109 protein-coding genes (2 of these 109 only partly in view) are annotated in these 110032 nt (G+C 68.7%); 44 read left to right on the top strand and 65 right to left on the bottom strand.

Going from position 1 to position 110032, the window contains the following annotated elements; translation table 11 throughout:
• Positions 1-677, bottom strand: partial view of a serine--tRNA ligase gene (gene serS, locus OX89_RS05110; protein WP_047349814.1) — the 5' portion only. The gene continues 652 nt to the left of window position 1, outside the view; 677 of the gene's 1329 nt are visible here — the first part of the coding sequence; the start codon lies at positions 675-677; the stop codon falls past the left edge of the window.
• Positions 678-809: 132 nt separating this feature from the next.
• Here serS and OX89_RS05105 point away from each other — a divergent pair, with 132 nt between their 5' ends.
• The gene (locus OX89_RS05105; RefSeq protein WP_047349813.1) at positions 810-1490 is read left to right on the top strand and encodes an HPP family protein; all 681 of its coding nucleotides are present in this window, start codon (positions 810-812) and stop codon (positions 1488-1490) included.
• Positions 1491-1493: 3 nt separating this feature from the next.
• On the opposite strand, the gene OX89_RS05100 is transcribed toward OX89_RS05105, so the two are convergent.
• The 3 genes from OX89_RS05100 to OX89_RS05090 all read right to left on the bottom strand — a co-directional run bounded on the left by OX89_RS05100 (position 1494) and on the right by OX89_RS05090 (position 4551).
• Positions 1494-2816, bottom strand: coding sequence for a hemolysin family protein (locus OX89_RS05100; RefSeq protein ID WP_047349812.1), 1323 nt, complete (start codon positions 2814-2816; stop codon positions 1494-1496).
• A 249-nt stretch (positions 2817-3065) separates the two neighbouring features.
• The gene (ispH, locus tag OX89_RS05095; RefSeq protein WP_047349811.1) at positions 3066-4061 is read right to left on the bottom strand and encodes a 4-hydroxy-3-methylbut-2-enyl diphosphate reductase; all 996 of its coding nucleotides are present in this window, start codon (positions 4059-4061) and stop codon (positions 3066-3068) included.
• A 13-nt stretch (positions 4062-4074) separates the two neighbouring features.
• The gene (locus OX89_RS05090) at positions 4075-4551 is read right to left on the bottom strand and encodes a peptidylprolyl isomerase (RefSeq protein ID WP_015914095.1); all 477 of its coding nucleotides are present in this window, start codon (positions 4549-4551) and stop codon (positions 4075-4077) included.
• An 82-nt stretch (positions 4552-4633) separates the two neighbouring features.
• Here OX89_RS05090 and radC point away from each other — a divergent pair, with 82 nt between their 5' ends.
• From radC to OX89_RS05075, 3 genes are read left to right on the top strand one after another with little or no spacing between them, the layout of a single operon-like run.
• A complete protein-coding gene (radC, locus tag OX89_RS05085) occupies positions 4634-5350 on the top strand; it encodes a DNA repair protein RadC (RefSeq protein WP_015914096.1) in 717 nt (238 codons plus the stop codon).
• Positions 5347-6561 (top strand): esterase-like activity of phytase family protein, encoded by a 1215-nt coding sequence (locus OX89_RS05080; protein WP_047349810.1) that lies wholly within the window; start codon positions 5347-5349, stop codon positions 6559-6561. Before radC ends, OX89_RS05080 begins: the two co-directional genes overlap by 4 nt.
• Positions 6558-7226 carry a Smr/MutS family protein gene (locus tag OX89_RS05075; RefSeq protein ID WP_041838884.1) on the top strand — a complete coding sequence of 223 codons (669 nt, stop codon included), beginning with the start codon at positions 6558-6560 and terminating at the stop codon, positions 7224-7226. Before OX89_RS05080 ends, OX89_RS05075 begins: the two co-directional genes overlap by 4 nt.
• Positions 7227-7360: 134 nt before the next feature.
• Here the strand turns inward: OX89_RS05075 and OX89_RS05070 are convergent, their stop codons facing one another.
• The 19 genes from OX89_RS05070 to OX89_RS04985 all read right to left on the bottom strand — a co-directional run bounded on the left by OX89_RS05070 (position 7361) and on the right by OX89_RS04985 (position 30640).
• Positions 7361-9442, bottom strand: coding sequence for a bifunctional 2',3'-cyclic-nucleotide 2'-phosphodiesterase/3'-nucleotidase (locus tag OX89_RS05070; protein ID WP_047349809.1), 2082 nt, complete (start codon positions 9440-9442; stop codon positions 7361-7363).
• A gap of 138 nt (positions 9443-9580) precedes the next feature.
• On the bottom strand, positions 9581-10006 hold the full coding sequence (locus OX89_RS05065; protein ID WP_047349808.1) for a group II truncated hemoglobin: 426 nt from the start codon (positions 10004-10006) through the stop codon (positions 9581-9583).
• Positions 10007-10048: 42 nt separating this feature from the next.
• Complete coding sequence (locus OX89_RS05060; protein WP_015914101.1) at positions 10049-10435, bottom strand: TraR/DksA family transcriptional regulator; 387 nt, start codon at positions 10433-10435, stop codon at positions 10049-10051.
• 43 nt (positions 10436-10478) lie between these two features.
• A complete protein-coding gene (locus tag OX89_RS05055) occupies positions 10479-12050 on the bottom strand; it encodes a bifunctional aminoglycoside phosphotransferase/ATP-binding protein (RefSeq protein ID WP_047349807.1) in 1572 nt (523 codons plus the stop codon).
• Between the two features lie 45 nt (positions 12051-12095).
• On the bottom strand, positions 12096-12323 hold the full coding sequence (locus tag OX89_RS05050; protein WP_015914103.1) for a hypothetical protein: 228 nt from the start codon (positions 12321-12323) through the stop codon (positions 12096-12098).
• Between the two features lie 8 nt (positions 12324-12331).
• The gene (locus tag OX89_RS05045) at positions 12332-14905 is read right to left on the bottom strand and encodes an ABC transporter permease (RefSeq protein WP_234305506.1); all 2574 of its coding nucleotides are present in this window, start codon (positions 14903-14905) and stop codon (positions 12332-12334) included.
• A 73-nt stretch (positions 14906-14978) separates the two neighbouring features.
• Positions 14979-15869 carry a formate dehydrogenase accessory sulfurtransferase FdhD gene (locus OX89_RS05040; RefSeq protein ID WP_047349806.1) on the bottom strand — a complete coding sequence of 297 codons (891 nt, stop codon included), beginning with the start codon at positions 15867-15869 and terminating at the stop codon, positions 14979-14981.
• A gap of 114 nt (positions 15870-15983) precedes the next feature.
• Entirely contained in the window at positions 15984-16376 is a 393-nt protein-coding gene (locus OX89_RS05035) for a hypothetical protein (protein WP_047349805.1), read from the bottom strand.
• Positions 16373-17578, bottom strand: coding sequence for a formate dehydrogenase subunit gamma (locus tag OX89_RS05030; protein WP_011806561.1), 1206 nt, complete (start codon positions 17576-17578; stop codon positions 16373-16375). Before OX89_RS05030 ends, OX89_RS05035 begins: the two co-directional genes overlap by 4 nt.
• Positions 17579-17591: 13 nt before the next feature.
• On the bottom strand, positions 17592-17825 hold the full coding sequence (locus OX89_RS05025; protein WP_047349804.1) for a lipoprotein: 234 nt from the start codon (positions 17823-17825) through the stop codon (positions 17592-17594).
• Positions 17822-18442, bottom strand: coding sequence for a formate dehydrogenase FDH3 subunit beta (gene fdh3B / locus OX89_RS05020; RefSeq protein WP_011806563.1), 621 nt, complete (start codon positions 18440-18442; stop codon positions 17822-17824). The genes OX89_RS05025 and fdh3B overlap by 4 nt, the downstream gene beginning before the upstream one ends.
• A gap of 10 nt (positions 18443-18452) precedes the next feature.
• Positions 18453-21425, bottom strand: a complete 2973-nt coding sequence (locus tag OX89_RS05015; RefSeq protein WP_047349803.1) for a formate dehydrogenase subunit alpha — start codon at positions 21423-21425, stop codon at positions 18453-18455.
• A 21-nt stretch (positions 21426-21446) separates the two neighbouring features.
• Complete coding sequence (locus OX89_RS18015) at positions 21447-21659, bottom strand: formate dehydrogenase (protein ID WP_084002003.1); 213 nt, start codon at positions 21657-21659, stop codon at positions 21447-21449.
• Positions 21660-21829: 170 nt separating this feature from the next.
• Positions 21830-22468 carry a molecular chaperone gene (locus OX89_RS05010; protein ID WP_047349802.1) on the bottom strand — a complete coding sequence of 213 codons (639 nt, stop codon included), beginning with the start codon at positions 22466-22468 and terminating at the stop codon, positions 21830-21832.
• Entirely contained in the window at positions 22465-24528 is a 2064-nt protein-coding gene (locus tag OX89_RS05005) for a 4Fe-4S dicluster domain-containing protein (protein WP_047349801.1), read from the bottom strand. The genes OX89_RS05010 and OX89_RS05005 overlap by 4 nt, the downstream gene beginning before the upstream one ends.
• Positions 24488-25171: a DUF3306 domain-containing protein gene (locus OX89_RS05000; protein ID WP_047349889.1), complete on the bottom strand. Its 684-nt coding sequence runs from the start codon at positions 25169-25171 to the stop codon at positions 24488-24490. Before OX89_RS05000 ends, OX89_RS05005 begins: the two co-directional genes overlap by 41 nt.
• Entirely contained in the window at positions 25164-25745 is a 582-nt protein-coding gene (locus OX89_RS04995) for a DUF3305 domain-containing protein (protein ID WP_047349800.1), read from the bottom strand. The genes OX89_RS05000 and OX89_RS04995 overlap by 8 nt, the downstream gene beginning before the upstream one ends.
• A gap of 21 nt (positions 25746-25766) precedes the next feature.
• Positions 25767-28658: a formate dehydrogenase subunit alpha gene (gene fdhF, locus OX89_RS04990; RefSeq protein WP_047349799.1), complete on the bottom strand. Its 2892-nt coding sequence runs from the start codon at positions 28656-28658 to the stop codon at positions 25767-25769.
• Positions 28655-30640 (bottom strand): NADH-ubiquinone oxidoreductase-F iron-sulfur binding region domain-containing protein, encoded by a 1986-nt coding sequence (locus OX89_RS04985; RefSeq protein ID WP_047349798.1) that lies wholly within the window; start codon positions 30638-30640, stop codon positions 28655-28657. Before OX89_RS04985 ends, fdhF begins: the two co-directional genes overlap by 4 nt.
• A 350-nt stretch (positions 30641-30990) precedes the next feature.
• On the opposite strand from OX89_RS04985, the gene pstS reads away from it, so the two are divergent.
• Positions 30991-32106, top strand: a complete 1116-nt coding sequence (gene pstS / locus OX89_RS04980; RefSeq protein ID WP_047349797.1) for a phosphate ABC transporter substrate-binding protein PstS — start codon at positions 30991-30993, stop codon at positions 32104-32106.
• 21 nt (positions 32107-32127) lie between these two features.
• Here the strand turns inward: pstS and apbC are convergent, their stop codons facing one another.
• The 3 genes from apbC to selD all read right to left on the bottom strand — a co-directional run bounded on the left by apbC (position 32128) and on the right by selD (position 35435).
• Positions 32128-33219: an iron-sulfur cluster carrier protein ApbC gene (gene apbC / locus OX89_RS04975; protein WP_011806575.1), complete on the bottom strand. Its 1092-nt coding sequence runs from the start codon at positions 33217-33219 to the stop codon at positions 32128-32130.
• 78 nt (positions 33220-33297) lie between these two features.
• Positions 33298-34368 carry a tellurite resistance/C4-dicarboxylate transporter family protein gene (locus OX89_RS04970; protein ID WP_047349796.1) on the bottom strand — a complete coding sequence of 357 codons (1071 nt, stop codon included), beginning with the start codon at positions 34366-34368 and terminating at the stop codon, positions 33298-33300.
• Positions 34365-35435: a selenide, water dikinase SelD gene (gene selD, locus OX89_RS04965; protein ID WP_047349795.1), complete on the bottom strand. Its 1071-nt coding sequence runs from the start codon at positions 35433-35435 to the stop codon at positions 34365-34367. The genes OX89_RS04970 and selD overlap by 4 nt, the downstream gene beginning before the upstream one ends.
• Before the next feature lie 128 nt (positions 35436-35563).
• On the opposite strand from selD, the gene mnmH reads away from it, so the two are divergent.
• From mnmH to OX89_RS04940, 5 genes are all read left to right on the top strand, one after another.
• A complete protein-coding gene (mnmH, locus tag OX89_RS04960) occupies positions 35564-36613 on the top strand; it encodes a tRNA 2-selenouridine(34) synthase MnmH (RefSeq protein WP_047349888.1) in 1050 nt (349 codons plus the stop codon).
• Positions 36614-36779: 166 nt separating this feature from the next.
• Positions 36780-37349 carry a restriction endonuclease gene (locus tag OX89_RS04955; protein WP_015914120.1) on the top strand — a complete coding sequence of 190 codons (570 nt, stop codon included), beginning with the start codon at positions 36780-36782 and terminating at the stop codon, positions 37347-37349.
• A 29-nt stretch (positions 37350-37378) separates the two neighbouring features.
• Positions 37379-38611 (top strand): patatin-like phospholipase family protein, encoded by a 1233-nt coding sequence (locus tag OX89_RS04950; RefSeq protein ID WP_047349794.1) that lies wholly within the window; start codon positions 37379-37381, stop codon positions 38609-38611.
• 59 nt (positions 38612-38670) lie between these two features.
• Complete coding sequence (gene metG / locus OX89_RS04945; protein WP_047349793.1) at positions 38671-40737, top strand: methionine--tRNA ligase; 2067 nt, start codon at positions 38671-38673, stop codon at positions 40735-40737.
• Between the two features lie 56 nt (positions 40738-40793).
• The gene (locus OX89_RS04940; protein WP_231403434.1) at positions 40794-41066 is read left to right on the top strand and encodes a hypothetical protein; all 273 of its coding nucleotides are present in this window, start codon (positions 40794-40796) and stop codon (positions 41064-41066) included.
• Positions 41067-41114: 48 nt separating this feature from the next.
• Here the strand turns inward: OX89_RS04940 and OX89_RS04935 are convergent, their stop codons facing one another.
• A complete protein-coding gene (locus OX89_RS04935; protein ID WP_234305505.1) occupies positions 41115-42128 on the bottom strand; it encodes an AraC family transcriptional regulator in 1014 nt (337 codons plus the stop codon).
• A 115-nt stretch (positions 42129-42243) separates the two neighbouring features.
• Here OX89_RS04935 and OX89_RS04930 point away from each other — a divergent pair, with 115 nt between their 5' ends.
• The 3 genes from OX89_RS04930 (at position 42244) to OX89_RS04920 (ending at position 46741) form a co-directional block, all read left to right on the top strand.
• Positions 42244-43857: an FAD-dependent oxidoreductase gene (locus OX89_RS04930; protein WP_047349887.1), complete on the top strand. Its 1614-nt coding sequence runs from the start codon at positions 42244-42246 to the stop codon at positions 43855-43857.
• Positions 43854-45002 carry an L-lactate dehydrogenase gene (locus OX89_RS04925; RefSeq protein WP_047349790.1) on the top strand — a complete coding sequence of 383 codons (1149 nt, stop codon included), beginning with the start codon at positions 43854-43856 and terminating at the stop codon, positions 45000-45002. Before OX89_RS04930 ends, OX89_RS04925 begins: the two co-directional genes overlap by 4 nt.
• Before the next feature lie 71 nt (positions 45003-45073).
• Positions 45074-46741, top strand: coding sequence for an acetolactate synthase large subunit (locus OX89_RS04920; protein ID WP_047349789.1), 1668 nt, complete (start codon positions 45074-45076; stop codon positions 46739-46741).
• A gap of 22 nt (positions 46742-46763) precedes the next feature.
• On the opposite strand, the gene OX89_RS04915 is transcribed toward OX89_RS04920, so the two are convergent.
• The 6 genes from OX89_RS04915 to OX89_RS04890 all read right to left on the bottom strand — a co-directional run bounded on the left by OX89_RS04915 (position 46764) and on the right by OX89_RS04890 (position 52418).
• A complete protein-coding gene (locus OX89_RS04915) occupies positions 46764-47438 on the bottom strand; it encodes a YitT family protein (RefSeq protein ID WP_047349788.1) in 675 nt (224 codons plus the stop codon).
• A gap of 140 nt (positions 47439-47578) precedes the next feature.
• The gene (locus tag OX89_RS04910; RefSeq protein WP_047349787.1) at positions 47579-48070 is read right to left on the bottom strand and encodes an outer membrane protein assembly factor BamE; all 492 of its coding nucleotides are present in this window, start codon (positions 48068-48070) and stop codon (positions 47579-47581) included.
• Positions 48071-48123: 53 nt separating this feature from the next.
• Positions 48124-49053 carry a Bug family tripartite tricarboxylate transporter substrate binding protein gene (locus OX89_RS04905; protein ID WP_369799249.1) on the bottom strand — a complete coding sequence of 310 codons (930 nt, stop codon included), beginning with the start codon at positions 49051-49053 and terminating at the stop codon, positions 48124-48126.
• A 147-nt stretch (positions 49054-49200) separates the two neighbouring features.
• Complete coding sequence (locus OX89_RS04900; RefSeq protein WP_047349785.1) at positions 49201-50184, bottom strand: tripartite tricarboxylate transporter substrate binding protein; 984 nt, start codon at positions 50182-50184, stop codon at positions 49201-49203.
• An 87-nt stretch (positions 50185-50271) separates the two neighbouring features.
• The gene (locus OX89_RS04895) at positions 50272-51204 is read right to left on the bottom strand and encodes a hydroxymethylglutaryl-CoA lyase (protein ID WP_047349784.1); all 933 of its coding nucleotides are present in this window, start codon (positions 51202-51204) and stop codon (positions 50272-50274) included.
• A 17-nt stretch (positions 51205-51221) separates the two neighbouring features.
• On the bottom strand, positions 51222-52418 hold the full coding sequence (locus OX89_RS04890) for a CaiB/BaiF CoA-transferase family protein (RefSeq protein ID WP_047349886.1): 1197 nt from the start codon (positions 52416-52418) through the stop codon (positions 51222-51224).
• A 174-nt stretch (positions 52419-52592) separates the two neighbouring features.
• Here OX89_RS04890 and prpR point away from each other — a divergent pair, with 174 nt between their 5' ends.
• From prpR to OX89_RS04835, 11 genes are all read left to right on the top strand, one after another.
• Positions 52593-54602: a propionate catabolism operon regulatory protein PrpR gene (prpR, locus tag OX89_RS04885; protein WP_047349783.1), complete on the top strand. Its 2010-nt coding sequence runs from the start codon at positions 52593-52595 to the stop codon at positions 54600-54602.
• Between the two features lie 39 nt (positions 54603-54641).
• Positions 54642-54845, top strand: coding sequence for a DUF3460 family protein (locus tag OX89_RS04880; protein ID WP_047349782.1), 204 nt, complete (start codon positions 54642-54644; stop codon positions 54843-54845).
• Positions 54846-54934: 89 nt separating this feature from the next.
• Entirely contained in the window at positions 54935-55771 is an 837-nt protein-coding gene (locus tag OX89_RS04875; protein WP_047349781.1) for a ScpA family protein, read from the top strand.
• Between the two features lie 136 nt (positions 55772-55907).
• On the top strand, positions 55908-57497 hold the full coding sequence (gene nadB, locus OX89_RS04870; RefSeq protein WP_047349780.1) for an L-aspartate oxidase: 1590 nt from the start codon (positions 55908-55910) through the stop codon (positions 57495-57497).
• Positions 57498-57548: 51 nt separating this feature from the next.
• A complete protein-coding gene (gene panD, locus OX89_RS04865) occupies positions 57549-57929 on the top strand; it encodes an aspartate 1-decarboxylase (RefSeq protein WP_047349779.1) in 381 nt (126 codons plus the stop codon).
• 319 nt (positions 57930-58248) lie between these two features.
• A complete protein-coding gene (bioA, locus tag OX89_RS04860) occupies positions 58249-59541 on the top strand; it encodes an adenosylmethionine--8-amino-7-oxononanoate transaminase (RefSeq protein WP_234305509.1) in 1293 nt (430 codons plus the stop codon).
• Entirely contained in the window at positions 59538-60218 is a 681-nt protein-coding gene (gene bioD / locus OX89_RS04855; protein WP_047349777.1) for a dethiobiotin synthase, read from the top strand. Before bioA ends, bioD begins: the two co-directional genes overlap by 4 nt.
• The gene (gene bioF / locus OX89_RS04850) at positions 60215-61417 is read left to right on the top strand and encodes an 8-amino-7-oxononanoate synthase (protein WP_047349776.1); all 1203 of its coding nucleotides are present in this window, start codon (positions 60215-60217) and stop codon (positions 61415-61417) included. Before bioD ends, bioF begins: the two co-directional genes overlap by 4 nt.
• Positions 61414-62052, top strand: coding sequence for a 7-carboxy-7-deazaguanine synthase (queE, locus tag OX89_RS04845; RefSeq protein ID WP_047349775.1), 639 nt, complete (start codon positions 61414-61416; stop codon positions 62050-62052). The genes bioF and queE overlap by 4 nt, the downstream gene beginning before the upstream one ends.
• Before the next feature lie 14 nt (positions 62053-62066).
• Positions 62067-62432: a 6-carboxytetrahydropterin synthase gene (locus OX89_RS04840; RefSeq protein ID WP_047349774.1), complete on the top strand. Its 366-nt coding sequence runs from the start codon at positions 62067-62069 to the stop codon at positions 62430-62432.
• Positions 62433-62458: 26 nt separating this feature from the next.
• Positions 62459-62818: a 5-carboxymethyl-2-hydroxymuconate Delta-isomerase gene (locus OX89_RS04835; protein ID WP_047349773.1), complete on the top strand. Its 360-nt coding sequence runs from the start codon at positions 62459-62461 to the stop codon at positions 62816-62818.
• A gap of 14 nt (positions 62819-62832) precedes the next feature.
• Here OX89_RS04835 and pabB read toward each other — a convergent pair whose 3' ends face one another.
• The 3 genes from pabB to nadC all read right to left on the bottom strand — a co-directional run bounded on the left by pabB (position 62833) and on the right by nadC (position 66720).
• The gene (pabB, locus tag OX89_RS04830; protein ID WP_047349772.1) at positions 62833-64584 is read right to left on the bottom strand and encodes an aminodeoxychorismate synthase component I; all 1752 of its coding nucleotides are present in this window, start codon (positions 64582-64584) and stop codon (positions 62833-62835) included.
• 53 nt (positions 64585-64637) lie between these two features.
• The gene (gene nadA / locus OX89_RS04825; protein ID WP_047349885.1) at positions 64638-65762 is read right to left on the bottom strand and encodes a quinolinate synthase NadA; all 1125 of its coding nucleotides are present in this window, start codon (positions 65760-65762) and stop codon (positions 64638-64640) included.
• A 79-nt stretch (positions 65763-65841) separates the two neighbouring features.
• On the bottom strand, positions 65842-66720 hold the full coding sequence (gene nadC / locus OX89_RS04820; protein WP_047349771.1) for a carboxylating nicotinate-nucleotide diphosphorylase: 879 nt from the start codon (positions 66718-66720) through the stop codon (positions 65842-65844).
• A 65-nt stretch (positions 66721-66785) separates the two neighbouring features.
• Here nadC and panB point away from each other — a divergent pair, with 65 nt between their 5' ends.
• The gene (panB, locus tag OX89_RS04815; RefSeq protein ID WP_047349770.1) at positions 66786-67667 is read left to right on the top strand and encodes a 3-methyl-2-oxobutanoate hydroxymethyltransferase; all 882 of its coding nucleotides are present in this window, start codon (positions 66786-66788) and stop codon (positions 67665-67667) included.
• 16 nt (positions 67668-67683) lie between these two features.
• The gene (gene panC / locus OX89_RS04810; RefSeq protein WP_011806598.1) at positions 67684-68553 is read left to right on the top strand and encodes a pantoate--beta-alanine ligase; all 870 of its coding nucleotides are present in this window, start codon (positions 67684-67686) and stop codon (positions 68551-68553) included.
• A gap of 310 nt (positions 68554-68863) precedes the next feature.
• Here panC and OX89_RS04805 read toward each other — a convergent pair whose 3' ends face one another.
• The 4 genes from OX89_RS04805 to OX89_RS04790 all read right to left on the bottom strand — a co-directional run bounded on the left by OX89_RS04805 (position 68864) and on the right by OX89_RS04790 (position 71198).
• Entirely contained in the window at positions 68864-69856 is a 993-nt protein-coding gene (locus tag OX89_RS04805) for an NAD(P)H-dependent glycerol-3-phosphate dehydrogenase (protein WP_047349769.1), read from the bottom strand.
• A 72-nt stretch (positions 69857-69928) separates the two neighbouring features.
• A complete protein-coding gene (gene secB / locus OX89_RS04800) occupies positions 69929-70381 on the bottom strand; it encodes a protein-export chaperone SecB (RefSeq protein ID WP_011806600.1) in 453 nt (150 codons plus the stop codon).
• A 101-nt stretch (positions 70382-70482) separates the two neighbouring features.
• Complete coding sequence (gene grxC / locus OX89_RS04795; RefSeq protein WP_011806601.1) at positions 70483-70740, bottom strand: glutaredoxin 3; 258 nt, start codon at positions 70738-70740, stop codon at positions 70483-70485.
• A 50-nt stretch (positions 70741-70790) separates the two neighbouring features.
• Positions 70791-71198, bottom strand: coding sequence for a rhodanese-like domain-containing protein (locus tag OX89_RS04790; protein WP_047349768.1), 408 nt, complete (start codon positions 71196-71198; stop codon positions 70791-70793).
• Positions 71199-71271: 73 nt separating this feature from the next.
• Between OX89_RS04790 and gpmA the strand changes: the two genes are divergently transcribed.
• From gpmA to OX89_RS04770, 4 genes are all read left to right on the top strand, one after another.
• Positions 71272-72015 carry a 2,3-diphosphoglycerate-dependent phosphoglycerate mutase gene (gene gpmA / locus OX89_RS04785; RefSeq protein ID WP_047349767.1) on the top strand — a complete coding sequence of 248 codons (744 nt, stop codon included), beginning with the start codon at positions 71272-71274 and terminating at the stop codon, positions 72013-72015.
• A 114-nt stretch (positions 72016-72129) separates the two neighbouring features.
• Complete coding sequence (locus OX89_RS04780) at positions 72130-73566, top strand: S41 family peptidase (protein WP_015914140.1); 1437 nt, start codon at positions 72130-72132, stop codon at positions 73564-73566.
• Between the two features lie 67 nt (positions 73567-73633).
• Positions 73634-74398 (top strand): molybdopterin-synthase adenylyltransferase MoeB, encoded by a 765-nt coding sequence (locus OX89_RS04775; RefSeq protein WP_047349766.1) that lies wholly within the window; start codon positions 73634-73636, stop codon positions 74396-74398.
• Positions 74399-74506: 108 nt separating this feature from the next.
• Positions 74507-74917, top strand: coding sequence for a response regulator (locus OX89_RS04770; RefSeq protein ID WP_011806606.1), 411 nt, complete (start codon positions 74507-74509; stop codon positions 74915-74917).
• A 118-nt stretch (positions 74918-75035) separates the two neighbouring features.
• On the opposite strand, the gene OX89_RS04765 is transcribed toward OX89_RS04770, so the two are convergent.
• Complete coding sequence (locus OX89_RS04765) at positions 75036-75668, bottom strand: response regulator transcription factor (protein ID WP_015914143.1); 633 nt, start codon at positions 75666-75668, stop codon at positions 75036-75038.
• A 153-nt stretch (positions 75669-75821) separates the two neighbouring features.
• Between OX89_RS04765 and OX89_RS04760 the strand changes: the two genes are divergently transcribed.
• The 6 genes from OX89_RS04760 (at position 75822) to OX89_RS04735 (ending at position 80119) form a co-directional block, all read left to right on the top strand.
• Entirely contained in the window at positions 75822-77165 is a 1344-nt protein-coding gene (locus OX89_RS04760) for a CHASE3 domain-containing protein (protein WP_015914144.1), read from the top strand.
• A gap of 167 nt (positions 77166-77332) precedes the next feature.
• On the top strand, positions 77333-77497 hold the full coding sequence (locus OX89_RS04755) for a DUF1328 domain-containing protein (protein WP_011806609.1): 165 nt from the start codon (positions 77333-77335) through the stop codon (positions 77495-77497).
• A 55-nt stretch (positions 77498-77552) separates the two neighbouring features.
• On the top strand, positions 77553-77945 hold the full coding sequence (locus OX89_RS04750; protein ID WP_011806610.1) for a hypothetical protein: 393 nt from the start codon (positions 77553-77555) through the stop codon (positions 77943-77945).
• A 22-nt stretch (positions 77946-77967) separates the two neighbouring features.
• The gene (locus tag OX89_RS04745; RefSeq protein ID WP_047349765.1) at positions 77968-78513 is read left to right on the top strand and encodes a bacterioferritin; all 546 of its coding nucleotides are present in this window, start codon (positions 77968-77970) and stop codon (positions 78511-78513) included.
• Positions 78514-78612: 99 nt separating this feature from the next.
• On the top strand, positions 78613-78927 hold the full coding sequence (locus OX89_RS04740; protein WP_011806612.1) for a BON domain-containing protein: 315 nt from the start codon (positions 78613-78615) through the stop codon (positions 78925-78927).
• A gap of 91 nt (positions 78928-79018) precedes the next feature.
• Entirely contained in the window at positions 79019-80119 is a 1101-nt protein-coding gene (locus tag OX89_RS04735; RefSeq protein WP_047349764.1) for a putative zinc-binding metallopeptidase, read from the top strand.
• Here OX89_RS04735 and coaD read toward each other — a convergent pair whose 3' ends face one another.
• The 4 genes from coaD to OX89_RS04715 form a co-directional block, all read right to left on the bottom strand.
• Positions 80120-80617: a pantetheine-phosphate adenylyltransferase gene (coaD, locus tag OX89_RS04730; RefSeq protein ID WP_011806614.1), complete on the bottom strand. Its 498-nt coding sequence runs from the start codon at positions 80615-80617 to the stop codon at positions 80120-80122.
• A 145-nt stretch (positions 80618-80762) separates the two neighbouring features.
• Positions 80763-81434, bottom strand: a complete 672-nt coding sequence (rsmD, locus tag OX89_RS04725) for a 16S rRNA (guanine(966)-N(2))-methyltransferase RsmD (protein WP_084002001.1) — start codon at positions 81432-81434, stop codon at positions 80763-80765.
• Positions 81431-82813: a pitrilysin family protein gene (locus OX89_RS04720; protein WP_047349763.1), complete on the bottom strand. Its 1383-nt coding sequence runs from the start codon at positions 82811-82813 to the stop codon at positions 81431-81433. Before OX89_RS04720 ends, rsmD begins: the two co-directional genes overlap by 4 nt.
• Before the next feature lie 15 nt (positions 82814-82828).
• Positions 82829-84283, bottom strand: coding sequence for a pitrilysin family protein (locus OX89_RS04715; RefSeq protein WP_047349762.1), 1455 nt, complete (start codon positions 84281-84283; stop codon positions 82829-82831).
• Between the two features lie 29 nt (positions 84284-84312).
• On the opposite strand from OX89_RS04715, the gene ftsY reads away from it, so the two are divergent.
• Positions 84313-85461, top strand: coding sequence for a signal recognition particle-docking protein FtsY (gene ftsY, locus OX89_RS04710; protein ID WP_047349761.1), 1149 nt, complete (start codon positions 84313-84315; stop codon positions 85459-85461).
• Between the two features lie 50 nt (positions 85462-85511).
• On the opposite strand, the gene cutA is transcribed toward ftsY, so the two are convergent.
• Positions 85512-85874, bottom strand: a complete 363-nt coding sequence (gene cutA / locus OX89_RS04705; RefSeq protein WP_047349760.1) for a divalent-cation tolerance protein CutA — start codon at positions 85872-85874, stop codon at positions 85512-85514.
• A 190-nt stretch (positions 85875-86064) separates the two neighbouring features.
• Here cutA and rpoH point away from each other — a divergent pair, with 190 nt between their 5' ends.
• The 3 genes from rpoH to OX89_RS04690 all read left to right on the top strand — a co-directional run bounded on the left by rpoH (position 86065) and on the right by OX89_RS04690 (position 89167).
• Positions 86065-87000 carry an RNA polymerase sigma factor RpoH gene (gene rpoH, locus OX89_RS04700; protein WP_047349759.1) on the top strand — a complete coding sequence of 312 codons (936 nt, stop codon included), beginning with the start codon at positions 86065-86067 and terminating at the stop codon, positions 86998-87000.
• A 126-nt stretch (positions 87001-87126) separates the two neighbouring features.
• On the top strand, positions 87127-88137 hold the full coding sequence (locus OX89_RS04695) for a tripartite tricarboxylate transporter substrate binding protein (protein WP_047349758.1): 1011 nt from the start codon (positions 87127-87129) through the stop codon (positions 88135-88137).
• A gap of 247 nt (positions 88138-88384) precedes the next feature.
• Positions 88385-89167, top strand: coding sequence for a Crp/Fnr family transcriptional regulator (locus OX89_RS04690; RefSeq protein WP_047349757.1), 783 nt, complete (start codon positions 88385-88387; stop codon positions 89165-89167).
• Positions 89168-89188: 21 nt separating this feature from the next.
• Here the strand turns inward: OX89_RS04690 and OX89_RS04685 are convergent, their stop codons facing one another.
• The 6 genes from OX89_RS04685 to OX89_RS04660 form a co-directional block, all read right to left on the bottom strand.
• Positions 89189-91012 carry a bifunctional diguanylate cyclase/phosphodiesterase gene (locus OX89_RS04685; protein ID WP_052952241.1) on the bottom strand — a complete coding sequence of 608 codons (1824 nt, stop codon included), beginning with the start codon at positions 91010-91012 and terminating at the stop codon, positions 89189-89191.
• 215 nt (positions 91013-91227) lie between these two features.
• A complete protein-coding gene (locus OX89_RS04680) occupies positions 91228-91791 on the bottom strand; it encodes an SCO family protein (protein WP_015914157.1) in 564 nt (187 codons plus the stop codon).
• Positions 91792-91848: 57 nt separating this feature from the next.
• Positions 91849-92769 (bottom strand): heme o synthase, encoded by a 921-nt coding sequence (cyoE, locus tag OX89_RS04675; protein WP_011806625.1) that lies wholly within the window; start codon positions 92767-92769, stop codon positions 91849-91851.
• On the bottom strand, positions 92766-93965 hold the full coding sequence (locus tag OX89_RS04670) for a heme A synthase (RefSeq protein WP_199856209.1): 1200 nt from the start codon (positions 93963-93965) through the stop codon (positions 92766-92768). Before OX89_RS04670 ends, cyoE begins: the two co-directional genes overlap by 4 nt.
• Positions 93962-94711: a transmembrane protein gene (locus tag OX89_RS04665; RefSeq protein ID WP_047349755.1), complete on the bottom strand. Its 750-nt coding sequence runs from the start codon at positions 94709-94711 to the stop codon at positions 93962-93964. The genes OX89_RS04670 and OX89_RS04665 overlap by 4 nt, the downstream gene beginning before the upstream one ends.
• Positions 94653-95429, bottom strand: a complete 777-nt coding sequence (locus OX89_RS04660) for an SURF1 family protein (RefSeq protein WP_047349754.1) — start codon at positions 95427-95429, stop codon at positions 94653-94655. Before OX89_RS04660 ends, OX89_RS04665 begins: the two co-directional genes overlap by 59 nt.
• A 15-nt stretch (positions 95430-95444) precedes the next feature.
• Here OX89_RS04660 and OX89_RS04655 point away from each other — a divergent pair, with 15 nt between their 5' ends.
• On the top strand, positions 95445-95669 hold the full coding sequence (locus OX89_RS04655; RefSeq protein WP_015914161.1) for a twin transmembrane helix small protein: 225 nt from the start codon (positions 95445-95447) through the stop codon (positions 95667-95669).
• A 177-nt stretch (positions 95670-95846) separates the two neighbouring features.
• Here OX89_RS04655 and OX89_RS04650 read toward each other — a convergent pair whose 3' ends face one another.
• The 7 genes from OX89_RS04650 to OX89_RS04625 form a co-directional block, all read right to left on the bottom strand.
• Positions 95847-96728 (bottom strand): cytochrome c oxidase subunit 3, encoded by an 882-nt coding sequence (locus OX89_RS04650; protein WP_047349753.1) that lies wholly within the window; start codon positions 96726-96728, stop codon positions 95847-95849.
• A 58-nt stretch (positions 96729-96786) separates the two neighbouring features.
• Positions 96787-96996 carry a DUF2970 domain-containing protein gene (locus OX89_RS04645; RefSeq protein WP_047349752.1) on the bottom strand — a complete coding sequence of 70 codons (210 nt, stop codon included), beginning with the start codon at positions 96994-96996 and terminating at the stop codon, positions 96787-96789.
• The gene (locus tag OX89_RS04640; RefSeq protein WP_011806632.1) at positions 96993-97613 is read right to left on the bottom strand and encodes a cytochrome c oxidase assembly protein; all 621 of its coding nucleotides are present in this window, start codon (positions 97611-97613) and stop codon (positions 96993-96995) included. Before OX89_RS04640 ends, OX89_RS04645 begins: the two co-directional genes overlap by 4 nt.
• 15 nt (positions 97614-97628) lie before the next feature.
• Positions 97629-97739, bottom strand: a complete 111-nt coding sequence (locus OX89_RS19010) for a cytochrome oxidase small assembly protein (protein ID WP_011806633.1) — start codon at positions 97737-97739, stop codon at positions 97629-97631.
• 17 nt (positions 97740-97756) lie between these two features.
• A complete protein-coding gene (gene ctaD, locus OX89_RS04635; RefSeq protein ID WP_047349882.1) occupies positions 97757-99391 on the bottom strand; it encodes a cytochrome c oxidase subunit I in 1635 nt (544 codons plus the stop codon).
• A gap of 32 nt (positions 99392-99423) precedes the next feature.
• Positions 99424-100593 carry a cytochrome c oxidase subunit II gene (gene coxB, locus OX89_RS04630; protein WP_015914165.1) on the bottom strand — a complete coding sequence of 390 codons (1170 nt, stop codon included), beginning with the start codon at positions 100591-100593 and terminating at the stop codon, positions 99424-99426.
• A gap of 423 nt (positions 100594-101016) precedes the next feature.
• Positions 101017-101925 (bottom strand): class I SAM-dependent methyltransferase, encoded by a 909-nt coding sequence (locus tag OX89_RS04625; protein WP_047349751.1) that lies wholly within the window; start codon positions 101923-101925, stop codon positions 101017-101019.
• Positions 101926-101960: 35 nt separating this feature from the next.
• Here OX89_RS04625 and OX89_RS04620 point away from each other — a divergent pair, with 35 nt between their 5' ends.
• Entirely contained in the window at positions 101961-102689 is a 729-nt protein-coding gene (locus OX89_RS04620; protein WP_047349750.1) for a ComF family protein, read from the top strand.
• 89 nt (positions 102690-102778) lie between these two features.
• Entirely contained in the window at positions 102779-103267 is a 489-nt protein-coding gene (locus OX89_RS04615) for a tRNA (cytidine(34)-2'-O)-methyltransferase (protein WP_015914168.1), read from the top strand.
• 31 nt (positions 103268-103298) lie between these two features.
• On the opposite strand, the gene OX89_RS04610 is transcribed toward OX89_RS04615, so the two are convergent.
• The 3 genes from OX89_RS04610 to OX89_RS04600 form a co-directional block, all read right to left on the bottom strand.
• Positions 103299-103763, bottom strand: coding sequence for a MaoC family dehydratase (locus OX89_RS04610; protein WP_011806640.1), 465 nt, complete (start codon positions 103761-103763; stop codon positions 103299-103301).
• Between the two features lie 82 nt (positions 103764-103845).
• Entirely contained in the window at positions 103846-104466 is a 621-nt protein-coding gene (locus OX89_RS04605; protein ID WP_047349749.1) for a ParA family protein, read from the bottom strand.
• 147 nt (positions 104467-104613) lie between these two features.
• Positions 104614-105252, bottom strand: a complete 639-nt coding sequence (locus OX89_RS04600; protein ID WP_015914169.1) for a LysE family transporter — start codon at positions 105250-105252, stop codon at positions 104614-104616.
• 287 nt (positions 105253-105539) lie between these two features.
• Between OX89_RS04600 and kefC the strand changes: the two genes are divergently transcribed.
• On the top strand, positions 105540-107411 hold the full coding sequence (kefC, locus tag OX89_RS04595) for a glutathione-regulated potassium-efflux system protein KefC (protein ID WP_047349748.1): 1872 nt from the start codon (positions 105540-105542) through the stop codon (positions 107409-107411).
• Positions 107412-107533: 122 nt separating this feature from the next.
• Here the strand turns inward: kefC and OX89_RS04590 are convergent, their stop codons facing one another.
• From OX89_RS04590 to pcaF, 3 genes are all read right to left on the bottom strand, one after another.
• Complete coding sequence (locus OX89_RS04590) at positions 107534-108526, bottom strand: tripartite tricarboxylate transporter substrate binding protein (RefSeq protein WP_047349747.1); 993 nt, start codon at positions 108524-108526, stop codon at positions 107534-107536.
• Positions 108527-108614: 88 nt separating this feature from the next.
• Positions 108615-109415, bottom strand: coding sequence for a 3-oxoadipate enol-lactonase (gene pcaD / locus OX89_RS04585; RefSeq protein ID WP_015914172.1), 801 nt, complete (start codon positions 109413-109415; stop codon positions 108615-108617).
• Between the two features lie 27 nt (positions 109416-109442).
• Positions 109443-110032, bottom strand: the 3' portion of a protein-coding gene (gene pcaF / locus OX89_RS04580; protein WP_047349746.1) for a 3-oxoadipyl-CoA thiolase. 622 nt of this gene lie beyond the right edge of the window; only the last 590 of its 1212 coding nucleotides appear in the window; the start codon falls outside the window, past its right edge; it ends in the stop codon at positions 109443-109445.

Here is a 110032-nt window from a genome sequence, read left to right as displayed (position 1 = left end):
AAGAGGTCGCCCTCGAACTTGGGCAATTGGCCCGTGCCCTTGAGCGAGTCTGCATTGACGACGTAGGGCACGTAGCACTCGGTGTAGCCGTGCTCCTGGGTCTGCACGTCCAGCATGAACTGCGCCAGGGCCCGGTGCAGGCGCGCGATGCCCCCCTTCATCACCGTGAAGCGCGATCCCGAGAGCTTCACGCCCATGTCGAAGTCCAGGCCCAGCGGCTCGCCCAGGTCCACATGGTCCTTGGGGGTGAAGCCCAGGCTGCGCGGCTGTGGGCCATCGGGGCTCCAGCGGCGCACCTCCACGTTGGCGCTCTCGTCCGAGCCCACGGGCACGCTCTCGTGCGGCAGATTCGGGACGGCGGCCAGCATCGTTTGCAGTTCGCCCTGGATCTGATCCAGCCGGGTGGCAGAACCGTCCAGTTCCGCCTTGATCGCGGCCACCTGGGCTTTCGCAGCCTCGGCGGCGTCCTTCTCACCCTTGCCCATGAGCATGCCGATCTGCTTGGACAGCTGGTTGCGCTGCGACTGCAACTCCTCGGTGCGCATCTGGATGGTCTTGCGCTCGGACTCCAGGGCCTGGAACGCCTCCACATTCAGGAAGGCCTGGGGCTTCTTGCGGGTTTCCAGCCGTGCGACGGCCGATGCGAGGTCTTTGCGAAGGAGGAGGATGTCTAGCATAGGCGGCGATTTTAGTGGCGCAGCCCGGCATGCTAAGAGCGTACTGGGGCGAAAGCCGCGGCGTTTTGCGCCGATAACATGGCAATGCACCATCAATACGGGTGCATTGGCCAGGGGTCAGGAGGCAAAACCATGTTTTTCGTGTTCGGCCCTTCGGGGCAAATCTACCGGGGTGGACCGGACAAGCTGGCGCAGGTGGCGCCGGTGCGGCGCGTGCACCGCCCCCAGGCCCTGCGCACGCGCGCCCTGGACAGCGACGCGGCACCTGTTGCGACCGCAGCCCCTCCCGCCACGGCGCAGACGGCGACGCCCAAGCCCCTGCGCCTGCTGGAGGCCGTATCGGCCTATGTACAGACCGAGCAGGGCCCCGCCCAGCCGCGTCAGCCGCTGTCGCGCGTGGGCGACGTGATGACCAGGGGCGCGCTCGCGGTGGCCCCCGATCAGCGGGTGAACGATGCGTGGCAGACGCTGGCCGAGCACGAAATCGCACAGGCCCCCGTGGTGAATGATCAGGGCCAAGTGGTGGGCCTGCTGCTGCGCGCCGACATGGCGCCCCTGGACCTGCTGCCCGAGCCCGGCGCGGTCAAGCAGGCCATTGAGCTCGCGCGCCGGCCGGTCTCCGAAGTGATGGTGAGTCCCGTGCCCACGGTGGCTGCGGACACGGAACTGCGCCGCGTGGCGGGCGTGCTGCTGGACACCGGCCTGCCCGGCCTGCCGGTGACGGATGAGCGCGGGTTGCTCGCGGGTTTCATCTCGCGCACCGACATCCTGCGCGCGGTGGCGGCGGACCCGCCGCTGGACCTGTGGAGTTGAGCCTCAGTCGCCGCTCGCGGGATCGGCGCTGGCCTCCTCATCGGGCAGGCGCGAGGCCAGCACCTTGTCGATGGTCTTGCCATCCATGTCCACCACCTCGAAGCGCCAGCGCTCCCATTGCACCGTGTCGGTGACCTTGGGCAGCTTGCCGGTCAGCAACATGACCATGCCGCTCAGGGTCTGGTAGCGGCCGCGGTCCTCTTCGGGAACGGTGGACAGTTGCAGGCGGTCCTTGAGTTCGGGCACGGGAATGTGGCCATCCAGCAGCCAGCTGCCGTCCTCGCGCTCCACGGCCCAAGAGGTTTCAGGGTCGCGCGGCTGGAACTCGCCCGTGATGGCCTCGATGATGTCCTGCACGGTCACGATGCCCTGCACCTCGCCGTACTCGTCAATGACGAAGGCCATCTGCACGTCCGACAGGCGAAAGTTGTCCAGCAGCTCCCGGGCGTTGATGGTCTCGGGCACGTACAGCGCCGTCTGCAGCGGCTGGGTCGTCAGGTCGCGCGCCTGGGCATCGCGCACCGTGCGCGACAGCCACTGGCGCGCGTTGAGCACGCCCAGGATGTTCTCCATGCCGCCGCGCACCACGGGAAAGCGCGCATGGTCGGACTCCTCGATGCGCCGCAGGTTCTCCTCGAAAGGCTCCTCCACATCGAGGAACACCACGTCCGCGCGCGGCACCATGAGCGAGCCGATCTGCCGATCATCCAGGCGGAACACGTTGCGCACCATCTGGTGCTCGTGCGACTCGATCACGCCGGCACTCGTGCCCTCGGCCAGCACGGCGTGGATTTCGTCCTCCGTCACGGCACTGGCGGAATACTCCTTCACCCCCAGGGCGCGCAGCAGCCCCTCGGTGGAGATCGACAGCAGGCGCACGAAGGGCTTGGTGGCGAGTGCCAGCCAGTTGATGGGGCGCGCCACGACGCGCGCCACCGTCTCGGGGTAGCTCTGGCCCAGCCGCTTGGGTACCAGCTCGCCGACGACGATCGAGAAGTAGGTGATCAGCACCACCACCAGGCCCGTGGCCAGGTAGCCGGCCAGTTGCGGCTCCACCCCCAGGCCCAGCAGCCACTCGCCCAGCGGCTTGGCCAGGGCCGACTCGCCCACGATGCCGTTGAGCACGCCGATCGAGGTGATGCCGATCTGGATGGTGGAGAGAAAGCGCGTGGGGTTCTCACCCAGCTTGGCCGCGGCGATCGCCCCGCTATCGCCCTCATCGATCAGCTTCTGCAGGCGCGTCTTGCGCGCGGAGACCAAAGCCAGCTCGGACATGGCGAACACGCCATTGAGCAGGATGAGGGCGAACAGTATTGCTATTTCCATATGCAGGGGGCCCAGCGTGCCCCCACGGTGTGAAGAAGCGGAAATTGTAAAGAGGCCCACATTCTGCGGGGGATTGGCCATCCGGTGCCACATGCCCCACCCACGCCCAGGCATTGCAATATAGATGCCAAATATGCCCTTAGCGCTTATCCATCAAGCGCGAGCAGCTATCAATAATGAAGCAAAGCTGTCGCAGACAGGGTTTGTGCAGCCCCGCGACGCCCGGCTTTAGCGGGCGAAGAAGTGCGTTCAGTGTCCGCCCGGGCCGGTTTCGGGCGGGCGCTCGGTGATCTCCAGGCCCGTCGCGGTGTCCAGCTTCAGGCCCTTGGGCAGCGGGAATTTCACGGTTTCCTTAATGCCGTCCAGCTTGCGCACGGCCACCGCGCCCAGTTCCTTGATGCGCGTGATCACGGCCTGCACCAGCACCTCGGGTGCCGACGCACCGGCCGTGAGGCCCACGCGGGAGATGCCGTCAAACCACTCGTGGCGCAGCTCGTCCACGCTGTCGATCATGTAGGCCGGCGTGCCCAGGCGCGCTGCCAGCTCGCGCAGGCGGTTGCTGTTGGAGCTGGTGGGGCTGCCCACCACGATCACCAGGTCCACCTGCGGGCTGAGCAGCTTCACCGCGTCCTGGCGGTTCTGCGTGGCGTAGCAGATGTCCTGCTGCTTGGGCTCGCGGATGGAGGGAAAGCGCGCGCGCACGGCGGCGGTGATTTCGGCCGCGTCGTCCACGCTGAGCGTGGTCTGCGTGACCACGGCCAGCTTCTCGGTCTGCGCGGGCTGCACACGGGCCACGTCGGCCACGTCTTCCACCAGGTGGATGCCATGGTCCAACTGGCCCATGGTGCCCTCTACCTCTGGGTGCCCCTTGTGGCCGATCATGATGAACTCGTAGCCTTCCTTGGCCAGCTTGGCCACCTCGACATGCACCTTGGTCACCAGCGGACAGGTGGCGTCGAAGATGGTGAAACCCCGCGCGCGCGCCTCGTCCTGAACAGCGCGGCTCACGCCGTGGGCCGAGAAGATCAGCGTGGCGCCGGGCGGCACCTCGTCCAGGTCCTCGATGAAGATCGCGCCCTTGGCCTTCAGGTCGTTCACCACGTAGGTGTTGTGCACGATCTCGTGGCGCACGTAGATGGGCGCGCCGAACTTGGCAATGGCGCGCTCGACGATCTCGATGGCCCGGTCCACCCCCGCGCAAAAGCCGCGCGGCTCGGCCAGAACGATTTCCTGGGGTTTTTGCATGGCGGCGTCCCGTTCAGAGCACGCCGATGAGCAGCACTTCGAAGGTGACGGGCACGCCCGCCAGCGGGTGGTTGAAGTCAAAGCGCACGGCGCCGTCTTCGCGCACCTCCAGCACCACGCCGGCGTACTGGCCCGTGCCGTCGGGCGTGGGGAACTGCACCACGTCGCCCACGGTGTACTCCTCGTGGGGGTCGCCCAGCTCGTTCAGCAGCTTCTTGGCCACCCATTGCTGCATGTCGGGGTTGCGCTCGCCGAAAGCCTCGCCCGCGGCCAGCTCGAACGTGGCGCGCGCACCCTCGGGCAGGTCGATCAGGCGCTGCTCCAGCGCGGGCGAAAGCTCGCCCGTGCCGACCGACAGCGTGGCGGGCTTGTCCTCGAAGGTATTGATCACGTCACCCGCTGGGCCGGCCAGGCGGTAGTGCAGCGTGAGGAACGAGCCCTGTTGCACAGTGGGCACGGAGGACGAGGATGCGAAGGCGTCTGCGGTCATGAAAGCTCTCGATAAACTGCCGGCATTGTAGAAAACCGGGCAAGCCCCCACGGCCGTATGCCGGGGCGGCGCCCACCGCGCCATGCCCCTCAAAGACCTGCCGCTGGATGCCCAGCCCCGCGAAAAGCTGCTCGCACGCGGCCCCGCAGCACTGTCCGACGCCGAACTGCTGGCCATCCTGCTGCGCACGGGCCTGGCGGGCAAGGGCGTGCTGCAGCTGGCCCAGGAGCTGCTGGATGATCCCGTGCGCGACCCCGCCACGGGCCGCAGCGCCGGCGGCGGCTTTGGCGGCATTGCCGGGCTGCTGCACGCCAGCAGCCAGGACCTGCAGCGCATCAAGGGCCTGGGCCCCGCCAAGCGCGCCGAGCTGATGGCCGTGCTGGAACTCGCCCGCCGCGCCATGGCCCAGCAGCTGCGCGAGCGCGAGGTGTTCGACTCCCCGCAGGCCGTCCAGCACTACCTGCAGCTGCACCTGGCGGGGCGCACGCACGAGGTGTTCGCCGTGCTGTTCCTGGACAGCGGCAACCGCCTGATCGCCATGGAAGAGCTGTTCCGGGGCACGCTCACGCAGACCTCGGTCTACCCCCGTGAAGTGGTGCTGCGCGCCCTGCACCACCATGCCGCCGCCGTGGTGCTGGCGCACAACCACCCCAGCGGCAGCGTGCAGCCCAGCCGCGCCGACGAGGCGCTGACCCAGACCTTGAAGGCCGCGCTGGCGCTGGTGGACGTGCGCGTGCTCGACCATGTGATCGTGGCGCCAGGCGCGGCCCTGTCCATGGCCGAGCAAGGGCTGGTGTGAGCGCACCGGGGCGCGCGCGGCGCGTACTGGCCCAGGCGCTGCTGCTGGCCATGGCGGGCTGCGCCCCGCTGGCCACGCGCCTGCCGCCCCCGCAGCCGCCGGCCCAGGCCCCGCTGCTGCGGCTCATCGGCACCGCCACCGTGCCGCCGCTCACCCGCTATGGCGGCACCACGGTGGGCGGCCTCTCCGGCATCGACTACAACGCCGCGCAAGACACCTACCTGCTCATCAGCGACGACCGCTCCAGCCATGACCCGGCGCGCATCTACACCGCCCGGCTGCGCTACGACGCCACCGCCCTCGCCCCGCCCGAATTCACCGGCGTGCATACGCTGCTGCATGCCGGCGGCCGGCCCTACGCGCCGTGGCTGAGGGCGCACCCCGGCATGGACGTGCCCGACGCGGAAGCCGTGCGCTGGCTGCCTGGCGGCGCGCAGTTCGTGTGGACCAGCGAGGGCGACTTCAGCCGCGGCTTCGGCCCGCAACTGCGCGTAAGCCGCGCCGACGGCGCGGCCGTGCGCGATGTCGCCCTGCCCGCCCGCTTCACGCCCCAGGCCGGCAGCGGACCGCGCAGCAACGGCACGCTGGAGGGCCTCGCCCTGGCGCCCGATGGCCGCACCGCATGGCTGTCCATGGAACTGCCCTGGCGCCAGGACGGCCCCCCGGCCACGCCCGCATCGGGCGGTGCGCCGGTGCGCATCACGGCCATCGACCTGGTCAGCGGCCAAGCGCTGCGCCAGATCGCCTACCCGCCCGACGCCGTGCCGCAGGCCCGCCGCCTGCCCTGGGGACCGCAGATGAACGGCGTGAGCGAGATCCTGGCCGACGGTGCGCACCACCTGCTGGTGCTGGAGCGCGCCTACAGCGCCGGCGCCGGCTTTGCCGCGCGGCTGTACCGCATCGACACGCGCGCGGGCAGCGACACGCTGGCGCTGGATGCGCTCACCCCCGCCAACCACCACAGCCCCCCCAAGACCCTGGTGGCCGACTTCGCCGCCCTGGGCCTGGATGTGGACAATCTGGAGGGCATGACCTGGGGCCCGTCCCTGCCCGGCGGTGGCGCAGGCGGCAGCACGGCGGGCAGCTGCGTGCTGGTCTTCGTGAGCGACGACAACTTCAACCCCGCGCAGGTCACGCAGTTCATTGCTGCCGAATACCTGGACCCCCAGGGCGGACATGGACGATGCGGTACAACCACCGCCAGCCCATGAACGCCGCCCTCACCGCCCGTTCCTTCGCCGACCTCAAGCCCCTGCGCCGTGCGTTGCAGGAGGCCGCGCAGCAGCGGGCCGAGCGCGAGCGCCTGCGCCGCGAGGCCGAGCGGCGCGCCCGCGCCGAGCGCCACCTGTTCGCCGATGCGGTGGGCCCCGTGCAGCCGCTCAAGCGGGGACACGAGCGGCGCTGGTCCACGCCCGAGCCGCCCGAGCCCCTGCCCGTGCAGCGCGCGCTGGACGAAGAGCGCGTGCTGCGCGAGTCGCTGAGCGACGAGTTCGACGTGACCACGCTGCTGGACGTGGACGACCAGCTCAGCTTTCGCCGCCCGGGCATCGGGCTGGACGTGACGCGCAAGCTGCGCGGAGGGCATTGGAGCATCCAGCGCCAGTTGGACCTGCACGGCCTGCGCACCGACGAGGCGCGCGAGGCGCTGGGCGAGTTCATCCGACTGGCCCATCGCACGGGCCTGCGCTGCGTGCGCGTGGTGCATGGCAAGGGGTTGGGGTCGCCCGGCCGCACACCGGTGCTCAAGGGCCGGGTGCAACGCTGGCTGGTGCAAAAGAAAGAGGTGCTGGCCTTCGTGCAGGCGCGGCCGCTGGACGGCGGCGCGGGCGCGCTGGTGGTGCTGCTGCAGCCCGGGCGGCGCAGGCCGGGCGGCTGACGACCAGCACTACAAGCCAAAACAGCCTCCAGCGCTTATCCATCAAGCGCCAGCAGCTATTGTTTTAGAAGCAAAAGGCCCACGAGGGCGTGCACCACCGTGGGCCCGCCCCCGTGCGGGGGGACGCGCAGCGCTTACTTGGACAGGTCGATCTTGTACTTGGCCATGCCCTTGCCCGAGCCGTCATCGGCCGCGAGCAGCGACACGCCGGCCAGCCCCGCGGCCTGGGCCACGGGCAGCGCGTCCGCGCCGGAGCTGAACACCACGTCGCCCGCGGTCGACACCTGGGTGAAGCGCCAGCTCTTGGCCGCGCCGTTGGCCACGCGCGTGACCTGCGGGTTCTTGCGCACGTACTCGATGACCACGTCACGGTTGGCATCCGGCGAGGCCCAGATGGTGGCCGAACCGTCCAGCTTCGGGATGAAGCTCTTGCCGCTGGTGGCGCGGTAGTTGTTGGTGGCGATCACGAACTCCTGCGCCGGATCGATGGGCTGGCCCTTGTAGGTCAGGCCCTTGATGCGGCTGCCCACGGGCTGCGTCACGTCGATCTCGTACTGCACGTCCGCGGTGGTGAACATGTCGAAGTTGTAGCCGGGGAAGGTGCTGATGAGCGCCTGCTCGCCGGCCTTGGCGGGGTCGATATGGTTGAAGCGCTTGGCGGCGGCCTCCAGCCAGTCCTTGACGTCGGCGCCGTTCACCTTCACCGCGTACACGGTGTTGGGGTACAGGTACAGGTCGGCCGCGTTGTAGATGGCCAGCGGGCCGGCCGCGACGTCGGTGAAGTCCTTGCCGCCCTGGAAGCCCGACTTGAACGGCGCGCTCACCGACAGCACGGGCAATTGCGCGTACTGCGGCAGGTTGGCCTGGATGTAGGCCGCCACGTAGGCCTGCTGCGCCTGGTTGACGATCTGGATCGCGCCGGGGTCGCCCACGTCGGCAAACAGCGTGCTCATGCGGAAGTCGGTGTTGCCGATCGGCGTCTTCACGTAGTTGATGGCGGCCTGGTGCTGGCTCTCGATCAGCGGTGCCACGGCGGGGTCGGCGGCCACGAATACGTTGGCGCCTGCGGCGTCCTTGGTCTGGATGTTGCGCAGCTCGCTCTTGCTGGCCGCCTTGTCCACGCTCCAGGCCTTGCCGTCCCACTTCAGCGCAAGCTGGATCACGCCCAACGCCTTGCCCCAGGAGCTGGCCATCACGGCAGGCACGCCATTGATGGTGCCGGCCTTGTTGTCCACGCCAGCCTGCGTGAAGGCGGGCTTGGCCGACAGGTCCGGGAACACGCTGTGCTGGTGGCCCATGACCATGGCGTCGATGCCCGGCACCTTGGACAGGTGCAGGCCCGGGTTCTCCATGGTGGGCGAATAGCTGCTGGCGTCCAGGCCGCCGTGCAGCAGCGCGACGACCAGCTGGGCACCCTTGGCACGCAGCTCAGGCACGTACTTCTGCGCGGCCTCCACGGCGCCTTCGGTGTAGACCTTGCCCTCCAGGAAGCGCTTGTCCCAGTTCATGATGCCCGGCGTGGTGAAACCGATCACGCCGATCTTGATGGGCAGCTGGACCTCCTTGCCGTCGCCGGACTTGGCCACCAGCGTGCGCTCCAGCACCGTGTAGGGCTGCACCAGGGGCTTCTTGGTCTTGCTGCTGTACACGTTGGCCAGCACGGCGGGATAGCCGTTGCCCGCACATTTCTTGGTGGCGTCCACGCCGTCCACCTCCAGGCCGCCGCCCAGCACCTGGTTCAGGAACGGCAGGCCGTAGTTGAACTCATGGTTGCCCAGCGTGCCCGCGTCAAAGCCTAAAGCGCCCATGGCCTTGTACATGGACAGCTGCTGCGTGCACGGGATGGGGCTGACCGTGGCCTCGTAGTCGGCCAGAGCCGTGCCCTGGATGGTGTCGCCGTTGTCCACCAGCAGGGTGTTGGCGAACTCCTTGCGCGCGGCGCGCACCAGCGTGGCCGTGCGCTCGAAGCCGTAGGTCTTGTCCTCAGCCAGCTTGAAGTAGTCGAAGCTGCGCACGTTGAAGTGCAGATCGGTGGTTTCCAGCACGGCCAGCGTGGCCGTGGCGGGCGTGGCGGCGGAGCTGTCGCCATCGTCGTCGTTGCCGCCGCAGGCGGCCAGCAGCGCGGCACAGGCCAGCGCGCCCAGCGCATGGCGACGGGGGAAAACAAAGGCAAGGCGCGTGGCAAATGGCTGGCCGCGCAAGAAAGTGTCCTGCATGGAAGACCCTGGTGGTGGATAAAACGCCAGAGTCTGTAGGGCGGGTTTGACAGGCATGTGACGCCGCGGGTCCACATGTCGCATCCGTCTTCACCGCCCTTGCCACCAGCGCCAATAGCTATTGAATCAATAGCTATTTCAACCGCCGCGGTTGCGCATCCAGTCGGCCGTGCCCATGAAGCTCTCGTTCAGGCGCGCGCGCAGGTCGTCGGGCACGCCCACTTCCCCCATGGCCTGGTCCATGCAGGCGACCCACTGGTCCCGCTCCAGGATGCCGATGGAAAACGGCATGTGGCGCGCGCGCAAACGCGGGTGGCCGAAGCGGCTCTGGTAGTGGTCGGGCCCGCCGAGCCAACCGCAGAGGAACCAGAACAGCTTGTCGCGCGCGTCATCCAGGGTAGTGCCGTGGCTGGCACGCAGCTCGGCGTAGCCGGGCTCCAGGTCCATGAGATCGTAGAAACGGTCCACCAGTTGGCGGATGCGCGGCTCGCCGCCGATCCGCTCGAACGGTGTGGCAGGCGTGGGGGCGGACGGCGCGGGATCAGGTGCTGACATACGCGCCATTGTAGAAAGCGGGCCGGCGCCGGCGCCGCTTCCTCAGGGCTGTCAACGCTCGCCGCGCGCCTCGGCCTTGGACTGGCAGGCAATGCAGCGCGCCGCCGCGGGCTGGGCCAGCAGGCGGGCCACGCCCACGGGCTGGCCGCAGTCGGTGCACTCGCCATAGCTGCCGTCGGCCAGGCGTGCCAGGGCCGCGCGCACCGCCACCAGCTCGTCGTGGTCGCGCGTGGCCTCGGCATCGCGCACGGTGGCTTGCGCCATGCGGTCGGCCTGGTCCTTGCGGTCGTCCAGCCGCTCGGCATCGGCGCGGTTGGTGGCCACGGCCAGCGTGTCGCGCTGGGCCTCGCCCAGTTCGGCCAGCAATTGCTGCTTGCGCTGCTCCAGCGCGCCGCGCAGCTGTTCGCGTTGGGAATCGGAGAGAGGGGTGGTGTTCATGGTTTCAGCATGCCACTGGCGATACGAGGCATGTTGACACACATCAAGCACCACCCTCCGCGCCACGGCCCGCCGCCTGCCAACGGCGCCACAGCGCGGCCGCATCCCATGCCCGGTCGGTGGCCAGGTCCAGCACCTGCGCCTGCTCGTCGGGCGCCAGTGGCTCGGCGCTGTCCTGCTGGCGCGCGAGCACGGCCAGGCCGGCCTCCGACGGGTCGGTGCCGGCCGCGCTGCGGCGCAGCACGCGCTCGCGCAGTTGCTGTGGGTCCGCATGGCAATGCAGGATGGTGAACGGAACGCTCAATTCGCTTGCCAGCGCGCGAAAGGCGTCGCGCTCGCGCCGGTGCAGGAAGGCCGCGTCCACGATCACCGGGTAGCCTGCCTGCAGCACGGCGCGGGCCTGCTGGCGCAGGTGCGCGAAGGTGCGCTGCGAGGCCTCGGGGGTATAGATGTCCACGCCCCGCGCGGCGGAGCGGTCCAGCGCCGCCAGGCCATACAGGCGCTTGCGCTCTACATCCGAGCGCAGGCGCACGGCACCTTGCTCCAGCAGCGCGGCGGCGACGGTGGACTTGCCAGACCCCGACAGTCCGTAGGTGATCAGCAGGCGGGGGGCCAGCGGCGCGGCCAGGCGTTCGGCGCAAGCCAGATAGTCCGGCCCCGATGTCCCCGCCAGACCCTGCGCAGCACGCAGGCGCGCGGCCATGGCCCGCACCAGCGCGCGGTAGACCTCGTAGGGGCGCAGCACGGCCAGGCCGGCATAGTCGCCCGTGACCGCCAGGTAGCCGTCCAGGAAGCGCCAGGCCAGGTCCGACCGGCCATGGGCATGCAGGTCCATGCTGAAGAAACCCGCGTCGGCCAGCGTGTCGATCCAGCGCAGCGGCGGGCTGAACTCGATGCAGTCGAAGGCGGTGAGCACACCCGCCAGCAGCACCACGTTGCCCAGGTGCAGGTCCCCATGGCCTTCGCGCACATGGCCCGTGGCGTGGCGCACGGCCCAGCACTGGGCCAGCGTGGGCTGGCGCGCGCTGAACCACATGCGCAGCGCCGCCAGCCGCGCGCTCTCGGCTTCGCCGAGCAGCGGCGCCAGCGTGTCCAGCACGCCGGTGATGGCCTGCTCCACCTGCACGGCCGTGCCCCAGCCGCCATCCGGCGGCGCCACCGGCGCGCCGACGTGAAAGCGCGCGAGATGCACGGCAAACGCGTCCACCTGCGCGGGCAGCAGCGCGCCGGCGCGCACCAGGGCGTCGGCCTCGCTGCCCTTGGGAAAGCGGCGCATGCGCAGCACCCAGTCGATAGCGTTGCCGGCTTCCTCCACGCTCCCCAGGCGCGGCGCCTTGGCGCTGCCCACCACCGGCAGTATGTCCCGGTAGAGCATGGGCGCCAGGCGCTGGTTCAGGCGCAGTTCCTCGCCGCAGAAATGGCGCCGCGCCTGCAGCGTGCGGAAATCGGCAAAGGGCAGGTGCAGCGGCTTCTTGAGCTTGTAGGCATGCGTAGGGGTCAGCAGCAGATGCGACAGGTGCGTCTGCACATGCTCCACCGGCCCCCCCTCGGCCACGCCCAGGGCCCGACACAGCGCGGCAGCCAGATCGGCACTCTCGTCTGCGTCAATAAGCAAATTGGCCTCCAGCGCAATACCAGCAAGCGCTGGCAGCTATCAAAATCATTGTTGACGATGGCGCAGCGAGGCGTCCCAGGCCGGGTTGGGCAGGCCCTGGCCGGCGTACTGCTGGTTGCGCGAGTTGGAGCGCCACACGCCGCCGCCCACACCCACCTGCGGCTGCGTGCGGTACCAGTACCAGCGCCCGTCTTCGTCCTGCGCCAGCCAATCCCAGCCCTCGGGCGCCTGCGACCAGTCGGGTTCCCAATGCGGCGTGTCGTGTTGCGGCATGGCCCTCCTCACTCCTGCGCTGCGCTGCGCAACGTCTGTACCACGGGGCGGCGCAGCACCTCGCGCAAACCCCACCAACCCGCCGCCAGCGCCAGCAGCGCACCCGCCAGCGCACCGGCGATCGGCACCCAGAACTGGGCCGTCCAGCTGAAGTCGAACACATAGCGCGCCAGCGCCCAGCCCACGGCCACGGCCACACAGCTGGCCAGGAAGCCCGCCAGCAGGCCCACGCCGGCCAATTCGGCACGCTGCACCTGTCGCAGCAGGCTGGCACGCGCGCCCACGGCACGCATGATGGCGAATTCGCGTGCGCGCTCCTCGCGCGTGGCGGTGACGGCCGCGAACAGCACCACCAGCCCAGCCGCCAGCGTGAAGGCAAACAGAAACTCCACCGCGCGGATCACCTGCGCCAGCACCCCTTGCACCTGGGCCAGCGTGGCGCTCATGTCCACGTTGGTGATGTTGGGGAAGGCATGCACCAGCGCGTTGTCAAAGCCCGGCTGCTGCGGTGCGCGGTAGGCGGCCAGGTAGGTGTAGGGCACGTCGGGCATCTGCGCCACCGGGTACATCACGAAGAAATTGGCACGCATGGAACTCCAGTCCACCTGACGCAGGCTGGTGATGCGCGCCTCGCTCTGCACGCCGGCGATGTCAAAGCGCAGTCGATCGCCCAGCTTGAGGCCCAGCGTCTTGGCGATACCCTCCTCCACGCTCACGGCGCCGTGCTCGTCAGGGGTCCAGCGCCCGCCCACGATGGGGTTGTGCTCCGGCGCGTCGTGGGCGTTGGAGAGGTTGAACTCACGGTCCACCAGGCGCTTGGCGCGGTCGTCCTCATAGTCGTCCATGCCCACCGGGCGGTCGTTGATGGCCACCAGCCTGCCGCGGAACATGGGGTACCAGTCGTACTGCGCCACGCCAGCCCGCTGCAGCATCTGGCGAAAGGCCTCGGCCTGGTCCGGCAGGATGTTGATCACGAAACGGTTGGGCGCCGTGGCCGGCGTGGCACGCTGCCAGCTGGCGATGAGGTCCGTGCGCAACAGCACCAGCAGCACCAGCGCCAGCAGCCCCACCGCCAGACTGCTTACCTGCACCACGGCATAGGCGGGGCGCGCGGCGATCTGGCGCGTGGCCAGCACCAGCCAGCGCGGCGCCGTGGTCTCGCGCACACTCTTGCGCAGCAGCCCCACGGCCGCCCAGGCCAGCGCGGCAAACAGCAGCGCGGCTGCGGCAAAACCACCCACGGCGATCGCGCCCAGCTTCCAGTCGCGGCTGACCACCAGCAGCAGCGCCGCAAACCCCGCCACGCCCAGGCCCAGCACAGCCAGGGACGTGGGCCGCACATTCCCCAGGTCACGCCGGATCACGCGCAGCGGCGGCACCTGCGCCAGCTGCAGCACCGGCGGCAGGCCGAAGGCGCACATCAGCGTGAGGCCCACGCCCACGCCGAAGGCCACGGGCCAGAGGCTGGCCGCAGGCAGTGCCGATTCCACCAGCCCCGCAAGCAGCAACACGAACACATGGTGCACCGCAAAGCCCAGCAGCACACCCAGCGCGCTGGCGAACAGGCCGACCAGCGCGAACTCCATCACGTAGGCGCCGGCGATCGTGCGCTGGCTCTGGCCCAGCACGCGCAGCAGCGCGGCGGCGTCCAGATGCTCGTTGGCGAAGCCGCGCGCCGCCAGCGCCACGGCCACGGCCGAGAGCAACGCCGCCAGCAACGCCACGAGGTTGAGGAACTTCTGCGCGCGGTCCAGCGTCTGGCGCATCTCAGGCCTGCCGCTGTCCAGCGACTCCACACGCACGCCGCGCATGCCCGGCTCGGCCGCCGCCGCACTGGCCCAGGCGGTGAAGCGCTTGACGGCGTCCGGTGTGCCGGCCACCGCAAAGCGGTAAGTGATGCGGCTGGCGGGCTGCACCAGCCCGGTAGCGGGCAGATCCATCGCATTGAGCATCACGCGCGGGGCAAAGTTCATGAAGCCCGCCCCGCGGTCGGGCTCCAGCGTGATGATGCGCGTGATGCGCAGTTGCGTGTCCCCCAGCAGCAGGAAGTCACCCAACTGGAGCGCCAACGACTCCAATAGCGGAGCGTCCACCCAGACCTCGCCCTGCGCCGGAATGCTGTGTGTAGGAATGCCGGGGCGCTGCGGGGCGTCCGCCACCTGCAGGCGGCCGCGCAACGGGTAGCCCGGCTCCACGCTCTTGAGCGCCACCAGCCGGCTGGCGCCGCCCTGCAGGTCGGGCGCGCGCCCCATGGTGGGAAAGCTCAGGGTGGTCACGCCCGTCAAACCCAGCGCCCGTGCCTGCTCCACAAACGCGACGGGCGTGGGGTTGTCGCTGGCCACCACTGCGTCGCCGCCCAGCAGTTGCAGTGCGTCGCGCGCCAGGCCACCCTGAATTCGATCCGCAAAGAAACCCACCGAGGTGAGCGCTGCCACGGCCAGCGTCACGGCGACCATGAGCAGGCGCAACTCGCCCGCGCGCAGATCACGCCAGAGCGTGCGCCAGCCCAGGCGAGCCCATGGCACAGCGATGCGGCCGGTTGGCGAGTCTTGCGAAGATGCGGAGGCGGGGGATGCGGGCATGGCGTGCATCATGCCACCGGGCACTATGTGTGCCTCAGTGACCGCCATTGGCCACATAGGGCCCCTTGCGCCGCTACGCAGCGGGTACAGGCGGCGCCTGTGCCAGCTCTGGCTGCAGCACCAGCCGATCCGCCCCGCTGTAGCAGAGAAAGCGCCGATTGGTCGCACGTCCGATGGCGCACAGCCCCAGCTGGCTGGCCACGGCATGCCCCATTTGCGTCATACCGCTGCGCGACACCACGATGGGCACCCCCATCTGGGCGGATTTGATGACCATCTCGCTCGTGAGGCGACCCGTGGTGTAGAACACTTTGTCGCTGCCCTGCATGGCCTCTGCAGGCTGCTGCATCCACATCCAGCCCGCAATGGTGTCAATGGCATTGTGGCGTCCCACGTCCTCCACAAAGACGAGCATCTGCGGCCCCTGGAACAGGGCGCAGCCGTGCACCGAGCCAGCGGACTTGTAGGTGGATTCCTGAAGTCGGATGGCGTTGACGATACCGTACAGCTCGGCCTGCGTCAGTTGCGCGGGAGGCAGGTGTATGCCGGCCACCTCGTCCATCAAGCCGCCGAACACGCTGCCCTGGCCACAGCCGGTGGTGACGACCTTGCGCGCGGTGCGCTCTTCGATGCGTGCGATGCCGCGGCGCGTGGCGACGGCGGCGGCGTTGACCTCCCAGTCCACGGTGATGGACTCGATCTCCTCCACGGAATCCACCAACCGCTGGTTACGCAGGTATCCCAACACCAGCAGTTCGGGGTGTGCGCCCAGCGTCATCAGCGTGACCAGCTCGCGCCGATCCACGTACACCGTGAGCGGGCGTTCGGCGGGAATGTACAGCTCTTCGCGCTCGCCTCTTTCGTTGATGGCTTGCACCGCATGGGTGAGCGGCGCAACCGCCTGCGTGAGCCGCGGCACACTGGCATGGCGAGAGAGGGTCTGTGGTTGGGACGTTGGCGTCATGGGAGCAGCGTACACGTAACGACGCCCCGGCGCGCAGAGCGCGGCGGGGCGTGCAGGACAGAGGCCACGGTCACCGGCCCACGGGCCTCCAGGCACCGCGGACTGGCGGCTCGGTCAGCTCTTGGGGGCCGACGCGGCGGCGGCCGGCACGGCCGTGTTGGGGGGGCTGGTGGCAGTGCCCGCAGGCGAGTGAGCACCCGCGGCCTCTAGCGGCTTGGCCTCCGGCGGCGTGTAGCTGAAAGGACCCGGATCAAGGCACGCGGGGGCAGAAACCGCAGGCGCGGCGTTCGGCGCGGTGCGGCGGTAGTGCGCCACCACGCGGTCCTGTGCCTGACACAGCTTATAGGCGTCCACCTTGCCGGACCATGCGGCCTTGGAGGCGGTCTCTGCCGCCTTGGCCTGTGCCTCGGGCGACAGGGGCGGCAGCTTGGCGGCTGCCACGCCGGCCAACGACGCCAGCGCCAGACCCGCTGTGCAGCGGCGCACGAGAGTTGCTGCAAAAATCATGAGGTTCCTCCTACGGCGGGGTGGGAAGGCGTGGTTTGCGCGGCGGTAGCCGCACCACTGCGCTGTGCGGGAATCTTGCCGCTGCGGACATCGTCGGCCCACAGCTCATGGTGCTCGCGCGCCCAGGCCTCGCTCACGTAACCGGTCTTCATGGCCTTGTAGGCCCCGCGCATGCCGATCGTGCCCATGTAGATGTGGCCCAGCAGCAGCGCCATCATCCAGAGGGCCAGCGTGGCATGCACCATGTGTGCGATCTGCATCTCGCCCCGCAGCAGGCCCCAGCCGGGGATCAGCTTGTCGAGCACCAGGCCCGACAGCACGACGAACACGCCAGGGATGGTGATACCCCACCAGAACATGCCCTTCTCGCCCGCATTGAAACGGTGCGACGGCACTTCCTTGTTGGTGAACATGCCACCTGCCTTGGACAACCAGACAAAGTCCGCGCGGTTGGCGATGTTGTCCTTGATGAAAGTGACGATGATCACCGTGAGCGACACGGCGAACAGCGGGCCCATGAAGTTGTGCACGTTCTTCGCCGCGTACGCCAGCCAGCCGAAGAGCTGTGCGCCCAGCACAGGCAGCAGGAAGAACTTGCCGAACGCCATCAGGATGCCCGTGATGGCCAGCGTGACGAACGCAATCGCATTGGACCAGTGCGCCGCGCGCTCGAAGGGCGTGAAGCGCTCGATCCGGCGACCGCCAGCCTCGGCATCCGCGTGGCCCAGGGTGCCCTTGGTCACAAAGAAGATGGCCAGCGCCAGCACGGTGATGCCCAGCAAGGCCGCGCCGTAGGGAATGATCCAGTTATTGCGCACCTCGCGCCACGCCTGGCCTGCCGTGGTGTAGCGCGAGCCGGGGTATTGCGCGAACGGCTGGATCAGGTTGCCGGCCTCAGGGGCCTGGCTCGCCGGCAGGCTGCTGTAGCCCGTCACCCCATCTCGCACCTGCCGCCACATGGGCGCGTTGTTGCCCGGCTGAACCTTGGCACGCTCACCGTTGGTCTGCTGGGCGTAGCCCGGCTCCTCACTGGCATCGGGCTTCACGTCGAAGATGTTCTGGCTTTTGACGGCACCAACCGCCGCCGGCACAGGGGCAGCGTCTGCCGCCGCGGGCGCTGCCGCGTCGCTGGCGGGCGCCGCCGGGGCCTGCGCCCACGCGGCACCGCTGGCAAGCAGCAATGCACACAAGAGGTGTTTCATGGCAGACCTCGCATCACCGCACGCGGTTGTATTCGTTTTGGCCGTACTGCATGCGGGTCTTGAGCTTTTGCTCCCAGCTGCCCGCATCGCCCGCCTTCCAGTCGGGAGAAGTGAAGTTGCTGCCCGTGCCCGCGTAGGGCGGTGCGTCGTACTTCACACCGCCGCCGGTCTGCGGTTTTTCGCCGCAGGCCGTCAGGGCCACGGCTGCGCCCAGGGCGCCCAGAACATGCCATGCACGCGTCTTCATGACTTTGCTCCCGCCGGCGGCTGGCCGGCCTGCTTGGAACCATAGGCCGTGCCCCAGCCCCACACCTCGGCACCCTTGCCGCGCTGGACCACGCGGGTGCGGAAGATGTCGGCGACCACGTCGCCGTCACCGGCCAGCAGCGCCTTGGTGGAGCACATTTCGGCACAGGCGGGCAGCTTGCCCTCGGCCAGACGGTTGCGTCCGTACTTCTCGAACTCGGCCTGGCTGCCGTGCTCCTCGGGACCACCGGCACAGAAGGTGCACTTGTCCATCTTGCCGCGCACACCAAAAGTGCCCTGCGAGGGGAACTGCGGCGCACCGAACGGGCATGCATAGCTGCAATAGCCACAGCCGATGCAGACATCCTTATCGTGCAGCACCACACCTTCTTCGGTGCGGTAGAAGCAGTTCACGGGGCACACCGCCATGCAAGGCGCATCGCTGCAGTGCATGCAGGCGACCGAGATGGACTTTTCACCGGGCACGCCGTCATTCAGGGTCACCACGCGGCGGCGGTTCACACCCCAGGGCACCTCGTGCTCGTTCTTGCACGCCGTCACGCAGCTGTTGCACTCGATGCAACGCTCCGCGTCGCAAATGAATTTCATCCGTGCCATCGCTGCCTCCTTATGCGCGTTCCACGTTGCAGATCGTGGTCTTGGTTTCTTGCATCATGGTCACGACGTCGTAGCCATACGTTGTCGCGGTGTTCACGGCCTCGCCACGCACCAGAGGCGCTGCCCCCTTGGGGTAATACGCCAGCATGTCGGCGCCCTGCCAGCGGCCTGAGAAGCTGTATGGCATCCAGCAGGTGTCGGGCGCTACGCGCTCGGTCACCAGGGCCTGCACATTCAGGCGCGCGCCCGTGGGGGTGCTGAGCCAAACGCGCTCACCGTTGCGGATGCCGCGATCGGCCGCCGTCTTGGGGTTGATCTCGACGAACGACTCCTGCTGCAGCTCGGCCAGCCAGGGGTTGGAGCGGGTTTCCTCGCCACCACCTTCGTACTCGACCAGACGGCCGGACGAAAGGATCAGCGGATATTTCTCATACACCTTGTCGGCCACGTTCTTCTGCTGCAGGCTCTTGTAGAGCGTGGGCAGCCGCCAGAACGCGTTCTTGTCATCGTGCGTGGGGTACTTGGCCACGAGATCCGGACGCGTGCCGTAGATGGGCTCCCGGTGCTGCGGAATGGGGTCGGGGAAGTTCCAGACCACCGCGCGCGCCTTGGCGTTGCCGAACGGGTGGCAGCCGTGCACCTTCATCGCCACGCGGATGATGCCGCCCGAGGGGTCGGTCTTCCAGTTCTTGCCCTCGGCCGCCTTCTGCTCCGCCTCGGTGAGGTCGGCCCACCAGCCCAGCTTCTTGAGCAGCACATGGTCGAATTCGGGGTAGCCGGTGGTGAGATCGGCGCCCACCGAGTGCGAGCCATCTTCGGCCAGCAGGTTGACGCCGTCGCGTTCCACGCCGAAGTTGGCGCGGAAGTTGCCGCCGCCATCCATCACATGCTTGCTGGTGTCGTACAGGTTGGGCGAGCCCGGGTGCTTCATCTCGGGCGAGCCAAAACACGGCCAGGGCAGGCCAAAGTAGTCGCCCGTAAAGTCGTAGCCGGTTTCCTTGTCCTTGCCGCCCTTGGCCTTGAGCGTCTTCACGTCGAACATGTGCATGTTCTTCATGTGCGCCTTCAGGCGCTCCGGACTCTGGCCGGTGTAGCCAATGGTCCAGACACAGCGGTTGATCTCACGCAGGATGTCCTCGGGCACGGGTTCGTCCATGCCCTTGACCTTCTGCATCTGGTAGTTCTTGACCAGTTCCTTGTCGAAGCCGAGCTTCTGCGCGAACTGGTACATGATCATGTGGTCGCTGCGGCTCTCCCAGAGCGGCTCGATGACCTTTTCGCGCCACTGCAGCGAGCGGTTGGATGCCGTGCACGAGCCACTGGTCTCGAACTGGGTGGCCGCGGGCAGCAGGTACACCGCGCGGTTGGGGTTCAAGTCCTCGGGCTTGCCGGGCATGGCCGCCATGGCGGCGGTGGCCGACGGATAGGGATCAACCACGACCAAGAGGTCGAGCTTGTCCATCGCACGCTTCATCTCCAGGCCGCGCGTCTGCGAGTTGGGGGCATGCCCCCAGAAGAACACGCCGCGCAGGTTGGAATCCTGGTCGATGAGCTCGTTCTTCTCCAACACGCCGTCGATCCAGCGCGAGACGGTGATGCCGTTCTTGGTCATCATCGCGGGCGTGGCGTAGCGGCCCTTGATCCACTCGAAGTCGACCCCCCAGGCGTTGGCAAAGTGCTTCCACGCGCCTTCGGCCAGGCCGTAGTAGCCTGGCAGGGAGTCAGGATTGGGGCCAACGTCAGTCGCGCCTTGCACGTTGTCGTGGCCACGGAAGATGTTGGTACCACCACCGCTCTTGCCCACGTTGCCCAGGGCCAACTGCAAGATGCAGGAGGCACGCACCATGGCATTGCCGATGGAATGCTGCGTCTGGCCCATGCACCACACGATGGTGCCGGGGCGGCTGTCGGCCAGCATCTTCGCAACCTTGAACATCTGTTCTTCTTTGACGCCGCAGGCCTCTTCCACCTTGTCGGGTGTCCACTTGGCCATGACCTCGTCGCGCACCTTTTCCATGCCGTAGACACGGTCATGGATGTACTTCTTGTCTTCCCAGCCGTTCTTGAAGATGTGATAGACCAGGCCGAACAGGAAAGGAATGTCGGTGCCCGAGCGGATGCGCACGTACTCGTCGGCCTTGGCAGCGGTGCGGGTGAAGCGTGGGTCTACCACGATCATCTTGCAGCCGGTTTCCTTGGCATGCAGCATGTGCAACATGCTCACGGGGTGGGCTTCAGCCGCGTTGGAGCCGATGTACAGAGCGACCTTGCTGTTTTGCATGTCGTTGTACGAATTGGTCATGGCGCCGTAGCCCCAGGTGTTGGCCACACCTGCCACCGTGGTCGAGTGGCAGATGCGCGCCTGGTGGTCACAGTTGTTGGTGCCCCAAAAGCTCACAAACTTGCGCAGCAGATACGCCTGCTCGTTGCTGTGCTTGGACGAGCCCACAAAGTAAACGCTGTCGGGGCCGCTGGCCTGGCGCAGCTCCTGCATCTTGGCGGTGATCTCGTTCAGCGCCGTATCCCAGCTGATGCGCTCGTACTTGCCGTTGACCAGCTTCATCGGGTAGCGCAGGCGGTACTCGCCGTGGCCGTGCTCGCGCACCGATGCACCCTTGGCGCAGTGCGCGCCCAGGTTGATGGGCGAATCAAACACCGGCTCCTGGCGCACCCAGACGCCGTTCTCCACCACCGCATCCACCGCGCAGCCCACCGAGCAGTGCGTGCACACGGTGCGGCGCACCTCGACCTTGGTGTCGCCGATGGCAACCTTGGCGCCCTCGGCGGCCTGCGATTTGCGCACCAGCGTGAGCTGCGAAGCGGCAAGGCCCACCCCCACACCCAGACCCGAGCGGCGCAGGAACGCACGGCGATCCATGGTGGGCAGGGCCTGCGCCAGGCCGCGGCGCAGGCTGTGCACGAAAGGCGATGAAGAAGCCTGCGCACCTTGCGGCAGGCCAGAAGATTTTTTAGTCAGCAACATGGCGAACCCCGCTGTGCCGCATCAGATGCGGGTGGTTTTGTAGTAGTGACGGACGTGTTCCGACTCGTGGTAGCCGCCGCCCCGCTCAGGGGCGGGGCGAGGTGCCTGCTCGGCCACAGACTGCCCAGAGGCAACCATGCGCGGAAGAACAGCCACCGAGGCAGCTGCGGCACCGACCGTGGCAGCACCTGCAAAAAAACGGCGGCGGGAGGAAGTGGGCTGGCGATCCTGCATTTACGCCTCCAGAAAAGATGTCAAGAAAATAAAAAAAGGCGGCTTATGCAACCGCATTCATACAGTCTAGGACATTGACCCCATTGCAGCAACGGCACTTGCTACGCTGACTCACCTTAGGGCGGGGCGCCAAGCATCTTTTGCAGATTTGCGCTATGGGGCTGTCGGACTCACTCCAGCATGTCAAAGCCCTGCGCCTCCACGGCCATGAAGGCACGCGTGAACTGCGCCAAGGCCGCATAAAAGCGTGCCCGCGGCTGCTGCGCCAGCGCGTCGCACAGCTGCAGCACCCAGGGCTGCACATGCGCCGCGAAGAAGGCGCGCTGCGACTCCAGATGACACACGCCGCCATCGTCTCCGGCGATCAGGTAGCGCATTACCTCGCACAGATAGGCAATGTGATCCTCGGTGTCGGGCATGTCTTCGCGCGCTGCCAGGCCCAGGCGATGCAGGTCGGCGCGCAGGCGGGCCAAAGGCTTTTCGTTCAGAAAACCGCTCAGGTAATGCGAGCCATACAAAAACACCTCGGGCTTGCCCACGCCGCCAAACAGCGCGTCGTACTCAGCCGCCACCGCGCTGTCCGGCATCTCGCGCACTGCGGCCACCAGCTGCTGCCAGGGCTCTTGCAAAAAGGCCCCGCTGGCAGGCGCCTCGGTCACGGCCACGCGCAGCGCATCCAGCAACGCCGGGTCGGGCGACGCGTAGTACAGCTGGGCCAGCAGGCCGTACAGCTCGGCGCGCGCAGTTTCCTCGTCCAGCGCGGAGGTGGTGGCCGGGGCGGTGAGGTGGGCTGTGGTGGGGCTGCTCACAGGTCGGTCACTTTCGCTTCGTTCTGGGCGGAGTACAGGTCAATCACGCGGCAGTCGCCGCACATCTTGAGGCGTTCCAGCGCCTCGCCCTGGAACATCGGGTGGTCGGCCAGCCTGCCCAGCATGGCCTCGATGGCCTGCAGCGTGCCGAAAGGCTTGCCGCAGCGGATGCAGCCATAGGGCTGGGTCTCGTTCAGCACGCGCGGCTGGCCGCGCTCCGGCGTGAGCAGCATGCGCGGCTGCAGCGCGATGGCGTTCTCGGGGCAAGTGCGCTCGCACAGGCCGCATTGCACGCAATTCTGCTCAGTGAAGCGCAGCTGCGGTGCCTGCGGATTGTCCTGCAGCGCGCCGGCGGGGCAGGCGCTCACGCAGCTCAGGCACAACGTACAGCGGTCCTTGTCCACGACCACCGTACCCCACGGAGATGGCCCCTGGGGTAGCGCAATGGCCTCGGGCAACTCGCGCGCGGGGGCATTGGTCACCAGGTGATCCAGCGCCAGCTCCAGCGTGGCGCGCTTGTCATTGGTCGGCGTGAAGCGGGCGGCCTGCGCCGGTACGCTGCCGCACGCGCCGCCGATCGCGCGCAGCCCCGCATCCAGATCGGTCGCGGAGCGCGCATGCACGCAATGCAGATGCGTGCCCGTATAGCCCAGGCCGTGCAACAACGCCTGCGCCACCGCCATCTGCGACTGCAGGCCTTCCACGTACTGCGGTGCCTCGTCCCCCGTGAACAGCACCGCCACCTGTGTCGCCCCCTGCGCGATGGCACTGAGCCACAGATCGATACCGACACTGGCTGTATGCCACAGCGCCACGGGGATCATGTGCGCGGGCACGCCCTGGGCCACGCCCAATTGGGCCGCGCGCCCCAGTTCATGCACGAGCTGCTGCCCGCTCTCCTGGCTGTGCAGCAGCAGGCTGGGCTGGCGGCCGCCGGCCTGGGCATAAGTGGACAGCAGGGTACGGATGCGCGTGCCCATGTCCTGCGCGGACGGGTAGGTATAGCCCATGGCGCCCGTGGGGCAGACCGTGGTGCAGGCGCCGCAGCCCACGCACAGGTGTGGATTGACCACCACCTGCTGGCGCACGGGGTCGCTGCTGATGGCCTCGGCCGAGCAGATGTCCACGCAGGCATTGCAGCCCACCCCACGGTTGCGGCTGTGGGCGCAGAGCTTCTGGCGGTAGCTGAAAAACTTGGGCTTCTCGAATTCACCCACCAGGTCGCGCAGGCGCAGCAGCGCCTGCAGGTCCTGCCCGTCCCAGCGGAAGTACCCCTGCGGCAGCGCGTGCTGCAAAAAGGTGGGCCCGGCGCCGGCAGGGCGCAGGTCCAGCACCAGATCAAAGTCCTGCGACTGCACCTCGGCCTCGCGCTCGAAGCGGATGGCACCCGCCACCGCGCAGGCCTTCACGCAATCGCGGTGGCCGGTACAGGCCGTCATGTCGATCTGGTAATCGAGCCCGATGGCGTTCTCGGGGCAGGCGGTCACGCAGGCATTGCAGCGCGTGCACAGGTCCAGGTCGATGGGGTTGTCCGCCGTCCATTGCAGCGCAAATCGCCCCAGCCAACCCTTGAGTGACACAACGCGCCCGCCCAGCACGGGAAAGCGCCGCTCTTGCCGGCCACCGGCATCACCGGGGCCTTGCGCGAACAGCGTCACGTCCAGCACGTCGGCCAGCAGCGTGGCCGCACGCTCGGCGGCATCCAGCGCACCGATGATCAGCAGACGTCCACCACTGCGAAAGCTCACGGTGGGCACAGGCTCGGGCTCTGGCAGATGGGCCGCCGCCAGCAACGCAGCGATCTTGGGGCCGGCCTGGCGCGCATCGCGGCTCCAGCCGCCGGTCTCGCGAATGTTGACGAAGCGCAGGGGCGAAGTGGCCCCTTCGGTCTGCTCGGCCAGTTCGGTGAACAGGCGTTGTTCCTGGGTGCAGGCGACAAGCACCGTCTCGCCGCTGCGCACGGCCTGCTGGAAGGCGCCGGCCTCGCGGCGGCACAGGGTGGAGTGGAGCGTCAGCTCCTCATGCAGAGCCGTTCCCAGTGCCCTGGGGTCCAGGGGCATGGTCCGGTTGCAATCGCATATCAGCGTCTTGGGCATCGGGTAGGTGGCTGGCGGGCGCGGTCTGCTGCGGTGCAGCATCCGGCGCCTGCGGGCTAGGAATGGCGTTGCATACGCCGGACTGTGCCACATCAAGGCCGCCCGCGGCCTGCGGCGCCGCGATCACCCCAGCACCCTGGCTGGCCTTTGCCGCGCTGGCGCGCTCCTGCGGCGCGTCCTCCTGCACCAGCCCCAGCACCTTGGCGCTGGCGAGCTGGCGCAGCGTGCTCAGCGGCAGCGGCGTGGGCTGGGTGTAGTCGTCGATATAGACATCCAGCCCGTCCATCACATTGAAGTGCGGGTCGCTGAACAGCTTCTTCATGGCGGCGTTGCGAACCTCCGGCGCCACGCCGCGCGTCACGAAACTGGAGAAGTCGGACTCTGGCGTGAGCGCCTGCACGTCCTGCAGCGTAGGCAACGGCCGCGCTGCGGCTGCCGGTTGCGCTGCTGGCTGTGCGGTGAGTTGCTGCACGGGTGCCACAGGTGCTTCACGCTGCGGCGGCAGATCGGGCGCCGCAGCAACCTCCACCTCGGTCTGGGAAGCGGTTTCGGGGTCTCGCGCCTCCTGCTTGCGCCGCGACCAGCGGCCCAGGAAGCCCTCAGCCATGACCGCCCTCGCCTTCTGCCGGCGCACCACCGCCACCGCCGCCTCCGCGCGTCTTGCCCGTGGAGATGGAAGCGGGGTTGCCGAACCGGTCGGTCAGTGGGCGGAAGCTCTCGGGCCGGCGGCGGCGCTTGGGCTCGGGCTGGTAGTGCTCCGTCACGAAGGCCTGAAGCCATTCGCGCACCGGGCCGGGCGCGGGCACCTGGTCCACGTTTTCCTGCGCATCCAGCCATCGGCCCGCATCGTGGTAGCTCAGGCTCACATCGACCGGACGCGCCAGCTGGTGCCCGTCCGCGCCGGGCTCCTCGTCCATGCGCCAGTGCACGAACCAACAGGGCTCGGGCGCGCTCAGATTGAGGTGGTAGCCCTCGATATCGTCGCGGAACAGCTCCACGGCGAAGCCGGGGAACAGCCAGTGCTCCTCGGCCTCGCTCTGGCGCAACAGGCGGGGCGTGGTGCCAAACACGTCTTCATGCGGCACGACCTCGCCCAGGGACCAGCGCCAGGGCTGCCAGCGGTTGTTCAGGTGCTCGCGGCGCATGACCACAGCAACGGAGATAAAGGGGCGGGAGGACATGCGCGCCACTGTACGCCGGAGTCAGCCGCCCTGCCCCTGCGGCGGCGCAATGCCCCGCACGGCCACGGCGCAATACTTGAACTCGGGAATCTTCCCGAACAGGTCCAGCGCCGCATTGGTGAGCAGGTTGGCCGCCGCTTCCACATAGGCAAACGGCATGAACACCGCACCGCGCGGCGTGCCGTCGTCGCGGCGCACACGCACCTGTACGGCACCGCGGCGCGAGCGGATCGCCGCCCAGTCGCCCGGCGCCAGCCCTAGGCGCGCCAGTTCGTCGCCGTGCAGCGAGGCCGTGGCGTGCGGCTCGATGGCATCGAGCACGGCCGATCGCCGCGTCATGCTGCCCGTGTGCCAGTGCTCCAGCTGGCGGCCCGTGATGAGCACCAGCGGGTAGTCGGCATCAGGCCGCTCGTCGGCCGGGATGATGTCGGCCGGCACCAGCGTCACACGGCCCGTGGGGGTGGGAAAGCGCTCGGTGAATACGATGGGCTGGCCCGGGTCCTCGGCCGAGAGGCAGGGGTAGGTCACGCTGGACTCGCGCTCCAGCCGGTCCCAACTGATACCCGCGATGGCGCCGGCCATGGCCTGGCGCATTTCCTCGTAGACGGCAGCCACGCCAGCTTCTTCGCCCTCGTAGTCCCAGGCCAGGCCCATGCCCTTCGCCATCTGCTGCACGATCCACAGGTCGGGCCGCGCGTCACCCGGTGGCGTGAGCGCGCGCCGGCCCAGCTGCACCATGCGGTCGGTGTTGCTCACGCTGCCGGTCTTCTCGGGCCAGGCGCTGGCGGGCAGCACCACGTCGGCCAGCCAGGCGGTTTCGGTCAGGAAGATGTCCTGCACCACGAGGTGCGACAGGCTCGCGAGCGCCTGGCGCGCATGGTTCAGGTCAGGGTCGCTCATGGCCGGGTTCTCGCCCATGATGTACATGCCGCGCACCTTGTGCGGGTCGGCCTCATCGGCCAGGGCCTTGTGCATGATCTCGACCACGGTGTAACCCGGCGCGTCGTCCAGCGGCAAGCCCCAGAACTGCTCGAACCACGCGCGCGCCTCGGCGTTGTCCACGCGCTGGTAGTTGGGGAACATCATCGGGATCAGGCCCGCGTCGCTTGCGCCCTGCACGTTGTTCTGGCCGCGCAGCGGATGCAAGCCCGTGCCGGGCCGGCCGATTTGCCCGGTGACGGTGGCGAGGGCAATCAGGCAGCGCACGTTGTCGGTGCCATGCACATGCTGGCTCACGCCCATGCCCCAGAGGACCATCGACGCCTTGGCCGTGGCGAACGCGCGCGCCACCTCGCGCAGCGTGTCCGCGGGAATGCCGCAGAGCGGCGCCATGGCCTCAGGGCTGTAGGCGCGCACGTTCTCTCGCAGGGCCTCGTAGTTGAGCGCACGGTCACGGATGAAGGCCTCGTCGGCCAGGCCCTCCTCGATCACCGTGTGGATCAGCGCGTTGAGCACGGCCACATCGGTGTCGGGCCGGAACTGCAGCACGCGCCAGGCGTGGCGCCCGATGTCGGTCACGCGCGGGTCGGCCAGCACGATCTTTGCACCCCGCCGGGCGGCATTCTTCATCCATGTGGCGGCCACGGGGTGGTTGGATGTGGGGTTGGAGCCGATCACCAGAATGACCTCGGCATGCGCCACGTCGCTCACCGGGTTGCTCACCGCGCCCGAGCCCACGCCCTCCAGCAGCGCCGCCACGCTGGAGGCATGGCACAGCCGCGTGCAGTGATCCACGTTGTTGCTGCCAAAGCCGGTGCGCACCAGCTTCTGGAACAAATAGGCCTCTTCGTTGCTGCCCTTGGCCGAGCCAAACCCCGCCAGCGCCCTGGGGCCGTGCGCATCGCGCAGCGCGCGCAGGCCGCCGGCGGCGAGTTGCAGCGCCTCGTCCCAGGTCGCCTCGCGGAAGACCTCGCGCCAGTCGTCGGGGCGCACCGCGCCCTGCCCGTCTTTGGGCACGCCCGGCTTGCGCACCAGCGGCACCGTGAGGCGCTGCGGGTGGTGCGCGTAGTCAAAGCCGAAGCGCCCCTTCACGCACAGGCGGCCCCGGTTGGCCGGGCCGTCACGGCCGTCCACGCGCACGATTTTTTCGTCCTTCACGTGGTAGGTGACGAGGCAGCCCACGCCGCAGAACGGGCAGACCGAGTCCACCGTGCGGTCCACCTTCTGCGGGCCGATGTGGGTCTTGGGACTCAGCGCGCCCGTGGGGCAGGCCTGCACGCATTCGCCGCAGGCCACACAGGTGCTGGCGCCCATGGGGTCGTCCAGGTCGAAGACGATCTTGCTGTCGGCTCCGCGCAGCGCATAGCCGATCACGTCGTTGACCTGTTCCTCGCGGCAGGCGCGCACGCAGCGGTTGCACTGGATGCACGCGTCCAGGTGCACGGCCATGGCCGGGTGGCTCAGGTCGGGCGCGGGCTGCGCGCGGCGCAGTGCGGCCAGTGCGGGGCGCACGGCCACGCCCAGCGCATCGGCCCAGGCGCTCAACTCGCCATGCTGCCCCGGGGGCGTTGGTACTTGGTCAAATTGTGCTCCAGCGCTCTCCTGGCAAGCGCTATCAGCTATTGTTTTTGAAGCGTCGTTCCACTTGTAGCCGGTCTCTGGCATGTCGGACAGCAGCAGTTCCAGCACCATCTGCTGGCTCTTGAGCGCGCGGGGGCTCTGGGCGTGCACGCGCATGCCGGGCGTGGGCGCGCGGCAGCAGCTGGGCGCCAGCGTGCGCTCGCCTTCGATCTCCACCACGCAGGCGCGGCAGTTACCGTCGGGCCGCAGGCCATCGGTGTGGCACAGGTGGGGGATCTGCACGCCGTGGCGGCGCGCGGCCTGCCACAGGGTTTCGCCCGGAAGGGCCTGCAAGAGTTCGCCGTCGAGCTCGAACGGCACGGCGCCTGCGCCGGTGTGCGGTGCGGCGCTCATGGGCGATCCTCCGGCACAGCGGCGGGCGGGATGCGCTCGGTGCGCACGCCGCCGCGCGGCAGCGGCAGGTCGCCGGGCCAGGGGCCCTCGCCCACCTCATGCGCAAAGTACTTGTGGATGCAGCGGATCGGGTTGGGTGCCGCCTGCCCCAGCCCGCAGATGGAAGCGTCGGCCATCACCTGCGCCAGGTCGTCCAGCGTGTCCTCGTCCCACAGCGGTGCCTGCATGAGCTGCGCCGCCTTGGCCGTGCCCACGCGGCACGGCGTGCACTGGCCGCAGCTCTCGTGCGCAAAAAAACGCATCATGTTCAGCGCGGCATCGCGCGCGCGGTCGTGCTGGCTGAGCACGATCACGGCCGCCGATCCGATGAAGCAGCCGTGCGGCTGCAGCGTGTCGAAGTCCAGCGGCACATCGGCCAGCCGCGCCGGCAGGATGCCGCCCGACGCGCCACCGGGCAGGTAGGCATACAGCACGTGCCCTTGGGCCATGCCGCCGCAGTATTCATCCACCAGTTCACGCAGCGTGATGCCCGCGGGTGCCAGCTTCACGCCGGGTTCCTTCACCCGCCCGCTCACGCTGAAGCTGCGCAGCCCCCTGCGCCCGTGGCGGCCGAAGCTGGCAAACCACTGGGGGCCCTTTTCCACGATGTCGCGCACCCAGTACAGCGTCTCGAAGTTGTGCTCCAGCGTGGGCCGGCCGAACAACCCCACCTGGGCGATATAGGGCGGGCGCATGCGCGGCTCGCCGCGCTTGCCTTCGATGCTCTCGATCATCGCGGACTCCTCGCCGCAGATGTAGGCGCCTGCCCCGCGGCGCAGCTCGATGCGCGGCAAGGCGCACGGCGGGTCGGCCTGCAGTTCGGCAATCGCTGTCTGCAGGAGGGCGCGGCAGCCGTGGTATTCGTCGCGCAGGTAGATGTACACCTCTGCGGTGCCCACCACCTGTGCAGCCACCAGCACACCCTCCAGGAAGCGATGCGGGTCACGCTCCAGGTAAGTGCGGTCCTTGAACGTGCCGGGCTCACCCTCGTCGATGTTCACCGCCATGAGGGCCACGCCCCCACGCTCCCCGGCTTCGCGTGGTCCGCTGCCCGCCGAGGGGGCCGTTGCCTCGCTCGGGGCGGCCTGGCGCCCGGCAAGGGCCGCCTGCTCGCGCACGATGCGCCACTTGCGCCCCGCCGGAAAACCCGCACCGCCCAGGCCGCGCAGGCCTGAGTCCTCCATGGCCGCAAGCACGCCGTCGGCCGGCACGCGCCCCTGCGCCAGGCCGGCGGCCAACGCATAGCCGCCGCGCGCCCGATAGGCGGCCAACCCCACCCACGGCGGCGCGACCGCCTCCGGCCCGCGCGTGATGGCCGTTTGCGGCAGCGCTTCAAAAACAGGAGCTGTCGGCGCTTGAGGGTGCTGGGCCCGAGCCCGATCCGGCATCAAATCGACCCGCTCCAGCACCGCCCCCAGCGTGGCACGCGGCACCGGGCACTGGTGCACCACGGCCACAGGCGCCTGCTCACAGCGGCCCACGCACGGCGCGGCCTGCACACGCACGTCGCCATGGCCCGCGGCGCTCAGCCGCCCGGGCAGTTCGGCCAGCAACGCGTCGGCCCCCGCCATGCAGCAGGACAGCCCGTTGCACACGCGCAACACCAGGCGCGGCGGCCCGTCGGCGTCGCGCAGCACCTCGAAGTGGTGGTAGAAGCTTGCCACCTCGTACACCTCGGCCATGGGCAGGTTCATCAGGCGCGCCAGCGCCACCAGGTGCCGCTCGTACAGCGCGCCGTGGCGATCATTGATCAGGTGCAGGTACTCGATAAGCCGGTCGCGCGCATAGCCCTCGGGCGGGCGCGCGCCGATCAGCGCCTGCACCTCGGCCAGGGCAGAGGCCTCGGGCTGGCGGCCCTTGAGGTGGGCCTTGCGGCGCAGGCGCTCGCGCAGATCGTCTGCCGTGGCCACGGGCACGGCGGTGAATTCGGGTCGGGAGATCATGGAATCGCGGGGAAAAGGAAGCGCAGGCAGTGTGCGCCACACCCCCCGCGGCGTCAATGCACGCCGTCCCACCGGGCAGGACTAAGGCGGGGCCCTGCTGTCCGGCACACCGTCCCGCGCTTGCCTGCGCGCACTTCGCTTGCCCTCGGCACCTTGGCTCCATACCGCTCCCGCTGCATGGCATCTCATCCAGCCGTCCTGCCTCCTTGCAAAGGCCGGTAAGATGCGCGCCCTTCAAAGCCGCGCTCCGCTCCTGGCTCCCGCCCGGCCCTGCAGCCCCCCGCCGCCGCACCCCTGGATTGCGGCACATGCGGACCCTGCCCTACCACTCTTCCCGACGCTTTCTCGCTATGCAAACGACTTTCCGATCGCGTATCGCGCTGATCGCCGCCCCCGTGCTGGTCAGCCTGGGCCTGGCCGCACCCGCACTGGCCCAAGACATCACCCTGCGTGGCGCGGGCGCTTCCTTTCCTGCCAAGGTGTATGCCCAGTGGGCCAGCCACTATGCGCAGGAGCGCGGCACCAAGGTCCAGTACGCAGCCGTCGGCTCTACCCAAGGCGTGCAGCAGATCAAGGCGCAGCAGGTCGACTTCGGCGCCACCGACATTCCCCTGTCGCAGCAGGAGCTGGCCCAGCATCACCTGATCCAGTTCCCCACGCTGGTGGGCGGTGTGGTGCCGGTCGTGAACCTGCCGGGCGTAGCCAGCGGGCGGCTGCGCCTGGACGCGCAGGTGCTGGCCGCCATCTTCGCCGCACGCATCGACCACTGGAACGACAAGGCGATTGCCGCGCTGAACCCTGAATTGAAGCTGCCCAACCTGCCGATCACGCGCGTCGTGCGGGCCGACGGCTCGGGCACCACGCAAGTGCTGCTCGCCTACCTGCGGCAGGCCGCGGCCGCGGACGACAGCGCCATCCCCCTCAAGGAAGGACGTGCGAATTGGCCCGCCGGCGGCGCGATCCAGACCGTGGAGGGTTCCAGCAAGATGGTGGCGGCGGTGCAGGCCACCGCCGGTGCCCTGGGCTACGTCTCATCGGACTATGTGGTGGGCGACGGTCCCGCCGCCGTCGCGCTGCGCAACCGGCGCGGCGAATGGGTGACCCCTTCGCTGGCGAGTTACCGCGCCGCCGTGCGCGGCGCCAACCTGTTTCGTGACGGCCTGAACGCGCCGCCGCTGGTGGACGTGGACAGCCCCATGGCCTGGCCCATCGTGTCGGCCACCTACATCGTGATCGACAGCAAGCCCGCCGCGCCCGAGCGCACGGCACGCGCGCTCAACTTCTTCTATCGCTCGTTCCTGATGGGCGACCGCGCGGTGGCCGGCACCGGCTTTGCGCCGCTGCCCGCCGAGACGCAGGCCCGCGTGGTGGCGCTGCTGAGCACGGTGCGCGCACCGGACGGCAAGCCGCTGCCCGTGATGGGCGGAGCAGAGGAAGGCGCGGGCGCGCGGCTCGCGCTGCGCTGAGCCGCAACGCGCCCTGGCAGATCAAGTGTTCTTGCTGATCGAGATGGTGGGGAACTTGCTGGAGAAGTCCTTGGCCTGCTGCGCGATCTTCACGGCCACATCGCGCGCCACTTTCTTGTAGATGGCGGCCACTTCGCCATCGGGGTCGGCCACCACGGTGGGCTTGCCGCTGTCGGCCTGCAGGCGGATGTGCATGTCCAGCGGCAGCGCGCCCAGGTAGTCCATGCCATAGTCGGCGGCCATCTTCTTGCCGCCGTCGGCGCCGAAGATGTGCTCCACATGGCCGCAGTTGCTGCACACGTGCACGGCCATGTTCTCCACGATGCCCAGGATGGGCACGCCCACCTTCTCGAACATCTTGATGCCCTTCTTGGCGTCCAGCAGCGCAATGTCCTGCGGCGTGGTGACGATCACCGCGCCGGTCATGGGCACGCGCTGGGAGAGCGTGAGCTGGATGTCGCCCGTGCCCGGCGGCATGTCGATGATGAGGTAATCCAGGTCTTTCCAGTTGGTCTGGCGCAGCAGCTGCTCCAGCGCCTGCGTGGCCATGGGGCCGCGCCAGATCATGGCCTCGTCCTGGTCCACCAGGAAGCCGATGGACATGACCTGCACGCCGTAGTTCTCGAGCGGCTCCATGGTCTTGCCGTCCTCGCTCTCCGGGCGGCGGCTGATGCCCAGCATCATGGGCTGGCTGGGGCCGTAGATGTCGGCATCCAGCACGCCCACGCGGGCGCCTTCAGCGGCCAGCGCCAGGGCCAGGTTGGCGGCCGTGGTGCTCTTGCCCACGCCGCCCTTGCCCGAGGCCACGGCGATGATGTTCTTCACCTGCGGTAGCAGCTGTACGCCCCGCTGCACCGCGTGTGCGATCACCTTGGTGTTGATGTTGACCGACACGTTCTCCACGCCCGCCACTGCCTTGGCAACGGCGATGAACTGGCGGCGCAACTCGGGCACCAGGCTCTTGGCGGGGTAGCCCAGCTCCACGTCGAAGGCGACATCGCCGCCGTTGATCTGCACATTGCGCACCGCGCGCGTGCTCACGAAGTCCTTGCCCGTGTGCGGATCCTGGACGCCGGCGATCGCCGCCAACAATGCCTGTTCTGTGAGTGCCATGGTTGTGTGGTTTGCTGAAGAGAAAGCCGGAGTCTAGCCAAGCGGCCTTGGCACTGGCGCGCCTGTGCCTTTGTTTGCCTACAGCCCACGCAGCTGGCGCGCCACGCTGCGCAGCATGCCGATGAACGCCAGCAGCCAGGCCAGCAGCGCCACGGCAAAGAACAGCCGGGGCAGCGCATCCAGAAAGCCAAAGGCCATGGCCTGGTCCATCTGCCAGGTGCAGGCCGCGTACATGCCCAGCGGAAACACTGCGCCCCAGTACAGTGGGTCGTAGCGCAGCGGAAAGCGGCGCACGCCGTGGCGCCAGATGCCCAGCAGCACCAGCATGGGAATCCACCAGGTGCCCGCGGCCCAGTAGAACACCGTGAAGCCCTTGAGGAACGGCAGCAGCGACACCAGGAACGGCGCCTGCGGCGCGTTCAGGATCAGCAGCGAGCCGGCCAGCGTGGAAATGGCCATGGCCCCCATGTTGATCCAGTACGGCGGCGACAAGTCGCCCGGTGAGAAGGGAAAGAACAGGTAGCGGTAGAAGATCAGCGCCATCATCCAGATGTAGAGCATGCCGCCCCACAGCCACATGGACAGCGCCAGCAGGTTGAGTTCCAGCCGCAGCGGCTGGCCGATGCGCGCGGCCAGCAGGGCGCTGGACACGGCCAGCGCCTGCGTGGACACCACGGCCAGCAGCCAGGCACCGCTGATGCCCCGGTCCAGCGGGGGCTTGTCCCGGCGGATGGTGAAGGCCGTGAAGATGGTGTAGGTCAACACCAGCCACAGCAGCGCCGCCAGCGCCCATAGCGCGAAGCCCAGCGGCACATGGCCCAGCAGCACGATGCACTGGCTGGCCAGGATGCCCGTGGCAGCCACCATGGTGAAGTAGCCGGTCCCGCGCGCGTGGTCCACCATGTCGCCAAAGAAACACCGGGGATAGCGCCAGGCCCGCAGTACATACAAGATCCACAGCACCACGTACTGCACGGCATTCAAGGCCAGCAACGCGCGCGCTAGCAGGGGATGGCCCAGCATGTCCGCAGCCAGTGAAACGATGCCTGTGGCCATGACCAGGCCGAAGTAGGCAGGCGACAGCTCGCGCAATCCCCCCTGCCCCGCCGGAGTAGCCAGCTGCGGCGGCGACCCCGGCGGCGTGTTCAACGCAGCTCCAGCCGTGCCGGCCCCGCCTGCACGCTGCCGATCACCGCCGCCTGCGCGAAGCCCTCGCGCGCGAACACCGCGAGCACGTCCTGCACGCTGTCCGGCGCGCAGGCCACCAGCAGGCCGCCCGAGGTCTGCGGGTCCGTCACCAGCGCCTGTGCGGTGGCTGGCAGGCCGGCGGACAGCGCCACGCCCTCGCCATAGCCGGCCCAGTTGCGGCCGCTGGCGCCGGTCACGAAGCCCGCCGCGGCCAGGTCCGCCACGCCGGGCAGCAGCGGCACGCGCGCCCAGTCGATCTGCACCGTGACGCCCGCGCCGCGCGCCACCTCCAGCGCATGGCCGGCCAGGCCGAAGCCCGTCACGTCGGTGATGGCGTGCACGCCGGGCAGCTCGGCCAGCAGCGGGCCGGGGGTGTTCAGACGCGTGGTGGCGGCAATCATCTCGCGGTAGTGGGCGTCGGCCAGTTGCTCCTTCTTCAGCGCGGCCGAATACACGCCCACGCCCAGCGGTTTGCCCAGCACCAGCACGTCGCCCGGCTGGGCGCCGGCGTTGCGGCGCACCCGGTCCGGGTGCACCAGGCCCATGGCCACCAGGCCGTAGATGGGCTCGACCGAGTCGATGGTGTGGCCGCCCGCGATCGGGATGCCCGCCGCGCGGCACACGTCCTGCCCGCCGCGCACGATGGCGCCGATCACGTCCAGCGGCAGCGTGTTCACCGGCATGGCCACCAGCGCCAGCGCCATGATGGGCTTGCCGCCCATGGCGTACACGTCGGACAGCGCGTTGGTGGCAGCGATGCGGCCGAACTCGTATGGGTCGTCCACGATGGGCATGAAGAAGTCCGTGGTAGCCACCAGCGCCTGGCTCTCGTTCAGGCGGTACACGGCCGCGTCGTCCGAGGTCTCGATGCCCACCATCAATTCGGGCGGCATGACGGCGCCCGCGCCGCTTTGCTGCAGGATCTGCGACAGCACGCCCGGCGCGATCTTGCAGCCGCAGCCGCCGCCATGCGACAGCGAGGTCAGGCGCGGATGGGAAGGGGCGGCGGTGGGGGCGGAAGCATTCATGGCAAACAGGGAAAAAGCGCGGTGACGGACAATGGCGCCTGCCCCGACGCAAAAAAGTGTGCCGCGGGCGCGCCGCGCGCATCATCCCAGATTCGCACCTGCCCGGCTTTGTTCAGCACTGCATTCCCGTGTCCCACCACCGCCCCACCCGTCCCGAAGACCGCCACCAGTTCGACGCCCTCATCGACGCGCGCTCGCCCGCCGAATACGCCGAGGACCACATCCCCGGCGCGATCAACTGCCCGGTGCTGAACGACGAGGAGCGCGCCATCGTCGGCACCATCTACGTGCAGCAAAGCGCCTTCGAGGCGCGCCGCGTGGGCGGGGCCATGGTGGCGGCCAACCTGGCGCACCACCTGCGCACGCATTTCGCCGACAAGCCCGCACACTGGCGCCCGCTGGTCTACTGCTGGCGCGGCGGCATGCGCAGCGGCTCCATGGTGCAGTGGATGCGCCTGGTGGGCTGGGACGCGCAGCAGCTCGCCGGCGGCTACAAGTCCTTTCGCCGCCATGTGATGACGCAGATCGAGACCTTGGTGCCGCAGTTGGAGCTGCGCGTGCTGGTGGGTGCCACCGGCAGCGCCAAGACGCGCGTGCTGCAGCAACTGGCCAGTATGGGCGCGCAGGTGCTGGACCTGGAGCACTGCGCCCGCCACAAGGGCTCGCTGCTCGGCGCGCTGCCGGGCGTGCCCCAGCCATCGCAGAAAAATTTCGAGACACAGATCGCCACCGCACTGGAGGCGCTGGACCTGTCCCGCCCCGTGTATGTGGAGGGTGAGAGCGCGCGCATCGGCCGCCTCACGGTACCCGTGCCGCTGGTGCAACGCCTGCGCGCCGCCGCGTGCATCGAGATCGAAGCCACGCCCGAAGAGCGCCTGGCCTACCTGCTGCGCGACTACGCCTATCTGGGCGACGACCCCGATGCACTGGCCAAGCGCCTGGGCACGCTCACCGAGCTGCAGGGCAAGGAAGTCGTGCAGCGCTGGCAGGCCTGGGCCCGGGCGGGGGAGCTGTCCGCGCTGTTCGCCGAGCTGATGCTGCTGCACTACGACCCGCACTACGGACGCTCGCAGGCGCGCAACTTCACGCACTGGGAGACACGCCAGCGCGTGGGCGCGCCGGACCTGTCGCCCGAGGGCATCGCCAGCGTGGCGCAGGCCGTGCTGGCGCTGGAATAGTTTGGAATCAAATCAGGCTGCAGCGCTTTATGGACAAGCGCAAGCAGCTATCATTTTTAAAACCCTCTCGCGCACAAGAAATCCCGGCGATTCGTACGGGAACACGCCGCCTTCGGCTAGGCTCAAACCCACCTCATTCCTCAAGGACTCCTTTGTGAAACTGAAGATGGCCCCGAACTCGGGCTTCGCAATCCTGCTGCGCTCGCCCTGGTGGGTGAGCTTTGCCATCGCCGCCGCCATCGTGCTTGTCTGCGGCGCACTGCTGCCGAGGGACATCGCCCCGTTCGCCGCCATGGGCGCGCTGCCGATCGCCGTGATCGGCTGCATCGCCGCGTGGCGCCAGTGGCGCGCCCCCAGCGCCGCGCGCGTTCAGGGTGCCCTGCAGGCCGCTGCCGCCATGCCGTGGAAGGATTTCGCCAACACGCTGGAGCGCGCATGGCGCACCGAGGGGCACGAGGTGCAGCGCCTGGCCGGCCTGCACGCGGACCTGCGCATCACGCAGGGCGACCGCGCGGTGCTGGTGGCCGCGCGCCGCTGGAAGGCCGCCACCCATGGCGTGGAACCCCTGCGTGAACTGCACGCCCAAGCGCAGCAGCAAGGCGCGCAGGCCGTGTACGTGGCGCTGACCGGCACCGTGAGCGAGACCGCACGCAGCTTTGCGCGCGAGCATGGCGTGGTGCTGCTGGAGGGCGATGCCCTAGCTGCCCTGCTGCTCAAGGCCACGCCCGCAGGTTAAAAAAAGCGCAACCCAAGCCGCGTGGCTCCATGACCCACTCCCCTGCCCCTGCGCACACCGGCCTGGTGCTGATGGGCGGCGGCGCGCGTGCCGCCTACCAGGTGGGCGTGCTGCAGGCGATTGCCGACCTGCGGCTGGCTTGCGGCGAGCGGCGTGGGCCGGGGCCATTCGGCATCCTCACCGGCACCTCGGCCGGCGCCATCAACGCGGCGGCCCTGGCCTGTGGCGCGGACCAGTTCGACCGCACGGTGCGGCGCCTGGCGCGCGTGTGGACCCAGTTCCATGCCCGACAGGTGTACCGCGCCGACTCCCTGAGCGTGATGCGCAGCGGCGCACGCTGGCTCACGCTGCTGTCGCTGGGCTGGGCCCTCACCCGCTGGAGCCGCATGCGCCCGCACTCGCTGCTGGACAACGCGCCGCTCGCGCAACTGCTGGACCAGTTGGTACCGCTGGCGCGCGTGCCGCGGCTGATCCGCGCGGGCCACCTGCGCGCCCTGGCGGTGACCGCGTCCAGCTACAGCTCGGGCCAGCACGTGGCGTTCTTTGACGCCGGAGACGCCCAGGAGCCCTGGGTACGCTCATTGCGCAAATCCGCGCGCGGCCCCATCACGCGCAACCACCTGCTGGCCTCGTCGGCCATTCCGTTCATGTTCCCGGCAGCGCCACTGGCCATCGACGGACACACCGAATACTTCGGCGACGGCTCCATGCGCCAGACCGCGCCGCTGGCGCCCGCCATCCACCTGGGTGCGCGGCGCCTGCTGGTGGTGGGCACCAGCCGCACCTATGAGCCGCCGCGCCCCTGCATGGCTGGCACGCAGCAGCCCTACCCCGCGCTGGCCCAGGTGGCGGGCCACACGCTGTCCAACATCTTTCTGGATGCGCTGTCGGTGGATATCGAGCGCGCCCAGCGCATCAACCAGACGCTGGCGCTGATTCCGCCCGAGGCGCGCAGCCACAGCCCGCTGCGGCCGCTGGAGCTGCTGGTGTTCGCCCCCTCGCGCAACCTGGACGAGATGGCGGCGCGGCATGTGTGCGACCTGCCGGGGACCATCCGCACCCTGCTCAGCGCGCTGGGCGTGCGTGCCGACCGGCCCGACGCGGGCACCGGCGCGCTGGCCAGCTACCTGCTGTTCGAGCGCGGCTACACGCAAGAGCTCATGGCACTGGGCCACGGGGACGCGATGGCGCGGCGCAGCGAGATCTGCGCCTTCTTCGGCTGGCAGGACCACGGCAATCCCGTGCGGGCGCCGCGGAACTGACACGCCCTAAAATCGAGGGTTGCGCCTCGAAACCCGAGGCGACTGGAGAGCCGCCCCCGATGACCGCACGCAAGATCTTCGTCACCACCGCCCTGCCGTATGCCAACGGCAATTTCCACATCGGCCACATCATGGAGTACATCCAGGCCGACACCTGGGTGCGCGCGCAGCGCATGCAGGGCAACGCGGTCAATTTCGTTGGCGCGGACGACGCCCATGGCGCGCCCATCATGATTGCCGCCGAGAAGGCGGGTAAGACGCCCCAGCAGTTCGTGGCCGACATCGCCGCCGGGCGCAAGCAATACCTGGATGGCTTTCACATCGCCTTCGACAACTGGAGCAACACCGACAGCCCGGAGAACCACGAGCTGTCCCAGCAGATCTACCTGGACCTGAAGGCCGCCGGCTTCATCGAGACGCGCACCATCGAGCAGTTCTTCGACCCCGAGAAGAACATGTTCCTGCCCGACCGCTTCATCAAGGGCGAGTGCCCGCGCTGCCATGCCAAGGACCAGTACGGCGACAACTGCGAGGTCTGCAGCTCGGTCTACGCGCCCACCGACCTGATCAACCCCTACTCGGCGCTGTCGGGCGCCAAGCCGGTGCTCAAGACCTCCGAGCACTTCTTCTTCAAGCTCTCCGACCCGCGCGCGGTGGAGTTCCTGACCGAGTGGACGCAGAACGGCCAGCATGTGCAGCCCGAGGTGGCCGCCAAGATCAAGGAATGGTTCGGCACGCGCACCAATCCCGACGGCACGACCAGCGAAGGTCTGGACGACTGGGACATCTCCCGCGACGCCCCCTATTTCGGCATCGAGATCCCCGATGCGCCGGGCAAGTACTTCTACGTGTGGCTGGACGCCCCCGTGGGCTACCTGGCCTCGCTCAAGAACCTCTTGAACAAGCGCGGCGAGGACTACGACGCCTACATGGCCGACCCGCAGCTGGAGCAGTATCACTTCATCGGCAAGGACATCATCACCTTCCACACGCTGTTCTGGCCCGCCATGCTGAAGTTCAGCGGCCGCAAGACGCCCACGAAGATCTGCGTGCACGGCTTCATGACCGTGAACAACGGCGAGAAGATGAGCAAGAGCCGCGGCACGGGGCTGGACCCGCTCAAGTACCTGGCCCTGGGCATGAACCCCGAGTGGCTGCGCTACTACCTGGGCGCCAAGCTCAACGGCAAGAACGAAGACATCGACTTCAACCCCGAAGACTTCATGGCCCGCGTGAATTCCGACCTGATCGGCAAGTACGTGAACATCGCCAGCCGTGCCGCGGGCTTCATCTACAAGCGCTTCGGCGGCAAGCTGGGCGAAGTCAGCGCCGATGGCCAGGCGCTGCTGGCGCAGCTGCGCGAACAGGCCGGTCCCATCGTTGCAGCCTACGAGGCGCGCGACACGGCCCGTGCCGTGCGCGAGACCATGCTGCTGTGCGACCGCGTGAACAGCTACGTGGACGCCAACAAGCCCTGGGAGCTGGCCAAGCAGGAGGGCATGGAGGCGCGCCTGCAGGACGTCTGCACCACCTGCATCGAGGCCTTCCGCATCCTGACGATCTACCTCAAGCCCATCCTGCCGCAGGTGGCGGCCGAGGTGGCCCGCTTTCTCATCGTGCCGCCCGAGCAGTTTGCCGAAGTGGCCCAGCCCCTGGGCGCCGGCCACCAGATCGGCCAGTACCAGCACCTGATGCAGCGCGTGACGCAGGAGCAACTGGACGCGCTGTTCGAGCCGCCGGCTCCCGCAGTCGAAAAGGTCATCCCTGGCGGAGAGGAAATCGCCCCGACGATCACCATCGACGACTTCGCCAAGGTGGATCTGCGCATCGCGAAAATCGTGAAATGCGAGGCCGTGGAAGGCTCCACCAAGCTGCTGCGCCTGACACTGGATGTGGGCGAAGGGCAGACACGCAACGTCTTCAGCGGCATCGCCAGCATGTACAAGCCCGAGGACCTGCAGGGCAAGCTCACGGTGATGGTGGCCAATCTGGCGCCGCGCAAGATGAAGTTCGGCCTGAGCGAGGGCATGGTGCTGGCCGCCAGCCACGCCGACGAGAAGGCGCACCCCGGCATCTTCGTACTGGAGCCCTTCCCCGGTGCGCAGCCGGGCATGCGCATCCACTGATGCCCCAGCCTCGGCGATCGCGCCAGCCCCTGCGCCTTGCGGCTGCAGGGGTTTTTTTGTGCGCCTTGCTTTCGGGGTGCACGGTGGTGGCGGTGGGTGCAGCCGCCGTCAGTGTCACGGCGACCGCCGTGGGGCTGGCGGCCGACGCCGCCGTGGGCACGGCCAAGGTCGTCGGTAAAGGCGTGGGCAAGGCCTATGACGCGATGACCGAAGACGAAGAAGACCACAGCGGCATCACCATCCGCTACCGCGAAGGCGGCGCACCGCAGCCGCTGCCGGATGCCCCGCCGCAGGAGCAGGCGGCACCCACGCCTGAGGCGCTGCCGTAGCCGCTGCGCGCGTTGCCTGGCGGCGCCCGCCACAGGACGGACGCATGGTCACGCCGAGGGCTCGCCCGGTGGCCGTGCGGCCTGCCGCCACTGCCCCGGTGTGCAGCCTGTCCAGCGGCGAAAGGCCCGGTTGAACACGCTGGGCTCCGCGAACCCCAGCGACTGGCTGATCTCGCCCAGCGGGCGGTCCGCCTGCGCCAGCGCGTGCAGTGCGGCCTGGTGCCGCGCCGCGTCCAGTACGGCGGTGTAGCTCAAGCCCAGCGCTTGCATGCGTCGCGCCAGGGTGCGCTCGCTCAGTCCCAGCGCTGCCGCGGCCTGGGCGCGCTCGGGCGCCTTGCCGTGCAGCGGCGCTTGCAATTGATCGGCCATCCACGCGCGCAGCGCCTGTGCCAGGTCGGCCGGCGCTGACAGTGCCGCCAGCCGTGTCGTCGCATGTTCGCGGTGCAGGCGCGCGAGCTGCTCGTCGGCCTGGGGCAGCGGCGCGTCCAGCAGCGCGTTGTCCAGCAGCACGCCGCTGAAGGCCTGCTCGAATTCCACGGCGCAGCCGAAGGCCTCGCGGTAACCCGCCAGCGGCCCGATGCGTGCCTGGCTGAACTGCACCTGCCGCGGACGCACCACCTGTCCCGTGACCCAGCGCGCAAACGCCACGACCGCGGCCAGCACCGCCTCGATCTGGTGCGGGCTGAATGCCAGCGCGCCCTGGCGCGGGTGGTACACCACCCAGCTGGCGGTTTCGCCCGCGATCATCTGGAAACGCCCGCCGTCGCTGATGAGGCGCTGGTACTGCTGCACCGCGGCAATGGCCGCGCGCAGGCTGGACGCGGACTGCAGCAGGTAGCTCACCACATTGAAACTGCCCGGCCCCACCTGTGCCCCCACCTTGAGGCCAAAACCCGAATCCTGCGTGCAGTGCACGGCTGCGCGCCACAGCCGCGTGATGTGGTCAATGGGCCAGCGCTCGTGCGCCAGCTCGGCCGGCACGATGCCCGCCTGCGCCAGCAGGCGCTCGCGCGCCACGCCCGCGCGCTCGGCGGCGGCCAGCACGGTGTTCACCCAACTCATCGAAACGCTGGCCTGCAAGGTCAATTTCTGTGGCCTCCAAAGTCTATGCCGCGCCATGATATGCCGCTATCTTGGCCGGCAGTGCGCCACACAGAGCGCGCAAGGAGACAGCCGCATGGCAATCCAACATTCCGACATCGTCGTCATTGGCGGCGGTCTGGCCGGCATCGTGGCCGCGCTGGAGCTGCTGCGCGCGGGCCAGCGCGTCACGCTGGTGGACCGCGACACGCCCGAACGCTTCGGCGGCCTGGCGCTGTGGGCCTTCGGCGGCATGGCCCTGGTGGGCACGCCGCTGCAGGCGAGGATGAAGATCCCCGACACGCCCGAGCGTGCGCTGGCCGACTGGCTGCGCTTTGGCGAGCTGGACGCTGACGACCACTGGCCCCGCGCCTGGGCGCGCCACTACGTGGAGCATTCGCGCGCGCAGGTGCACGACTGGCTGCTGCAGGAGGGCGTGAAGTTCATGCCCGCGGTGAACTGGGTGGAGCGTGGATTGAACGGCGAGGGCAACAGCCTGCCGCGTTACCACATCGTCTGGGGCACCTCGCGCGAACTCACGCGCTGCCTGATCGCGGCACTGCGGCGTGCGGGTGAAGGCAGCAGGCTCACACTGCTACACGGCCACCGCGCCACGGCACTGGACCACCAGGGTGGACGGATCTCCGGCGCCGTGGCGGTGAACGAAGCCACGGGCGAAGAGGTGCGGCTGCACGCCCCGGTGGTGGTGCTGGCCATGGGCGGCATCAACGGCGGGCACGAGGAGACCCGCGCCAACTGGCCCCAGGGCCGGCCGCGCCCCGCCGCCATGCTCAATGGCGCGCACCCCTTCGCCGATGGCAAATTGCACCGCCACGCCGCCCACCTGGGCGCGCAGATCACGCACGCGGGCGAGATGTGGAACTACGCGGCGGGCTTTCCACACCCGTTCCCGCATTTCGACGGGCACGGCCTGTCGGCCATTCCGTGCAAGTCGGCGCTGTGGCTGAACCACCGGGGCGAGCGCATCGGCCCCGCGCCGCTGGTCACCGGCTTCGACACGCACTGGCTGTGCCAGCGTGTGGCCGCGCAGGAAAAGCCCTGGACCTGGCACCTGCTCAACTGGCGCATCGCGGCCAAGGAGTTCGCCATCTCCGGCGCCGAGCACAACCAGCACATCCGCGACAGGCAATTCCCGCAGTTCCTTAAGGAAACGCTGCTGGGCAACCACCGCCTGGTGCGCCAGATGCAGCGGCAAAGCCCGCATTTCCTGGTGGACGACACGCTGGCCGGGCTGGCCGCGAAGATGAACGCGCTGACCGCCTCGCTCGATGTGGCGCCTGAGGTACTGCAGGCCACGGCCAACGCCTTCGACGCCAACTTTGCCCACGGCGCCAAGCTGCACAACGACGACCAGATCCGCCGCATCCTGCACGCGCGCCAGTGGGGCCCCGACCGGCTGCGCACCTGCGCACCCGCGCCGCTGCAACAACCCGGCGCGGGGCCGTTCATCGCCATCCAGATGCAGCTCATTACGCGCAAAAGCCTGGGCGGGCTGCAAACGGACCTGCACAGCCGCGTTCTCGACGGCGCAGGCCAGCCCATCGACGGCCTGTACTGCGTGGGCGAGGCGGCGGGCTTCGGCGGCGGCGGTGCGAACGGCAAGCGCTCGCTGGAAGGCACCTTTTTGCCCGGCTGCATCCTCACCGCGCGCGCAGCGGCGCGCGCCATCACCGGGAGGGCCGGCGCATGACCCACTACCCCGCATCGGTCGCCGACTGGCGCCACCGGGCCGCGCAGCGCCTGCCGCGCTTCCTGTTCGACTACATCGACGGCGGCGCCAGCGACGAGCGCACGCTGGCCGCCAACGTGCACGACCTCGCCGCCCTGCGCCTGCGCCAGCGCGTGCTGGTGGACGTGGCCCAGGTGGACACGCGCGCCACCCTGGCAGGCCAACCCTGCGCGCTGCCGCTGGCGCTGGCACCCATCGGCCTGGCGGGCATGGCCGCGCGCCGGGGCGAAGCGCAGGCCGCGCGCGCGGCACACGCGGCGGGTGTGCCATTCACGCTCTCCACCGTGGGCATCTGCCCCATCTCCGAGGTGGCGGCCGCAGCCGGCGCGCCGCCCTGGTTCCAGCTCTACATGCTGCGCGACCGCGGCGCCGTGCGCGCGCTGCTGGACGGTGCCTGGGCCGCCGGCTGCCGCACGCTGGTCTTCACCGTCGACCTACCCCTGCCCGGCATGCGGCTGCGCGACATCCGCCACGGCATGGCCGCGAGTGGCGCGCGCCCGGCGCTCATCCGCGCCGCACAGGTGCTGGCGCGCCCCGGCTGGGTGCGGGACGTGGCGCTGCGCGGCCAGCCGCTGCGCTTTGGCAACCTGACGGCGCAGGTGCCCGGCGCGCGCGACCTGGGCGCCTTCAAGGCCTGGGTGGACGCGCAGTTCGACCCCAGCGTGACGTGGCAGGACATCGACTGGCTGCGCGGCCAATGGAAGGGCCGCCTGCTGCTCAAGGGCATCTTGGACGTGCAGGACGCCCAGGCCGCCGTGCAGGTGGGCGCGGACGGCATCGTCGTCTCCAACCACGGCGGGCGCCAGCTCGACAGCGTGGCCTCCACCGCCGCCAAGCTGCCCGCCATCGCCCAGGCCGTGGGCGCGCAGACCGAGGTGCTGGTGGACGGCGGCGTGCGCAGCGGCGTGGATGTGTTCAAGGCCCTGGCCCTGGGGGCGCGCGGTGTGCTCATCGGCCGCCCCTGGGTGTGGGCGCTGGCCGCGCAGGGCGAGGCGGGCGTGCGCACCCTGCTGGCCCAGTGGCAGCGCGAGCTGCTGCTGGCGATGACGCTGGCGGGCGTGACGCGCGTGGCCGACATCGGCCCCCAGCACCTCGACACGGATTGATGACAAAAAACGGCTCCAGCGCTTACCCATCAAGCGCCAGCAGCTATCAATAGCGAAGCAAGGAGATTCCCATGAACGGCGCACAAGCCCTGCTGAAAACTCTGGCCGATGCCGGTATCGAGGTCTGCTTCACCAACCCTGGCACGAGCGAGATGCACTTCGTCGCCGCGCTGGACAGCGAGCCGCGCATGCGCGCCGTGCTGGCGCTGTTCGAGGGCGTGGCCACCGGCGCGGCCGATGGCTACGCGCGCATGGCCGGCAAGCCCGCCGCCACGCTCTTGCACCTGGGCTGCGGCCTGGGCAACGGCCTGGCCAACCTGCACAACGCACGCAAGGGCAAGGTGCCGGTGGTCAACATCGTGGGCGACCACGCCACGTACCACACGCAGTACGACGCGCAGCTGCAGTCCGACATCGAGACCGTGGCGCGCAACGTCTCGCCCGGCTTCGTGCGCACAGCGCAAAGCACTGCGGCCCTGTGCCAAGACGCGGCAGACGCCATTGCTGCCGCGCGCGGCCTGCCGGGCCAGGTGGCCACGCTGGTCCTGCCCGCCGACGTGTCGTGGGGCGAGGGCGGCCAGCCCTGCCCGCCCCCGGCGTTGCCCGCGCCCGTCGCCGCCAGCGACGAGGCGGTGCAGGCCCTGGCTCAGACCCTCATGCAGGCCATCCGCGCGGGTGAGAAGACCGTGCTGCTGCTGGGCGGCCACGCGCTGCGCGAGGGGGCGCTGCGCAGCGCCGCGCGCATTGCGGCCCACAGCGGCGTGCAGTTGCTCGCCGAGGTGTTTCCCACCCGCATGGAGCGCGGCGCGGGCCTGCCCGCCGTAGAGCGCGTGGCCTACCTGGCCGAGCTGGCCGGCGTGCAACTGGCGGGCGCGCGGCACCTGGTGCTGGTCGATGCGAAGTCGCCCGTCTCGTTCTTCGCCTACCCCGGCAAGGCCAGCGACCTGGTGCCCACGGGCTGCACGGTGCACACCCTGTGCAGCCCGGCGCAGGACGCAGCGGCGAGCCTGGACAAGCTGGCCGCCGCGCTGGGCGCCAGCGCCACGCAGCCGCCCCTGGCCCTGGCGCAGCGCCCCGGCCGCCCGCGCGGGCCGCTCACCGCGCCCAAAGTGTGCAAGGCCGTGGGCCACCTGCTGCCCGAGAACGCCATCCTCATCGACGAGGCCATCACCTCCGGCCTGATGCTGGGCGTGATGACGGCGGGCTGCCCGCGCCACGACCTGATCACACTGACCGGCGGCGCCATCGGCCAGGGCCTGCCCAATGCCGTGGGCGCGGCCATCGCCTGCCCCAACCGCCCGGTGATCGCACTGATCGGCGATGGCACGGCGATGTACACCCTCCAGGCGCTGTGGAGCATGGCGCGTGAGAACCTGCATGTGGTGTCCGTGATCTTCAACAACGCCAGCTACTCGGTGCTGAACGTGGAGCTGGAGCGCGTGGGCGCTGAGCAAGCGGGCCCCAAGGCCAAGTCGCAGCTCGACCTGAAGGGCCCGGTACTCAACTTCGCCCAGCTCGCGCAGGGCATGGGCGTGCACGCGGTGCGCGCCCGCACGGCCGAGGACTTCTGCCAGGCGCTGGAACATGCGCTGGCGCACCCGGGCCCGCATTTGATCGAGGCGCTGGTGCCCGAATCGCTCGCCGGCGCCAAGCGCAAGGTGCTGCCGTGGCTGCTCAAGTCGCTGCCCAGCCTGCCTGCGCCGGTGGCGCGCGCGCTCAAGCGCAAGATCGCGCCGTGACTCCGCCGCCCGCCATGGCGTATCAACCGCCCTGATAGCGGCCGGGGCGGTGGCTCACCGCCAGGAACACGCCCATGACCACGGCGGCCAGCACCGACCAGGCCACGCGGTCCCACGGCACGACCCACAGCGCCAGCAGCACCACCGCGCAATCGATGGCCATCTGCACCTTGCCGGCACGCAGGCCATGGCGCTCCTGCAGGTACAGCGACACGATGGTGGCCCCGCCCAGGCTGGACTTGTGGCGCGCCAGGAACAGCACGCCGGTGCCCATCAGCAGGCCGCCGGCAATGGCGGCGAAGGCCGGGTGCAGGTAGTCGATGTGGATGAGGCGCGGCCCCAGCTCGGCGATCAGCGACAGGATGCCCACGCTGACGAAGGTCTTGATGGTGAAGGCGCGCCCGATGTGCTTCCAGGCGAACCAGTAGAACGGCAGGTTGATGGCGAAATAGATGGCGCCGAACGGCCAGCCCGTGGCGTAGTGCAGCACGAAGGCCAGCCCCGCGGTGCTGCCCGTGAGCAGGCCCGCCTGGGCGTACATCATCATGGTCAGGCCCACGAACAGCGAGCCGGTGAAAAGCGCCTGGGCATCCTCGAACACGCCATGGCGCGGCGCGGCGTGCGGGGATGGGGCACCCGGCGCGGCGGCGCCAGGCAGGGAGGCGGAAGCGGACGATGGGACGGTGCGGCTGGCCATGGTGAGGTTTCTCTGCAACGCGGGCCCGGCGCGGGTAGCGCCGGCGCGCGATCATCGCATGCAAAACTTACGCCTGTTTGGCAATAGGGTTTGCCCCAGGTTTGCACCACCCTGGTGCGGGCGCCACACGTCCGGGCCCGTCAGGGCCCGTCAGGGATTTTTTCGGCGCTGCCCGAGCGGCGCACCGTGCCGTCCGGGCCGAACACCACGGTGAAGATCATGTGGCGCGGGCCGTCGCCCCAGTTCCAGTCCCACTCGGTTTCCTGCTTCAGGTCGTAGGTGATCCGCTTGGCGGGCTTGCCCAGCAGGCGGCGCACCTGCTCCTGCGCCATGCCCGGCTGCACCTTCTCGAAATGGTGCGGGGCCAGCACCTGGCGCAGCGCGCTCATCTTGCCGTCGGCGCCGATGGTGATCATGTAGTTGCGCTGCCCGGCGGGCTGGCGGTTGTATTCCAGCGTGCGCGCGCCGCCCTCCTCGGGCCAGATGCGCTCGGGCTCGCCGAAGCGCTCGCGCACCTGCGCCTCGGTGGAGACGCCCTCCTCCAGCTCCTTGATGCGCTGGTCGTCGCAGCCGACCAGCGCCAGCAAGACAGCTAGCGCCATCCCACCCCTCCGAAAACTAAAAAGCGGCATGTCGGCCTACCCACTGTGGTTGCGTAGGCTGGCACTTTAACGTGACCGACAGATCATTCGAGCCGGATCGACGCGGCCTTGACAACGTCTGCATAGCGGCCCAGATCGGCCTCGATCTCAGCGCGAAATTCCGCCGGCGTGTTGCCGGATGCGGAGATACCCAAGTTAGCGAGTCGCTCCTTGACATCCGGCGTGTGCACGACTGCGTTCAACTCACGCTGCAGGCGCTCGATGATGGGTGCTGGCGTCTTGGCAGGTGCCAGGATTCCGATCCACGAATTGACCACGAAGTCAGGCACGCCAGACTCAGCCACGGTGGGCACATTAGGCAGCGATGGCAGGCGCTGTGCGCTCGATACCGCGATAGCCTGCACTTGGCCGCGCTGGATGAAGGGATAGGCGCCGGCTACGGCCGTGTACAGCATGGGGAGTGAGCCACCCACAACGTCCGCCAGTGCCTGGCCGCCACCCTTGTAGGGCACGTGCACGAAGTCAGCGCCGGTGCGTACGCGCAGCAGTTCACCGGCCAAATGAGGGGTGCTGCCCGTGCCCGCGCTCCCGTATGACACGCCGCCGGTCACGGCCTTGGAATAGGCGACCAACTGGCTGAAGTTCTTGGCTGGCACCGAGGGATGAGTCACGATGACCAGGGCGGCGTCACCGATCTTGCTCACAGGAGAGAAATCCTTGAGCGTGTCGAACGGCACCTTGGCGAAGACATGGGGGTTGATGACCATCGTGCCGTCGAAGCCCACCACGAGGGTGTAGCCGTCGGGCGCAGCCGTAGCAGCCTGCTGGGTTCCGATGTTGCCGGACGCGCCAGGGCGGTTATCCACCACCACCTGCTGCCCCAGGCGCTGACCCAGGCGTTCAGCCACCACGCGTGCTCCGGTGTCCGTCACACCGCCGGGTGCAAAGGGCACGATCAGTCGGATCGGTTTGTTGGGATAGTCGGCTTGGGCTGGCGCGCTGGCTGCTGCCATGCACAGGGTCGCACCCAGGCCCAGGGCCAGGCGGCGGGGCAACGTGGATACGGCGGCCCGGTAAGAAATACGTGTCATGGTTTGTCTCCTGTCGTGGTTGTTCTGCTTGCCTGCTGGGGCGGCACGGTGCCGCCCCAGCACGGGGGATCACTCGGGCTGGATGCCGCCGCGCTGGGCCACCTGGGCCCACTTCTGGGTCTCGGTTTCGAGGAAGCGGCGGAACTGTGCGGGCGGGGTGAGTACGATATCGGCGCCCTGGTCGTGCATCTGCCTGGTGACGGCCGGGTCGGACGTGACCTTGCGCAGATCGGCATTGATGCGCGCGACCACGGTATCGGGCAGGCCAACGGGGCCGAACATGCCATACCAGTTGAGCGACTCCACACCCACCAGGCCCGCTTCCTTGAAGGTCATGGCGTCTGGGAAGATACCCATGCGCTGGTCGGCGGCCACGCCCAACGCGCGCAGCTTGCCCGACTGGATGTGCGGCAGCGCAGTGAGCACGCTGGTCACGCCGCCCGGCAGGTGGCCGCCGATGATGTCGACCATGATGGGCGCGCCACCCTTGTAGGGCACGCCGGTGAGCTTGAGCTTGCCCGACTGGCGGATCAGCTCGCCCGTCAGGCGGGTCTGGCCTTCGGAATAGCCCACGGCCACTTCTTCCTTGCGCGCGGCTTCCAGCAGGTCGGGCAGCTTCTTGTACGAGCCGTTGGCGGCCACCACCAGCACCATGGGCGAAGTGGCGATGTTGGTCACCGGGGTGAAAGCCTTCATGGTGTCGTAGGGGAGGCTCCTCATTAGCACGGGGTTGATGACGTGCGAGCCCACCACCATCAGCAGGGTGTAGCCGTCGGGTGCGGCCTTGGCCACGTAGCTGGAGCCGATCACCCCGTTGGCGCCGGTGCGGTTGTCCACCACCACCGACTGGCCCCACAGCTCGGACAGGCGCTGGGCCATCAGGCGGCCCACGATGTCGGTGCCGCCACCGGCCGAGTACGGCACGACGATGGTCACGGGCTTGGTCGGGAAGGGCTTGTCCTGTGCGAAGGCCAGGGGTGCGGCACCCCAGGCGGCGAGGGCCGCCAGGGCCGAACGGCGGCCGGGCGAATGCAGGGTGGAGTAGTCGGACATGGTGTGTCTCCTGATGTGAAAGGCAAAAACGGGTTTCGGGCCGGGCTGCGATGGTCCGGCGGCGTGGGGGCGGGTCGGCGGGCGTGCTCAGGCGGGTTGCAGCTCGGCGGCGAGCCGCTTGTCACGCTGGCGCCGCAGCCAGGCGCTGGAGCGACCGCCCAGCGGGCGCCGCAGTTGCTGCTCAGCGAAGTCCACGGCGTCCAGTAGCGCGTCCAGCGACAGGCCGGTGGTGAAACCGCTGGTCTCGGCCATCAGCACCAGGTCTTCGGTGGCCAGGTTGCCGGCCGCGCCGGGCGCGAACGGGCAGCCGCCGATGCCGCCCACGCTGGCATCGAAACGGCGCACACCGGCCTCCAGCGCCGCCCAGGCGTTGGCGGCTCCCAGGCCGCGCGTGTCGTGCAGGTGCACGGCCAGGCGGTCCATGGGTACTACGTCGCGCAGCGCGGCGAACAGAGCGCGCACCTTCTGCGGCGAGGCAGCGCCGATGGTGTCGGCGATGACGATCTCGCCCGCGCCAGTGGCATGCATGCGCGTGGCCAGGCGCACCACCTCGGCCAGCGGGGTCTTGCCCTCGAAAGGGCATTCGAACGCCACGGCCACGTAGGCGCGCGTGCGCAGGCCCTTGTCATGCGCGGCCAGCACGGTCTGTGCGCTCACCTCGGTGGCTTCGTCCAGGCCCATGTTGATGTTCTTGCGGTTCATGGTCTCGGTGGCCGAGAGCACGACCGCGACCTCCTGCGCCCCGGCGGCATGCGCGCGCTCCAGCCCCTTGAGGTTGGGCACCAGCACCGAAGTGCGCAGTTGCGGGAAGCGTGCGCTGATGCGCGGAACCAGCTCGCCCGCGTCGGCCATCTGCGGCACAGCCTTGGGTGTGACGAAGCTGGTCGCCTCGACGCTGTTCACGCCGGCGGCCACCAGGCGCGCGATCAGTTCCAGCTTGTCTTCAGTGGATAGGTGGACGGTCTGGTTCTGCAGGCCGTCGCGCGGCGATACGTCGGTGATGGAGATGGTTTCGGCCATGGCGGCGCCCTTCCCGATCAGGCCACCGCGCCGTCGCGGCGCAGGGCTTCGAGGCGTTCGTCCGAATAGCCCAGCCAGCCGCCCAGCACCGCGGCGGTCTGCTCGCCCAGGCGCGGCGGCGGCGTGTAGCCGCGCGCGGCGGCGGCCGACAGCTTGACCGGGTTGCCGGGCATGCGCAGGCGTTCGCCGTCGGCCAGGGGCACTTCGACCACCATGTCGCGCGCCAGCACCTGCGGGTCGCTCAGCGCCCGGGCGAAGTTGTTCACCGGGCCGCAGGGGATGCGCGCGGCACGCAGCTGCTCCAGCCAGTATTCGGTCGGCTGCTTGCGCAGCACCTCGGCCACCAGGGCATCGATCTCGGCCTTGGCGGCGAAGCGCACGGGCTGCTGCTTGTACTCGGGCTTGCGCAGCGCGGGCAGGTCGATGCATTCGACGAAACGCTCGAAGAACGCGTCGCCGATGCAGGCGATGATGATGTGGCCGTCGGCCGTGGGGTAGCTGTTGTAGGGCACGTGCACGAAGTGGCCATTGCCGATGCCGGCCGGCACCTCGCCCGACATGAAGTACATGGTAGCCATGTAGTTCAGCAGCGAGATCTGCGCGTCCAGCATGGAGATGTCCACGTGCTGGCCGCGGCCGGTGTGGTCGCGCTCGACGAGCGCGGCCAGCACGCCCATGGCGCCGAACATACCGCCGCCCAGGTCGCCGATGGGAATGCCGCTGCGCATGGGGCCAGTCTCGGGCGTGCCGGTGATCGACATGCCGCCGCCCATGGCCTGCACCACCTGGTCGAAGGCGGGGCGCTGGGTCTGCGGGCCGGTCTGGCCGAAGCCGGTGACCGAGCAGGTAACGATGCGCGGGTTGACCTGCGACAGCGCGGCGTAGTCGACGCCCAGGCGCTGGGTCACGCCCACGCTGAAGTTGTCGAACACCACGTCGGCCTGGCGCACCAGGTCCAGGAAGACTTCACGGCCCGCAGAACTCTTGAGGTCGACGCAGACGCTTTCCTTGTTGCGGTTGAGCGTGAGGTAGTACGCGCCCATGCCGTTGCGCGAATAGGCGGGGTCGTTCTCCAGCAGGCGGCGCGTGCCTTCGCCGGCGCCCGGGGGTTCGACCTTGATGGTGCGCGCGCCGAGGTCGGCGAGCAGCATGGTGCCATAAGGGCCGGACAGCATGTGGGTGAGATCCAGCACGGTGATGTGTTCGAGCGCCAAGACAATGTCTCCTTTGTTGCGTAGCTTGCCCCGGTATTGCATAGGGCGTGCCAGCCCGCCAGGCGCGTACAAGTCATTGATTCGTAATGGTTCGGTGCCAACGACGTTGCACAAAAACGTTTCATGGAACATCAGCAAGGCGTATCATTCGTTGCACGCAACTGTTGCACCACCATGCTGAACGCCCCCACCAACTACCCGCCCGGCCTGCCGCGGCTGTGCTTCCTGAGCTACCGGCAGATCCGCGAGTTCGCCGTGCCCGTGGTGGCCGAATACGCGGGACGCGCCATCGTCGAGGTGGTGGACGGCACCTTCAGCGGCGCGCTCACCATCGCGCAGGACCGGCTGGAGCGCGGCGTGGTGGACGTGTTCGTGAGTGCGGGCTCCAACGCCAGCATCCTGCGCGCTGGGCTGCATGCGCCGGTGGCGACCATCCAGCTCACGGGCTTCGACCTGCTGCAGGCGCTGATCAAGGCGCGGCGCGTCGCCGACCGCGTGGGCGTGGTGATGTACGGCCACACCATTCCCGAGCTGGACGCGGTGAAGGACCTGCTGAACATCGAGATCAGCCAGCACGCCTACCAGACGCCCGACGACGCGCGCCAGCGCTTCGAGGCGCTGCGGCGCGCGGGCTACCAGGTGATCGTGGGGTCCAGCCTGGTGGTGGAACTGGCGCAGGAGGCCGGCCTGCATGGCCTGCTGGCCTATTCGCTGGCCAGCATCCGCAAGGGCTTCGACGACGCGCTGGAACTGGCGCGCCTGGCACGCCTGGAGGCGGGGCGCTACGAGCAGTTGCAGAGCGTGCTGCACAACCTGCAGGAGGCCGTGGTAGCGGTGGACCAGCGCGGCCGCATCATCGCTGTCAATCCGCCCATGCAGCAGTTGCTGGGAGCGGCCGGCCGGCGGCTGGAAGGCCAGACGCTGGAGGCGCTGGAGCCTGCGCTGTCGCTGCGCGCCACGCTGGAGACTGGGCAGGAAGATCGCGCCGTGGCCACGCGCCTGGCACAGCGCGACTGGGTGGCACACCGCACGGCGATCCGCGAGCACGGCGAGATCGTGGGCGCCGCCCTCACCCTGTACGACGCGCGCACCATCGAAGCGGCCGACACCAGCCTGCGCATGCTGCAGCGCCGCCAGCAGCACGCGGCGCGCCACAACTTCGCCAGCCTGCAGGGCGACAGCCCGGCGCTGCACGAGGCCGTAGCCAGCGCGCGGCGGTTTGCGCGCACCGACCTGAACGTGCTGGTCACGGGCGAGAGCGGCGTGGGCAAGGAGGTGTTTGCCCAGGCCATGCACAACGAGAGCCCGCGCGCGGGCCGGCCCTTCGTGGCGGTGAACTGCGCGTCCTTCCCCGAATCTCTGCTGGAGAGCGAGCTGTTCGGCTACGACGAGGGCGCATTCACCGGCTCGCGCCGCGGCGGCAAGCGCGGCCTGTTCGAGGCGGCGCACACCGGCACCCTGTTCCTGGACGAGATCGGAGACATGCCGCTGCCGCTGCAAACGCGCCTGCTGCGCGTGCTGCAGGAGCGCGAAATCATGCGCCTGGGCGGCACCGCACCTATCCCCATCGACATCCGCGTGATAGCCGCTACGCACCAGCCGCTGCCCGAGCTGATCGCGCAGCAGCGCTTTCGCCAGGACCTGTACTACCGACTGAACACCCTGCGCCTAGCGCTGCCACCGCTGCGTGCGCGGCCCGAAGATATTCCCGCCCTGGCAACGCCTCTTGTCGAGCGCTGCCTGTCACGCCTGGGATCGCAAATCGACGCCTCCCAAGCACTGGCCCCGCTGCTGCCGCGCCTGACGGCCTACAGCTGGCCTGGCAACGTGCGTGAACTGGAGAACCTCGCCGAACGCATCGCCGTCTTCCTGTCCCAATACGACGCCCACCACGGCATCCCCTATCAATTGCTGCGGCGTGACTGCCCAGAGCTGTATGCGCACGACTCCACGCCGGCGGCGGCGAACGTGCCCGTTGCCGCCCTCGCCCTGCCCCACGCTTCGGCCGCCCGCCCTCCACCCCTGGCGCCCCGCAGCACGCCGGCTGAGCGCGTGCGCGAGGCGCTGCGGCGATCGAACGGCCGCCGCGCCGAAGCCGCGCTCCTTCTGGGAGTCAGCCGCGCCACCCTGTGGCGCTGGCTGCGCGCCATGCAGGAAGCGGAGGATTTCACGCCCGGCGGCTAAAATACCCGGTTGCCATAAGAACACCCGCCCACCAGAACCATGTCCTTCTTCCGCCGCCCGGACTACGAGTCCGACACCACCCAGTTCATCAAGCAGCTGAAGGCGCAAAAGCCCGAGCTGGACGCACAGCAGCAAGCCGGCCGCGCCCTGCTGTGGGACAAGCAGGTGGACCACGAAGCCTGGCAGCAATACAACGCGGCACGCGTGCCCCAGCAACCCTACGTCTATCAGACGCGGGGCTGAGCACGCGACAAACCACGTTATAGGCCAAATATGCTGCCAGCCCCGCAGAGCAAGCGCTGGCAGCTATTGATTAGATAGCAATTTTGCACATGGCAGGCGCCCGCACAGCCCCGACCGCCGAGGACGGCATGCCCCAGGTGGTGGACCAGGTGGCCTTGGCGCGCCTGTACGGCGAGCCGCTGTTTGCGCTGCCGCAAGACCTGTACATCCCGCCCGATGCGCTGGAGGTTTTCCTGGAGGCCTTCGAGGGCCCGCTGGACCTGCTGCTGTACCTGATCCGCAAGCAGAACTTCAACATCCTGGACATCCCCATGCTGGACGTCACGCGCCAGTACCTGGGCTATGTGGATGAGATCCGCAGCCGCAACCTGGAGCTGGCGGCCGAGTATTTGCTGATGGCCGCCATGCTCATCGAGATCAAGTCGCGCATGCTGCTGCCGCCGCGCAAGCAAGAAGGCAGCGCCGAGCCCGAGGACCCCCGCGCCGAGCTGGTGCGCCGCCTGCTGGAGTACGAGCAGATCAAGCTGGCCGCGCTGCAGCTGGGCCAGCTGCCGCAGTACGGGCGCGACTTTGTGCGTGCCAACGTGTACATCGAGCAAAGCCTGCAGCCGCGCTTTCCGGACGTGCACCTGGCCGACCTGCAGCAGGCCTGGCGCGACATCCTCAGACGCGCCAAGCTGGTGCAGCACCACAAGATCACGCGCGAGGAGCTGTCGGTGCGCGAATACATGAGCCATGTGCTCAAGGCGCTGCAGGGCCGGCGCTTTGCCCCGTTTGAAGACCTGTTCCAGCCCGAAAAAGGCAGCACCGTGCTGGTGGTGACCTTCATCGCCCTGCTGGAGCTGGCCAAGGAAACCCTGATCGAAATCACCCAGGCCGAGGCGTTCGCACCGATTTACGTGCGCCTGGCCTATACACCCGTATGACACCCCCTGAGCGGCTGCGCCGCTTCCCCCTCTCTCGCTGCGCGGGAGGGGGACGCCACCGGCGGCCTGGCGAAGCCAGTTCCACGGTGGCCCTGGCATGGCGCAGCGCCCGTCTCAACGGCAACTGATACCTTCTATGGCATCCCATGACTTCGACGTTCTCATCGTAGGCAGCGGCCTGGCGGGCCTGTCTGCCGCGCTGCACCTGGCGCCCACGCACCGCGTGGCCGTGATCACCAAGCGCCAGCTGCAAGACGGCTCCAGCGGCTGGGCCCAGGGCGGCATTGCCGCCGTGCTGGCCGACGACGACAGCTTTGCCGCGCACATCGAAGACACCCTGGAAGCCGGCGCCGGCCTGTGCGACCTGGCCACCACGCGCTTCGTGGTGGAAAGCGCGCCCGCCGCCATTCGCTGGCTGCAGGGCCTGGGCGTGCCTTTTTCGCAGGAAGGCGGCGCGCTGCACCTGACGCGCGAAGGCGGCCACAGCGCGCGGCGCATCGTGCACGCCACCGACGCCACGGGCGCCGCCGTGCAAAAAACGCTGATCGACGTGGTACGCGCCACGCCCGGCATCACGGTATTTGAGCACCACACGCTGGTGGACCTGATCACCAGCGCCAAGCTAGGCCTGCCTGGCCAGACGCGCTGCCTGGGGTTGTACGCGCTGGACGAGGCCACCGACCAGGTGCTGACCTTTTGCGCGCCGCACACCATTTTGGCCACCGGCGGCGCGGGCAAGGTGTACCTGTACACCACCAACCCCGACACCGCCACGGGCGACGGCATTGCCGCGGCATGGCGCGCGGGCTGCCGGGTGGGCAACATGGAGTTCATCCAGTTCCACCCCACGGGGCTGTACCACCCGCACGAAAAGTCCTTCCTGATCAGCGAGGCCGTGCGCGGCGAGGGCGGGCGGCTGCTGCTGCCGCCATCGGCCGGGGGCACGCGCTTCATGCCCCAGCACGATGCGCGCGCCGAGCTGGCCCCGCGCGACGTGGTGGCGCGCGCCATCGACTTCGAGATGAAAAAGCACGGCCTGGACTGTGTGCACCTGGACATCTCGCACCAAAGCCCGGCCTTTTTGCACGAGCACTTCCCCAACATCCTGGCGCATTGCGCCCGCCTGGGCATCGACATCACGCGCCAGCCCATTCCCGTGGTGCCCACGGCGCACTTCACCTGCGGCGGCGTGCTGACCGACCTGTCCGGCCGCACCGACCTGCCCGGCCTGCACGCCGTGGGCGAGGTGGCCTGCACCGGCCTGCACGGCGCCAACCGCCTGGCCAGCAACTCGCTGCTCGAATGCATGGTGTTTGCCCGCGCGGCGGCGCAGGCCATCGCGGCCGCACCCCGCGCGCAGATTCCGGCGCTGCCGCGCTGGGACGACAGCCGCGTGCAGGACGCCGATGAGTCGGTGGTCATCTCCCACAACTGGGACGAACTGCGCCGCTTCATGTGGGACTACGTGGGCATCGTGCGCACCAACAAACGCCTGGAGCGCGCGGCGCACCGCATTGCGCTGCTGCAGGATGAGATTCACGAGTTTTATGCGCACTTCCACATCTCGCGCGACCTGCTGGAGCTGCGCAACCTGGTGCAGGTGGCCGACCTGATCGTGCGCAGCGCGCAAATGCGCCATGAAAGCCGCGGCCTGCACTTCAGCCGCGACTGGCCGGGCATGGCCGCCCCGGCCGCCCCCACCATCCTGGTGCCGCCGGTGCGATAGAACGCCGCGCCACCGCCCCCACGTTTTTCACGTTCAAGGAGATTTGCCCCCATGTTCCGCACCCTGCTCAAGTCCAAGATCCACCGCGTGGCCGCCACCCATTGCGAGCTGCACTACGAAGGCTCCTGCGCCATCGACGAAGACCTGCTCGACGCGGCCAACATCGCCGAGAACGAGCAGATCCACATCTGGAACATCGACAACGGCGAGCGCTTCGTCACCTACGCCATCAAGGGCCAGCGCGGCAGCGGCATGATCTCGGTGAACGGCTCGGCCGCGCGCCGCGCCGCCGTGGGCGACCTGCTCATCATTGCCGCGTTTGCCCAGGTGCACGAAGACCATGTCGCCGCGCATCAGCCGCAACTGGTGTTTGTCGATGACAAAAACCGCCAGACCGAGCTGCGCCACCACGTCCCCACGCAGGCGCTCTGACCCTAGAAACGGCAGTTGACCGCTTGCCACCATCAGGAAAGCCGCATGTGTATTGACTTTTGCCGCTTCGGCACGACTCACCTGCGTGGTGAGCGCGCTACGCACTCGCCAGCACCGCGCTCGCCGCGCCATGCGGCGTTGCTCCTTCTTGCGGGCATGAGCCCGCCGCGTCGTCGCGCCTTGCCTGCCACGTCGATCACGGCGCTGGCAAGCGCGCCCAACTGCCGTTTCTAGGGTTACCGCCGTGCAGGCCACCACCCAAACCACCGACACCCTCGCCGCGCGCAGCCTGGCCAGCGTCTGGCACCCCTGCACGCAGATGAAGCGCCACGAGGCCGAGCCGCCCGTGCCCATCGCGCGCGCCCAGGGGCCTTGGCTGTATGGCAGCGACGGCCGGCGCTATCTGGACGGCATCAGCTCCTGGTGGGTCAATCTGTTCGGCCACGGCCACCCGCACATCCAGGCGGCACTGGCCGACCAGCTGGCGCGGCTTGACCATGTGATGCTGGCAGGCTTCACGCACGCGCCGGTGGTGGAGCTGTCCGAGCGCCTGGCCGCCCTCACGGGCCTGGGCCATGCGTTTTATGGCAGCGACGGCGCCAGCGCCACCGAGATCGCCCTCAAGATGAGCGCGCACTACTGGCGCAACCAGGGCCGCCCGGACAAGAGCCGCTTCGTGGGGCTGGCCGGCGGCTACCACGGCGAAACCGTGGGCGCGCTGGCCGTGACCGACATTGCCCTGTTCCGCACGGCCTACGCGCCGCTGGTGCGCCTGGCCGCCACCGCGCCCAGCCCCGATGCGCGGGCCGCGCAGCCTGGCGAATCGGCGCGTGAAGTAGCCCTACGCGCCGCCGCCGCGCTCGAGGCCTGGCTGGCCGAGCACCACGCCACCACCGCCGCGCTGATCCTGGAGCCGCTGGTGCAGTGCGCGGCCGGCATGGCCATGCACGACGCCGAATACCTGCGCCAGGCGCGCGCGCTGTGCGACCGCTACGAGGTGCACCTGGTGGCCGACGAGATCGCCGTGGGCTTTGGCCGCACGGGCAGCATGTTTGCGCACCAGCAGGCGGGCATACGGCCGGACTTCATTTGTCTGTCCAAAGGGCTGACGGGTGGCACGCTGGCGCTGTCGGCGGTGCTGACCACGCATGACATCTACGCCGCCTTCTACGACGACGACGTGGCGCGCGGCTTTTTGCACTCGCACTCGTACACCGGCAACCCGCTGGCCTGCCGCGCTGCGCTGGCCACGCTGGAGCTGTTCGAGCAGACCGATGCGCTGGCGCGCAACGTGCATCTGGCGCGAGCCATCGACGCGGCCTGCGTGCCGCTGGCGCAGCACCCGCGCGTGCGCCATGCGCGCCGCCAGGGAATGATCTGGGCCTGGGACGTGCACACCACCCTGCCCGACTTCGCCCGCCGCTACCACCGCCACGCCATGGCGCGCGGCCTGCTGCTGCGGCCCATTGGCACCACGCTGTATGCCATGCCGCCCTACGTGCTGGACGACGAGGCCGTGCAGCACCTGGCCGTCAACGCACTGGCCGCGCTGAACGCCACGCTGGCCGAGGAAACCGGGGCCAGCACCCCGGCCCAGGAGCATCTGCCATGACTTGGGGTTTATTCGTCACCGGCACCGACACAGGCGTGGGCAAAAGCCTGGCGTCTGCCGCGCTGCTGCACGCGCTGGCGCGCCATCACCCACGCGTGGTGGGCATGAAGCCCGTGGCCGCGGGCGCCGATCTGCACGGCGGCCAGCTGGCCAACGAAGACGCCATCGCCCTGCGCGCCGCCTCCACCGTGGCCGTGCCGCCCGCGCTGGACAACCCCGTGCTGCTGCCCGACCCGCTGTCGCCGCACATCGCGGCCGCGCGCGCCGGGGTGCGCATCAGCATCCCGGGCATCATGCACAGCTACCAGCAACTGACCGGGCTGGCCGACGCCGTGGTGGTCGAGGGCGCGGGCGGCTTTCTCGTGCCGCTGTCCGACACCGAGACCGGCGCCGACCTGGCCCAGGCCCTGGGCCTGCCCGTGGTGCTGGTGGTGGGCCTGCGCCTGGGCTGCCTGAACCATGCCGCGCTCACCGCCGAAGCGATTCGCGCGCGCGGCCTGACGCTGGCGGGCTGGGTTGCCAACCGGGTGGATCCGCACATGCTGGCGCCCGACGACAACATCGCCTGGCTGCGCCAGTACCTGGGCGCGCCGCTGCTGGCCGAGCTGCCGCACCAGCCCCAGCCCGACGCACGCGCCCTTGCCGCGCTCTACCACTTGCCCCCTGACTGGACATGACCTCCTGGATCGATGAGTTCCCCGCACGCATCGCAGCGCTGGACGCCGCCCACCTGCGTCGGCGCCGCCGCGCCGTGGTGCCCGCGCAAGGCGCCCACCTGCTGGTGGACGGCGCCCCCATGCTGGCGTTTTGCAGCAACGACTACCTGGGCCTGGCCAGCCACCGGGCGCTGGCCGAGGCCGCCTGCGCGGCCACGCGCGAGTTTGGCGTGGGCTCGGGCGGCTCGCCGCTGGTCAGCGGCCACAGCCAGGCCAATGCCGCGCTTGAAGAAGACCTGGCGCGCTTCGTGCAACTGCCGCGCGCGCTGTACTTCTACGCGGGGTTTGCGGCCAATGTGGGCATCGTGCCCGCGCTGGTGGGCGCGGGCGACGCGCTGTTTTCTGACGAGCTCAACCACGCCTGCCTGATCGACGGCGCCCGCCTGTCGCGTGCCACGGTGCACCGCTACCCGCATGCCGACCTGGCCGCGCTGGGCCGCCTGCTGGCGGCCAGCCCCGCGCGGCGCAAGCTGGTGATCACCGACGCCGTATTCAGCATGGACGGCGACGTGGCCGACGTGCGCGCGCTGCTGGCGCTGTGCGAGCGGCACGATGCGCTGCTGCTGATCGACGACGCCCACGGCTTCGGCGTGCTGGGCCCCGAAGGGCGCGGCACGCTGGCCGAGGCGGGCCTGACCGGCGCAGCAGCCTCGCCGCGCATGCTGTACATGGCCACGCTGGGCAAGGCCGCGGGCGTGGCGGGGGCCTTCGTTGCGGGGCCCGACGCGCTCATCGAGTGGCTGGTGCAAAAAACACGCAGCTACATCTTTGCCACCGCCGCGCCCGCGCTACTGGCGCGCGCACTGCAGGCCAGCCTGCGCGTGATTGCCGCCGAGGGCTGGCGCCGCGAGCACCTGGCCGCGCGCATTGCACAGCTGCGCGTCGGCCTGGCGCCGCTACTGCAGGGCACGCACTGGCAGCTGGGCGAGTCGCGCACGGCCGTGCAGGCCCTGGTGATAGGCCCCAACGACGAAGCCCTGGCCGTGATGGAGGGCCTGCGCGCGCGCGGCCTGTGGGTGCCCGCCATTCGACCGCCCACCGTGCCCGAGGGCACGGCGCGGCTGCGCATCGCGCTGTCGGCCGCCCACACCCAGGCCGATGTGGCACGCTTGCTGCACGCGCTTGCCGAACTGGCGCCGCGCGCAGGGAGGACGGCATGAGCTACAGCGTCAAGGAAATCTTCTACACCTTGCAGGGCGAGGGCGGCCAGGCCGGCATGCCCGCCGTGTTCTGCCGCTTCGCGGGCTGCAACCTCTGGAGCGGCCGCGAGCAAGACCGCGCAAGCGCCATCTGCCGCTTCTGCGACACCGACTTCGTGGGCACCGACGGCACGCTGGGTGGCAAGTTTGCCGACGCAAGCACGCTGGCGCGCACCATCGCCGCGCAGTGGCCCGCGCAAGACCGCGCGCACCGCCTGGTGGTGCTCACGGGCGGCGAGCCGCTGCTGCAGGTGGATGCGCCGCTCATCGACGCACTGCATGCCGAGGGCTTTCGCATCGCTGTCGAGAGCAACGGCACCATCGCCGCGCCGCCCGGCATCGACTGGCTGTGCATCAGCCCCAAGGCGGGTGCCGAGTGGGTGCAACGCGAGGGCCAAGAGCTCAAGCTGGTCTGGCCCCAGCGCGGCCTGGATCTTGACGCGCTCGAAACCGCAGGCCATTTCAGCCACCGCTTCCTGCAGCCCATGGACGGCCCCAACCAGGCGGCCCACATCGCGCTGTGCATCGATCTCTGCATGCAGCGCCCCGCGTGGCGCCTGAGCCTGCAGACCCACAAGCTCACCGGCATCCGCTGACCCCCTCAAACACCATGCAGTTCACCGTCCACCAGCGCATCTTCTTCGACGCGGCCCACACCCTGCGCCGCGAGATCGAGGCCGAGGGCAGCCGCCGCATCCACGGCCACACCTACCACGCCGAGGTCTCGCTCACGGGGCCGCTCGACCCCGCCACCGGCATGGTGCAAGACCTGGGCTACCTGCGCCAACGCCTGGCGGTGCTACGCGAGAGGCTCGACCACCACCTGCTCGACGAGGTGCCGGGCCTGGGCGCGCCCACGCTCGAAAACCTCTGCCGCTTCATCGCCGAAGCCCTGTCCGACATGCAGCCCCCACCCAGCCGCGTGCGCGTGTGGCGCGACGCGCTCGGCGATGGCTGTACGCTCGAGCTGTCCTGAAATTTTTCACCCACCAGAGACCCGACATGCCCCACCTGATCGTCGAATACTCCCGCAACCTTGCCGGCTTCCCCGAAGCCCAGGCGCTGACCGAGCTCAACGCCGCCGTCTGCGCCAGCCCCGAGCTGGCCGACGAGGCCGACCTCAAAAGCCGCATCACGGCGGTGCCGCAGTTCGAAGTGGGCACCGCGCCGGCCCACCGCGCCTTTGTGCATGCGCAGCTGCGCCTGCTGTCAGGCCGCACACCCGAGGCCAAGAAAGACCTCTCGGAACGCGTGGCCGGCGTGCTGCGCCGCCTCACGCCCCGCCCCGCGGGCGTGCTGGTGCAACTCAGCGTGGAGATCGTGGACATGGACCGGCCGAGCTATGTGAAAGAACGGCTCTAAACCGCCTCTTCAAGCTAGACCGATCCATCCAGCCGTGCCGCCAGCCAACCGCGCAGGCTGTTGACGAAGGCCCAGGCCTGTACGCGCGGCAGGTCCTGCACGCGCAGCAGGCCCTCCTGCACGCGGCCTTCGCGCAACGCCACGGCGCGCCCTACGCCGGGCAGCAGGCCGCAGGCGAGCGGCGGCGTGATCCAGCGGCCGTCCAGCAACGCGGCGATGTTGCCGAAGGTGGACTCGGTGATCTCCCCCGCCTCGTTCCACAGCACGGTGTCGAAAACGCCCTGCGGCGGCGCAAAGGCCGCGTAGTGCGCGCGGCGCGTGGTCTTGTGGCGCGCGAATTCGCTGTGCGCGTGCAGGAAGGGCTGCGCGGCCAGCGTCAGCACCACGGGCTCGGCCGTGGGTTGCAGCACAAAGGCCTCGGCACGCGGCGCGCCCTGCGCATCGAGCAGCAGACGCACGCGCCACAGCCCCTCGGGGTGGGCGGCGCACAGGGCATCGAGGCAGGCCTGCACGCGCGCCGCATCCCACGGTACGCCGAAATGCGCGGCCCCGGCCGCCATGCGCGCCAGATGCTCGGCACGGTGGCGCAGCGCTCCCGCGTCGAGCGCCAAGGTTTCGAGCAGCTCGAATGGCTCGCTCGCGCGCTCCACGAAGGCGCGCTTGGCGCCCCACTCGCGCCATTCGGCCCCGGCCTCCGATCCCCAGGTGATGCCGCTGCCGATGCCGCATACGGCCTGCGCTCCGCGCAGCGCCACGGTGCGGATGGGCACGTTGAAGGTGGCGGCCACGCCCCCCGCGCCGTCGGGCCGTACCACGCCCACGGCGCCGCAGTACACGCCGCGCGGCGCGGCCTCGAGCTCCTGGATGAGCTGCATGGCACGCACCTTGGGCGCGCCGGTGACCGAGCCGCAGGGGAACAGCGCGCCGAACACGTCGGCCAGGCGCGTGCCCGCGCGCGTGCGCGCCACCACGTCGGACGTCATCTGCCACACGGTGGGCAGCTGCTCGGTATGGAACAGGCGCGGCACGCGCACGCTGTGCGGCTCGGCCACGCGCGAGAGGTCGTTGCGCAGCAGGTCCACGATCATCACGTTCTCGGCCCTCTCCTTGGGACTGGCGCGCAGTTGCGCGGCCAGGGCCTCGTCCTCTGCGGGAGTGGCGCCGCGCGGGGCCGTGCCCTTCATGGGCCGCGCGAGCAGGCTGCCGCCGCGCCAGTCGAAGAACAGCTCGGGCGAGACGGAGAGCGTCTGCTCCGCGCCCATGTCGAGGAAGGCACCGTAGCCACCCGGCTGCGCGCGGCGCAGCGCCGCGAACAGGGCCCGCGCCTCGCCCTGCCAGGCGCCCGTGAGCGGCGCCGTGAAGTTGACCTGGTAGCACTCGCCCGCGCCAATGGCGTCGCGGATGCGCGCAATGGCCGCATCGAACGCGGGCCGCGCGATCCCGTCCCGCCACTGCACCCGGGCCTCGCCGGGCTCCAGGCCGCCGTCCCAGGGCCGCGGCGCATCGAACACCGCGAACCAGGCCAGCGGGCCATCGGCCTCGTGCGTGCGCAGGGCCGCGTCGAACGCGGGCGCGGCCTCGTAGCGCAGCTGGCCTACCACCCAGGCGCCCGCGCGCGCGGCGGCCTCCACGGCGTCGAGTACGCCGCGCACCTCGTGCGGGGCCTGGGCCACGAGCGTGGCACGCGGCGCACCGAAGGCATGGCGCAAACGCGGCCCGGCGCTCTCGCGCGGGTCGGCGAAGTCGATCAGGGCAGTGAGTGTCAAATCGGCCTCCAGCGCTTATCCATCAAGCGCCAGCAGCTATCAAAACAAAAGCGCTATGCCGCCCCGAAATGCGGCACCAGCGCACCCGCGGGCTGTCCGCTCTTGAGCGCCGCGGTGAAGGCCAGCATGCGGTCGATGGGTTGGCGCGCGCGCGGGATCAGCGCGGGGTCCACATGGATGGCGTTGGCGCCGGTCTCCAGCACGCGCGCCACGTCGGCCAGTCCGTTCATGGCCATCCAGGGGCAATGCGCGCAGCTCTTGCAGGTGGCGCTGTTGCCGGCGGTGGGGGCCTCGTGGAAGGTCTTGCCGGGGTTGAGCCTGCGCAGCTTGTGCATCATGCCGTTGTCGGTGGCGACGATGAACTCGCGCGCGTCCATTTCACGCGCAGCCTGGAGGATGGCGGACGTCGAACCCACGGCGTCGGCCAGGGCCACGACCTCGGGCGGGCTCTCGGGGTGCACGAGCACCTTGGCTTGCGGGTGTTCCTTCTTGAGCAACTCCAACTCCAGCGCCTTGAACTCGTCGTGCACGATGCATGCACCGTTCCAGAACACCATGTCGGCGCCCGTTTCGCGCTCGATGTAGGCGCCCAGGTGGCGGTCGGGGGCCCACAGGATTCGTTGGCCCGCATCCTTGAGCGCACGCACGATGTCCAGCGCGCAGCTGGACGTGACCAGCCAGTCGGCACGCGCCTTCACGGCGGCGCTGGTGTTGGCGTAGACCACCACCGTGCGGTCGGGGTGCTGGTCGCAGAAAGCGCTGAACTCGTCGATGGGGCAGCCCAGGTCCAGCGAGCAGGTCGCGTCCAGGTCGGGCATGAGCACGGTCTTCTCGGGGCTGAGGATCTTGGCCGTCTCGCCCATGAAGCGCACGCCGCTCACCACCAGTGTCTGCGCCGCGTGGTCGCGGCCAAAGCGCGCCATCTCCAGCGAATCGCTGACGATGCCGCCGGTTTCCTCGGCCAGATCCTGCAGGTCCGGGTGCACGTAGTAGTGCGACACCATCACCGCGTTCTTCTCTTTCAGCAGGCGGCGGATCTTGTCCTTGAGCGCCGCACGCTCGGCGGGCGATAATTCGGGCGGCACACGCGCCCAGGCGTGCTTGGTGGAGCAGGTGGCGCCGTCCGCGCCCGCGAGGGGCTGTTCGTACTCGACGTCCTTGATGGCGGTCGTATTCATGGCAATGCTCTCGCCGCCGGGACGCGACGGCTTCACGAGGGGGAATCGATTGTCGCGCCTTGGAAGACGCTACGCCGTGTCAGGCCAATTCCTGCAGGCGCATGGAGAAATCCGTGGCCTTCACATCCTTGGTCAGCGTGCCGATGGAGATGCGGTCCACGCCCGTCTCGGCCAGCGCACGCAGGCCTTCCAGCGTGACGCCGCCCGAGATCTCCAGGATGGCGCCCCCGCCCGCATGCGCCGCGTTGATGCGCACGGCCTCGCGCAGTTGTGCCAGCGGCATGTTGTCCAGCAGCACCATCGTCGCGCCCGCATCGAGCGCCTCCTGCAGCTGCGCCAGCGTTTCCACCTCGATCTCGATGAATGCAGCCTGCGCAGCCACCGCCTGGGCGGCCCGCAGCACCGCCGTCACGCCGCCGGCGGCAGCGATGTGGTTTTCCTTGATGAGCACGGCATCGTGCAGGCCGATGCGATGGTTGGTGCCACCGCCTGTGCGCACGGCGTACTTCTGCGCCAGGCGCAGGCCCGGCAGTGTCTTGCGCGTGTCCACGATGTGGGCGCGGGTGCCGGCCACGGCATCCACATAGGTGCGCGTCTTGGTGGCTACGGCCGACAGCAGCTGCAGGAAGTTGAGCGCCGTGCGCTCGGCGCTCAGCAGCGCGCGCGCCTGGCCTTCAATCTCCAATACCACCTGGTCGGTAGCGCAGCGCGCGCCCTCGGCCACATGCCAGGTCAGCGTCACACCGGGGTCCAGCGCACGCAGCGCAGCCTCGACCCAAGGAGCGCCGCAGATCACGGCGGCTTCGCGCGCCAGGATGCGCGCACGCACGCGGCGCGCGGGGTCGATCAGGCCGGCCGTCAGGTCGCCGCTGCCCACGTCTTCCTGCAGGGCGCGGTCCACATCGGCACGGGCCAGCGCCGCGAGTGCGTCGGCGCCAAACAAGTCTCTCGTCGTCATGGGGCAAGCATAGCCGCATCGCATAGACTCGCCGCACTTTTGCAACCCGACGGATCCCAAGCGCCATGACCGACTCCCCCACCGCCGGCACGCCCTATGGCACGCTGCCGCCCGCGTCGCCGCTGCCCCAGAGACGCCCCGTGAGCCTGCCCCGCCTGGCGCAGATGCGCGAGACGGGCGAGAAGATCACCATGCTCACCGCCTACGACGCCACCTTCGCAGCCGTGGCCGATGCGGCGGGTGTGGAGTGCATCCTGGTGGGCGATTCGCTGGGCATGGTCTGCCAGGGCCTGCCCAGCACCGTGGGCGTGACGCTGGAGCACATGGCCTACCACACGGCCAGCGTGGCACGCGGCCTGCACCGCGTACAGGGCACGGCCTGGCTGATCGCCGACCTGCCCTACGGCAGCTATGCCGAGAGCCGCGAGCAAGCGCTGCGCAGTGCCTGCCAGCTCATGCAGGCGGGCGCCCACATGGTCAAGCTCGAAGGCGGCGGCTGGACCGCGCCCACGGTGCAGTTCCTTGTGGAGCGCGGCGTGCCCGTGTGCGCGCACCTGGGCCTCACCCCGCAGACGGTGCACGCCCTGGGCGGCTACCGTGTGCAGGGCAAGGGCGACCAGGCCGCCCAGCAGCTGCGCCGCCAGGCACTGGAGCTGCAGGACGCCGGCGCCGCCATGCTGGTGCTGGAGATGGTGCCGACTCCCCTGGCACGCGACCTCACGCAGGCCCTGCCACGCTGCCACACCATCGGCATCGGCGCGGGCAGCGGCACGGCCGGCCAGGTGCTGGTGATGCACGACATGCTGGGCATCAACCTGGGCAAGAACCCGAAGTTCGTGCACGACTTCATGCGGGATGCGGGCAGCGTGCGCGGCGCCATCGAGGCTTATGTGCAGGCCGTCAAGCAAGGGCGCTTTCCCGACGACGCACTGCACGCCTGGAACTGACCAAACACCTTCACCCATGATCACCGTCCGCACCATTCCCGAACTGCGCGCCGCCATCGCCGCGCATCCCGGCGCAGGCCGCCCCGGCAAGCGCCCCGCCTTCGTGCCCACCATGGGCAATCTGCACGACGGCCACATCGCCCTGGTGCGCCAGGCCCGGCCGCTGGGCGACGTGCTGGTCGCCAGCATTTTTGTGAACCGCCTGCAATTCCTCCCGCACGAGGACTTCGACAGCTACCCCCGCACCTGGGAGGCCGATTGCGCCAAGCTGGAGGCCGCGGGCTGCGACATCGTCTTCGCGCCGCGCGAGAGCGATCTCTACCCCGAGCCCCAGACCTTCAAGCTGCAGCCCGACCCGCAACTGGCCGACATCCTGGAAGGGCATTTCCGCCCAGGCTTCTTCACGGGCGTGTGCACCGTGGTCATGAAGCTGTTTTCCGCAGTGTTCTTCGCCAGCGGCGGCGGCACGGCCGTGTTCGGCAAGAAGGACTACCAGCAGCTCATGGTGATCCGCCGCATGGTGCAGCAGTTCGCGCTGCCCGTAGAGGTGGTGGCAGGCGAGACGGCCCGCGCCGACGATGGGTTGGCCCTGAGCTCACGCAACGGCTACCTGAGCACCGCCGAGCGCGTCCAGGCCGTGCAACTGTCCGCGGCGCTGCGCGCGCTGGCCCAGGCGGCGCAGGCACCCGGCGCCCCCCCGCTGGCCGCCCTGGAACAACAGGCCCTGCAGACCCTGGCGCAGCAAGGTTGGGCGCCCGACTACCTCACCGTGCGCCAGCGCCACGATCTTCAGCCCCCCGCTGCAGGCGCAGCCGCCGGTACGCTGGTGGCGCTGGGCGCGGCACGCCTGGGCAGCACGCGGCTGATCGACAACCTGGAGTTCTGAGACCGCGCGCGGCGGCAGTCCGTGCGTAGGCGTAGGCGCACTCGCACAAGCACAGGACCGCGATGACCTACGCGGCGTGGCAGCCTGGACGGACATCGGGGCGTCTGGCCCATCGCTAAGGTGAAGGCATGTTTCAACCATCCCTATAGGAGGCGTACATGCCGATCATTCTTTGGCTTCTGGGTGTCCCGCTGAGTATCGTTTTGCTGCTGATGCTGTTCGGTGTCGTGTGACCCACGCACCCTGAACCGCGCACGACAAAAAGCGGCCTGCGGGCCGCTTTTTGCTGTTCACGGGAGATGTGTGCGCATCAATGGCGCTCGACGGTAGGCTCGCGCTCCATGAGCCGGGCCACCGCCTCGGCAGCGCGCAGTTCACCGTCGAGCAGCGCCACGACACACTCCGCAATAGGCATCTCAACGCCCACCGCGCGCGCGCGCTGTACCACGGTGCGGGCGCTGTACACCCCCTCAGCCACATGGCCCAGCGACTCCACCGCCTGTGCCAAGGTCCGCCCCTCGGCCAGCAACAACCCCACACGGCGGTTGCGCGACAGGTCGCCCGTAGCAGTCAACACCAGATCCCCCAGGCCCGACAGGCCCATGAAGGTCTCGGGCCGCGCGCCCAGGGCAAGGCCTAAGCGGGTCATTTCCGCCAAACCGCGGGTAATCAATGCCGCACGCGCATTCAGCCCCAGTTGCAGCCCGTCGCACAGGCCGGTGGCAATCGCCAATACGTTCTTGACCGCACCGCCGACTTCCACGCCTACGATGTCCTCGCTGGCGTATACGCGCAATGCGGGCCCGTGGAAGGCCAGCACCAGCGCATCGCGCACCGTGGCACGGGGGCTGGCGGCCACCATGGCCGTGGGCTGGGCGGTGGCGACCTCCTGGGCGAAGCTGGGGCCGCTGAACACACCACTGTGCAGCCGCGGTGCGACCTGCGCGCACACTTCATGCGCCATCAGCCCCGTGCCGGCCTCGAAGCCCTTGCACAGCCACGCGATGGGCGCCGCGCAGCCGTCCAGCCGTTCCAGCATGCCGCGCAGCGCCGCCATGGGCGTGCCGACGACGACGAGGTCGGCGTCCGCGGCCAGCGCGCCCATGTCACCCGACGCCACGTGCAGGCCGGGCGGGAACGCAAGGCCGGGCAGGTAGCGCTGGTTCTGCCGCTTCGCCTGCATGGCCTGCGCCTGCTGTGCGTCACGGGCCCACAGCGTCACCTCATGGCAGGCTGCGTGCGCAGCCGCGCTCATGGCCAGGGCAGTGCCCCAGGCGCCCGCGCCAAGGACTACTATTTTCATAGCTACTCGCGCTTATCAGGCGGGCGCTAGAGTCTGAAACAGCTCTAACACCCGTTACGACCAAGAAGCCGTTTACTGGGCCGTGCTGGTGGCAGCCTCGGCGGCTGCGGCCTGTTGCTGCTCGTACATGGCCTGGAAGTTGATCTCGGCCAGGTGCACGGGCGGAAAGCCCGCACGCGTCACGGTGTCGGCCACGTTGCCGCGCAGGTAGGGGTAGATGATCTGGGGGCAGGCAATGCCGATGATGGCGCCCATCTGGTCCTCGGGCACGTTGCGGATCTCGAAGATGCCGGCCTGCTTGGCCTCCACCAGGAACACAGTCTTGTCCTTGATCTTGGTCTGCACGGTGGCGGTCACGGCCACTTCAAAGATGCCTTCGACCACGGGTGTGGCCTCGACCCCCAGCTGGATGTCCACGCTGGGCTGCTCCTGCTCCAGCAGGATCGCGGGCGAATTGGGCTGCTCCAGCGACAGGTCCTTCAGGTACACGCGCTGAATCTGGAACACGGGGGTTTCTTCGGCCATGGTGGTCTCGGTCTTTCGGTCAAAACAAAGCCCGCCCGGGAGAGGCTCCCGCAGCGGGCAACATGGGGCGCATTATGCAACGCGCCAATGGCGGCAAAGGCTCAGGCGCCCAGCAGCGGCACCAGGCCGCCACGGCTGTCCAGGGCCACGAGGTCGTCGTGTCCACCGACGTGGGTGTCACCAATGAAGATCTGCGGCACGGTGCGCCGGCCGGTGATCTCCATCATGTGCTGGCGCGCGGCGGGGTCGGTGTCCACGCGGATTTCCTCGATCTGCTCCACACCCTTCAGCTTCAGCAACTGCTTGGCGCGGATGCAGTAGGGGCACACGGCGGTGGTGTACATCTTCACGGCTTGCATGGGACGGCGACCTTTCTGCGTAACGAACAATGCTGGTAGATGCGGGCGCCTCAGGCCTTTTCAACCGGCAGGTTGGCCTCGCGCCAAGCGGCCAGGCCGCCGGCCAGCGCCTGCGCCTTCTCGTAGCCCAGGCCCTTGGCGATGCCTGCAGCCCGCGAGGCGCGCGCGCCCTTGGCACAGACGAGGATGATGGGCACGGCCTTGTTCTTGGCCACCTGCGGCAGGCGCTCCTGCAACTGCCCCAACGGGATGTTCTTGGCGCCACCCACGTGGCCCGCGGCGAACTCCTCAGGCTCGCACACGTCGATCACCACCGCCTTCTCACGGTTGATGAGCTGTACGGCCTGCGCCGTGCCCAGGGTACCGGCCCCGGCCCCCTTGAGGGCCGGCAGCAACAGCATGACGCCCGAGGCCAGCGCGAGGAAGATCAAATACCAATTGTCGAGAACGAAATTCACGGGGTTCCTTGGGGTATGCAAACCGCGCAATTCTAGAATGTCGGGTTTTTGACCTGAAGCCCCAAGGGACACCATGCACAAACTCGTTCTGATCCGCCACGGCGAATCCACGTGGAATCTGGAAAACCGCTTCACCGGCTGGACCGATGTGGATCTGACCCCCACGGGCATCGAGCAGGCCAAGAATGCCGGCCGCCTGCTCAAGGCCGAGGGCTACGAGTTTGACCTGGCCTACACCAGTGTGCTCAAGCGCGCCACGCGCACGCTGTGGCACTGCCTGGACGAGATGGACCGCACCTGGCTGCCCGTGGAGCACAGCTGGCGCCTGAACGAGCGCCACTACGGCGCTCTGCAGGGCCTGAACAAGGCCGACATGGCCAAGCAGTATGGCGACGCGCAAGTGCTGGTGTGGCGCCGCAGCTACGACACCCCCCCGCCGGCCCTGGAAACGACCGACCCGCGCTGCGAGCGCGGCGACATCCGCTACGCGGGCCTGGCGCCCGAGCAGGTGCCGCTGACCGAGTGCCTCAAGGACACGGTGGCGCGCGTGCTGCCCTACTGGAACGAAGCCATCGCGCCAACGATCCGCTCGGGCAAGCGTGTGCTGATCGCAGCGCACGGCAACTCCATCCGCGCGCTGGTCAAGTACCTGGACGGCATCTCCGACCAAGACATCGTGGGCCTGAACATTCCCAACGGCATTCCGCTGGTGTACGAGCTGGACGCGGAACTCAAGCCCCTGCGCAGCTACTACCTGGGCGACGCCGAGGCCGCCGCCAAGGCCGCCGCCGCCGTGGCCGCGCAGGGCAAGGCCTGAGCCGCCGCTTCTGGAAAGCGTAGCGCGGTCTTGCTTGAAAAATAGGCAGATCCTGAAGGAACTGCCCAGGCCGCAGCCCTTCCAAGGTGTATATTGAATCGGTAGAGGTGTTCTATGGGCCACAAACTCAAAATTGCTGGATGGATATCGGTGGGCGTGGTGGCCGGAGCGCTCACGACCGTCTCGCTGCAGACCGTGGCACGCGGCGCCATGACCCCGCTGCCGCTGGAGGAAATCCAGCAGCTCTCGGCCGTGTTCGGCCTGATCAAGACCGACTATGTAGAGCCGGTCGATGACCGCAAGCTCATCACCGATGCCATCGGTGGCATGGTCGCCAGCCTCGACCCGCATTCGCAGTACTTCGACAAGAAGTCGTTCAAGGAATTCCGCGAAGGCACCACCGGCCGCTTCGTGGGCGTGGGCATCGAGATCACCCAGGAAGACGGCCTGATCAAGATCGTCTCCCCCATCGAGGGCTCCCCCGCCGACCGCGCGGGGCTCAAGACCAACGACCTCATCACGAAAATCGACGATACGGCCGTGAAGGGCCTGTCCCTCAACGACGCGGTCAAGCGCATGCGCGGCGAGCCGAACACCCAGGTGACGCTGACCATCCTGCGCCGCGACGAGAGCCGCAGCTTTCCCGTCACGATCACGCGCGAGGAGATCAAGACCCAATCGGTCAAGGGCAAGATCATCGAGCCGGGCTACGCCTGGATCCGCCTGTCGCAGTTCCAGGAGCGCACGGTGGACGACTTCGTGCGCAAGGTCGAAGAGGTCTACAAGCAGGATCCTCGCCTCAAGGGGCTGGTGCTGGATCTGCGCAACGACCCCGGCGGCCTGCTGGATGCAGCCGTGGCCGTGTCGGCTGCCTTCCTGCCGGAGAACGTGACGGTGGTCTCCACCAACGGCCAGCTGGCCGAGAGCAAGGCCACCTTCAAGGCCTCGCCCGAGTTCTATCTGCGCCGCGGCAGCGGCGACCCGCTCAAGCGCCTGCCCGCCGCCATCAAGACCGTGCCCCTGGTGGTGCTGGTCAACGAAGGCTCGGCTTCGGCCAGCGAGATCGTCGCGGGGGCGCTGCAAGACCACAAGCGCGCCACCATCATGGGCAGCCAGACCTTCGGCAAGGGTTCGGTGCAAACCGTTCGGCCGCTGGGCCCCGACACGGGCATCAAGCTCACGACGGCGCGCTACTACACGCCATCGGGCAAATCGATCCAGGCCAAGGGGATCGTGCCAGACGTCATGCTCGACGAGACCGCCGAGGGCGACATCTACGCATCGCTGCGCATGCGCGAAGCCGACCTGGAAAAACACCTGACCAGCGGCCAGGGCGAGGAAGCGAAGGACGCCGGCCGCGAGAAGGCGCGCGAGGAGGCCCGCAAGCGCCTCGAGGAAGAGGCCAAGAAGCCCGTGTCCGAGCGCAAGCTGCCCGAGTACGGTTCGGACAAGGACTTCCAGCTCAGCCAGGCACTCAACCAGCTCAAGGGCCGCACCGTGCTGGCCAGCAAGACCCTCACGGAACGCAAGGAAGAGAAGAAGGACAACTGACGCTGTCTTTCTTGGCAACCAGGCCGGGACTCCCGCGGAGCCCGGCCTTTTTCACGCCCAACACCCCATGAACGACGATCAACTGCTGCGCTATTCCCGCCACATCCTGCTCGACGAGATCGGTATCGAGGGGCAGGAACGCATCCTGGCAGCCCACGTACTCGTCATCGGTGCCGGCGGTCTGGGCTCGCCGGCCGCGCTGTTTCTCGGCTCCGCAGGCGTGGGGACCCTGACGCTGGTGGACGACGACGTGGTGGACCTCACGAACCTGCAGCGCCAGATCGCCCATACCACGGCGCGCGTCGGCACGCCCAAGGTCGACTCCGCGGCCCAGGCCGTGCAGGCCATCAACCCCCTGGTTTCAGTGCGCACCGTGCGCCAGCGTGTGGACGCCGCCGCGCTGGATGGGCTGGTCAGCGCCGCAGACGTGGTGCTCGACTGCACGGACAACTACCAGACGCGCCAGGCCATCAACGCCGCGTGCGTACGCCAACGCAAGCCCCTGGTGGCAGGCGCGGCCATCCGCTTCGACGGGCAGATTTCCGTGTACGACCCCCGCCGGGATGACACGCCCTGCTATGCCTGCCTGTTCTCGCCCACCGCCGGTTTTGAGGAGGTGCAGTGCGCCACCATGGGCGTGTTCGCGCCCATGGTCGGCATCATCGGCACCATGCAGGCGGCCGAGGCGCTCAAGCTGCTTGTGGGGGTCGGAAGCTCGCTCGCAGGCCGGCTGCTGATGCTGGACGGGCGCGACATGCAGTGGACCGAAGTGCGCACCGAGCGCGACCCGGCCTGCCCCGTGTGCGGATCCCTGCACGCGCCAGCCGGGTAGGAATGCACCTACGGGCACTGCACCCGGCTGCTGGCAGAATCCGCCAGCCTGTTTTCATACAGTAGCGCCGATGCCCTATTTTTCGTTCCCGGCCGAACAGGAAGTACCGTGAAACTGCGCACGTACATCGTCGAAGACAACGCCACCATCCGCGAAAACCTGATCGGAACGCTCGAAGAACTGGCGGAGGTGGAAGCCGTCGGCATCGCCGAGACGGAGGACGAGGGCAAGGAGTGGCTTACCTCGCACACCTCCCAGTGGGACCTGGCGATCGTGGACCTGTTCCTGCGCCAAGGCAGCGGGCTGGGCGTGTTGGCCGCCTGCCGCAACCGCCTTTCAGCGCAGAAGATGGTGGTGCTGAGCAACTACGCAACACCCGACGTGCGCATGCGCTGTGCGCAGTTGGGGGTGGACGCCGTGTTTGACAAATCCAACGAGATCGAGGCGCTGGTGGACTATTGCATCGAACACAGCAACAGCACGCATCGGGCAGCCTCCAGCTCCGCAGCCACCAATTGAAGGAGGCGCTGCGCGGGCCCATCTGCACTTTGACACGCGCCCATCCTTACTCTCAAACCTTTGCACAAAGCACAAGGGCCAGTCAGTGACTGGCCCTTGTGCTTTGTGCGCTCTGCACTCAATCGATGAGCTTGTTCTTGAGCGCGTAGTACGTCAGATCGCTGTTGGAGGACAGCCCCATCTTTTCCATGAGCCGCGTGCGGTAGGTGCTCACGGTTTTCACGCTCAGCGACAGCGACTTGGCGATGTCACCCGCCGTCTCGCCCTTGGCCAGCTTGAGGAACACCTGGAACTCGCGCTCCGACAGCTGCTCGTGGGGCGGCGCATCGTCCTTGCGGTTGAGCTGCTGGGCCAGCAGGTCGGCCACGGACGGGGTCAGGTAGCGGCGCCCCAGGGCGATGGTGCGGATGGCCTCCACGATCTCCTTGGGCTCGCATTCCTTGTTCAGATAGCCGCTCGCACCCTGGCGGATCAGATTGATCGCATAGTGCTCCTCCGGGTAGCCGCTGAGGATCAGGATGCCCATGTCGGGCGCCTTGGCGCGCAGCATGGCCAGCGCATCCAAGCCGCTCTGGCCGGGCATGGACAGGTCCATCACCAGCACGTCGATCTCGTGAACACGCACCAGATCGATGGCTTCCCTGCCGTTGCTTGCCTCGCCAACGACCCGCAGGTCCACATGTTCCGAGAGAAATTGGCGCAGCCCGGCACGGACTATCGCATGGTCATCCACAATGCCAATCTTGATCATTGAGCCTTCTTTCAAGAGGAGAGCGCCTTGCTCCCCGGTAAGGTATGGTCTGAAGATCTGCCCATCTGCTCTGCATTGCACTAGCATGGCAGCGCAGGCCGATGATATGCATTTTCAACCGTGCCCTGCCAGTCCCCGTGGAGAAGCCCAAGCATGAGTTGGTCCCGTTTGCGCAAGATCGCCGTCAGTCTGCCGCTGGCATTGCTGGCTGTGGCCCTGCTGGTCGGCATCAACGAAACCGGGTACATGCGCTCGCACGCGGCCGTGGGCGACCTGGCCCGCTCGCACGCCACGCGCGCTGCGCTCGACCGGCTTCTGCAGAACATGCTCAACGCCGAGACAGGGCTGCGCGGCTACCTGCTCACCGGCGACGAGCGCTATCTGCAGCCCTACGAGCAGGCGGTCGCCACCATCAATACCAACCTTGATGAGCTGCGCCAGACCTACCGGCACGCACCGCAGGACCTGGACGACTTTTCCCAGCTGTCGCAGCAGATCACGCGCAAGCTTTCCGAACTCGACCTCAGCCTCAAGCTGCGCCGCCAGGACAACGACGACGCCTGGAAGTTCGTGCTCTCCACCGACGTGGGCAAGGAGAACATGGATGCCATCCGGGCGATCGCAGCGCGACTGGTGGCGCGCAGCGCCCAGCAAACGGAACACAGCACGCAGGAGATCCTGCATTCGCTGATGCTCTCGCGCATCGGCATCGCCGCCGTGGCGGTGGTGGGGCTGCTGGCGTTCTACCTGTACCTGCGCCAGACCAGCGCCTTGCAGGCTGCGCATGCGCGCGAGCAGGAGGTGTTGGCGCGCGAACGCGACCGACTGGAGCAGTTGGTACGTGAACGCACTGCCGCGCTCTCCGAGTTGGCCAGCCATCTGCAGCAAGTACGCGAGGAAGAGCGCGCACACCTGGCGCGCGAGCTGCACGACGAGCTGGGTGCTTTGCTCACGGCAGCCAAGCTGGACGTGGCGCGCCTGAAGTCGCGCATCGATTTGCACACCCCCGAGAACGCCGAGCGCGTGCAGCACCTCACCGAGACGCTCAACAGCGGCATCGCGCTCAAGCGGCGCATCATCGAGGACCTGCGCCCTTCGTCGCTCTCCAATCTCGGGCTCACCACGTCGCTGGAAATCCTCACGCGCGACTTCGCGCAGCGCAGCAACCTGCAGATAGACACCAGCCTGGAGTCCGCCAAGCTGTCCGACGCAGCGCAGCTCACCGTCTACCGGCTGGTGCAGGAGTCGCTGACCAACATCAGCAAGTACGCCAACGCGCGCAAGGTGCTGGTGTCGGTCCACAGCTATCCCAACCATGTATCGGTACAGGTGCGGGATGACGGCGACGGGTTCGACATCTCAAGCATCGCCCCCGACGCGCATGGTCTGTTCGGCATGCGCCACCGTGTCGAGGCGGCGGGCGGCAAGCTCACGGTCACGTCCACGCCCGGCGAGGGCACCCTGGTCAGCGCCGTGCTGCCGCACACGCTCACCTGACGCGTTCGCAGCCCTGCGTCCGGGCTGCTCATCTGATCGGTGGCGTCCTACAGCGGGGTGCGCCAGCCACCGGCACTCATGCAACGCCAGCCCCCCTACAGTCAAGCCATGTGCTCAGGCGCATTCGCAACCACCCGGCGCACCGCGCCGAAAACAAGGAGCTGGTTATGTTGCATTACGCAGTGGTATTCCTGGTCATCGCGTTGGTGGCCGCCCTGTTCGGATTTGGCGGCATCGCCGCCGGCGCCGTGGGCATCGCGAAGATCCTGTTCTTCGTGTTCGTGATCATGGCGGTTGTGACCTTCGTGCTCAGCTTGTTGAAGAGGGGCTGACGCCCCATCAACCTGGCCCGCCAGGCAGATGCCACCACAGAAAGGAAATCCCCCAATGACGATCCAAACCACCACCCAGAAGGCGGCAGAGACGGCGCACAACGTGGCCGAAGGCGTGTTCGACAAGGCGTCCGAAACACTGCAGTCCACCCGCCGGATGACCAATGAATCCATCGACAAGGCCGAGACCCGCATGCAGCGCATGCAAGAGGGCGTGGACCCGATGATCGACGACCTGGCCGCCAAGGCGCAGGACCTGGCCACGCGCGGCATTTCGTACTGCGCGCACACCGGCGAACGCGCGCGGCGCCAGTTTCACCAGGCTGCGGACGCCACGAACCGCTACGTCGCGGAACAACCCGGCAAGTCCCTGCTGATCGCCGCAGCCGCGGGCGCCGCCTTTGCCACTGCGCTGATGTGGACACGCCACCGCAGCGAGCGTTATTGAGACCACCGCAGGAACCGACCCGATGATGCACAGCGATACCCACGCCAGCGCGCTTCAGCTTGACGAAGCCGCGTTGCGCCAGGCAGCCACCGCGGATCTGGACGAAGGCGCCGTGACGCCCGCGTACGGCCCACACCGCGATGCCATCATTGCCCTGCTCAACGACGCTCTGGCGACCGAGTTGGTCTGCGTGCTGCGCTACAAGCGGCACTATTTCACGGCGGACGGCCGCGAGTCGCCGGCGATCGCGGCAGAGTTCCTGGTGCACGCCAACGAGGAGGCCGCCCATGCCGATCTGCTCGCCCAACGCATCGTGCAGTTGGGCGGCTCACCGGACTTCTCCCCTTCTACACTGCTGTCGCGCAGCCATGCGCAATACGATGAGTCGTCCGATTTGCAAGACATGGTGCGCGCCAACCTGGTGGCGGAGCGCATCGCGGTGGAGGCCTATCGCCAGATGATCCAGTTGATCGACGACAAGGATCCCACCACGCGGCGCATGCTCGAAGGCATCCTGGCCGACGAGGAGGAGCATGCGGATGAACTGAAGGACTGGCTGCACCGCTAGCCTCCCTTTCCCAACCGTTGAGGCCACCGGAGGGTGCAACAGGCCGCAGCGGGGTTATCCCAGCACCCGTGTTTTCAACCATAACCCAAGGACACAACCATGAAATACGCACGTGCCATCGCCTTTTCCCTGCTTGCAGGCGCCACCATCGTTTCCACGGGCTGCTCGGTAGCACGCAACCAGCAAACCGTGGGCTCCTACATGGACGACGCAGGTATCACCACCGCCGTGAAGGCCAAGATGGCAGAGGACAAGAGCGTCTCTGCCACCGCCATCAGTGTGGAGACGCTGAACGGCACCGTCCAGCTCTCGGGCTTTGCCAAGACCCAGGCCGAGAAGGACCGCGCCGAAGCCATCGCGCGCAACACCAAGCATGTGCGCGAGGTGCGCAACAGCATCATCGTGCGCCCGTGACGCACACGACTGCGCAGGAACGCCGCCCTCTGGGCGGCGTTTTTTTTCGGCTGGTAGGTGACGCGCACTACCTGCGTCAGAATCCCTACGCATGCGACTGTTCCACTGCGGCCAATGCGGCTCCCTCGTGTTCTTCGAGAGCGTGCAATGCGTGCACTGCGGCTGCACGCTGGCGTTCTCTCCCGAAGACATGGCCATGTTGGCGCTCGCGCCTGCGGACGACGGCGACCACACCCTGTCGCGCACCTGGCAGCGTGTTCCTACACGCGGCAGCGACGGCACTGCGCCACCGGCCCACTACCAGCTATGCACCAACCGCACCACCTACGGCGCCTGCACCTTTGCGCTACCGGCCGCAGATGCCCAGGCGCACGGCGGGCTGTGCGCCGCCTGCCGCCGGACGCGCGTGCTACCGGACCTGTCCCTGCCCGACAACCTGCGCCGCTGGTCGCAGATAGAGAGCGCCAAGCGGCACCTGTTCTACACGCTGGCGCGCCTGGGACTGTTGAGCACGCAGCAGCCCGGGCCGGTGTATGAATTCCTGGCGGACGTGGCGGGCGCGCCGCCCGTCATGACGGGGCATGCCCAGGGTGTCGTGACCCTCAACGTGGCCGAGGCCGATGACGACGAGCGCGCGCGCCGGCGCCAGGCCATGCATGAGCCCTACCGCACGCTGCTGGGTCACCTGCGGCATGAATCCGGCCACTACTACTGGGAAGAGTTGGTGCTGCGCGCCGGGCATGTGGACGCCTTCCGCGCACTCTTCGGCGACGAGCGGCGCGACTACGCCCAGGCGCTGCAGGCGCACTACCAGCGTGCCCCCCTGCCCGCTGCGCAATGGCAGCCGCAGCACGTCAGCGCCTATGCCGCCGCGCACCCCTGGGAGGACTGGGCCGAGACGTGGGCGCATTACCTGCACCTGGTCGATCTGCTGGAGACGGCCGCCAGCTTTCAGACCCGCATGGCCATTCCCGGCACGACACCCGATCACGCGCAGCACTACGCCATGCCCGACCCGTTTGCACAGCCGGCGCCCGGTTTTGATGCCATGGTCTCGGCGTGGATGCCGCTGACGCTGCTACTCAACAGCCTGAACCGCAGCATGGGCCAGCGCGATGCCTATCCGTTTGCCCTGTCCACGGGCGCGCTGCGCAAGCTGCGCTTCGTGCACGACACCGTGGCGCGGCGCTGATCACGCCGCGGCGGTGCGGCCCAGCTTGTGCAAGAGGCGCTCGTGCACGCCGGGCGAGACAAACTGCGCCACGTCGCCGCCCAGCGTGCCGATCTCGCGCACCAGCGTGCTGCTGATGAACTGGTACTGGCTCGCGGGTGTGAGAAACACCGTCTCGACACCGGGCACCAGCGCGCGGTTCATGCCGGCAAGCTGGAACTCGTAGTCGAAGTCCGTGCCCGAGCGCAGCCCGCGCACCATGGCCGTGCCGCCGCGCGCGGCAGTGAACTCCGTCACCAGCCCCTCGAAGGACTCGACCTGCACCTGCGGGCAGTCGGCAAGCGCCTGGCGCGCCATCTCCATGCGCTCGTCCAGGCTGAACAGGGTTTTCTTGTGGTGGGCAATGGCCACGGCCACGATTACGCGGTCGAACAGTCTTGCCGCGCGGCGCACCAGATCCTCATGCCCCAGCGTGATGGGGTCGAAGGTTCCGGGATAAACGGCGAGCACATGCGCCATGGCGTGGGGTCTCCTTGCAGTGGCGGAGCCCGCACGGGCTCCGTGGGGCGGATTATGCAGCGCACGCCTGTCCATGGGCCATTGAAGCCAAATCAGCCTCCAGCGCCCTACCAACAAGCGCGAGCAGCTCCTATATCAATAGCAATCAGGCTTTGTGGAGCAGGTGCGCATGCACGGCCCCGGCCTTCAGGTGCCGGTGCAGCGCCAGCCCCAGCGGGCCGAACTGCTCCTGCGTCCAGGCTGCGGGCGCCTCCAGGTAGATGAAGCCGTCGGGCGCCACGGCCTGTGCGGCGGCCTGCAGCGCAGGGGCGAACAGCTCGCCGCCAAACGGTGGGTCGATGAGCAGCAGGTGCATGCTGGCCGGCGCGCACTGGCGCAGCGCGGCCACGCCGTCGCCACGCTGTACGCGCACGGCGCTCGTGTGCAGGCGCTGGCGCAGCGTCTCCAGCTGTGCGGCCAGTGCGGCGTCGCCCTCCACCAGCAGCACGCTGGCCGCGCCGCGCGATGCGGCCTCGAAACCCAAGGCGCCCGTGCCGGCAAAGGCATCCAGGCAGCGCCAGCCCGTCAGGTCCTGGCCCAGCCAGTTGAACAGCGTTTCGCGCACGCGGTCGGGCGTGGGGCGCAGTCCGGGCTTGTCCAGCACGGGCAAGCGCGTGCGTTTCCACTGACCGCCGATGATGCGCACCTCGCCGGCGCCCTTGGCAGGCGCACGCACTGCCGTACGCACTGCCGTACGCACTGCCGTACGCACTGCCGTACGCACTGCCGTACGCGGGGCTGTGCGCGGGGCGGCTGGCGCCGCGGCGCGCCGGTTCATGGCCGGGCCTTTGCCGTGGCGGCCGGCTGCGCGCCCACGGTGACGGTCACCATGCGCTCGGGCTGCAGCTTGCGCTGCAGGGCGGCGCGGATGTCGGCCACGGTGAGGGCCTCCACGCGGTCGGTCCAGTGCTCCAGGTAGTCCAGCGGCAGGTCGTTCCAGGCGATGTTGACCACGTTGGCCAGCAGCTTGCGGTTGCTGTCGATGCGCAGCGCAAAGCCGCCGACGAGGTTGTCCTTGGCGGCGCGCAGTTCCGCCTCGGTGGGCCCTTCGGCCACGAAGCGCGCGAGCACGTCGCGCGTGACCTGCACGGCCTGGGCGGCCTGGTCGGGCCGGGTCTGCAGGCCGACGACGAAGGCCCCGGCGTTCAAGCCAGGCGAGAAGCTGCTGCCCACGCTGTAGGACAGGCCGCGCTTCTCGCGCACCTCATTGGTCAGGCGCGAGGTGAACCCACCGCCGCCCAGGATGTGGTTGCCCACCAGCAGCGCGAGGAAGTCCGGATCCCGGCGCACAAAGCCCGGCTGGCCGATGAGCACATGGGCCTGTGCCGAAGCGAAGGGCACATCCTCCTGCACGGCGCGTGCCAGCGGCTGCACCTCGGCCACGGCTGGCAACGGCGCGCAGGCCCCGGCCTGGGGCACAGGCAGGCGCGACAGCAGCGTCTGCACCAACGTCTGCGCCTGGGAACGCGTGAGGGCTCCCACGATGCTCACCCGCGCACGGCAGGCCTGCAGGTACTGGGCATGGAAAGCCTGCAGATCGGCCGGCTGGATGCGGTCCAGCGTCTCGGCCGTGGCGCGCTGGCCGTAGGGGTGGCTGCCGAACACCGCGGCGTTGAAGGCCTTGCCGGCGACCGTGCCGGGGCGTGTGTCGGCCTCCTTGATGGCGGCGCTCCAACGGGCCCGCTCGCGCTGCCACACGTCCGGTGCATAGCTGGGCTGGCCCAGCTGGCGCGCGGCCAGGCGCGCGGCACGGTCCAGCAGATCGGGCTCGGTCAGCGAGCGCAGCGAGAACGCCAGGCCGTCGCGCTCGGCGCCCGCCTCGAAGCTGGCGCCCAGGTCGGCCCAGGCCTCGCCCAGGTCGTTCTCGTCCATCGGGGGCTCGTTCGGCCCGCCCGCGGTCACGCCTTTGGAGCTCATGAGCGCGGCCGCCGCGGCCAGGCCCGCCTGCGGCGCGGGATCACGGCGCGCGCCGGCATCGAAGTCCACCTGCACATCCACCATGGGAATGGCCGGGCTTTCCACCAGCCACACGCGTGCGCCGCTGGGCTCGGTCCAGTGCTGGATGGGCAGGAGTGCCCAGGCAGATTGAGTATAAAAAATGGCTCCAGCGCTTATCAACAAAGCGCGAGCAGCTATCGTTTTAAGAGTTTTGTACATCGCTGACACCTTGGCTCAATGCACGCGGCCACCGGCAGCGTCGGGTGCTGGGGCGGCACGCTTGGTGCCTGCCGCCACGGGCTGGGGCAGCAGCGTGGCAACGGTGAGCTGATCGTCGCCGAAGTAACGCGCCGCCACGGATTGCACCTGCTGCGGCGTGACCGCGCGCAGCAGCTTGAGCATGCGCTCGTCCGCGTCCAGCGGCAGGCCCTGCACCCAGTTGCTGCCCAGATCGCTGGCTTGGCTGTAAAGCGAATCGCGCGCGTAGATGGTGGAGGCCGCCCACTGCGTCTTCACGCGCGAGAGTTCGGCCTCGCTCACGCCCTCGCGCGCCACGCGGGCCACCTCGGCGCGCAGCGCCTCCTCGACCTGGGCCGAGGTCTTGCCCGCGGCGGGCACGCCGGTCATGAGAAACAGCGCCGGCCCGCGTCCGAGGATGGACGCCTGGCTGTCCGCGCCGTCGGCCACACGGTCCGCACCCTGCGTGAGGGCTCGCTCCAGGCGCGCGCCGTCGTAGCCGCTGAGCACGGCCGACAGCACCAGCAGCGCCAGGCCGTCACGGTCGGCATCGGTCATGTCGTCCAGGCGCGTGACACCCGGCACGCGGAAGGCCAGCGCCACGTAGGCCTGCTCGGCCGGCGCCTTGAAGGCGATGCGGCGCAGGCCCTGCTGCGCCGGCTCGGTGCGCGGCTTGCGCGCCGGCAGGGCACGTGCGGGAATGGTGCCGTAGGTCTTCTCCGCCAGGGCCAGCACCTGCGCCGGGTCCACGTCACCCGCCACCACCACGGCGGCATTGCCGGGCACGTACCAGTCGCGGTAAAAGCGGCGCACGTCGTCGGGGGTCATGGATTCCAGATCGCTCATCCAGCCCACCACCGGGCGGCGGTAGGGCGAAGCGATGAAGGTGGAGGCGAACAGCTGCTCGATGAGCGCGGCGCGCGGCTGGTCCTCGGTACGCATGCGGCGCTCTTCCTTGACGACCTCGATCTCCTTGGTGAACTCCGCGTCGGGCCACTGGTTGTGGGCGAAGCGGTCGGATTCGAGCTGCATCACGTCGGCCAGCCGGTCGGCCGGTATCTGCTGGTAGTAGCCGGTGTAGTCGCGGCTGGTGAAGGCGTTCTCCTGCCCGCCCAGCGCCGCCACGCGGCGCGAGAACTCGCCCGGCGGCACGGCCTTCGAGCCCTTGAACATCATGTGCTCCAGCACATGCGCCACGCCCGAGGTGCCGTCCACCTCGTCCATGGCGCCTACGCGCAACCAGACCATGTGCACCGCCGTGGGCGCGCGCCGGTCGGGCTGCACGATGAGCTGCATGCCGTTCTTCAGGGTGAATTGCTGCGCACCGCTGGCCGTGGTGGCCTGGGCGTGCGCCGCCGCGGCAGACGCAGCAGGTGGGGATTCATGCGCTGGGTTTTGCGCCCAGGCGTGCAGACAGGCCAGCAGGCCCACAAGGGTGATAGCGCGTTTCATAGAATGGCTGCGATTCTAAGAACCCGCCAATGTTCAGTTTTTTCAAGAAGAAACCGCCCGCCCCCGCCGAACCCGCCCTTGCACCCGAGGACGTGGCCAGCCCTGCGGCGCCGCCCGCGGCCGACGCCCCCGCCAGCGGCGGCGCATTCGGCTGGCTGCGCAAGCCCTTTGGCGCAGGCGCCACCAGCGTGCCGGAGCCGGCTGCCCCTTCGGCCGGCGCCCCCGCAGCCATCGACGTGCCCCTTGCCGTCCCCGAGCCCACCCCGAAGCCCGGGGGCGTACGCCAGGGCTGGATGGACCGGCTGAAATCCGGCCTGCGCAAGACCGGCAGCAGCATCGCGACCGTCTTCACGGGCACGCAGATCAACGACGCGCTGTACGACGAGCTGGAGGAAGCCCTGCTCATGGCCGACACCGGGGTGAAAGCCACGCAGCACCTGCTGGAGGACCTCAAGCGCCGCGTGAAAGAGACCAAGACCACCGAGCCTGCTGCCGTAAAGGGACTGCTGGCCGATGCGCTGGCCGACCTGCTGCGGCCGCTGGAAAAGCCGCTGGTGATCGGCGAGCACACACCCACCGTGATCATGGTGGCCGGCGTGAACGGCGCGGGCAAGACCACCTCCATCGGCAAGCTCACCAAGCACCTGGCCGACCATGGCGAGAGCGTGCTGCTGGCCGCCGCCGATACCTTCCGCGCCGCGGCGCGCGAGCAGTTGGGTGTCTGGGCCACGCGCAACACGGTGGAGATCGTCAGCCAGGAAGGGGGCGACCCTGCCGCCGTGAGCTTTGACGCCGTTACCGCCGGCCGCGCGCGCGGCAAAGATGTGGTGCTGGTGGACACCGCCGGCCGCCTGCCTACGCAGCTGCACCTGATGGAAGAGCTGAAGAAGATCCGCCGCGTGGTCACCAAGGCCGATGCCAGCGCCCCGCACGAGGTGCTACTGGTGATCGACGGCAACACCGGCCAGAACGCCCTGGCGCAGGTGCGCGCGTTCGACGACGCGCTTCAACTCACCGGACTGATCGTCACCAAACTGGACGGCACGGCCAAGGGCGGCGTGCTGGCCGCCATCGCGCAGGAGCGGCCCGTGCCCGTGTACTTCATTGGCGTGGGCGAGAAAGTGGAAGACCTGGAGACCTTCAGCGCACGCGAATTCGCCCAGGCCCTGCTGACCTGAGATAGTTACCCCCTGTGGGCGGATGCAGGCGGCATCCGCCAGCCATTGCTTCAACGCGGCGCTTGAGCAGGCCCGGCTATCGAGGCCGGGTCCACCTGCTGCGCCAACCACAGCACATAGTCCTGCTCTGCCTGCACGGCGTGGGTGAGCAGTTGCGGCACTTCGTAGGGGTGCTGGGCACGCAGCCAGTCCCGCAAGGCGGGCGCGGCAGACAACAGCGTCTTGCACACCAGCCGCCACTCTGCTTCCGCCTGCTGCACCCCCTGCCAGACATAGTGCGAGGTGATGGCCTCCACCTGCACGCAGGCGGCCAGGCGCGCCTGGACAGCGCCCCTGGCCAGTCGGTGTGCGGCGGCGGCGTCGCCCACGGTGGTGGTCACAACGGCGATCTGGGCGTCTAGGGAAGATGTCATGATCGAAGTCTGGCACAAGGCGTAACTGCACAACGGCCCTTGACGCGCGGGGAAGCAGCCGCACCTGCGTTTTAAGGGCCGTCGTTGCGCCTCTTGGTGGTTATTTCCTACATCCGTAGGGGAACTATGCCTTTAGCACTCTATCCAATGGAGTGCTAATATGATTTGCATGAAAGAAAGGACTACCGATATGGCACTCCAGACTGCAACCTCCGTGACGACCCTCTCGCCCGCGAACCCGTGGGCGCTGGTTCCCCCGCTGGGCAACCTGGACGCCTATATCTCCGCCGTCAACCGCCTTCCCCTGCTCACGCAGGAGGAGGAGCAGCGCTACGCGCGCCAGCTCAAGGATGACAACAATGTCGAGGCTGCCGGCCGCCTGGTGCTGTCGCACCTGCGCCTGGTCGTGTCCATCTCGCGCCAGTACCTGGGCTACGGCCTGCCGCATGGCGACCTCATCCAGGAGGGCAACGTGGGCCTGATGAAGGCCGTCAAGCGCTTTGACCCTGACCAGGGCGTTCGCCTGGTGAGCTACGCCATGCATTGGATCAAGGCCGAGATCCACGAGTACATCCTGAAGAACTGGCGCATGGTCAAGGTGGCAACGACCAAGGCGCAGCGCAAGCTGTTCTTCAACCTGCGCTCCATGAAGCAGGGCTTCAAGGCCGACGCGCTGGACGCCGACACGCACCGCGAAACCTTATCCGACCACGAGATCGACCTGGTGGCCGAGCAGCTCAACGTGAAGCGCGAGGAAGTCATCGAGATGGAAACGCGCCTATCCGGTGGCGACGTGCTGCTGGACCCCGCTCCCAGCGACGATGGCGAGCAGGCCTTTGGCCCCATCGCCTACCTCGCCGACGCGGGCCATGAGCCCACCGCCATGATCGAGTCGCGCCAGCGTGACGCGCTGGCCACGGACGGTATTGCCGCCGCCCTGGACAGCCTGGACGCACGCAGCCGCCGCATCGTGGAGCAGCGCTGGCTGCAGGTGAACGACGATGGCTCGGGCGGCATGACACTGCACGAGTTGGCGGCCGAGTATGGCGTGAGCGCGGAGCGCATCCGCCAGATCGAGGTGGCCGCCATGAAAAAGATGAAGAAGGCGCTGGCCGAGTACGCCTGAGCCTTCGCCCAGCAGCCCGGATCGCGGGCAGATAATCCAGGCGCGCAGCCCTCACCGGCTACGCGCCTTTTTCTTTGCCGGCGGGGCCGCACTTCGCTGCCCGGCCCAGACTGGAGATCGCCACCCATGTTTCCCCACCCCCTCGCCCGCCGCGGCCTGCTGGCACTGGCCCTGGCTTCGGCCTGCGGCGCCGCCATGGCCCAGAAGGATGCCGCGCCCGCCACCCCCGGCTGGCCCGCCAAGCCCCTGCGCATCATCGTGGGCTTCCCACCGGGTTCTTCGCCCGACCTGACGGCGCGCACCTTCTCCGAGCCACTGTCCCAAGCCCTGGGCCAACCCGTGGTCGTGGAAAACAAGGTGGGGGCGGGCGGCAACATCGGCGCCGATGCGGTCGCCAAGGCGCAGGACGGCCACACCATCGGCCTGTTCATCAACGGCAACCTCACGATCGCCAAGCTGCTCAACGCGCACGTGCCCTACGACCCCGTGAAGGATTTCGCGCCGCTGTCGCTGATCGGCGTATCGCCCCTGGTCCTGACCGCTCCCGTGAACCAGCCCGACGTGCCCGCGGGCGCCGACGCACGCGCCTTCCTGCAGGCCGCGCGCACCGCGGGCGACCGCTGGAGCTACGGCACCCCCGGCGTGGGCACCGTGGGCCACCTGGGCACCGAGCTGCTCAAGGCGCGCACCGGCATCGCCCCGGTGCACGTACCCTACCCCGGCTACCCGCAGGTGGCCACCGCCATGCTGGGTGGCCAGTTGCAAATGGCGCTGCTGCCGCCCGCGCTCGCGCAGGCCCAGGCACGGGCGGGCAAGCTGCGCCTGATCGGCGTGACCTCCGCGGGCCGCAGCACGCTGGCGCCCGAGGTGCCCAGCCTGGCGGAGGCCGGCGTGCGCGACTTCCAGCTGGAGATCTGGAACGCCTTTGCCGCACCCGCGTCCATGCCCGCCCCGGTGCGCGCACGGCTGTCCCGCGTGATCGGCGAGATCGCCCGCAGCCCGGAAGTGCGCGCCAAGCTGTTCCAGCAGGGCTGGCAGGCCATTGGCTCGTCGGCCGAGGGGCTGGCCAACCGGATCCAGGCCGACACGGCCACCATGAGCCGCGTCATCCGCGAACAGGGCATCCGCGCCGAGTGACCGCGCACCGCCGCAGCGCGGCGGCCACGCCGGTAAGGCCGGCCGGGGGCGCGGCCTGCGGCGCGCAGTGCAAGCACTTGGTCCCAAACGTTGACCTAGGTCACGGGGCAGGACGGCCCCGCCTTGCACACTCTCCGCCAATCCCCAGCACTCCGAGGCCGCTGACCGGCCCTCCGCGAGGCGCTACGGTATTCATAGCTTTCACCGCTTGCCAGACAAGCGCTGAAGCCCATTTTGGCTTGTACTCATGACCGACCATCCGTCCTCCGGCGGCCATACCTGCAACGACTGCGCCTGCCAGCAGCAGTGCCTGCTGGGCCGCCTGGACCCGCAAACGCGCGCGGGCTGGCGCGGGCACCTGACGGAGCGGCGCTTTCGCAAGGGCGAGATGCTGCAGCGCCAGGGCGAGAGCATCCACAGTGTGCAGGTGGTCAAGATCGGTACGCTGCTGGTGCAACGCCGCGGCGACGATGGAGTGGAGCACCCCGTAGGCATGGCGGGCTGCTGCGAGGCCCTGGGCGCCCCCGCGCTGCTGCAGCAGCCGGCGGACCTGTCCTACGTGGCGGTCACGCCGGGGCGCGTCTGCCAACTGGACCTGGCGCCCCTGCTGGGGGCCGGTCGCCAGTTCCAAGGCGAATTCCTGCTGGAACTGGCGCGCGAACAACTGAACGCCAACGCGCGCCTGGCCGACTGGGGCCGCATCGCCCGCATCCGCGGCGTGGTGGGCCAACTGGCGGGCGCGCTGCTGCAACTGGCCGAGCTGCAGCGCAGCACGCTGGTGCGCCTGCCCAGCCATACGGTGCTGGCTGCCCTGCTCGCCACCACGCGCGAGTCCGTGGCGCGCGCCCTGGCGCTGCTGGCGCAGGAGCAAGGCGTGCTGCGGCGCGACCGCTGGCACTGCGAGATCCAGCGCGCGCCGCTGCTGGCGCTCACGCGCGGCGGCCGCCGCTCGGCGGCCAACCTGTACCAGGCGCGTGCGGCTGCGCGCACCACCCCTGCGGCGCAAGCGCCGGTGCACGCCGCGCTGTAAGCCAGCGTCGCTGCCGGCACCTCAGCCCAGCGCGCCTTCCGCCGCCACGTCGGCACCGGCCGCGTACAGCAGGGCCACGTCGTCGGGAGCCAGCGCCTTGGCAAACAGCCAGCCCTGGTAGCAGGCGCACTGCATCTCACGCAAAAACTGCAGCTGCTCGCGTGTTTCCACGCCCTCCACGACCACCCGCAGCCCCATGGTGTGCGCCAGCGCGACCACGGCGCGCACCAGCGTGGTGTCGCCTCCGCTGGCAGGCACGTTGCGCATGAATTCCCGGTCCACCTTGATGTGCGACACCGGCAGGCGCTTGAGGTAGGCCAGCGACGAGTGGCCCGTGCCGAAGTCGTCCAGCGCCACGGCCACGCCCAGCGCGCGCAGCTCGTTCAGCACCTGGCAGGCCTGCTCGGGGTCGGCCAGGGCTTCCGACTCGGTCACCTCCAGTTCCAGCAACTCGGGCGGGACATGGTGGATGCGCAGGTTGCGCGCCACCTGCTCGACGAGGTCGGTCTGCCGCAGCTGCTGGGCGGACAGGTTCACTGCCACGCGCAAACGCATGCCCTGGCGCTCCCACGCCGCGATCTGGCGACAGGCCGCGGCCATGACCCAGGCGCCCAACTCCAGGATCAGTCCCGTGGCCTCCGCCACGGGCACGAAGCGCTCGGGCGACACCTCGCCCAGCTGCGGGTCGTGCCAGCGCAGCAGGGCCTCCACACCCACCATGCGGTTGGTGGCCACCTCGACCTGCGGCTGGTAATGCAGCGTCAGCCCGCCGTAGGCCAGGGCCAGCTTGAGCCGGTCGTGCAACTGGATCTTCTCGGCCATCTTGCGGCCCATGGACGGAGCGTAGAACGCGAAGTTGGCGCGCCCGCGGTGCTTGGCGTGGTACATGGCCATGTCGGCATAGCGCAGCAACGTGGCGGCGTCGCCCGCATCCTGCGGGCACAGCGCGATGCCCATGCTGGCGCCGAAGTTCAGTTCGAACCCCTGCACGCGGCAGGGCACGCACAGCGCCTGCATCAGCCGCGCGGCCACGCACTCGGCCTGCGCGGCGCAGGCCACACCGGGCAACAGCACGGTGAACTCGTCGCCGCCCAGGCGCGCAAGGATGTCGCCCGTGCCCAGCGCACCCCGCAGGCGCCGCGCCACCTCCTGCAGCACCTGGTCGCCGGCGGCATGGCCGTAGCCATCGTTGATGGCCTTGAAGTCGTCCAGATCGAGCAGCAGCAGCGCGAAGGGCGGGCTTTGCGCTCCCGCCTGCTCCGCGATCGCCTGTTCCAGCCGCTGGCCGAACGTCCAGCGGTTGAGCAGGCCGGTCAGCGTGTCGTGCGTGGCCTGGTAGTGCATGCGCGCCTCCAGGCGCCGCAGGTCGGAGACGTCGCGCACAAAAGCCACCACCGTACCCCCGTGGGAGGAGGAATGGCCGAGGGCGATGTCCACCGGCACCTGGCTACCGTCGCGTCGCTGCAACCACAGGTCGCGCCCCATGCCCATGGGCCGGCGGCTGGGAGACTGGTGGTAGCGCTGCATATGCTGGCCATGCTCGGGCCGCGCGTGCACCGGCACCAGCAGGTCGATGGACTGGCCGCACAACTGCGCGTTGGTGTAGCCGCTGATGGTCTCCATGGGGGCGTTGACCATGAGGATGCGGCCCTGTCGGTCGGCCAGCACGATGCCGTCGGGCGCCGCATCCATGGCAGCGCGCTCCAGCGTGCCCGCGCGCAGGCTGCCGATGCGCTGCAGGAAGGCCGCCGCACTGTCGTCGGCGGCGTCATCGGTCCGATGGGGCGGCGGGTGCGTCACGCCGTCCTCGGACCGGGGGCGGGCGGCAGGGGCAAAGGAATCCATGGCGCGTCGGTAGGGCGTCGGTAGGTTGAGGCCGTGGCCGGCGCCTGCGCCATCACCGTCGATGCGCCTGGCGGCCAGCCACTGTGCACTCTAGGCAGGCGCGACGCTCTCCTGGCGCCTATCGCCACCCAAGGTGACGCACACGTCAATTCAGGCCCTACGGGCAATGTGGTATTTGCCACACGCCAGCCCCTGGGCGCGTGGAGCGCGTGGAATCAGCGGGTTTCGTCCAGCAGAGCGCGCACGTCGGCCGCCAGGCTCTGTGCCCCACTGCCGTAGCGGTGGTACACGCGCAGGCGGCCGGCGGGGTCGTAGACATAGCTGCCGGCGGAATGGTCCATGGTGTAGCTCGTGGGGGTCTGGCCCTCCACGCGCTTGTAGTAGATCTTGAAGTCCTTGGCCACGGCGGCCAGTTGCTCGGGCGTGCCGCGCAGCGCGAGGAAGCTGGGATCGAAGTTGGCCATGTAGGCCTTGAGTACCTCGGGCGTGTCGCGCTCGGGGTCCACGCTGACGAAGATGCCTTGCAGCTTGTCGCCGTCCGCGCCCAGGGCGCGCTTGACGTCGGCCAGTTCGGACATCGACGTGGGGCAAACGTCCGGGCATTGCGTGTAGCCGAAGAACACCACCACCACCTTGCCCGCGAAGTCCTTGAGGCTGCGCGGCTGGCCGTTGTGGTCGGTCAATTGCAGGTCGCGCGCGTACTCGGCACCCGTGAGGTCCACCCCCTGGAACTTGGGCGCCTTCGGAGAACACGCGGCAAAAGTGCCTGCAACGCCCATCCAGAGAGCGCCAGCAGCTATTTTTTTCAGAGCATCACGTTTATCCATAAGCTTGCTTCACAGGAGGTAGTGGTCCACCAGCAGCGCCGCGAACAGCAGGCTCAGGTGGATCAGCGAGAAACGAAAGGTCTTGCGCGCCAGCGTGTCGGAGTAGTCGCGCCACAGCCGGAAGCCGTACAGGCAAAAGCCCGCGCTCAGCACCACGGCGGCTGCAAGGTAGATCCACGAACTCATACCGTACACGAAAGGCATGAGGCAGCCTGCGAACAGGATCAAGGTATAGAGAAACACCTGCAGGCGCGTGAACTCGTTGCCGTGGGTGACGGGCAGCATGGGCAGGCCGGACTTGCGATAGTCCTCCACGCGGTACAGCGCCAGTGCCCAGAAGTGTGGCGGCGTCCACAGGAAAATGATGAGGAACAGGATCAGTGCCTCGGGGCCCACCTCGCCCGTCATCGCGGCCCAGCCCAGCACGGGCGGCATGGCGCCGCTGGCGCCGCCGATCACGATGTTCTGCGGCGTGAGCGGCTTGAGGATCACCGTGTAGATCACCGCATAGCCGACAAACGTGGCGAAGGTCAGCCACATGGTCAGCGGGTTGACCCACCAGTACAGCAGCGCCGAGCCCGCCGCGCACAGCAGCGCCGAGAACAGCAGCGTCTGCGTGTTGGACAGCTCGCCCTTGGCCGTGGGGCGCCAGGCCGTGCGCTTCATCTTGGCGTCGATGCCCTGCTCCACGATGCAGTTGAACGCCGCCGCCGCACCGGCCACGAGCCAGATGCCCGCGCTGGCCACGGCCATCAACGCCCACTGCGCGCCGCTGGGCATGCCCGGCACGGCCAGCACCATGCCGATGAAGGCGCAGAACACGATGAGCTGCACCACGCGCGGCTTGGTCAGCGCGTAGAACTGGGACAGCCGCGACGGCAGAGCGCGCGGCGCTGCGGCGGCGGGGGCGGGAGCAGGAGCGGCACTCATGCGGAAACTCTCTTGACGGAATCGGCACCGGTGCGCGGCTGCGAAGCCGTGGCGCCGGCGGTGGCGCGGCTGGCCGTGAGCGCCCAGGTCAGCACCACCACCAGCGCGGCAGCGCCGCCCGTGTGCAGCACGGCGGCCACCAGCGGCCAGTCCAGCACCACGTTGGACAGGCCGGTGACAAACTGCAGCAGCGCCAGGCCTGCGAGCCAGCGCGCCGGGTCGCGCAACACGCCCGCGCGGCGCAGGCGCCAGGCCAGCAGCGCCAGCGCCGCCAGCACCAGGTAGGCCGCGAGCCGGTGCACGTAATGGATGGCCGTGAGCCCGGCGAAGCTGATGTGGCTGCCGTCCTGCAGCAGGCCCAGCGCGCGCCAGACCTGAAAGCCCTCCGCAAACGCCATGTCGGGCCACCAGCTGCCCTGGCACTGCGGGAAAGTGGTGCAGGCCAGCACCGCGTAATTGGTGCTGACCCAGCCGCCCAGCACGACCTGCAGCGCCACCAGCGCCGCCGTCACGCCCAGCAGCCAGCGCAGGCCGCGTGGCAGCGCCACGGGCACCACGCCCCGCGTCATCTGCGTCTGGCGCACGGCCTGCACGCACAGCAGCGCCAACAGCACCAGCCCGCCGATGAGGTGCAGCGTGACGATGGCCGGGAACAATTTCATGGTCACGGTGAGCGCGCCGAAAGCGCCCTGCAGGCACACCCACACCAGCGTGGCGGTGGGCCACCAGGGGCTCAGCGCGGGCGCCGCCCCTGCCAACTGAGGCAACTGTGCGGCTGCGCGGCGTTGGCGCCACGCGCCCACGGTGAGCGCGATGATCAGCACGCCCACGCCGGTGGCAAGGTAACGGTGGATCATCTCCACCCAGGCCTTGCCGTGGGTGACCGGGCCGGTGGGCATGGCTTCCTGTGCGGCCGAGATCTCCGCACGCGCGCCCACCGGGCTGGCGTTGCCGTAGCAGCCCGGCCAGTCGGGGCAGCCCAGGCCGGAGTCCGTCAGGCGCGTGAAGGCGCCGAACAGCACCAAGTCGAAGGTGAGGAACAGCGTGAGCACGGTGAGCGCCTGCAGGCGCCGCACCGGCGTGTTGCCGCGCCCGCGCCACCACACCCAGGCCAGCGGGCCCAGGGCGATCACGATGCCCAGGGCCATCAGCTCCAGGGCCGGCGCCAGGTCGTACAGCGGCTGCATGTCCGTCACGGGGCCTCCTGCAAGCGGCCCGGCTGGTCCCACGATGCCGAGGCGCGCAGCAGCCGGTCCAGGTCGCGCTTGGCCTTGGCCGCGCCAGCGCGGTCCAGCCGCGCGGGAAAGCGCATCATCCAGTGGCCCTGCGGGTCTACGACGTACAGGTGTTCTTCCAGCGTATGGCCGGGCGCGGGTTGCAGCCAGGTGGCCAAGGTGGCGGCATCCACGCGGCGCACGGTGGCGCCCTGCAGGCCGGGGGCGATCTCCGCCGGGGGCACGGCGCCGTCGGACACCAGCCAGACCCAGTCCATGCGCTCCTTCTCGCGGCCCATGGTTTCGCGCAACTGGCGCTGCAGGTACAGGTTGTTGCGGCAGCCGTCGTCGCAGGCGCCGGGTGCGACGCTCACCAGCAGCCACTGGCCACGCAGCTCGCCCAGCGTATGCGCCGTGCCGTCCAATGCGGTGGCTGCGGCCTGCGCGGGCAAGGCGCGCTGGGGTTCGATGAGCTCACCAAAGTTGCGCCGGCCCTCGGGACGCAGCACGTAATAGGTGAAGTACGAAGCGATCACGGGCGCCGCGCACACCAGCAACAGCCCCAGCATCTGCCAGCGGCCGCTGCGCGAGCGCTGCAGCGCCGCCATGGCATCGCCGGCCTGGGGCAGGCTGTGCACCGTGAGGCCCAGCGGCTGCTGGCCGCCGGTCTCAGGCACCACTCTGGCGGCCTGGGCGAAGGAAGCGTCGGACGAATTGGAACCAGACATAGAGGATTGCCACCAGGCCGCAAAGCCCGAACCATTGGAATGCGTAGCCGTAATGCTTGTCGACGCCGCTGTCGATGGGCGCCCAGTCGCGCTGCAGCCCGTCGCTGGCGGCGCCGGTCTGCACGACGGTCAGGGGCGCCAGCGCCAGGCCGGTCTCGGCCCCATAGGCGGCCAGGTCCAGATTCTGCCGGATGCGCGAAGACCCCTCGCCCTGGGCGGTGGGTGCGAACTCATACAACCGCGCCGGCGGTCCGGCGAGCCGCCCCTCCAACTGCACTGGTCCGGCAGGGGTGGTGATCTCCGGCAGGCGCGTGCGCTCCAGGAAGTTGCGCGGCGCCCAGCCGCGCTGTACCAGCACCACGCGCGGGCTGTCCGCCAGTTGCAGGGGCGTGAACACGAAAAAGCCCGGACGCCCGTACATCTGGCGGTTCTCCAGGAACACCGTGGCCTCGGGCAGCCACTGGCCGCGCAGCTCGGCGCGGCGGTGCAGCAGCGGCGCGGTGGCCTCCTGCGATGCCGACTGCAGCGCCTGTGCCAGTTCGGCACCCTGCAGCGGTGCGCGGGACTGGCGTTCGTCCATGGCCGCCTGCAGCGCGGTCTTCTGCGCGGCACGCGACAGTTGCCAGCGGCCCAGGGACGCGGTCACCACCATGGCCACCAGCGCCGCGAGGGTCACCAGCCAGAAGCGCAGGCCGAAGGGTTGTCGGGCAGGGTTCACCGGATAATGGGCCTCATGAAGATTCTGGTGGCATTGGCGTTTCTCGCCATCATCGCAAGCTTGGGCTCGGCGCTATTTTTCATGATGCGCGGCAAGGGCGACGACCGGCAGCAGGGCAAGCGCATGGCCCGCGCGCTGGGGCTGCGCGTGGGGCTGTCCATCGTGCTCTTCCTGTGCCTGCTGCTGGCCTGGAAGCTGGGGTACATCCAGCCAACCGGGCTGCCCGCCGCAGTGCGCTGAGGCGCACGCCGATGGCCATCAAAAAAGTGAGCGCCTTGCGCTTGGTGCACAGGGCTTTCAATAGTTTTTATATCCAAAGTGCTTATCTATCAAGCGCAGGCAGCTCCTGTTTTTGAAGCAACTACCTCCGCGTAAAAAAAGCGCCTTGCGGCGCTTTTTCCCGATCCGGAGACGGGATCACATCCAATACACCAGGATGTACAGGCCCAGCCAGACCACGTCCACGAAGTGCCAGTACCAGGCCGCGCCCTCGAAGCCGAAGTGGCGCTCGGCCGTGAAGTGGCCGCTGTGCAGGCGCAGCGTGATGAACAGCAGCATGAGCATGCCCACGAACACGTGGAAACCGTGGAAGCCCGTGAGCATGAAGAACGTGGAGCCGAACACGCCCGAGGTGAGCTTGAGGTTCAGATCGGTGTAGAGGTGGAAGTACTCGTAGCCCTGCACGCACAGGAATACGAAGCCCAGCAGCACCGTGACCCACATGAAGCCGATCGTCTTGGCGCGCTGGCCTTCGCGCAGCGCGTGGTGGGCGATGGTGAGCGTGACGCCCGACGTCAGCAGCAGCGCGGTGTTGATGGTGGGCAGCCAGAATGGGCCCACGGTCTGGAACGGCTCCACGATGTTGGCCGGCGAGGCGGTCGCCCCGGCCGCCAGGCTGGGCCAGACGGCCTTGAAGTCGGGCCACAGCAGCGCATTGTCCAGGCTGCCCAGGGCCGGCACGGAATGCGCACGCGCCCACCACAGCGCGGTGAAGAAAGCGCCGAAGAACATCACCTCCGAGAAGATGAACCAGCTCATGCTCCAGCGGTACGAGATGTCGATCTTGCGGCCATACAGCCCGCCCTCGCTCTCGCGCGCGGCATCGCGGAACCACTGGTACAGCACGAACAGCCACCACGCCAGGCCGAAGGCCAGCGAATACTTGCCCCAGTCATGGCCGTTGATCCACTGGCTCGCGCCGAGGAGGACAAAGAACAACCCCGCCGCCGCCAGCACGGGGTGGCGAGACTCCGCGGGGACGTAGTAGTAAGGCGTCGTGCCGTGGGTAGATGCACTCATTTCAGCTCCTCGTTCTCAAAGTTCTCGGTTGTCTCGTTGTTATCAGCGGCGGCAGGCCTCAAGCAATCCAGTTCACCAGTCCGATCAGCAGCAGCACCAGCACAAAGAGAGCGACCAATCCCACGAACACGATGTGCAGCGGCTGCAGCGTCTCCTGGTCGCGCTGGTACTGATCCCCCTTGCGCAACCCGATCAGCGACCATGCCACGGCACGCAGGGTGCGCAACAGCGATCCCTTGCGTGGCGGACGCGGAGGCGTGGGGCTCATGAACCGGCCTCCGCGGAAGTCGCCGGCAGTGCGGCGGCCGTGGACTGGGGCGCGGCCGGCGTCTTGCCGCCGACTTCGAAGAAGGTGTAGGACAGCGTGATCGTGGTGACGTCCTTGGACAGGCGCGGGTCGATCACGAAGGCCACGGGCCATTCCTTCTTCTCGCCCGGCTCCAGGGTGTATTGGTTGAAGCAGAAGCACTCCAGCTTGGTGAAGTGGGCGGCCGCCTGGCGCGGCGCATAGCTGGGGATGGCCTGCGCGGCCATGCGGCGGTCCTGCACGTTCTGGAACTCGTACATCACCGTGGCCAGCTCGCCCGGGTGCACCTGCACGGAGCGCTGCGCGGGCCGGAACTGCCACGGGCCACGCGCGTTCGCATCGAACTCCACAGTGATGAGGCGGGTCTTGTCCACCTGGCTGTTGGCGGGCACCTGGGCGTTGCGGCCGGCCGTGCCGTTGCCGGGCACCTGCCGCTCCGACAGCGACAAGATGTTGATGCCCGTCATCTCGCAAATGTGCTTGTAGATCGGGATCAGCACGTAGCCGAAGGCGAACATGCCGATCGTCACCACGGCCAGCTTGCCCACCATCTTCAGGTTCTCGCTACGCGCACCCATGGTCCCGCCCTTTCGTCAATGCAGCCAGGCGATCTTCACCATGAATCCGATGAAGAACACCGCCGCCACCGACGCCAGGATCAGCGCCATGCGCAGGTTGGATTTTTTTTGCTCCGGCGTGGTCATGGCGATCTCCCGCAATGTCAGCCGATCACCCGCGTGGCCGTAGCGTCCAGCTTGGGCGGCACTTCAAAGGTGTGGAATGGCGCGGGCGACGGCACTTCCCATTCGAGGCCTTCAGCGGCTTCCCAGGGCTTTTGCGGCGCCTTCACGCCCCGCCCGCGCATGGCCGGCAGCACGACGAACAGGAAGAAGTACACCTGCATCAGTCCAAAGCCCAGTGCCCCGACGGACGCCAGCGCGTTGAAGTCGGCAAACTGCATGGGGTAGTCGGCATAGCGGCGCGGCATGCCCGCCAACCCCAGAAAGTGCATGGGGAAGAAGGTGATGTTGAAGGTGATCAGCGAGCCCCAGAAGTGGATCTTGCCGCGCGTCTCCGAGTACATGATGCCCGTCCACTTGGGGCTCCAGTAGTAGTAGGCCGAGAACATGGCGAACAACGAACCGGCCACCAGCACGTAGTGGAAGTGGGCCACCACGTAGTAGGTATCCTGCAGCTGGATATCGATCGGCGCCATGGCCAGGATCAGGCCCGTGAAGCCGCCGATGGTGAACACGAAGATGAAGCCCACGGCCCAGAGCATGGGCGTTTCGAAGGTCATGGAGCCGCGCCACATGGTCGCCGTCCAGTTGAAGATCTTCACGGCCGTGGGCACGGAGATCAGCATCGTGGCGTACATGAAGAACAGCTGGCCCGTGACTGGCATGCCCGTGGTGAACATGTGGTGCGCCCACACGATGAACGACAGGATCGCGATGGACGAGGTGGCGTACACCATGGAGGCGTAGCCGAACAGCTTCTTGCGGCTGAAGGCGGGCACCACCTGGCTGACGATGCCAAAGGCCGGCAAGATCATGATGTACACCTCGGGGTGGCCAAAGAACCAGAAGATGTGCTGGTACATCACCGGGTCGCCGCCGCCGGCGGGGTTGAAGAAGCTGGTGCCAAAGTGGCGGTCGGTCAGCGTCATGGTGATGGCGCCTGCCAGCACCGGCATCACGGCGATCAGCAGGTAGGCGGTGATCAGCCAGGTCCAGGCGAACATGGGCATCTTCATCAGCGTCATGCCCGGCGCGCGCATGTTCAAAATGGTGACGATGATGTTGATCGCGCCCATGATGGAGCTGGCGCCCATGATGTGCATGGCAAAAATGCCGGCGTCCATCGACGGGCCCATCTGCAGGGTCAGCGGCGCATACAGCGTCCAGCCCGCAGCCGGTGCGCCGCCGGGCATGAAGAACGAGCCCACCAGCAGCAGCGCCGCCGGAATCAGCAGCCAGAAGCTGAAGTTGTTCATGCGCGCAAACGCCATGTCGGACGCGCCGATCTGCAGCGGGATCATCCAGTTCGCAAAGCCCACGAAGGCCGGCATGATGGCGCCGAACACCATGATCAGCCCGTGCATGGTGGTGAGTTGGTTGAACAGCTCGGGGTTCACCACCTGCAGCCCGGGCTGGAACAGCTCGGCACGGATCAGCAGCGCGAGCACGCCGCCGATCATCAGCATGGTGAACGAGAACAGCAGGTACAGCGTCCCGATGTCCTTGTGGTTGGTGGCAAACACCCAACGGCGCCAGCCGGTGGGGCCGTGGTGGTGGTCACCGTGGTCGTGTGCGTGGCCGCCGGCGTGCCCGTGATTGTCCAGAACTGCGCTCATGTTCGATTCCTCAATGCGTTGGGCGTTGCGGTTCACTTGCCGCGCTGGGCCACGATTTCAGACGGCTGCACCAGCTGACCCGTCTTGTTGGACCAGGCGTTCTTGGTGTAGGTCACCACGGCGGCCAGATCGGTGTCGCTGAGCTGCGCCCAGGCGGGCATGGCGCCGTTGGCAGCGCCCTTGAGCACCACCTGGATCTGCTTGGCGTGGTCGGCGTCTGTGACGATGGCCGAACCGTCCAGCGGCTTGATGGGGCCGGCCCCCTTGCCGTTGGCCTGGTGACAGGCGGCGCAGTTGGCAGCGTAGACCTTCTCGCCGCGCGGCAGCAGCGCGTCCAGCGTCCAGACCTTGCTGGGATCGTCCAGCTTGGCGGCGGCCTTCTTCTTCTCGCCATCCACCCACTGCGTGTATTCCTGTGCGGACACTACCTTGACGTGGATCGGCATGTAGGCGTGCTCCTTGCCGCACAACTCGGCGCACTGGCCGTAGTAGTCACCCACCTTTTCCGCGCGGAACCAGGTGTCGCGCACGAAGCCGGGGATCGCGTCCTGCTTGATGCCGAATGCCGGCACCATGAAGGCGTGGATCACGTCGTTGGCCGTGGTGATCACGCGCACCTTCTTGCCCACCGGCACCACCAGGGGTGCGTCCACCTTCAGCAGGTAGTCGGCTGGCGCGTTGGCCACGTTGCCGCTGTCGGACATCCGGCGATGGCTGCTGTCCAGCGTGGAGATGAAAGACAGGCCCTCGCCCTCGCCCGACAGATAGTCGTAGCCCCACTTCCACTGGTAGCCGGTCACCTTCACCGTGAGGTCGGCATTGGTCGTGTCCTTTTGCGCCACCAGCACCTTGGTGGCCGGCAGGGCCATGAGAACCACGATGATGAAGGGGATCACCGTCCAGACCACCTCGACGGTGACGGACTCGTGGAAATTGGCGGCCTGGGCGCCGCGCGACTTGCGGTGCTTCCAGATCGAATAGAACATCACCGAGAACACGCCGACGAAGATCACCGTGCAGATGATGAGCATCATCCAATGCAGGAAGTGCTGCTCCTCGGCGATCTTGGTCACGGGGGGGTGCAAGTTCAGCTGGTTCACCGCCGGGCCGCCGGGCAGGCTCTGAACCGCATGGGCCGCCGTGCCCACCCATGCTCCGGCCATCAGCAGCCCAGAAGCCAGCTTGTTGGAAATGCTCTTCATAGTTCTCACTTACTTCTAAGCTCCAATTGACCAATCCCTCGGTGCGCGCCTGCGTGGGGTCAGGCGGCGCACAAAGCCATGCGGGCATGCCGTGCACCCGCTTTCACCAATCAGTCCAGACCGCTTTCCTGGCAGCCTGTTGTCTCCGCAATCCAACACGGACTCTCTTGATCGCATTCAGCATGCCCAGCACGGGACATGGCTGCAATACAGGTTAGTCCCGAGAGAACACTGCCAAGAAGTGACGCAGAAAGGAGGCCTGAGAGCGCCGCGTGGCGCCATCAGAACCCCAGAAGACGCGACGCCGGCCGCGGGCGACCACCCGATGCAGGCGCGCCAAGAGAGTTCCGAATCTGCAATCTTAAAGAATTGTAGCCTGCATTGATTGAGGTCATTGACAGCGCAAATTGCGCCGCAGCCCCCTCAGCGCGGCACCGTGCGTCCTGCGTGGAGCATGGCGCGCATGTCCTGCAGCGACACCGCGCTGCTGCCCTCCACGCGCACGCGGGGCGCGGGCTTGAAGGCATGGCCGTAAACGACCTCGAAGGTCAATGCAAGCTGTCCCTCGTGGCGAGGATCGGCCAGCCGCTGGGCCAGCGCCTCTTCCAGTCGCTGGCGCCAGTGGCGCCCGCGCAACGCGGGAAAGCGCTGCGGATGCAGGTTGCGCCCCAGGCTGCGCAGCTCCTGCAGCAGCCGCTCGGGCGTGGCAAACGTGAGCGTGATGCGTTCCATGTCCATGACAGGCTCGGCAAACCCCGCATGCACCAGCATGTCGCCCCAGTCGTGCATGTCGGTCATGGCGTGGCCGGCGGCGGGCCAGCCCAGCTCGGCATATAGCGCGTGCAGCTCGCGCAGCGTGTCAGGGCCCAGGCACGAGAACATCAGATAACCGTCCACCGCCAGTGCCCGATGCCACTGGGTGATCAGCGCCTGCGGGTCCGCCGCCATGTGCAGGGCCATGTTGGACCACAGCATCTGCACGCTGCCCTCGGGCGGCACCCCGAAACGCGGCGCCGCCGCGGACCAGCGCGCGGGGCTCCACCAGGGCTTTGCGAAGCGCACGCGCGCCAGCGCCTCCCCCGCGGGGGATGAAGTCTCGGTGATATGGCTGGTGGCTTGTTCGAAATGCTGCCCCACCAGGCCATGGCCCTGCACGCCGCCGCGCAGCGGATCCCAGTCGCACCAGGCCTGCGGCGCCTGCACGATCCACTGCAGCCGCTCCTGCATGCGCTGCGCCACCTCTTCGTGCAACCAGGGCGAGACCTCGGGCACCATGGCATGCCAGCGTGCAGCGGCAACCGGGTCGATGGTGGGCGGAAGGTGTTCGGACATGGCGGGCCGCAAATGGCCGCGAGTATATTGAGCCCATGCTGTTCACGCATCTGGCCACGCACCTGGCAGGGATATCGCGCGGCCTGGCCCGCATGGGCGCGGCAGTGCCCAGCCGCTGCGCGGTCTGCCATGCCTGGCCCGCGCGCCCCGTGTGCGACGCCTGCCGCATGCAGTTTGCTCCGCCGCTCCCGCGCTGCGCCACCTGCGCGCGGTTGCTGCCCCACGGCGTCGCGCAGTGCGGCGACTGCCTGCGCCACCCACCGCCGCTGGATGCCTGCGTGGCCGCAGTGAGCTACGCCTTTCCTTGGGCCGACCTGCTGGCCCAGTTCAAGTTCCATGCGGAGCCCGGCTGGGCCGGCGCCCTGGCGCAACTGATGGCGCGTGCCCCAGGCGCGCAGGCAGCGCTGGCCCAGGCCGACCTGGTGTTGCCCGTGCCGCTGTCACCCGAGCGATTGCGCCAGCGCGGCTACAACCAGGCCCTGCTGCTGGCGCGCGCGCTGGGCCATCCACAGGTGCACGCGCGGATGCTGCTGCGCGTGCGCGATACCGAGGCGCAGAGCCACCTGGCGCGTGCCGAACGGCTGCGCAACCTGCGCGGCGCCTTCGTGCCCGACCCGCTGCGGGCCGCGCAACTGGCCGGCAAGCGGGTGCTGCTGGTGGACGACGTGATGACCACCGGCGCCACGCTGCATGCGGCCGCAGCGCCCCTGCGCGATGCGGGTGCGCTGCAGGTCTGCGCGCTGGTGCTGGCCCGCACGCCGTGACGCGCGGGCATGGCCGCCGGTATACGATTCATCACCATCTGCCGCCTCATCCGTCAGCCCGCCACCCGCGGCCGCCGACAATAGCCACCATGTTTCACATCGTCCTCGTCGAGCCTGAGATTCCGCCCAACACCGGCAACGTGATCCGCCTGGCCGCCAATACCGGCTGCATGCTGCATCTGGTGGAACCGCTGGGCTTCTCCATGGAAGACCCTCTCATGCGCCGCGCGGGGCTGGACTACCACGAGTACGCCGAGGTGCGCCGCCACCCGGGCTGGACGGCCCTGCTGCGCGACATGCAGCCCGACCTGTCGCGCATGTTCGCGCTGACCACCCATGGCACGCAGTCGGTGTACGACACGGGCTTCCTGCCGGGCGACTGGTTCGTGTTCGGTGCCGAATCGCGCGGCCTGCCGCCGGAACTGCGCGAGACGTTCCCCCCCGCGCAGCGCCTGCGCCTGCCGATGCTGCCCAACCAGCGCAGCCTGAACCTGTCCAACGCCGTGGCCGTGACGGTCTACGAGGCGTGGCGGCAAAACAGCTTTCTCACTCCGTCCACGCAGACCCAGCCTGCCTGAACCGGACCGGCAGGCCCCCGGCGCAGGCCCTTCAGGCGGGTGCGCCGTAGCTGCGCACCAGCGCCTCTGCCACGCACACGGGCTTGTCGCCACCCTCGCGCTCCAGGGTCACCTCCCAGGTCATCTGCATGCCGTCGGGCGCGACGGGCTCGGCCGCTGCCAGCACCATGTGCGCGCGCAGCCGGCTGCCCACGGGCACGGGAGCGGGGAAGCGCACCCGGTTGAGCCCGTAGTTCACGCCCATGCGCGCGCCGGTGATGGCAAACGATGCCTCCATGAAGCGCGGCAGCAGCGACAGTGTCAGAAAGCCGTGCGCGATGGTGGTGCCGAACGGCCCCTGCGCTGCGCGCTGCGGGTCCACATGGATCCACTGGTGGTCGCCCGTGGCGTCGGCAAACCGGTCGATCTGCGCCTGGGTGACTTCCACCCAGTCGGTGACGGCCACTTCCTGCCCGACGCAGGAGGCCACTTCGGAATAGCTGCGGAAGGTTTTCATGCGGCCACTGTAGCGGCCTGCGCGCGCGGGCGCCTGTCGGCACCGCGACAGCCCTGGCGCCGGAACTCGGCCAGCGCGCGCGTCAGGCGCCGTCCAGCCAGGCGCAGATGCCCTGCCACTGCTCCAGGTCGCGCGCCACGCGGCCGGGCGACAGATCGAACAGCGACAGGCCGTGCGCCGCCAGGTGGATGTAGTTCTGCGTGTCGCGCAGGTAGCCCAGCACCGGCAGGCCCAGGCTGTCCACGAAGGCATGCAGCTTGTCCGCCGCGATGGTGCGCGCGTCCACGCGCATGCCCACGATGCCGATCGGCACGCCCGCGCTGCGACGGTGCGCGGCCAGCTCGTCCAGAAACTGGCGCGTGGCGAAGATGTCGAACACGCTGGGCTGCAGCGGCACGATGATGCGGTCGGCCAGCTTGAGCATGTCCTTCAACCGCCAGCCGTGCAGGCCCGCGGGCGTGTCGAGCACGGCGTGGGTGGCATGCTTGGGCGGCTTGTCGAAGCGATCGGGCTCCACATCCCACGCGCCGATGGGGCGCGCCGCGGCCGGGCGTTGCTGCAGCCACAGCCGCGCGGACTGCTGGCGGTCCACATCGCCCAGCACCACCGCATGCCCGCGGCTGGCGTAGTAGCCAGCGATGTTGGTGGCCAGCGTGGACTTGCCCACGCCGCCCTTGGGATTTGCAACTGCGACCACGGTCATGCCTGCCTCCTGTGTTCCGTACCCGCGCGGGGCCAGCCCGCATCGTAGTGCCGGCGGTCGCGGCCGCTGGCTCCACATAAGCAAAAACAGGCCTTAGCGCCCGTCCATCAAGCGCCAATAGCTATCATAAAAATAGCTAACCACCGGCTATCCGTGCTGCGTGCCGCGCTTGACGAAAAACAGCCCTGCGCCCACCAGCATCAGCAGGCCGCCAAACACGCGGTTCTGCGTGCGCATGGCGCGTCCGCTGCGCATCAGCGTGCGCAGCGCGCTGGCGCTGGCGGCGTAGCCGTTCATCACGATCAGGTCCACCGATAGCATGGTGACGGCCATCACCAGCAGCTGGCTCCACAGCGGGCGCGTGTCGGTCATGAACTGCGGCAGCACGGCCACCATGAAGATGATGCCCTTGGGGTTGGTCGCATTGGTCAGCAGGCCGGTGAGCACGCGGCGGCGCCAGCTCGCAGGCTGCGCCTGCAGGTCGCCCTGCAGCGTGCCGGCGGCACCCGCGCGCCACTGCATGAAGCCCAGGTAGATCAGGTAGCACGCACCCAGCACCTTGACGATGCTGAAGGCCAGTTCCGACGCCACCAGCAGCGAGCCCACGCCGGCGCCGGCCACCACCAGGATCAGCAGCAGGCCCAGCTCCAGCCCCAGGATCGTGGCGCCCGCCTGGCGCACGCCGTAGGACAGCCCGTGGCTCATGGACAGCACGGCGCCCGAGCCCGGCGAGATGGCGATCACCCACGACGCCGCAAAAAAAGCCATCCAGGTATGCCAGTCCATGTCATGGTCCGTTGGGAAATGAGGGGGGAAGGAATGCGGCGATTCTATCGGCCGACGCAGCCGGCACGCTGCGCGGCGGCCCCCTGGCGTCCGGCATGAAAACGCGGCCTAGCGCTTTTCCATCCAGCGCTAACAGCTATCAAAAACAGAGCATCCACGGCACCCTGCCCGCCCGGCGGCCCCCCGCTCCTGCGCCGCCCGCGGGCCGGGTGCACAATTTCTGCCCGCGCCCGAGTGCGGCGCACGCACTTCCCCGCATCACTTTTCGCGCCCTCTTCCTGCACACCATGGCCCAAGCCCCCGTCTGGCTCACCTACGGATTCACCTATCTCGCCGCGGCCGTGATCGCCGTCCCCATCGCCCGCGCGCTGGGGCTGGGCGCCATCATTGGCTACCTGGCCGCGGGCATCGCCATCGGCCCCTGGGGCCTGGCGCTGGTGAGCAATGTGCAGGACATCCTGCATTTCGCGGAGTTCGGCGTGGTGCTGATGCTGTTTTTGGTGGGGCTGGAGCTGCAGCCCAGCCGCCTGTGGAGCCTGCGCCGCCCCATCTTCGGCCTGGGTACGGCCCAGATGGTGGGCTGCGCCGCACTGCTGTGGGCCGCGGCCTGGGCGTTCGGGTTGCCATGGCGCGTGGGGCTGGTGGGCGCGCTGGGCCTGGCGCTGTCGTCCACCGCCATCGCGCTGCAGGTGATCCACGAGCGCAACCTGATGCGCACGGACAGCGGGCAGAAGGCCTTCTCGATCCTGCTGTTCCAGGACGTGGCGGCGATCCCCATCCTGGCGCTGCTGCCGCTGCTGGGCGTGGCCGCGCGCGCGGCCGAGCTGGACCATCCGCACGAAGTGCAGGATCTGCTGCTGGAGGCAGCCAAGATCCTGGGCGTGGTGGGCGCCATCGTGCTCGGCGGGCGGCTCGCGCTGCGCCCGCTGCTGCGCTGGATCGCCAAGAGCAAGACGCCCGAGATCTTCACCGCCACCTCGCTGTTCCTGGTGGTGGGCATCGCCATGCTGATGCTCTCGGTGGGCCTGTCGATGGCGCTGGGCGCGTTCCTTGCCGGCGTGCTGCTGGCCGACAGCGAGTTCCGCCGCGAGCTGGAGACCGACATCGAGCCCTTCAAGGGACTGCTGCTCGGCCTGTTCTTCATCGCGGTGGGCATGAGCATCGACTTCGGCGTGATCCTGCGTACGCCCTGGGGCATGCTGGCGCTGCTGCTGGGCTTCCTGGGCATCAAGGCACTGGTGATCTGGACGCTGGCGCGCGTGACCGCCATGCCCTACCAGGAGCGGCCGGTGTTCACGCTGCTGCTGGCGCAGGGCGGCGAGTTCGCCTTCGTGGTGTTCCAGGCCGGCGCGGGCTTTCGCGCGATTCCGGCCGAGATGGCGTCGCTGCTGATCGGCGCGGTGGCGCTGTCCATGCTGATCAGCCCGCTGCTGCTGGTGCTGCTGGACCGGGTGCTGCTCAAGCGCTTTGCCACGCTGAAGACCGCCCCGCAGGCGCAGGAGATCTCCGAGCCGCAGTCGGCCCCGGTGATCATTGCCGGCTTCGGGCGCTATGGGCAGATCGTGGCGCGCATGATGCTGGCGCAGGGCGTGCCCGCCACGGTGCTGGACCACAGCGTGGAGATGCTGGAGGTGGCCCACACCTTTGGCTACCGTGTGTTCTATGGCGACGCCACGCGCGTGAACCTGCTGCGCATGGCCGGCGCCGAGCATGCGCGCATCCTGGTGGTGGCGGTGGACGCGCCGGAGCAGTCGCTCAAGATCGTGCAACTGGCGAAGAAGCACTTTCCCCAGTTGCAGATCGTGGCGCGTGCGCGCGACGTGACGCACTGGCACGCGCTGCGCGATCTGGGCGTGGAGCATGTGGAGCGCGAGGTGTTCGAGTCCAGCCTGCGCACCGCACGCACGGTGCTGGAGCTCAACGGCCTGTCGCCGCAAGAGGCCGACACCTTGGCCGAGCGCTTCCGCGCGCACAACATGGCGCTGTCCAACCGCATGTACGAGCACCACAACGACCGCGAGGCCATGATCGCCGTCGCCAAGCAGGGCCGCGCCCAGCTGGTGGAGCAGATGGCCAAGGAGCGCCAGGAACGCCTGGCCGCGGCGGAGGCTGGCGCCGGCCTGCCGCCCGAGGTGCCCCAGGCACCCAAGGCTCCATAACAAAAGAGCCTGTAGCACCCGCCTATCAAGCGCTACAAGCTCTCGTATCAATAGCAGATTACCGCTACCCCTCCACACCCCGTGTGAGGGAGGGGTAAGCGGCTGAACCGCTCAGCGAAGGGTCAGTCGGCCGTCGCGCCGGACTCCTTCACCACCTTGCCCCACTTCACGCTTTCGGCCTGGATGAAGGCGGCAAACTGCGCGGGGGTCTCGGCCACCACGTCACCGCCCTGCTCGGCGATCTTCTTCTTCACGTCGGCCTGGTTCAGCACCTTGATCAGCGCGGCGTGCAGCTTGTCCAGCACCGGCTTGGGCGTGCCGGCCGGCGCAAACATGCCGAACCAGGAGGTTGCCTCGTAGCCGGGCACGCCGGCTTCGGCGATGGTCGGCACGTCAGGCAGCTCGGGCGAGCGCTTGGCGGTGGTCACGGCGATGGGGCGCAGCTTGCCCGAGCGCACGTGCTGGATGGCCGAAGGCATGTTGTCGAACATGACGGAGGTCTGGCCGCCCAGCAGGTCGGTCATGGCGGGGGCGCTGCCCTTGTAGGGGATGTGCAGCAGATCGGTGCCGGTCATGCTCTTGAAGAGCTCGCCCGACACGTGGGGCGACGCGCCGCTGCCGGGCGAGCCATACGTGATCTTGCCGGGGTTGGCCTTGGCATAGGCGATCATTTCCTTCACGGTCTTGAACGGCTGGCTGGGGTGTGCGACCAACAGGTTGGGCACCGTGGCCACGCGCGACAGCGGCGCAAAGTCCTTCACCGGGTCGAAGGGCATCTTCTTGTACAGCGACTGGTTGATGGCGTGCGTGCCCACCGTACCCATGAACAGGGTGTAGCCGTCGGCTGCGGCCTTGGCGGCCAGCGATCCGCCAATGTTGCCGCCCGCGCCGGGCTTGTTGTCCACCACGACGGACTGGCCCAGCTCGGTGGTGAGGCCCTGGCCCACGATGCGCGCCAGGATGTCGGTGGTGCCGCCGGCCGAGAACGGCACGATGATGGTGATGGGCTTGGTGGGGAAGTTCTGCGCCAGGGCGCCCAGGGGCAGCGCGCCGGCGGCGGCCACGGCCAGGGAGGCCAGCAACGTGCGGCGGGTGGTGTGATGAAGGTTGGTCATGCTTGTTTCCTCTTTCTCTAGGATTGGATGAATGGAAGGGAGCGGCGTGGGCAGCGCAGCAAGCCGCACTGCATCGCTACCTGCGGTCTCAGCCGCGCAGGAACTGCGCCAGGGCCTCGTCAAAGGCCTGCGGCGCTTCCAGGTTGGACAGGTGCGAAGCCGGCACCTCGGCCAGCCGCGCACCGGCAATGGCCGCCTGCATGAAGCGGCCGTCGGCCACAGTGGTCACGGGGTCGGCGCTGCCGGCCACGATCAGCGTGGGCACGTCGATGCCACCCATCTGCGAGCGCAGGTCGGCCAGCGCCAGGGCTTCGCAGCAGGCGGCATAGCCCTCAGGGGAAATGCCGGCAATCCAGCTCTGCGCGCGCAGCACCACGTCCGGCTCGGCCGCGCAGAAGGCTGGGGTGAACCAGCGCGCGGGTGACGATGCGGCCAGCTCCGCCATGGCGTCACGGCCCTTTTCGCGCACCAGCGCGGCGCGGGCCTGCCAGCCTTCGGCCGTGCCGATCTTGGCGGCGCTGTTGCACACGGCCAGGCTCAGCAGACGCTGGGGCTGGTGCACGCCCAGCCACAGGCCCGTGAAGCCGCCCATGGAGATGCCGCAGAAGTGCGCACGCTCGATCCGCAGCGCATCCAGCAGCGCGACCACGTCGCCGCCCAGCAGTTCGAAGGTGTAGGGGCCGGGTGTCACCACGCTCGCGCCGTGGCCGCGCGTGTCGTAGCGCACCACGCGGAAGTCCTGGGCGAAGCGCGCGGCCTGCGCGTCCCACATCTCCAGCGTGGTGCCCAGGGAGTTGGAAAACACCAGGGCCGGGGCGCCCTCGGGGCCTTGCACGCACACGCGCAGGCGCCCGCCTTGCACGTCCACCCAGCGTTCTTGCTTGTTCATGCTCGCTCCTCGGGTCACGCCGCGCGCTTACACGCGCTCCAGCACCACGGCGATGCCCTGGCCCACGCCGATGCACATGGTGCACAGCGCGTAGCGGCCGCCCAGCGTGTGCAGCTGGTTCACGGCGGTGGTGGCCAGGCGCGCGCCCGAGGCCCCCAGCGGGTGGCCCAGGGCGATGGCGCCGCCCCACTGGTTGACGCGCTTGTCGTCATCGGCAACACCCAGGTCGCGCAGCACGGCCAGGCCCTGTGCGGCGAAGGCTTCGTTCAGCTCGATCACGTCCATCTGGTCCAGCGTCAGGCCGGTCTGGGCCAGCACCTTGCGCACGGCGGGCGCGGGGCCAAAGCCCATGATGCGCGGCGCCACGCCGGCCACGGCCATGCCCACCACGCGGGCGCGGGGCACCAGGTTGTATTGCTGGGCGGCCGCCTCATCGGCCAGCAGCAGCGCGCAGGCGCCGTCGTTCACGCCGCTGGCGTTGCCGGCCGTGACGGTGCCGCCCTCGCGCACCACGCCCTTGAGCTTGGCCAGCGCCTCCAGCGTGGTGGCGCGGGGATGCTCGTCCTGGCTGACCACGACGGCGTCGCCCTTCTTCTGGGGAATGACGACGTTGACGA

Origin of the sequence: Diaphorobacter sp. J5-51 (assembly GCF_001023515.1) — a bacterium.
Taxonomy (GTDB): domain Bacteria; phylum Pseudomonadota; class Gammaproteobacteria; order Burkholderiales; family Burkholderiaceae_C; genus Diaphorobacter; species Diaphorobacter nitroreducens.
Note: the sequence above shows the minus strand (reverse complement) of the source record. Positions and strands in the feature narration are given on the sequence as shown.

What these genes read in the sequence shown, in the direction of transcription:
- OX89_RS04755 (WP_011806609.1), top strand. Translation starts at nt 77,333, where the DNA reads ATGTTGCATTACGCAGTGGTATTCCTGGTCATCGCGTTGGTGGCCGCC.
- rpoH (WP_047349759.1), top strand. Translation starts at nt 86,065, where the DNA reads ATGGCACTCCAGACTGCAACCTCCGTGACGACCCTCTCGCCCGCGAAC.
- OX89_RS04590 (WP_047349747.1), bottom strand. Translation starts at nt 108,526, where the DNA reads ATGACCAACCTTCATCACACCACCCGCCGCACGTTGCTGGCCTCCCTG.
- cutA (WP_047349760.1), bottom strand. Translation starts at nt 85,874, where the DNA reads ATGACATCTTCCCTAGACGCCCAGATCGCCGTTGTGACCACCACCGTG.
- gpmA (WP_047349767.1), top strand. Translation starts at nt 71,272, where the DNA reads ATGCACAAACTCGTTCTGATCCGCCACGGCGAATCCACGTGGAATCTG.
- OX89_RS05015 (WP_047349803.1), bottom strand. Translation starts at nt 21,425, where the DNA reads ATGTTGCTGACTAAAAAATCTTCTGGCCTGCCGCAAGGTGCGCAGGCT.
- OX89_RS05050 (WP_015914103.1), bottom strand. Translation starts at nt 12,323, where the DNA reads ATGCCGCAACACGACACGCCGCATTGGGAACCCGACTGGTCGCAGGCG.
- OX89_RS04895 (WP_047349784.1), bottom strand. Translation starts at nt 51,204, where the DNA reads ATGGCCGAAACCATCTCCATCACCGACGTATCGCCGCGCGACGGCCTG.
- panB (WP_047349770.1), top strand. Translation starts at nt 66,786, where the DNA reads ATGACCGACTCCCCCACCGCCGGCACGCCCTATGGCACGCTGCCGCCC.
- OX89_RS05100 (WP_047349812.1), bottom strand. Translation starts at nt 2,816, where the DNA reads ATGGAAATAGCAATACTGTTCGCCCTCATCCTGCTCAATGGCGTGTTC.
- ftsY (WP_047349761.1), top strand. Translation starts at nt 84,313, where the DNA reads ATGTTCAGTTTTTTCAAGAAGAAACCGCCCGCCCCCGCCGAACCCGCC.
- OX89_RS05090 (WP_015914095.1), bottom strand. Translation starts at nt 4,551, where the DNA reads ATGACCGCAGACGCCTTCGCATCCTCGTCCTCCGTGCCCACTGTGCAA.
- OX89_RS04715 (WP_047349762.1), bottom strand. Translation starts at nt 84,283, where the DNA reads ATGAAACGCGCTATCACCCTTGTGGGCCTGCTGGCCTGTCTGCACGCC.
- OX89_RS04655 (WP_015914161.1), top strand. Translation starts at nt 95,445, where the DNA reads ATGAAGATTCTGGTGGCATTGGCGTTTCTCGCCATCATCGCAAGCTTG.
- coaD (WP_011806614.1), bottom strand. Translation starts at nt 80,617, where the DNA reads ATGGCGCATGTGCTCGCCGTTTATCCCGGAACCTTCGACCCCATCACG.
- OX89_RS04620 (WP_047349750.1), top strand. Translation starts at nt 101,961, where the DNA reads ATGCTGTTCACGCATCTGGCCACGCACCTGGCAGGGATATCGCGCGGC.
- metG (WP_047349793.1), top strand. Translation starts at nt 38,671, where the DNA reads ATGACCGCACGCAAGATCTTCGTCACCACCGCCCTGCCGTATGCCAAC.
- fdhF (WP_047349799.1), bottom strand. Translation starts at nt 28,658, where the DNA reads ATGAGCGCCGCACCGCACACCGGCGCAGGCGCCGTGCCGTTCGAGCTC.
- OX89_RS04605 (WP_047349749.1), bottom strand. Translation starts at nt 104,466, where the DNA reads ATGACCGTGGTCGCAGTTGCAAATCCCAAGGGCGGCGTGGGCAAGTCC.
- OX89_RS05025 (WP_047349804.1), bottom strand. Translation starts at nt 17,825, where the DNA reads ATGAAGACGCGTGCATGGCATGTTCTGGGCGCCCTGGGCGCAGCCGTG.
- pstS (WP_047349797.1), top strand. Translation starts at nt 30,991, where the DNA reads ATGCAAACGACTTTCCGATCGCGTATCGCGCTGATCGCCGCCCCCGTG.
- OX89_RS04645 (WP_047349752.1), bottom strand. Translation starts at nt 96,996, where the DNA reads ATGAGCCCCACGCCTCCGCGTCCGCCACGCAAGGGATCGCTGTTGCGC.
- grxC (WP_011806601.1), bottom strand. Translation starts at nt 70,740, where the DNA reads ATGCAAGCCGTGAAGATGTACACCACCGCCGTGTGCCCCTACTGCATC.
- OX89_RS05040 (WP_047349806.1), bottom strand. Translation starts at nt 15,869, where the DNA reads ATGACGCCAACGTCCCAACCACAGACCCTCTCTCGCCATGCCAGTGTG.
- OX89_RS04780 (WP_015914140.1), top strand. Translation starts at nt 72,130, where the DNA reads ATGGGCCACAAACTCAAAATTGCTGGATGGATATCGGTGGGCGTGGTG.
- OX89_RS04920 (WP_047349789.1), top strand. Translation starts at nt 45,074, where the DNA reads ATGAACGGCGCACAAGCCCTGCTGAAAACTCTGGCCGATGCCGGTATC.
- radC (WP_015914096.1), top strand. Translation starts at nt 4,634, where the DNA reads ATGCCCCTCAAAGACCTGCCGCTGGATGCCCAGCCCCGCGAAAAGCTG.
- selD (WP_047349795.1), bottom strand. Translation starts at nt 35,435, where the DNA reads ATGAATGCTTCCGCCCCCACCGCCGCCCCTTCCCATCCGCGCCTGACC.
- OX89_RS05035 (WP_047349805.1), bottom strand. Translation starts at nt 16,376, where the DNA reads ATGATTTTTGCAGCAACTCTCGTGCGCCGCTGCACAGCGGGTCTGGCG.
- OX89_RS05045 (WP_234305506.1), bottom strand. Translation starts at nt 14,905, where the DNA reads ATGCCCGCATCCCCCGCCTCCGCATCTTCGCAAGACTCGCCAACCGGC.
- OX89_RS05005 (WP_047349801.1), bottom strand. Translation starts at nt 24,528, where the DNA reads ATGCCCCTGGACCCCAGGGCACTGGGAACGGCTCTGCATGAGGAGCTG.
- OX89_RS04735 (WP_047349764.1), top strand. Translation starts at nt 79,019, where the DNA reads ATGCGACTGTTCCACTGCGGCCAATGCGGCTCCCTCGTGTTCTTCGAG.
- OX89_RS05075 (WP_041838884.1), top strand. Translation starts at nt 6,558, where the DNA reads ATGAACGCCGCCCTCACCGCCCGTTCCTTCGCCGACCTCAAGCCCCTG.
- OX89_RS05105 (WP_047349813.1), top strand. Translation starts at nt 810, where the DNA reads ATGTTTTTCGTGTTCGGCCCTTCGGGGCAAATCTACCGGGGTGGACCG.
- OX89_RS04930 (WP_047349887.1), top strand. Translation starts at nt 42,244, where the DNA reads ATGGCAATCCAACATTCCGACATCGTCGTCATTGGCGGCGGTCTGGCC.
- OX89_RS04760 (WP_015914144.1), top strand. Translation starts at nt 75,822, where the DNA reads ATGAGTTGGTCCCGTTTGCGCAAGATCGCCGTCAGTCTGCCGCTGGCA.
- OX89_RS04745 (WP_047349765.1), top strand. Translation starts at nt 77,968, where the DNA reads ATGATGCACAGCGATACCCACGCCAGCGCGCTTCAGCTTGACGAAGCC.
- OX89_RS05065 (WP_047349808.1), bottom strand. Translation starts at nt 10,006, where the DNA reads ATGGCGCGTATGTCAGCACCTGATCCCGCGCCGTCCGCCCCCACGCCT.
- OX89_RS05060 (WP_015914101.1), bottom strand. Translation starts at nt 10,435, where the DNA reads ATGAACACCACCCCTCTCTCCGATTCCCAACGCGAACAGCTGCGCGGC.
- OX89_RS04935 (WP_234305505.1), bottom strand. Translation starts at nt 42,128, where the DNA reads ATGAGTTGGGTGAACACCGTGCTGGCCGCCGCCGAGCGCGCGGGCGTG.
- bioD (WP_047349777.1), top strand. Translation starts at nt 59,538, where the DNA reads ATGACTTGGGGTTTATTCGTCACCGGCACCGACACAGGCGTGGGCAAA.
- pcaD (WP_015914172.1), bottom strand. Translation starts at nt 109,415, where the DNA reads ATGAACAAGCAAGAACGCTGGGTGGACGTGCAAGGCGGGCGCCTGCGC.
- OX89_RS04915 (WP_047349788.1), bottom strand. Translation starts at nt 47,438, where the DNA reads ATGGCCAGCCGCACCGTCCCATCGTCCGCTTCCGCCTCCCTGCCTGGC.
- OX89_RS04615 (WP_015914168.1), top strand. Translation starts at nt 102,779, where the DNA reads ATGTTTCACATCGTCCTCGTCGAGCCTGAGATTCCGCCCAACACCGGC.
- secB (WP_011806600.1), bottom strand. Translation starts at nt 70,381, where the DNA reads ATGGCCGAAGAAACCCCCGTGTTCCAGATTCAGCGCGTGTACCTGAAG.
- OX89_RS04695 (WP_047349758.1), top strand. Translation starts at nt 87,127, where the DNA reads ATGTTTCCCCACCCCCTCGCCCGCCGCGGCCTGCTGGCACTGGCCCTG.
- nadA (WP_047349885.1), bottom strand. Translation starts at nt 65,762, where the DNA reads ATGAATACGACCGCCATCAAGGACGTCGAGTACGAACAGCCCCTCGCG.
- OX89_RS04690 (WP_047349757.1), top strand. Translation starts at nt 88,385, where the DNA reads ATGACCGACCATCCGTCCTCCGGCGGCCATACCTGCAACGACTGCGCC.
- nadC (WP_047349771.1), bottom strand. Translation starts at nt 66,720, where the DNA reads ATGACGACGAGAGACTTGTTTGGCGCCGACGCACTCGCGGCGCTGGCC.
- OX89_RS04985 (WP_047349798.1), bottom strand. Translation starts at nt 30,640, where the DNA reads ATGATCTCCCGACCCGAATTCACCGCCGTGCCCGTGGCCACGGCAGAC.
- OX89_RS04840 (WP_047349774.1), top strand. Translation starts at nt 62,067, where the DNA reads ATGCAGTTCACCGTCCACCAGCGCATCTTCTTCGACGCGGCCCACACC.
- OX89_RS04905 (WP_369799249.1), bottom strand. Translation starts at nt 49,053, where the DNA reads ATGGCAGCAGCCAGCGCGCCAGCCCAAGCCGACTATCCCAACAAACCG.
- OX89_RS04625 (WP_047349751.1), bottom strand. Translation starts at nt 101,925, where the DNA reads ATGTCCGAACACCTTCCGCCCACCATCGACCCGGTTGCCGCTGCACGC.
- OX89_RS05000 (WP_047349889.1), bottom strand. Translation starts at nt 25,171, where the DNA reads ATGGCTGAGGGCTTCCTGGGCCGCTGGTCGCGGCGCAAGCAGGAGGCG.
- OX89_RS04750 (WP_011806610.1), top strand. Translation starts at nt 77,553, where the DNA reads ATGACGATCCAAACCACCACCCAGAAGGCGGCAGAGACGGCGCACAAC.
- queE (WP_047349775.1), top strand. Translation starts at nt 61,414, where the DNA reads ATGAGCTACAGCGTCAAGGAAATCTTCTACACCTTGCAGGGCGAGGGC.
- OX89_RS04765 (WP_015914143.1), bottom strand. Translation starts at nt 75,668, where the DNA reads ATGATCAAGATTGGCATTGTGGATGACCATGCGATAGTCCGTGCCGGG.
- bioF (WP_047349776.1), top strand. Translation starts at nt 60,215, where the DNA reads ATGACCTCCTGGATCGATGAGTTCCCCGCACGCATCGCAGCGCTGGAC.
- fdh3B (WP_011806563.1), bottom strand. Translation starts at nt 18,442, where the DNA reads ATGGCACGGATGAAATTCATTTGCGACGCGGAGCGTTGCATCGAGTGC.
- kefC (WP_047349748.1), top strand. Translation starts at nt 105,540, where the DNA reads ATGGCCCAAGCCCCCGTCTGGCTCACCTACGGATTCACCTATCTCGCC.
- ispH (WP_047349811.1), bottom strand. Translation starts at nt 4,061, where the DNA reads ATGCAAAAACCCCAGGAAATCGTTCTGGCCGAGCCGCGCGGCTTTTGC.
- OX89_RS18015 (WP_084002003.1), bottom strand. Translation starts at nt 21,659, where the DNA reads ATGCAGGATCGCCAGCCCACTTCCTCCCGCCGCCGTTTTTTTGCAGGT.
- panC (WP_011806598.1), top strand. Translation starts at nt 67,684, where the DNA reads ATGATCACCGTCCGCACCATTCCCGAACTGCGCGCCGCCATCGCCGCG.
- OX89_RS04740 (WP_011806612.1), top strand. Translation starts at nt 78,613, where the DNA reads ATGAAATACGCACGTGCCATCGCCTTTTCCCTGCTTGCAGGCGCCACC.
- OX89_RS04680 (WP_015914157.1), bottom strand. Translation starts at nt 91,791, where the DNA reads ATGGGCGTTGCAGGCACTTTTGCCGCGTGTTCTCCGAAGGCGCCCAAG.
- OX89_RS04805 (WP_047349769.1), bottom strand. Translation starts at nt 69,856, where the DNA reads ATGAAAATAGTAGTCCTTGGCGCGGGCGCCTGGGGCACTGCCCTGGCC.
- nadB (WP_047349780.1), top strand. Translation starts at nt 55,908, where the DNA reads ATGGCATCCCATGACTTCGACGTTCTCATCGTAGGCAGCGGCCTGGCG.
- bioA (WP_234305509.1), top strand. Translation starts at nt 58,249, where the DNA reads ATGAAGCGCCACGAGGCCGAGCCGCCCGTGCCCATCGCGCGCGCCCAG.
- cyoE (WP_011806625.1), bottom strand. Translation starts at nt 92,769, where the DNA reads ATGAGTGCCGCTCCTGCTCCCGCCCCCGCCGCCGCAGCGCCGCGCGCT.
- OX89_RS04910 (WP_047349787.1), bottom strand. Translation starts at nt 48,070, where the DNA reads ATGCCGCTTTTTAGTTTTCGGAGGGGTGGGATGGCGCTAGCTGTCTTG.
- prpR (WP_047349783.1), top strand. Translation starts at nt 52,593, where the DNA reads ATGCTGAACGCCCCCACCAACTACCCGCCCGGCCTGCCGCGGCTGTGC.
- OX89_RS04925 (WP_047349790.1), top strand. Translation starts at nt 43,854, where the DNA reads ATGACCCACTACCCCGCATCGGTCGCCGACTGGCGCCACCGGGCCGCG.
- OX89_RS05070 (WP_047349809.1), bottom strand. Translation starts at nt 9,442, where the DNA reads ATGCAGGACACTTTCTTGCGCGGCCAGCCATTTGCCACGCGCCTTGCC.
- OX89_RS04665 (WP_047349755.1), bottom strand. Translation starts at nt 94,711, where the DNA reads ATGTCTGGTTCCAATTCGTCCGACGCTTCCTTCGCCCAGGCCGCCAGA.
- OX89_RS04650 (WP_047349753.1), bottom strand. Translation starts at nt 96,728, where the DNA reads ATGAGTGCATCTACCCACGGCACGACGCCTTACTACTACGTCCCCGCG.
- OX89_RS04950 (WP_047349794.1), top strand. Translation starts at nt 37,379, where the DNA reads ATGACCCACTCCCCTGCCCCTGCGCACACCGGCCTGGTGCTGATGGGC.
- OX89_RS19010 (WP_011806633.1), bottom strand. Translation starts at nt 97,739, where the DNA reads ATGACCACGCCGGAGCAAAAAAAATCCAACCTGCGCATGGCGCTGATC.
- OX89_RS04880 (WP_047349782.1), top strand. Translation starts at nt 54,642, where the DNA reads ATGTCCTTCTTCCGCCGCCCGGACTACGAGTCCGACACCACCCAGTTC.
- apbC (WP_011806575.1), bottom strand. Translation starts at nt 33,219, where the DNA reads ATGGCACTCACAGAACAGGCATTGTTGGCGGCGATCGCCGGCGTCCAG.
- panD (WP_047349779.1), top strand. Translation starts at nt 57,549, where the DNA reads ATGTTCCGCACCCTGCTCAAGTCCAAGATCCACCGCGTGGCCGCCACC.
- OX89_RS04685 (WP_052952241.1), bottom strand. Translation starts at nt 91,012, where the DNA reads ATGGATTCCTTTGCCCCTGCCGCCCGCCCCCGGTCCGAGGACGGCGTG.
- OX89_RS04900 (WP_047349785.1), bottom strand. Translation starts at nt 50,184, where the DNA reads ATGTCCGACTACTCCACCCTGCATTCGCCCGGCCGCCGTTCGGCCCTG.
- OX89_RS04995 (WP_047349800.1), bottom strand. Translation starts at nt 25,745, where the DNA reads ATGTCCTCCCGCCCCTTTATCTCCGTTGCTGTGGTCATGCGCCGCGAG.
- OX89_RS04775 (WP_047349766.1), top strand. Translation starts at nt 73,634, where the DNA reads ATGAACGACGATCAACTGCTGCGCTATTCCCGCCACATCCTGCTCGAC.
- coxB (WP_015914165.1), bottom strand. Translation starts at nt 100,593, where the DNA reads ATGAAGAGCATTTCCAACAAGCTGGCTTCTGGGCTGCTGATGGCCGGA.
- OX89_RS04955 (WP_015914120.1), top strand. Translation starts at nt 36,780, where the DNA reads ATGGCCCCGAACTCGGGCTTCGCAATCCTGCTGCGCTCGCCCTGGTGG.
- OX89_RS04610 (WP_011806640.1), bottom strand. Translation starts at nt 103,763, where the DNA reads ATGAAAACCTTCCGCAGCTATTCCGAAGTGGCCTCCTGCGTCGGGCAG.
- OX89_RS04835 (WP_047349773.1), top strand. Translation starts at nt 62,459, where the DNA reads ATGCCCCACCTGATCGTCGAATACTCCCGCAACCTTGCCGGCTTCCCC.
- ctaD (WP_047349882.1), bottom strand. Translation starts at nt 99,391, where the DNA reads ATGAGCGCAGTTCTGGACAATCACGGGCACGCCGGCGGCCACGCACAC.
- rsmD (WP_084002001.1), bottom strand. Translation starts at nt 81,434, where the DNA reads ATGAACCGGCGCGCCGCGGCGCCAGCCGCCCCGCGCACAGCCCCGCGT.
- OX89_RS04600 (WP_015914169.1), bottom strand. Translation starts at nt 105,252, where the DNA reads ATGGACTGGCATACCTGGATGGCTTTTTTTGCGGCGTCGTGGGTGATC.
- OX89_RS04720 (WP_047349763.1), bottom strand. Translation starts at nt 82,813, where the DNA reads ATGTACAAAACTCTTAAAACGATAGCTGCTCGCGCTTTGTTGATAAGC.
- OX89_RS04875 (WP_047349781.1), top strand. Translation starts at nt 54,935, where the DNA reads ATGGCAGGCGCCCGCACAGCCCCGACCGCCGAGGACGGCATGCCCCAG.
- OX89_RS04640 (WP_011806632.1), bottom strand. Translation starts at nt 97,613, where the DNA reads ATGGGTGCGCGTAGCGAGAACCTGAAGATGGTGGGCAAGCTGGCCGTG.
- OX89_RS05030 (WP_011806561.1), bottom strand. Translation starts at nt 17,578, where the DNA reads ATGAAACACCTCTTGTGTGCATTGCTGCTTGCCAGCGGTGCCGCGTGG.